The organism is Yoonia vestfoldensis DSM 16212, assembly GCF_000382265.1.
Taxonomy (GTDB): Bacteria; Pseudomonadota; Alphaproteobacteria; order Rhodobacterales; family Rhodobacteraceae; genus Yoonia; species Yoonia vestfoldensis.
Window position 1 is genome coordinate 114,489 of record NZ_KB907978.1, and the last position, 107,407, is coordinate 221,895.

Here is a 107,407-nt window from a genome sequence, read left to right on the forward strand (position 1 = left end):
AACGCTGCGGCGTGCCTGACATTTCCAGTTTCGTGACCGTGATGGTGCAATCGGCACAATTCGGCACGTCGATCTCGGATGCGCTGCGGGTCTATGCATCCGAGATGCGTGACAAGCGCGTCATGCGCGCCGAAGAAGCCGCCAACAAGCTGCCAACCAAAATGACCCTTGCCACGATGATGCTGACGGTGCCGCCCCTGATGGCGATCCTGATCGGGCCGTCGATCTATTCGATCGCAGTCAACCTCGGGGGCTGAAGGCGCAATGCGAATGACACCGGGCATCGCTGCCCTTGCGTTGGTCATCATGGCCGCCTGCGGGTCAGGCGGTCTTAACCGTTCCAGTGATGGCACTTTCGCACCGGGCGTCGCCGGGATGAGCGATATCGACGGACTGATCGTCGGTCATCGGCTGATGGCGGCTGGCGAATATGATCTTGCGCTGAAGGCTTACAATCGCGCCGCCGTGCAGCAGGGTCTGAACGTGGACACGATGTCGGCCATCGGATCGGCCAATCTCAATCTGGGACGCTTGGGGCAGGCGGAACGCTGGCTACGCCGCGCCGTCGAAGAGGACGCGACATTTCCTCCTGCATGGAACAATCTGGGCGTCGTTTTGATGGAACGTGGCCAGGTCGGCGAAGCGAGCGAGGCATTCCGTCGCGCCTTTGCCGCAGATAATGGCAATTCGGACGAAATTCGCGACAACTTGCGCTTATCTCTCGCAAATCTCGACGATTCCGGCGATAATGTGGTAGAGGAAGTGCAGAACTTTAATCTGATCCGGCGCGGTGCGGGCGATTTCGTGTTGATGTCGGATCTGTAGGCAGAGCAGCAAAAGGACGCAGAAACATGCGCCACCCTATTTTTCTGACGCTTTGTGCGGCGGCCGTCGTGCTGTCCGCATGTGATAGATCAGGCGACGCCCAAGTCGAGCAGGCGCTGAAAGACCTCAACGTCGTTGACGAAACCAACCTGAACGATGTGATGTTGACCGTCGGAGATCCTGACGAGGCCGTGAATTATTTCGCGAATGCCAGCAACAATGATCCCGGCAGGATCGACCTGCAACGCGGGTTGGCGACGTCGCTTGTGCGGGCCCGTCGCACCACCGAAGCGGTCGCCGCCTGGCAAACCGTCATCTCGCATCCTGAATCAAACAACGAGGATCGCGTTGAGCTGGCCGATGCATACATCCGGGGTAACTTGTGGGACGATGCCGCAGCAACGCTGAACACGATCCCGCCGACCTTTGAAACCTTTGAACGGTATCGCCTCGAAGCGATGGTCGCCGATAGCCGCCAGCAATGGGACAAGGCCGACAGTTTCTATGAAACAGCCGTCGGCCTGACGACCCGTCCGGCGCCAGTCTACAACAACTGGGGCTTTTCAAAACTGACGCGCGGCGACTACCCGGCAGCGGAACGGCTGTTTGCAGACGCCTTGCGGTTCAATCCGGGGATGTTCACAGCCAAGAACAACCTTGTTCTGGCGCGCGGGGCGCAGCGCAATTATGCGATCCCCGTCGTGACCATGACGCAGGTCGAACGCGCGCAATTGCTGCACACGATGGCCCTGACCGCGATCAAGCAGAACGATGTCACCATCGGCAAATCGCTGTTGAACGATGCGATCAACACCCATCCACAATATTTCGAGGCCGCAGTGCGCGCCTTGGAGGCGCTCGAAAACAACGTTGTGAACTGATCTGATGGGACTGACCGCCTACGCTGCATACTGGTTCCTGCCGGCGGTCGTACCGATCGCCGTCTATGTCGCGTGGAGCGATATGCAGCGGATGAAAATCCCCAATATCGCGGTCTATGCGCTGGTGATCAGCTTTGCCGTGCTTGGGCTGATCGCCCTGCCCTTCACGCAATACCTGTGGCACTGGACCCATCTGGTCGTCGTGCTGGTGGCAGGTTTTCTGCTGAACGTGCTGCGCCTGCTTGGCGCGGGGGATGCGAAATTCATGGCGGGTGCCGCACCCTTCATGGCCACGGATGATCTGCCATTGATTCTGCCCTTGTTCGCGGCCTGCCTGATGGCAGGGCTTGTGACCCATCGGATCGCGCGGATCAGCCCGATACGCCGGATGGTGCCGCATTGGGAGAGTTGGACGACAGGCAGACGGTTTCCGATGGGCTTTCCGCTGTCGATGACTTTGGTGTTTTATCTGGCACTGATCGCAATCTATCGCTGAAGCTTTGCGCGATGCCTTGGACTGGCACATCTTTGTTCACGATTTCGCCATAATACACTGTAGACTGAGAATTGAGGCCGGATAAGCTACGGCTCAGGATTCCATCGGATAGGCAGAACAAATGAACGTGCAAGCTTCGAGTGTCATGGCACCACCCGCACCGCGTAGCCTTGGTGCGATGCTGCTGCCGATGGCCATGATGCGGGACATCCTGATCAAGACGATGTTCCGCATGAACCTTGATCAGGTATCGCTGATCAGCCGCGCGGTCTGTTTGCCTGTATCGGTGACGCAGGAACTGGTCGATATGGCGCGCGGCCAATTGCTGCTCGAGGCGACAGGCACGCTGAACGCCAACAACGGCAATGAAATGGGTTATCGGCTGACCGACACCGGCCGCGCCCGCGCGCTGGATGCGCTGCACCAGTCCGAATATTACGGCCCGATGCCGGTGCCGCTGTCGGTCTATGCCGAACAGATCAAGCGCCAGTCGATCCGCAACATCCAGATCACCCGCGAACAGTTGACCACCGCGATGGGCCATCTGGTCCTTCCCGAGGATCTGCTGTCAAACCTCGGCCCTGCCGTCAGCGCGGGGCGGTCGATCCTGATGTATGGCCCGCCCGGCAACGGGAAATCCTCGATCTCGAACGGGATCAGGGATGCGCTGGGGGACAAGATCTATGTGCCGCGCGCGATCGAATATTCCGGTCAGGTCATCACCGTTTATGACCCGATCGTGCATTCCGCCGCCGAAGACGATGTCGACGATCCCAACAGCCTGCGCCGCACATCAGGCAGGTTCGACACGCGCTATGTGCGCTGCGAACGGCCAACGGTGATCACGGGCGGTGAATTGTCGTTGTCGATGCTCGACCTTGTCTACAACCCGACCGCGCGGACCTATCAGGCGCCATTGCAGCTGAAATCCACCGGCGGCATCTTCATCGTGGACGACCTTGGCCGCCAAGCGGAACCACCGCAGACGCTGGTCAACCGCTGGATCGTGCCACTGGAAGAGAACAAGGATATTCTGGCGCTGCAATCGGGCGAGAAATTCGAAGTGCCGTTCGACACGCTGGTCGTGTTCTCGACCAACTTCCACCCCAATGCGATCTTCGACAAGGCGGCGTTGCGCCGGATTTTCTACAAGATCAAGATCGACGGCCCCAATCAGGAAGACTACCTCAAGATTTTCGCCATGGTCGCGCGCAAGCGCAAGATGCCGCTGGACGAAGACACGCTGGTCCATCTGCTGAACGTGCGCTACCCCGAAATCGACAACGTCTATGCGAACTACCAGCCGGTGTTCCTGATCGACCAGATGATCTCGATCTGCGAATTCGAAGGCATCCCCTATCAGATGTCGCCCGAACTGGTCGACCGGGCCTGGGCGAACATGTTCGTCAAGGAAGAAGACATCGTGCGCTAGGCCGCCACCGCTCTTTGCATTCCAAAGGCTTCCCCCTACCTAAGAGGAAGCCTTTTTCATTGGGATTGCCATGCCGGCCGCCACGCGCCACCTGCCAGCGATATTTCACGACTGGTTCGCCGCGCGCGGCTGGTCGGTGCATCCGCATCAGCAGGCGATGCTGGACCGTGCGGGCGACCCCGCCCTGTTGCTGATCGCGCCGACAGGCGGGGGCAAGACGCTGGCAGGGTTCCTGCCCAGCCTTGCGGAACTGGCGGATGGCACGCATCAGGGACTGCACACGCTCTATGTCTCGCCGCTCAAGGCGCTGGCGGCGGATATCAAACGCAACCTGCGCACCCCGGTAGATGACATGGCCTTGCCGATCAGGATCGAGGATCGCACCGGCGACACATCCTATACCCAGAAACGCCGCCAGCGCGCTGACCCGCCGCATATCCTGCTGACAACGCCCGAATCGCTGGCGCTGCTGGTCAGCTACGAGGACGCACCACGCATGTTTGCGGGGCTGCAACGGGTGATCGTCGATGAAATCCACGCGCTTGCCGAAAGTAAACGGGGCGACCAGTTGATGCTGGCGCTCAGCCGCTTGCAGACGCTGGCCCCCGGCCTGCGCCGCGTCGGCCTGTCCGCCACGGTCGAGGATCCGCCCGCCATCGCGCGCATGCTGGCACGCCACCCCGACCCCTGCCCGATCCTGCTGGCCGATCCCGGCCCTGCCCCCGATATCGCGATGCTGCAGACCGATGCACCGCCGCCTTGGGCAGGTGGCGGTGCCACCTATGCCATCCCCGCCGTGCTGGAGGCAGTGAAACAGCACAAGACCACGCTGATCTTTCACAACACCCGCGCGCAGGCCGAGATTTTCTTTCACAACCTGTGGCTCGCCAATACCGACGACCTGCCCATCGGCATCCACCACGGCAGTCTTGCCCGCGAACAGCGCGAACGTGTGGAATCCGCGATGGTTGCAGGCCAACTGCGCGCCATCGTCTGCACCGGCAGTCTGGATTTGGGCATCGACTGGGGTGATGTCGATCTGGTCATTCAGGTCGGCGCACCCAAGAACGTGAAACGTCTGGTGCAGCGGATCGGGCGCGCCAACCACCGCTATAACGCGCCGTCCAAGGCGCTGCTGGTGCCTGCCAACCGGTTCGAAGTGGTCGAATGTGTCGCCGCATTGGAGGCCGTGCAAGCCCACGACCTTGACGGCGACCCCAAAGGTGCTGGCCCACGCGACGTGCTCTGCCAGCATATCCTGATCACGGCGTGCGCGGGGCCGTTCCACGCCGATGATCTGTTCGCAGAGGTCCGCAGCGTGGGGGCCTATGCAGGGCTGACGCGCGCTGATTTCGACGCCTGCCTCGATTTCTGCGCCACGGGCGGCTATGCCCTGCGCGCCTATGACCGGTGGAAGCGCCTGCTCCAGACCACCGATAGCAAATGGCGATTGCGCGACCCGCGCGCGGCGCTGCGCATCCGCATGAATATCGGCACGATCCAGGACACCGACACGCTGAAGGTCCGCATGAAAGGCAACTTCAAACCGTTGGGCGAGGTCGAGGAATCCTTTGCCGCGACGCTGACCCAAGGCGACACGTTCCTGATCGGTGGCCAGATCGTCCGCTATGAGGGCCTGCGCGAAATGACCGTCGAAGTATCGCGTGACGCCACCAAGACCCCTAAGATCGCGACTTTCATGGGCACGAAGTTCGCCAATTCCACCCAATTGTCGCAACGTATCCTGCGCATGTTCGCGCAGGACGACTGGCCCGGCCTGCCGGCCCACACTGCCGAATGGCTGGGGTTGCAACGCCGCTATTCCAAACTGCCCGAGGCTGACCGGATTCTGGTCGAAAGCTTTCCCCATGAAGGCCGCCAGCATATCTGCGTCTACGGGTTCGCCGGGCGCAACGCGATGCAGACGCTGGGCATGCTGCTGACCCAACGTATGGAAGAGTTGGGCCTGCACCCTTTGGGTTTCGTCGCCACCGACTACGCGACGCTGATCTGGGGGCTGGAGGCTGTGACCGACCCTGCCCCGCTGTTTCGTGCGCCCGATCTGCGTGCGGGATTTGAAACCTGGCTGTCCGGCAATGCCGTGATGAAGCGCACCTTCCGAGGTGCCGCCACCATCGCTGGACTGATCGAACGCAACCTGCCCCACGCGCGCAAATCGGGGAGGCAGGCGACGTTCTCGTCCGACATCCTCTATGACACCTTGGCGAAATACGACCCCGACCACCTGATGCTGCAAATCACGCGCGAAGAGGCGCTGCGCGGTCTGGTGGATTTCGGCAGGATCGAGGAAATGTTGCAGCGCACCGCAGGACGCGTCGACCATGTCGTGCTCGACAGGGTGACGCCGCTCGCCCTGCCGCTTTTCCTCGAACAGGGGCGTATCGCACTGGCCGGTGCCGGGCGCGAGCGGCTGATGGAGGATGAAGCCGCGGCGCTTATGGCCAAGATCGGAATGCCCGCGGATTGAACCTTGCGAAGGCGCGGCAAATCGGCAAAGAACATTGCATGAACAGCCATTCCTTCTCCTTTTGCGGCACGCGATGCCAAGCGCTGCCTTCCGGCGCTCTATGGCTACCCGATGATGCAATGCTCTGCGTGTCCGACCTGCATCTGGGTAAATCCGACCGGATCGCGCGCCGCAGCGGCGTGATGCTGCCGCCCTACGAGGTGCAGGAAACGCTGGACAGACTCGCCTCCGACATTGCCGCGACGGACCCGCGGCAGGTGATCTGCCTTGGCGACAGTTTCGACGATCTGGCCGCAGCCGACAGCCTCGGCGATGACATGCGCCTCCGGCTGACCAGCCTGCAGGCAGGCCGCAAATGGGTCTGGATCGAAGGCAACCACGACCCCGGCCCCGTCGATCTGGGCGGCACCCATCTGGCACAGCTGCAGGTGGGCGCGCTGACCTTCCGCCATATCGCGACCAGCGCCACCGCCGAGGTGTCAGGCCATTACCACCCCAAGCACCGGCTGGCTGGCCGCAGCCGCCCCGCCTTCGTCGTCGATGCCACACGCATCATCATGCCCGCCTATGGCGCCTATACCGGCGGACTTGATTGCATGTCGCCCGTGATCCGCCAGCTGGTCGGCCCGCGCGCCTTGGCGATCCTGACAGGGCACAAGGCGCTGGCCGTACCATTGGCGTGACCTTCATCATCTTCCGAGCGCGTCAATTCGCGCAAGCGCGATTTGACGTGATCCCCGCCAGAGGCTCCGTCTGCGCAGCAGGCGGATCAGACGGTCAGCCCCTCGGGCTCCGCCAGCCCATTGGCGCGACAACAGGCGGTCACGGTAGTGGCCAGCAGGCAGGCAATCGTCATCGGCCCGACCCCGCCCGGCACCGGCGTGATCGCGCCTGCCACGGCAGCGCAGCTGTCATAATCCACATCCCCCACCAACCGCGTGCCGCCATCATCGGTGGCGATCCGGTTGATGCCCACGTCGATCACCGTCGCCCCTGGCTTGATCCAATCGCCCTGCACCAAGCGCGCGCGGCCAACGGCGGCCACGACGATATCCGCCTGCCGGACCATCGCGGGCAGGTCAGCCGTGCGGCTATGCGCGATGGTGACGGTGCAGCTGTCGCCCAGCAACAACTGCGCCATTGGCTTGCCCACGATATTGGACCGCCCGATCACCACCGCATGTTTGCCCGCCAAAGACCCGTGATGATCGCGGAGCAGCATCAGGCAACCCAAAGGCGTGCACGGCACCATCGCTTTCTGCCCCGTCCCCAAAAGCCCCACGTTCGAGATATGGAACCCGTCCACATCCTTGGCCGGATCGATGCTGTTGATCACCAGATCGCTGTTCAGATGCCCGGGCAGCGGCAGCTGCACAAGGATGCCATGCACCGCCGGATCGGCGTTCAGTTCCGCAATCAGCGCCAGCAGATCGGCCTCTGACGTAGTGTCAGGCAGGCGATGCTCGAAACTGTGCATCCCCACCTCGACCGTCATCTTGCCCTTGTTGCGGACATAGACCTGACTAGCAGGATCCTCGCCCACCAGCACAACGGCTAACCCCGGCACAATGCCGTGATCCTTTTTCAAACCCGCCACGTGACCCGCGATGGTCACCCGCAGCTTGGCCGCAAAGGCCTTGCCGTCCAGAACTTGAGCCGTCATCGGATATCTTTCCTGTCGCTGTCCGGCCCAAGCCGGGTTTCCTCGCGCGCGATCGACCAGTCGATCAACTGCCGCCAAAGCGCCTCGACCAGATCAGGCGACAGGCCCTGTGCCTTTGCATGACCGCGCACATTCGCCACCACCTCTTCCACGCGGGGGGTGATGCGGGCGGGCAGACCTGCCACAGCCTTGATCGCCGCCGCGCGGTCGATATAGGCAGCGCGTTCGGCCAGTGTCCGCACGAGCTCGGCGTCGATCCGGTCGATCTCGTGCCGGATGTCGGCCATATCGTTGCAATCCTGCGGTGTCTTCACGTCCGGTCCTCTTTGCCTCGGCCCGCTTGCCGGATACGCCGTGGACGACCCGATGACAACAGGACAAGCCGCCTCAGAACAACCCTTCGATCTGGCCATCGTCATTGAGCATGATCGATTCAGCTGCAGGCACGCTGGGCAAGCCCGGCATCGTCATGATCTCGCCGCAGATGGCGACGATGAAACCGGCCCCCGCACTTAGCCGGACCTCGCGCACGGGAATGGTGAACCCCGTAGGCGCGCCGCGCCTTTCGGGATCGGTGGTAAAGCTGTATTGCGTCTTGGCCATGCAGACGGGCAGATGGCCGTATCCCTGATCTTCCCATTGCCGCAGCTGGTCACGGATCCTGTCATCAGCCACAACGCCATCCGCGCGATAGATCTTTTGCGCGATGGTCTGCATCTTGTCGAACAGCGGCAGGTCATCGGGATAGGTCGGCGCGAAACTGGCCCCGCCCGCATCCGCGATCTCGGCCACGCGGGTGGCAAGGTCGATGATCCCCGCCGACCCCTGCGCCCAGTGTTTACACAGGATCGCCTCCGCCCCTTGGGACGCGACATAGGCTTTCACAGCCTCAACCTCGGCCTCTGTATCGGTGACGAAATGGTTGATCGCAACGACCACCGGCACACCAAAGGATGTCACATTGGCGATATGGCGGCCAAGGTTGGCGCAGCCCGCCTGCACTGCGGCGACATTCTCGGCCCCCAGATCGGCCTTGGGGACACCGCCGTTCATCTTCATCGCGCGCACTGTGGCCACGACGACAACGCAGGATGGCGCGATGCCCGCCTTGCGGCATTTGATGTTCATGAATTTCTCAGCACCCAGGTCGGCCCCGAACCCCGCCTCGGTCACGACGTAATCCGCAAGCTTCAGCGCGGTCGTCGTCGCCGTCACCGAATTGCAGCCATGCGCGATATTGGCGAATGGCCCGCCATGCACAAAGGCGGGGTTGTTTTCCAGCGTCTGCACCAGGTTGGGCTGTAGCGCATCCTTGAGCAGCACCGTCATCGCGCCATCCGCCTTGAGGTCACGGCAGGTCACAGGCGTCTTGTCGCGACGGTAGGCCACGATGATATCGCCCAGCCGCTGTTGCAGATCGGCCAGGTTGCGGGCCAGACAGAGGATCGCCATCACCTCGGACGCGACTGTGATGTCGAACCCCGTCTCGCGCGGGAAACCGTTGCGCACGCCGCCCAGCGATACGGTTATCTGGCGCAGGGCGCGGTCGTTCATATCCATGACACGCCGCCAGACGACACGGCGGATGTCGATATCAAGACTGTTGCCCCAATAGACATGGTTGTCGATCATCGCGGCCAGCAGGTTATGCGCGGATGTGATGGCGTGGAAATCGCCGGTGAAATGCAGGTTCATATCCTCCATCGGGATCACCTGCGCATAGCCACCGCCTGCCGCCCCACCCTTCATGCCAAAGCATGGGCCGAGCGACGCCTCGCGGATACAGACCACCGCCTTTTTGCCGATCGCATTCAGCCCGTCACCCAGACCCACGGTCGTCGTCGTCTTGCCTTCGCCTGCGAGCGTGGGGTTGATCGCGGTGACAAGGATCAGCTTGCCATCAGGGCGGTCCTGCACGGCGTCGATCAGGCGCTGGCTGACCTTGGCCTTGTCATGGCCGTAAGGCACCAGATCGGCGCTTTCGATCCCCAGCTTTGCGCCGATTTCCTGAATGGGGCGCTTGGTCGCGGCGCGGGCGATCTCGATGTCGGATGTGACGGCCATGTGATCTTTCCTGTGCTGACCCTGTCGATGGTCCAAAGCGATAACTTCAGGGATTCCAGCCGCGCTGGCCGGGCACATGCAACGTCACGGTGTCCCCCACCCGCACATGGCCTTCGCGTTCGACCCATGCGGTCACGCCGCGCCTGTCCTTGGCCGCCGCCTTGAACCGGTCGCCCGCCCCCGGATGGTCGGCGTTGATCGCCTTGGCAGGCAGATGGCAAGGCTGGTTTTCCATGTCGACGACAATCACCGATCCGTCCGGAAACTGCAGGCGCGACGACGGCGGCAGATGCGTGAAATCGGGAATGCCGCGCACCACCAGCGACGCACCCGCATAGGCCGGATCAAGATCGCCCAGCCCGCAAGCGGCGGCGATCTGCGCCAATTCTTCTGCGGACATGACGCAGAGCTGGCGCACGTTGCGGATTTCGGTGCCGCGTGGATGCTGGCTGATCACGCGCGAACAGGACGGGCGGGTCAGGCCACCATGCGCCTCGCCGGGGATACCCGCATAGGTCAGTTCCGCCTCCCGCACAGCAACGGATGTCAGGGCGACATCACGGTCCGGCACAAGACCCAGCCAGACAACTTCGCCGATGATCTCTGTCTTCTTCAACGCGGGCATGGCCGATCTCCTGATGCTGCGCAACATTGGCCGCGCGCGGCGCAAAAAGACAACCCATCTTCCGAGAAAAAATATCCCCGCCGGAGGCATCCGGCCCCGCAGGGGCCGGAGCAGCAATGCAAAACGCCGCCCCGTGGGGCGGCGTTTGGTGTGTCAGACCGAAGGTTCTGGTTCCAGCCCGCCGTCAGGCGCGCGCGGCTTTTTCGGCTTGGTCTTGGGGATCGCCGTCACCGACGACCCGGCAGACGGCGGGGTGCCGCCTTTGTCGTCCGTCGCATGTGGCAGTTCACCCGCCATGACGCGCTTGATCTCATCGCCGGTCAGGGTCTCGTATTCGAGCAAGCCCTGTGCCAGCCGTTCGAACTCTTCCTTCTTTTCGGTGATGACCTTGTAGGCCAGGTCATAACCGTCCTGAATGAACCTGCGGACTTCTTCCTCGATCATGACCTTGGTATCGGCCGATACCGAGAGACCAGCGGTGTTGCCCTGATAGCCTTCATGCGCTTCGGCATAATCGATGTTGCCGATCTTGTCGGACATCCCCCAGCGCAGCACCATCGCGCGGGCCAGCTGGCTGGCCTGCTGGATGTCACCGGCAGGGCCGTTGCTGACGGAATCGGGGCCGTATTTGATGATCTCGGCCGCCTTGCCCGCCATCGTCATCGCAAGACGCTGGTGGCATTCGTCCTTGAACATGTTCAGACGGTCCATTTCCGGCAGGCTCATCACCATGCCCAGCGCACCGCCGCGCGGAATGATTGTCGCCTTGTAGACAGGGTCGCATTTCGGCAGCTTGATGCCCACGATCGCGTGGCCCGCCTCGTGATAGGCGGTCATTTCCTTTTGCTCGGCTGTCATCACCATCGACCGGCGTTCAGCACCCATCATCACCTTGTCCTTGGCCGATTCGAAATCGATCATGGTGACGAACCGCCGACCGACACGCGCGGCCATCAACGCGGCCTCGTTCACGAGGTTCGCCAGATCCGCGCCGGAAAACCCGGGCGAGCCGCGCGCGATGATCCGCAGATCGACATCAGGGCCCAAGGGAACCTTGCGCGCATGCACGCCAAGGATCTTTTCGCGGCCCTTGATGTCGGGATTCGGAACCGTGACCTGACGGTCGAAACGACCCGGACGCAGCAAGGCAGGGTCAAGCACGTCGCGCCGGTTGGTGGCGGCGACGATGATGACGCCTTCGTTGGCCTCGAACCCGTCCATTTCGACCAGAAGCTGGTTCAGCGTCTGTTCGCGTTCGTCGTTGCCACCGCCCATGCCGACACCACGGGCGCGGCCAACGGCGTCGATTTCGTCGATGAAGACAATGCAAGGAGCGTTCTTTTTCGCCTGCTCGAACATGTCGCGCACACGGGATGCGCCGACACCGACGAACATTTCCACAAAGTCAGAGCCCGAGATCGTGAAGAACGGCACGCCTGCCTCGCCCGCGATGGCGCGCGCAAGCAGCGTCTTACCGGTGCCCGGAGGGCCGACAAGCAGCGCGCCTTTGGGGATCTTGCCGCCAAGACGGCTGAACTTTTGCGGGTTGCGCAGGAATTCGACGATCTCTTCCAGTTCTTCCTTGGCCTCGTCGATGCCCGCGACATCATCAAACGTCACGCGGCCCGATTTCTCGGTCAAGAGCTTGGCTTTGGATTTGCCGAACCCCATCGCCCCGCCTTTGCCGCCGCCCTGCATCCGGTTCATGAAATAGACCCAGACACCGATCAGCAAAAGGAACGGCAGCAAGCTGACAAGGAACGACTGGAACACCGATGTTTCCTGGCTGCGGGCCTCGAACGGGACATTGGCGCCGATCAGCAGATTGGTGATTTCCGCATCCGATGGCGCGATGGTCGTATAGTTCCGCCCGCCTTCGGAATAGCGCACCCTTTCGCCGTCGATCACGGCATCGGTCACGCGGCCGGATTGGACGGCTTCAACGAAGGTGGAAAAGCTGCGCGCATCGCCGCCGGTCGTGCTGGCGGGGCTGCTGAACAGGTTGAATAAGGCCAGGACCATCAAGAACATGACGACCCAAAAGACCATGTTGCGTGCGTTACCCAAGGGGGACTCCTATCACATCGTCAAACAGGCGACAGACTCGTGCCTGTGTGGTTATCATTAGAATAGGGACAAACCGCCGATCTTCAATGCGCAAAGCCGTGCGCAGCGCTATTCCGCGACAATCTGCGCTGACCAACCTGCGCCAAAACCAGCCAAAGGCGCGGAAATCAGCGCATCGGCGCGCCAGACTGCGGGGGTTGCCTGCAATGACCGGCGCGGCAGCCCAGTGTCCCGCGAGTCGGGGCAGAGATCGATCCCCGCCCCCAGCGCGCCCAAGGCAAGGTCGGGCGCATGCGGTCCCGACAGGCGCCAGCGCCCGTCCCAAATCGCATCCGTGGGCAAAATCAAGTCTGCAACAGCCTTCGGTTCGCGGCTGACGCGCAGCACAGGACCTTCAAAGCTCAGCAGGCAACCGCCCAGCGTCGTCCCTTGCCCATCCAGCAAGGTCCGCATCAGGCGGAGCTGTTCGTCACGGCGCGGCGCAGCGAGATGCCGGTTGACCTGCCCCATCGCAGCCAGCACCAGACGGCGCGCCTGTTCCTGCGACAGGGCCTGCAGCGGCAGCGTGATCAGCACGTCACCGTGCTGGTGCAGCAGGTAGGCGCGCGACAGATCGCCGGTCTGACGGTCAAGCGCCGCCGCTGCCGCACCCATGTTCTGCGCAACCTGCCCCAAGGCCTGCGGCGTCAGCCCAAGATCAGCCAGAGCGCCTGCGGCCTGCCTGATCCTGATCCGCTCGTAGCGCGGGTCGTCGTTGGAAGGGTCGTCGCACCAGAGATGCCCCCGCGCGGTCAGATGGGCGCGCAGCGCGTCCCGTGTCACGTCCAACAGCGGGCGGTGAAAACGCAGACCATCGCGCGCGGTGACGGGGGCCATGCCAGCCAAGCCGTCCACCCCCGCACCACGCACCAGCGCCATGATGATTGTTTCCGCCTGATCGTCTGCGGTATGGCCAAGCGCAATGTCCGCAATCCCCTGTGCCCGCGCCCAGTTGCCCAGCAACCCGTACCGCGCCTTGCGCGCTTGATCCTGAAGGTTTCCGCGCCGGTCCCAGCCGGTCCAGCGCAAGGTCTGGTGTGGCAGCCCGTAGCCTGCGCAGATATCCGCCACCATCGCGCATTCGTCGGCAGACGACGCCCGCAGCCCATGATCGACCGACGCGACGCTGATCCGACCGCCGATCGCAGCGGCCAGATGCAGCAGAGCAATCGAATCGCCGCCCCCCGACACCGCAAGCCCGACCGGGGTGCCGCCTTGCAAAAGCGCAACGAATCCGGGGGCGCATTGCGGTTGGTGGCGCTTTACTGACATCCCAGATTTTGCATCGCCAGGCGGGCGTCATTGACAGCGGGGTCATTCGGGAAACGCACGTTTACCTCGGCCAGTGTCAGGCAGGCATCCTGCGTCTGGCCGATCGCCCCAAGGGACGCACCAAGCCGGAACAGCGATTGGGGCGCACGCTGGCCTGCCGGATCGGCTGAAAAGGATTCCAGAAACGCGCGCGCGGCGCTGGTGTTCTCGCCCAATCCTTCCAGCGCCTGACCGCGGATGAACGCGGCTTCGGGCGCTAGCGGGCTTCCCGGATAGGTCGTGGCAAAGGTCGATAGCTGATCCACGGCGCCGCGAAAGTCACCCGAGGCGAGCGCCTCCTGCGCCCGCCGGATGTCGTCCTGTTCACCGATTGCGACGGCAGGGCCGCCTGTCACAGGCGGAGGGTTGGCGACAGGCACACCTGCCGAATTGTCGACACCACCCAGCGACGGCGTGTCGCCAAGGTTCGCGATGTCGCAATTGGGTTCCAGTTCGCACAGCCGGAATTCCAGATCGCCGATGCGGTTCGTGCCGTCCACCGTGATACGATTGACCCGGAATTCCAGCTCTTCCGCTTTTGAGGTAAGGCGCTGCAATTCCGCCTCGATTGCATTCAGCCGATCAAGCGGGGTCGCCCCGGCAACACCGCTCGACAGCCCGCCCGTGGTGGACAATTCAGTGCGCAGGCGCTGCACGTCGATGTAAAGCGCCGTCAATTGCTGGCGGATGTCCGCCAGCGTCTGATCCTGCGCAAAAGCGGGCAAAGGGGCCGCAAGAACGGCACAAACAGCAAGAATTCGGTGCAGCATCATCGGCCCCCGGTCTGGATCAGCTTGTCAGCGCCGAAAAGGACAAGACCGTCACAGCCCTGCGGTTCTGGGAATAGCAGGCCTCGTTCGAGCAAACCTCGATCGGGCGTTCCTTGCCATAGCTCGTCACTTCAAGACGGGACGACGGCACGCCGCGCGACACAAGATATTCGCGCACCGCATTGGCGCGGCGGAAACCCAGGGCGAGGTTGTATTCGCGCGTGCCCTGTTCATCGGCATGGCCTTCGATGACGGCGCGGTAATCGGCATTGGTCAGCAGCCATTGCGCCTGCCCGTCAAGGATGGTGCGGCCTTCGGGGCTGATCGTCGACTGATCGACCGCAAAGAGGACACGGTCACCGATTGTCTGATTGAAGAACATCGGGCTGCGCGGGTCGCTGGCGGACCCTGCCATCCCGGCGTTGGCACCAAAGCCATCCGCGCCTGCCCCCCCGGCACCGCCGACGCCACCTGCGCCAAACCGGTTCGGGTTGGTACAGGCCGCGGTTGCCAGCACCAAAAGCAAAACTGTCGCCTTTGTCATCATCTTCATGGGGTGATCCTGTTTATCTGCTCATTTTCATCAGTATAGCATGGTGCCAGCGGTCTGGAAACGGGTCGTGCCGTCCGGTCACGGCTGCAATGGCCCCCAGGACGCGTCCGAGGCTGCGCTCTGGATCGGGACTGCCCGCAGGTTACGGCCGGAAATATCAACCGAGTAAAGCGCGCTTGCCCCATCCGCACCCTGCGTTTCGCGAGTGAACATGATGACGCGGCCATTGGGCGACCAGGTCGGCCCTTCGTCTAGGAAAGACGAGGTCAGCAAACGCTCTTCCGATCCGTCGGTGCGCATCACGCCGATATGGAACCGCCCCGCATTCTGCTTGGTAAAGGCCACCAGATCGCCGCGCGGCGACCAGACGGGCGTGCTGTAACGGCCTTCGCCAAAGGAAATCCGGCGCGCGTCGCCACCCGAGGATGACATGATGTAAAGCTGCTGGGTCCCGGAACGGTCGCTTTCGAACACGATCTGCGACCCGTCGGGCGACAGGCTTGGCGCGGTGTCGATCGAGGGTGTGGCGGTCAGGCGCACATGCTGGCCGGTGTCCAGATCGGTGCGGTAGATATCGGTCGTCCCGCCGTTGGACAGGCTATAGATCACCTGCCGCCCGTCGCGCGAAAACCGCGGGCTGAACGACATCTCGCCGGGGGCTGTGGCGATCTGACGGCGGCCGACATTGGCCACATCCAGCAGGTTGATGCGCGGAAAACCGGACTCAAAGCTGGTATAAAGCACCTGATCGCCACGCGGCGAGAACCGAGGCGCCAGCACGATATTGCTGCTGTCGGTCAGGAACTGCACATTGGCGCCATCGTAATCCATGATCGCAAGCCGTTTCAGGCGGTTATCCTTAGGGCCGCTTTCGGCAACAAAAACCACGCGGCTGTCGAAATAACCGCCTTCGCCGGTGATCCGGCTATAGACGGCATCGGACACTTTGTGGCCCATGCGCCGCCAGCCTGCGGTCGTGCCGGCGAATTGCAGACCGCTGCCCAGTTCCTGCCCCGAGAAGATATCGAACAGGCGGAATTTCACATTGACCTGATCGCCGTTGACACTGACCGCGCCCACAACCAACGCCTGCGCATTCACCGCGCGCCAATCGGCAAAGGCAACCGGCTGCACGAAGGAATTGACCTGAGAGATAAAGGCGTTCGCGGGCACTTCGCGAAACAGGCCGGTGCCAGATAGGTTCTGCGCGACAAGGCGCGTCAGATCGGACGCAAGCTGTCCGGCCTGCGGATTTTCAGCCTCGAATGTCGGAACCGCAAAGGTGATCGGCTCGATCACACCATCCGTGATCGTCAGTCGCAACGGGCCACCCTGCGCAAGCGCCGGTCCCGCGAGCATCAGCGCGATCAGCAACGTCAAAAGTCTTTTCATCTTCTCTGCCTCTTTCGCTGCCAGGCATCCCGCCCGGTAAGCATCTTTTCTGCGTCGTAGTGGGGCATATACACGTCGCGCCGCCCGCCTGCACCTGTCTTTCACTTACCTTGATCGCATACCGCTGGGGTCGAATGTAATCACAACTTCGCGCCACTGGTCATATTTGTCAGCAGGTAGCTGATATCCGCCACGTTGACAGCGCAGGATCGCGCGGCGCGCCGCGTCGAATGCAATATTGATCGCAGATTGGTCACCGCTAGACGATAGCAAACGCACTTCGTTGTTCACGACTGTTCCGTCGCGGTTCAGTTCAAAGCCCACGGCGACAGTGACAAGCGAGGCCATAGAGCCGGGATCCACGTTCCAACAACTATTCACCGCAAGGCGGAAACTCTCTTGCTCGGCCCCGGTCATAGGCGGGCCGGCCTGCACGGCAGGGGCGGAACTGCTTGCGACAGCGGCGGCAAGCGCGTCGGCGACCGCATCGCTAGTGTCGGGGACAGGTGCGGGTGTCGGCGCGGGGTCCGGCGTGGGGTCTGCGGTCGTTGTTTCTTGTTCGGGCGCGGGCGGCGCGGGGCGCGCTGGACGCGCGACAGGACGGATCGAGGTTTCGACCGCGCCGCGCGGACGTTCATCCGCGATGACAATCTCGGTCGCGGTCTGTTCCGGTGCCGTGGCCTCTTGTTCCGGCACGGCGACCTCGGCGGGCGCGGTGTCATCCGGCACGACAGCCTCGCGCGCGATGTCGGAAACCTCCGCGTCGGGCGGCGGCGGCGCGGTCGGGGTCGACGCGATCCGGTTCGCGGGGGCCTGCGTCGGGTCATCGCTTGGCGGCAGGTCGGGCGCGGGCACAGGCTCGGCAGGGGGCACCGGCGCCACTGGCGCTGCATCTGTCACGTCGGCAGGCGGAATTTCAGGCGCGGGCGGCGGCGGTGTCTCGACAACGGGTGGCGCAACGGGTTCTGGCGGCGGCGCAGGCTCTGGCGGGGTTTCGGCAACAGGAGGCGCTGGCGTTTCCTCGATGACAGGCTGCACGGGCGCGGTGGGCGGCGCGTCGCCGGGGTCGGGCGTGCGGGCCGCCATCATCTGTTCGAATTCCTCGCCAGACATGATGGACACATCCATGACTTCCATGGGCAGCGGCTGCGATTGCATCCCCCACCCAAGCAGGAGCCAGCCGATCAAACCAACATGGCCGACCGCAGAGATATACGTGCCAGGCGTCTGCATCTTATCCGTCGGAACCGTCGAAGGTCGGGCCGCCGATATCCGTCACGAGGCCGATGTCGGAAAATCCGCCCGCATTCAGCGCGCCCATCACCTCGGCCACGCGGTTCCACGCGTTGGACCCATCGGCGCGCAGGAAGATCTTGTTGCTGGTACGTTCCGCCGCGATGGCGCGCAGGCGCGTGACAAGTTCAGCAGGCGGCACTTCGGTTTCCTGGATCATCACGACGCCCTGGGCGGTGATTGTCACAGTGAGCGGCTCCTCTTCGTCACCGGGCAAGGCGGTAGCGGCGGTTTGTGGCAATTCCACCGGGACACCGACGACCGACAAAGGGGCCGCCACCATGAAGATGATCAGCAGAACAAGCATGATGTCGACGAAGGGGGTGACGTTGATTTCCGACATCGGCAGCGCACGGCGCGACCTGCGGCGGCCCCTGCCGCCACCGCTGTCCACTGTCTTTATGGCACCCGCGCTCATCTCAGCTATCCAGTTGCCGGCTCAGGATGGTGGCGAATTCATCGGCGAAAGCCTCGTATCCTGCCACGATCCGGTCACTGTCGGCCGACAGTTTGTTGTAATAGATGACGGCCGGAATAGCCGCCAACAGGCCAAGGCCCGTCGCCAGCAACGCCTCGGCAATGCCGGGTGCAACCACGGCAAGATTGGTATTCTGCGCCTCTGCGATCTCGATGAAGGCGTTCATGATGCCCCAGACGGTGCCGAACAGCCCGACGAAAGGGGCCGTCGATCCGACCGTCGCAAGAACCGCCAGACTTTTTTGCAGCCGTCCGGATTCCTTGGCGATTGCGACATCCATCGACCTGTCGATGCGTGCGGTCGCCCCCGCGATCAGGCCACCATCCTGCCTGTGCGACCTGCGCCATTCGAGCATCCCCGCCGCGAAGATCTTTTCGGAGGCGCCGTCAGGGTCAGGGCCGATCTGGTCGAACAATTGATCCAGTGGTTCCCCCGACCAGAAGGCGCGGTCGAATATGTCCGCCTCGGTCCTGGCGCGGCGATACTGGATGGTCTTGTCGATGATGATCGCCCAGCACCAGATCGATGCGAAGACCAGCATGATCATCACCAGTTTTACGATGATCGTGGCGCGCGCGAACAACGCCCACATTGTGAATTCGTGTGCTACTTCCATGTGCCTGCTCTGCCTGACGGCCCTGTTCGGGCTCAATTGCACCCATCATTAGCGCAAAGCATAAGCTAAATCCAACCAAACCAGCATCACAAAGCCGAATTGCGCGTGATTTTAGCGCCCGGCTTGGCGGATCGCCGCCGGTAGACGCACGACGGTGCCGTCGCTGGTCATGCAGATGATGGTCACGACGGCAGAAAACAGCACCATATCCCCGCGTTTGACGTCCTGCTGCATCACAAGACGCGCGCCTGACCCCGGCAGCATCACGGTTTCGACATGCAGCACATCGTCATAGCGGGCGGGCGACAGATAGTCCGCCTCGACCCTGCGGACAGCGAAAACCTGCCCTTCGGCCTTCATTCGCGTCTGGTCGATGCCAAGCTCGCGTACCCATTCGCTGCGCGCGCGTTCGATGAATTTCAGGTAATTGGCGTAATAGACGATCCCCGCCAGATCGGTGTCCTCGTAATAGACGCGCAGGTCAAACCTGTGCGTAGCGACAGCGCGGGTGGCCGTTTGGGGTTGATCGTGAATTGGGGTCATTCAGTGGCTTTTCTGTCAAATCGCGGCATCGACGGAACAAGCACTTTGTGCGGTTGGTTACTGCCGTCTCACGAAATTGTTTACAGCGGAAATCTTGGCTGGACAACGCCGCACTGGCCGGCACTTATATATCCAATGGAAATTTCCATTGGATATACTGATGGCGCGCCCATCGACCCGTCACCACCAGGAAAGGATATCAAATGAACTATCGCAGCTTGGGAGCAGTGTTCTTCCTTGGCGCCGCGACCGCTGTCCCGGCCATCGCCAACACCACGCCGTCCGACATCGTCGGGACATGGCAGACTGAGGCCGCAGCACAGCCCACCCCCGACGGCGGCACGGCCTATCTGCGCATGACCACAACCTTCAGCGAGGAAAAGCAGGAACTGCTTGTCGCCGTTTATACCGATGAAGAACTCCGGACGCAGATCTTCGAATACGCCTCCGGCGGCCCATGGGAACAGCAGGGAAATGTCGAGGAACCCGCGGGTGCCCTGGCCATCAATCTTGTCAACGACTAGTCGCTGGTGACGATCTTTGTGGATGTGCCCGATCTTTGGGGGGCCGTCGGTCTTGCAGAATATCCTCTTGTGATCGGCGAGGCTGTCGACTTCACCGATTGCGTCAACGGACCACCCTTTGGCGTGACAAGCTGTGCCGATCTTGACATCGTCATGGTGGATCAGGACGCCCAGCGCCTGCGCTACGGCGGCGGCGGCGTGGATCGCTGCGTCGAGAGACCGACAGAAATGTCAGCCGACGCCTTTCTTCCCGTGGAGTGATCCGGCGGTATGACGCTAGACCGACAAGCCCGCAGGGGACCGCATGATCGAAGAGTGTGGAAACTGCGGGCATGTCCCCGACGTTGCCAAGGCTGAAGCGACCCAACACCCGGTCGCGATAGAGAACTGATCATCTCTGCGTCAGGCAGGCCTTTGAACACGGGCGGCAAGCCGCAGCGCATGGGCGGGATCGCGCGCCGCAACCGGCATCACCGGATCATAAGCCGCGCGGATCACATCCGCCACCTCTGGCCGCAGCACGGCCTTGCCGTCGATCAGCGCCAGTGGCGGGGTGTCGGTGAACGCCAGGTCGGACCAGAGCACGATCACCTGCACAGCCTGTGACAAGGCGAGCGTATCGGCAGGCACCTGTTCCAGATGCGCGTCCAGCCGCAGAAAGACAAAGGCAGCCTTGATCCCGCCCGCATCATCGAACCGGAAAATCCGGTATTGGTTGGCCTCTGCCTGCTGCAACCGGGCAACCAGCGGCGCAAGGTCGGGCACCAGCCGGTCCAGATGCGGCACCTCGGTCAATTCCGCCCAGTCGCGGCAGAAAAACACCATCAGGTTTGCACCCAGTTCGGTATCGACCTCATCCATCTTGTGATTGGCCAGCACGACCACCGCCTCGATCGCGCCTTTGAACACCGCAAGCGTCGCATCATCGACACCAAAGACCACCGGCACGATGGGCCGCCCCCAGCGGGCAAACACGTAGGCGCCGTCAGAGCGGGTGAAATAGGGGGCAAGGTCCGTCATCTATCCAAACAAATCCGATTGCGGTCGTGGCGCGTCCAACCCCAGATGGGTCCAAGCCGCCTGCGCCAGCATCCGCCCGCGCGGGGTGCGCTGGATCAGGCCTTTTTGCAGCAAGTATGGCTCGATCACATCCTCCAGACTGTCGCGGCTTTCGGATAGGGCGGCGGACAGTGTTTCGATGCCCACAGGCCCGCCGGCATAGCTTTCCGCTATCAGCCGCAGATAGCGGCGGTCGGCCTGATCCAGCCCCAGATCATCGACGCCCAGCCGGTTCAGCGCCATATCGGCGATTTCCTGCGTGACGGTGCCATCGCCTTCGACGATCGCGAAATCGACGACGCGACGCAGCAACCGCCCCGCGATCCGCGGCGTGCCCCGCGCACGGCGGGCGATCTCGCGCGCGCCCTCATCCGCGGCGGGCGCACCCAGCAGGCGGGCGGCACGTGTGACGATCAGGTGCAATTCGTCCTGCGTGTAGAATTCCAGCCGTGTCGGAATGCCGAAACGGTCACGGAGCGGCGTGGTCAGCAGGCCCATGCGGGTGGTCGCACCGACCAAGGTGAAAGGCTGGAGTTCGATCCGCACGGTGCGCGCGGCAGGGCCTTCGCCGATCACCAGATCCAGCGCGAAATCTTCGAGCGCGGGATAGAGCACCTCTTCCACCGCAGGGTTAAGCCGGTGGATTTCGTCGATGAACAGCACATCGCGCGCTTCGAGATTGGTCAGGATCGCGGCCAGATCGCCCGCCTTGGCCAGCACCGGACCCGATGTCATGCGAAAGCCAACACCCAATTCGCGCGCCATGATCTGCGCCAGTGTGGTCTTGCCCAGACCGGGGGGACCATGGAACAGCGTGTGATCCATCGCCTCGCCCCGACGACGTGCGCTTTCGATGAACACCTTGAGGTTCGCGCGCGCCTCGCGCTGGCCGATGAATTCGTCCAAGGTCTGCGGCCGCAGGGCGCGGTCGGCATCCTCGGGCTGGCGTTCAGGGCGCAGGGTGGGGTCGGGCTGGGTCATCCGCCCATCTAGCCTTTCGGCGCCAGCAGCTTCAAGGCGGCGCGGATCAGCGCAGAGGCATCCGCCTGCGGATCTGCGCCCAGCGCCTGCGCCACAGCACTTGCCGCATCACCCGGCGCATAGCCAAGGTTCGCCAGTGCCGACATCGCATCGGCCTGCGCAGTGCTGGCGGGTTGCGGGGTGGCGCGCGGTGCGGCGGCGGGGTCGGCCTCTATCACGTCATCGCCAGTTGCGGCGGTCAGGCCCGCACCAAGCGCCATCACACCGGGGGCCTTGTCTTTCAGCTCGATGATCACGCGCTGCGCGGTTTTCGGCCCCACGCCCTTGGCCTTGGCCACGGCGTTCCAGTCACCCAGCGCAATCGCGCGGCTGACGCCATCCGCCCCCAGCGCGCCAAGGATCGCCAGCGAGGCTTTCGCCCCAATCCCCTGCACTGACATCAACAGGCGGTGCCATTCCTTTTCCACCAGCGTCGTGAAACCGAAAAGCTGCATCAGGTCTTCACGCACCAGCAGGTCAGTATAAAGCGCCACAGCTTCGCCGTTGCGCGGCAGGCCGGCCATCACGCGGTCAGACACATAGACCAGATAGCCTACCCCGCGCACGTCGATCAGCACGTGGTCGGTGCTGCGATATTCCAGCCGTCCGGCAATTTTCCCGATCATGCGCTGGCCTTTGCGAGCGCTGCGTTCAACCGATTGGCCGATTGCAGGTGATGGGCATGGCAGATCGCGATGGCGAGCGCATCGGCGGCATCCGGCCCCGCCAGTTTCACACCGGGCAATTGCAGTTTGACCATATGCGCGATCTGCACCTTGTCGGCATGACCCACACCGACCACGGCCTTTTTCACCGCATTGGGCGCATATTCCCCGATGATCAGCCCCGCCTGCGCCGTGACCAAAAGCGCGATCCCCCGCGCCTGCCCCAGTTTCAGCGTGCCGACACCGTCCTTGTTGACGAAGGTCTGTTCGACCGCAGCCTCGGTCGGTCCATGCAGCGCGATCATGGCGGCAAGCTGGTCATGCAAGGATAACAGGCGCATGGCCAGATCATTCCCCGTCGAATGGGCGATCCCGTTGGCAACATGCGTGATCCGCGACCCGGCCACATCGATCAGTCCCCAGCCCATGTTCCGCAGGCCCGGATCTATCCCCAATACACGCATTGCTCGCCCCGTTGTTCTTTGTTGCAGAAACGCTAGCACAAAAGGCGAACAAAGACCAAGCGGCTTTGCGGGTGCACCGCCAGCGGGCGGCGCTTTGCGCGCTGAAAGCGACATCGCGAAGCCCAATGATTAAAGGAGTGTTACGAAAGTATTGCACAAATATTAGTCATTCTGAAAACGCATATGACCCATGCAAAAACAGCTCTGGTGCGGCGCGGGAAAGGCTCATAAGTGCGGCCTATCAGTTTTTCGCTGCACAGCAGCACAGATAAGGATCATGGCCATGGCCACTTTTGCAACCAACCGCACCACCGCCGGCATGTCTGCCGGTCGAATGACAAGTTTTTTCGTTTCCGCCATCGCCGCGATCGCTGCATGGAATGATGCGCGGATCACCCGCAACGCGTTGTCCAAGCTGTCCGCGCGCGAACTGGACGACATCGGCCTTTGCATCGGCGATATCGACAGCATCGCAACACGCGGCGCACGCTAAGTCACACGTATCAAAATATGAAAGCCGCGCTGGAAACAGTGCGGCTTTTTCTTTTGGGATGGGTCAGTTCAGATCGTCGGACAGAAAGCCCGCGATGATCATGGTCGCCGGGTCGATCTGCATGACCCAAGCGCCTGCGCGGTCCATCACACTGCCCTGCGCGAGGCTGGCAACGCGTTCGCCATAAGCAACCTCTCCCACACTGGCCAGAAACAGTCCTTTGAACAGGAAGCCCACAACCACAAGCAGTATCATTCCGCGCAACGGGAACCGGGGACGATACACACGCGGCTTGACCACGATCAAACCGTCAGAGGTCACCGTCTTGACACCACCTTTGGAAAGCCGCTCGTGCTTGCGCACAATCTGCTTCAAACGCTTGTCAAAAGGAACGTTGGCCTGCGCCATGGATGAACCACCCGATAAATGAACAACTTTAACAACACCAAGATCGCTAAAAAGGGCGTCCCGGACAAGCTTTTTATGACGTCACTGCACTTAAGATAGTCATTTCGGCGGCATCCTGCGCACGATCAGGGTCGTCCAATCACCAATCTGTGATATTTTGCACAGATCAAACCCGTTTTGGGCATAAACCGTGACGACCTCTGCGGCCTGTTCGTTCAGAATACCAGAGAGAATCAGATAGCCGCCCGGTTGTGTGTGACGGCTGATTTCCGGTGCAAGGTTAACCAGCGGACCTTTCAGAATATTTGCGAAAATCAGATCGAAGGCACCGTCCATGCGCGGATCGTCATTGTTGAAACCCGCAGCCACGACGCAATCGACCTTCCCGTTCAGGTTGTTTGCAACCACGTTTGCGCGGGCCACGTCGATCGCAACAGGGTCGATGTCGCTGGCCAGAACCGGCCCGCCCAGCACCTTGGCCGCCGCCATTGCCAGCACCGCCGTGCCGCAGCCAAGGTCAAGGATGCGCCCGCTGGTAAAGCCCATCTCCAGCACCTCCTCGAAGGCCAGCAGACAGCCCAGCGTCGTGCCGTGATGGCCGGTGCCAAAGGCCATCGCTGCCTCGATCAGCAGGGGGACGCTGCCGTCGGGCACCTTGTCGGCATCATGCGATCCGTAGACGAAAAAACGCCCCGCTGGGACAGGTGCCAGATCGCGCTGTACCTTGGAGACCCAGTCCTGATCGGGCACTTCGGAGATCGTGAATGGCTTGGCGCCATGCAGCGCCGCAAGCACGGCGAGCACGCCCGCATCGGGACGATCCGTAACATAGGCCGCGACCTCCCACAGGCCCGACCCGTCCTCGATCTCGAACACGCCGGTCCCGATCGGTTCGGGGTCCAGCTGTTCAAGCGCTTCGCACAGCGCATAGGCCGCGTCTTCGCCGGGCATGGTGGTCAGGGCAGTATAGGTCGTCATCGCCATCGCTTTCAAAAAGGATGGTGCGGCTTAGGTCCGCATCACGCCATCGTCAAGCGCCGACACCGATGGGACAAGTCACCCCCGTGCCGCCAATCCCGCAATAACCGTTCGGGTTCTTGGCCAGATATTGCTGGTGATAATCCTCGGCGAAATAGAAGGTGGGGGCATCCACGATCTCGGTCGTGATGGCACCATAGCCTGCCTGCGTCAGACGCGGAGCGAACGCGTCGCGCGACGCCTCGGCCGCCTGCTTTTGTGCGGCGTTGAACGTATAGATGCCGGACCGGTATTGCGTGCCACGGTCATTGCCCTGCCGCATGCCTTGGGTCGGGTCGTGACCTTCCCAGAACACCTGCAACAACTGGTCATAGCTGATCACGGTGGGGTCATAGACCACGCGCACCACTTCGTTATGGCCGGTCTTGCCGGTGCAGACCTCTTCATAGGTGGCGTTGGGGGTATAGCCGCCCGCGTAGCCGACCATGGTCGATTGCACGCCGTCCAGTTTCCAGAACATGCGTTCTACGCCCCAGAAACAGCCCATGCCGAAAATCGCGACCTCCATCCCCGCGGGGACATCCGCGCTGATCGGCGTGCCGTAGACAAAATGCGTCGCGGCGGTCGTGATCGGGTGCGCGCGCCCCGGCAGGGCGGCATCGGGCGAGATCATTTCGGATTTGGCGCTTTTCATGAAAAACATAGCGGACTCCTGTGCTGTGCATCAGATATAGGGCGAAAGACCGGGATTTCTACTCTGCCGCGACCAGCAGGCGGCTTTGGAACACCGTCTCGTGACCAGGGCCGGGATGGCGGGGGATGAGCAGCGACAGCCCCAGCGACACCAGCGCCATGCCAGCCGCCAGCATGAACACATAGGCAGGCGAGGTCAGCCAGACATACCCCAGCAGCGCGGGCAGGAACACCGCCGCGATATGGTTGATGGTAAAGGCGACCGCGGCGGTGGGTGCGATATCGGCAGGGTCCGCGATTTTCTGGAAATAGGTCTTCATCGCCAGTGCAAGGCTGAAGAAGATGTGGTTGATGATGTAAAGCGCCGTCGCCAGCGCCACACCCCAGCCGAAATAGTAAAGCCCGCCATAGGCGAAGAACACGAAAGTCAGCCCGACGTATTCGATGACCATGGCACGGCGTTCGCCGAACACCTGCACCAGCCGCCCCAGAAACGGGGCCGCGATCATGTTGACCAGCAGCGTGAACATGAACAGGCGGGTGATGTCCGACACGCTGAAGCCGAATTTCTCGACCATCATAAAACCCGCAAAGACGATGAAGATCTGGCGCCGCGCGCCCGACATGAACTGCAGCGCATAATAAAGCCAATAGCGCTGGCGCAGCACCATGCGCTTGTTCTGCGGATGGGGCGATTCGAACTGCGGATAGGCCAACAGGCAAAAGATCGCAACAACCGCCGTGAACCCGCCCGACAGCCAATAGACCAGCGTAAAGCTGAGGCCCAGCCGGTCCCATGTCAGCACGATCAGCAGATAGACCACGAGGGTCGCGGCCGACCCAGCCGACAACAGCCAGCCCAGCGTCTGCGGGGCCTTCTTTTTGTCGATCCATTGCAGTTGCAACGACTGGTTGACCGTCTCGTAATAGTGAAACCCGATCGAGGATAGCATCGTCACCGTCAGGATCCCGGCAAGGCTGGGAAATTGTGCCGTCACGGCGGTGGCCGTACCCAGCATGATCAGGGCCACCAGCCCCAGCACCTGTTCGCGGATGAACATGATGAGCGCGATCACCCCGATAGCGAAAAACCCCGGTATTTCGCGCACCGAATGCAGCCAGCCGATGTCCGACCCGTCGAACTGCGCCACCTCGATCACGAAATTGTTCAACAGCGCCGACCATGTCGCAAAAGCGACCGGCATTGCCATCGCCATCACGAACAAAAGCGCGATGGGTCTGCGCCACAAGGGTAAAGAGCCGGTGTTTTCGAGGCGGATGATCTGCATGGGACCTGACTTACGCCGCTTCAAAATCAAAAGCGAGAGGGATGGTTGATCCACATCAAGGTTGTTTGCGACGGCGTCTATAGAACGGAGCCTGCGAACAGACCCGTTTTGACAAGGTATCCAATGTCTACCTCCGAAAACCAGCCGCTTTATGCGCCGCGAGAGCCGATTTTTCCCCGCCGCGTGAAAGGCTACTACCGCAATCTCAAATGGTGGGTGATGGCGGTCACGCTTGGCATCTATTACCTGACCCCGTGGATCAGATGGGACCGGGGGCCGAACCTGCCCGATCAGGCGGTCCTGATCGACATGGCGCACCGGCGGTTCTATTTCTTCTGGGTCGAAATCTGGTCGCATGAATTCTATTTCGTGGCTGGATTGCTCATCATGGCCGGGCTGGGCCTATTCCTGTTCACCTCGGCGCTGGGCCGCGTCTGGTGCGGGTACACTTGCCCGCAGACGGTGTGGACAGACCTTTTCATCCTTGTCGAACGCTGGATCGAAGGCGACCGCAACGCCCGCGTACGGCTGTGGAACGCCAAATGGGATGCGCGCAAGATCCGGTTGCGTTTGACGAAATGGACCGTCTGGCTGCTGATCGCCGTGGCGACCGGCGGGGCGTGGGTGTTCTATTTCGCGGATGCCCCCACACTGGCCCGTGATCTGGTGACGTTTCAGGCGCCCTTCGTCGCTTGGGCCACGATCGGGGTGCTGACCGCCACGACATTCGTCTTTGGCGGGTTCATGCGCGAACAGGTCTGCAATTACATGTGCCCATGGCCGCGCATTCAGGCCGCGATGATGGACCCCGAAACGCTGACCGTCGCCTATCGCGACTGGCGGGGCGAGCCTCGCGGCAAACAGCGCGTCGAGGGGGCGGGCGATTGCATCGACTGCATGGCCTGCGTCAACGTCTGCCCTGCCGGGATCGACATCCGCGACGGCCAGCAGATGGAATGCATCACCTGCGCGTTGTGCATCGACGCCTGCGATGACGTGATGGCCAAGATCGGCAAACCGCGCGGGTTGATCGACTATCTGGCCCTGTCCGACCAGGAGGCTGAATCGCAAGGCAAACCGGCGAAGCCCATTTGGGCGCATGTCCTGCGGTTCCGCACCATGCTTTATACCGTGATGTGGGCCGCCATCGGTGTCGGCCTGGTCTTTGCGATGTTCATCCGCGCCGATCTGGAAATGACCGTGTCGCCTGTGCGCAATCCGACCTTTGTCGTGCTGAGCGACGGCACGGTGCGCAATATCTACGATATCCGCCTGCTCAACAAATTGGGCGAGGATCGCGAATTCCATCTGTCGCTGCGGTCGGACGATATCCTGCGCATCGCGCTGGAAGGCACCGACGAACGCAGGGTCGTCGTTCCCGCCAACGAAACCCTGCTCCAACGGGTCTATGTCTCTGCCCGCCCAGGTGATCCGGCCGCGAGCGCCGACCGGACCGACCTGCGGTTCTGGGTCGAAGACGTGATTTCGGGCGAACGGGCCTACACGGACACGATTTTCAACGGAAGGGCATCGCAATGACCGCACATGCACAAGAGCCACGCCAATTCACCGGCAAGCATATGCTGGCGCTGATGGTCGGCGGGTTCGGGATCATCATCGCCGTCAATCTCGGGATGGCCTATCTTGCGATTTCCACCTTTCCCGGTGTCGAAGCGCGCAGCACCTATGTCGCAAGCCAGACCTTCGAGGTAGATCGTGCGGCGCAGGATGCGCTGGGCTGGAACGTCGACGCGACGCTGGATGACGGCCTGCTGACGCTGGCGATCCGGGACACCGATGGCGCGGCGGTGCAACCGCAGGTCCGCAAGGCGATCTTTGGCCGCGCGACCCACACAGGCGAAGATATGACCCCCGATTTCGCATGGACCGGGACCGCCCTGACTGCGATGGTGCCGTCGCGCGACGGTTACTGGAACCTGCGGCTGGAGCTGGAATCCGCGGACGGCACGATCTTCCGCCGCCGTATCCAGTTGCGTGACCGATGAGCGACGCAGCCGCCTGCCCCGCCTGCATCGGCATCCCCGAAGCGACGCTGACCAAAGCCGCGTCGCGCGGGGTCGAACAGATCATGCTGTCCTTGCCCGCGATCCATTGCGTCGCCTGCATCACCGGCGTGGAACGCGCGCTGGAACGGCTTGACGGTGTCGCCTCTGCCCGCGTCAACCTGTCGATGAAACGCGTGACGGTTGGTCTTGACCGGCCCATAGCACCCGAATCCCTGATCGACACGCTGGAACTGGCGGGGTTCGAGGCGCGCAGCCTTGATTCCAGCCTTCTGAGCGCGGAAAAAGACCCTGTCGGCAGCGCCTTGATGACCCGCATTGCAGTATCGGGCTTTGCCATGATGAATGTGATGCTGATGTCGGTGGCGATTTGGTCGGGGGCTGTGGGCGCGACCCAGCACATGTTCCACCTGATCAGCGCCGCGATCTCGATCCCTGCCGTCGCTTATGCGGGTCAGCCGTTCTTTCAGCATGCTTGGTCCGCCTTGCGCGTGCGGCGGCTGAACATGGATGTGCCGATCTCGCTGGCCTTGATCCTGACCACCGGCATGTCGCTGTTCGAAACCGTCTATGGTGGCGAACATGCCTATTTCGAGGCGGCAGTGTCGCTGGTGTTCTTCCTGCTGATCGGGCGCTATCTGGACCACCGCAGCCGCAAGGCTGCTGCATCCGCTGCCGCGCAACTGGCCGCGCTCGAAGTCCCGCGCGTCATGCGCCTGCGTGACGGTGTGCGCGAGATGGTGGATTTCGCGGATCTTGCCTTGGGTGATCTGGTATTGGTCCTGCCGGGCGGGCGTATCCCTGTGGACGGGACTGTGACCGAAGGTGCCAGCCAGATCGACCGGTCCATGCTGACCGGCGAAAGCCGCCTGCACCATGCCGCCACCGGCGCGCCTGTCACGGCGGGCGAGGTCAACATGACCGGCCCGCTGACGATCCGCGCGGCGACCGTGGGCATGGACACGACCCTGCGCAAGATGGTGACGATGGTCGATGCCGCCGAGGCCGTGCGCAACAAATACACCGCGATCGCGGATCGTGCGGCGGCGTTCTATTCGCCGATGGTGCATTTGCTGGCGATCGTCACATTTACCGGCTGGGTCTATGTCTCGGGCGATGTGCGGCTGTCGCTGAATATCGCGGTGGCTGTGCTGATCATCACCTGCCCCTGTGCTTTGGGGCTGGCGGTGCCTGCGGTGTCCACCATCGCGGCGGGGCGTCTGTTCCGCGCGGGATTGCTCGTCAAGGACGGCACGGCGCTGGAACGGCTGGCCGAGATCGACACGGTCGTCTTTGACAAGACCGGCACGCTGACGATGCCCGTCGCCGCGCGCGATACGCTGAGCAGTGATGAACAGGAGATCGCCCTTGCGATGACGCAGGACGCGACGCATCCGGTCTCGCAAGCCATCGCCGCCGCCTTGCACGGGGTGACACCTGCGCAACTGACCGACCAGAAAGAACATTCCGGCAAGGGGCTCAGCGCTGTCTGGAATGGCCAGACTGTGCGGCTGGGGTCCGGCGCATGGCTGGATGCCGGTGTCGGCACCTACCTTCAGATCGGCCACGCCGCGCCGCGCAGGATCAAACTGCATGCCGGTCTGCGGGATGGCGCACAGGACCTGGTCACGGCATGGCAAAAGCAGGGCCTTGCCGTGCATCTGGTGTCCGGCGACGACCGGACCGAGACAGCGCGCGTCGCCCGGATGCTGGGCATCGACCGCTGGCAGGCGGAAACCCAGCCCGAGGACAAGATCCACTACATCAAAGCGCTGTCACAGGCCGGCGCCAAGGTGCTGATGGTCGGTGACGGGCTGAACGATACCGGCGCGCTGACGGCGGCCTATGCATCGCTGTCGCCCGCCACGGCGGCGGATGCATCGCGGGCGGCCTCGGACATCGTGCTGCTGAAAGACAGTCTTGCGCCGCTGATCGAACTGCCGCTGGTGGCGCGTGCCGCCAAGAAACGGATCCTGGAAAATTTTGCGATCTCGGCGGCTTACAATGTCATCGCCATCCCGATTGCCGTCGCAGGCTTTGCCACGCCTTTGCTGGCGGCGATTGCGATGTCCACATCGTCGATCACCGTCTTGGTGAACGCTTTACGTTTGAAAGGCCGGGTATGAATGTTCTTGTGATCCTGATTCCGGTCTCTCTGGTGCTGGGGGCCTTGGGGCTTGCCGCGTTCCTGTGGAGCTTGCGGGCAAATCAATACGAAGACCTCGAAGGCGACGCATGGCGCATCCTGTCCGAAGACGACACGCAACCGCCCAAAAAGCCCTGAGCGTCAGAGTGCCGCGACGTGCTGGTCGATCATGCCAAAGATCGACTGGCTCGGCGCATTCTCCGTCCAGATCTGGACCCGCTCGCCCGGTTGCAGGAACGGCGTGATCGGCGCAACATTCAGCTTGTTGGACAAAGTGCGCGACAAGATGATCGTGCCTGCATCGAGGCGGAGTGTCTTGACGGCATGGACAATCAGGTCGCCGAAATCAAAGGTCATGTCTGCGACCGCGGCGACCCGCCCCGCACATCAGCGGATCGGTGCAACAACAGATCGGCGCGCAGCGACGGTGACCGGCATCTGGCCGGATCAGCCGCGTCATCGCCAGCTTGCGGCGGTGTCTGCGCCAGATCGCGACATCGGCGGAAAGCCGTCGAAAATCTTCGGATCACCCCGCGCTAGGCAGTTGACAGCCGCGTGATCGGTTCATATCTACCCGGTGTTGGCAATCGGGGTCGCTGAGTGCCAACACCAAGGATAACCGAACTGGAGAAGTTCTGAAATGGCATTTAAACCACTTCACGACCGCGCATTGGTCCGCCGTATCGAAAGCGATGCGAAGACTAAAGGCGGTCTGCTGATTCCCGACACCGCCAAGGAAAAGCCCGCAGAGGGTGAAATCGTCAGCGTGGGCGAAGGCGCACGCAAGGACAGCGGAGAGCTGATCCCGATGGCCGTCAAGGCAGGCGACAAAGTGCTGTTTGGCAAATGGTCCGGCACCGAAGTCCGCATCGACGGCGAAGAGCTGTTGATCATGAAGGAAAGCGACATCCTCGGGATCATGTGATCCTGGCGGCGCCGCATTTCCCCTTTCCAATAATTCAAGGAGCACATGAAAATGGCTGCTAAAGAAGTCAAGTTCAGCACCGACGCGCGTAACCGGATGCTAAAGGGTGTGAACATCCTTGCCGACGCCGTCAAAGTGACACTCGGCCCCAAGGGCCGCAACGTGGTCATCGACAAATCCTTCGGCGCACCGCGCATCACCAAGGACGGCGTGTCCGTGGCCAAGGAAATCGAACTGGAAGACAAGTTCGAGAACATGGGCGCGCAGATGGTCAAAGAAGTGGCCAACCGCACCAATGACGAAGCCGGTGACGGCACCACGACAGCGACCGTTCTGGCACAGGCGATTGTCCGCGAAGGCATGAAGTCCGTCGCCGCCGGCATGAACCCGATGGACCTGAAGCGCGGGATCGATCTGGCGACCTCGAAAGTCGTTGAAGCGATCAGGGCTGCTGCACGCCCCGTTAACGACAGTGACGAAGTCGCACAGGTCGGCACGATTTCTGCCAACGGCGAAACTGAAATCGGTCGTCAGATTGCGGACGCGATGCAGAAAGTCGGCAACGAAGGCGTGATCACCGTCGAGGAAAACAAGGGTCTGGAAACGGAAACCGTTGTCGTCGAAGGCATGCAGTTCGACCGTGGCTATCTGTCGCCCTACTTTGTGACCAACCCAGAGAAAATGACAGTCGAGCTGGAGGATGCGATCATCCTGCTGCACGAAAAGAAACTGTCATCGTTGCAGCCGATGGTGCCCCTGCTGGAATCCGTGATCCAGTCCGGCAAGCCATTGCTGATCATCTCTGAAGACGTCGAAGGCGAAGCGCTGGCGACACTCGTCGTCAACAAGCTGCGCGGCGGTCTGAAGATCGCAGCGGTCAAGGCCCCCGGCTTTGGCGATCGTCGCAAGGCGATGCTGCAGGATATCGCCATTCTGACCGGTGGTCAGGTGATCTCTGAAGACCTCGGCATGAAGCTGGAAAACGTCACCATCGACATGCTAGGCTCCGCCAAGCGCATTTCGATCACCAAGGACGAAACCACCATCGTCGACGGTGCTGGCGACAAGTCCGAGATCGAAGCGCGCGTCGCCCAGATCCGTGGCCAGATCGAGGATACATCCTCTGATTACGACCGCGAAAAGCTGCAGGAACGTGTGGCCAAACTGGCCGGCGGTGTGGCCGTCATTCGCGTCGGCGGCATGTCCGAGGTTGAAGTGAAAGAGCGTAAAGACCGCGTCGACGACGCGCTGAACGCAACACGCGCTGCCGTGCAAGAAGGCGTTGTCGTCGGTGGCGGCGTTGCTTTGATCCAGGCTGGCAAAGTGCTTGAAGGTCTCAAGGGTGCGAACTCTGACCAGGACGTCGGCATTTCGATCATCCGCAAGGCAATCGAGGCACCGCTGCGTCAGATCGCGGAAAACTCTGGCGTCGACGGGTCCGTCGTGGCTGGCAAGATCCGCGAAAGCAACGACAAGAACTTTGGCTTCAACGCACAGACCGAAGAATATGGCGACATGTTCAAGTTCGGCGTCATTGACCCGGCCAAAGTTGTGCGGACAGCCCTGCAAGATGCGGCATCTGTCGCCGGTCTGCTGATCACCACCGAAGCCATGATCGCCGACAAGCCTTCGAAAGAAGGCAATGGCGGCGGCGGCATGGGTGACATGGGCGGCATGGGCGGTATGGGCGGCATGATGTAAGTCAAATCCAAAAGGATTTGACTGGCAGGTGGCAGGTGTTTGCATGCAAACACCGAGAACCTGCTAAGTGCTGCGACAACGCTACAAAGGGCGGTCCCACAGGGGCCGCCCTTTTCTTTTGTGGCGATCCGGTATCAAGATGGCCCGTCATCTGGAAAGGCCTGATGTGTTCAAGATTTCCCTATTGCTGGCCCTGACCATGGCCGCCTTTGCGGCCAATTCGGTCCTGAACCGGCTGGGTGTCGCGCGTTACGGCATGGACCCGATGGATTTTGCCGCGATCCGGGTCGCGGCGGGTGGCCTGATGCTTTGGGCGCTGGTCATGCTGCGCGGGGCGGCGCGTCCGCCGCTGTTGTCCGCGCGCCGTATCGGCGGGGCGGTTGCGCTGACGGGCTACATGATCGGTTTTTCATGGGCTTATCTCAGCCTTGATGCAGGGATCGGCGCGCTGATCCTGTTCGGTGTCATTCAGGTCGTGATATTCGGTTGGTCCGTTGCCGAACGGCAGATCATCCCGCCGCGGCGCTGGCTGGGGGCGGTGATCGCCTTTGGCGGGCTGTGTGTCTTGCTCTGGCCAACGGGGGCGCAGGCGCTGCCCTTGGGCGGGGCGCTGGCCATGACCGTGGCGGGCATCGCTTGGGCAGGTTACACCCTGCTGGGGCGCGGCGAGCCTGATGCGCTGGGATCGAGTGCCGCGAATTTCCTGCTGTGCCTGCCGCTTGTGCTGCTGGCCTTGCCGGTCTCTGACGCGGGCGATCTGTCCGTGCCGGGTGTCGTGACCGCCGCCGTCGCTGGTGCGATCACATCAGGCCTTGGCTATGCCTTATGGTATCGTATCCTGCCGCAGATCCCATCGACTCTCGCGGGGATCGCGCAATTGAGCGTGCCGGTGCTGACCGTCGCCGCCGGTGTGCTGCTGTTGGCAGAGCCACTGACAGCGCGGCTGATCGTGGCGGGGTTGCTGGTTCTGGGCGGAATCGCCATCGCCCTTCCCGCGCGACGTTAGGTTTTGGGCTGTTTTGGGGTTCCGCATCGGCGCGACGATGCTACTTAACAGGTCATGAAAAACTTTGTCGCTTCCCTGATGCTGGCCATCACGGCCGCCCCCGCCGTCGCGCAGGAATGTGTCGTCATGCTGCACGGCCTTGCCCGGACCGAGATTTCGATGACAGCCATGGCGCTTGTCCTCGAAGGCGAAGGCTATACCGTCATCAACCGCGGCTATCCGTCGACCGAAAGCACGATCCCGAACCTTGTCGCGGACTACGTGGACGAAGACGTGGCCGCCTGCGGCGACAGGCGCGTCAATTTCGTGACCCATTCGATGGGCGGCATCCTTGTGCGGGCCTGGCTGACCAACAACCGCCCCGAAAAAATGGGCCGCGTCGTCATGCTGGGGCCGCCGAATGCGGGATCGGAACTGGTGGATATCTTTGGCGATTTCGAGCCGTTCCAATGGGTCAACGGCCCCGCGGGTCTTCAGCTTGGCACGGAGGCTGACAGCTTTCCCAACACGCTCGACTATCTGCCATTCGAGATTGGCGTGATCGCGGGCAACCGGAGCCTGAACCCGGTCTATTCGACGCTGATCGAAGGCCCAGATGACGGCAAGGTGTCGGTCGCGTCTACGCGGCTGGACGGGATGACCGACCATATTGTGCTGCCCGTCACGCATACGTTCATGATGAACAATCCCGTGGTGATCAGCCAGGTCATCGAATTTTTGCGCAATGGCCGGTTCGACCCTGACCTGACGATGACGGATGTGATCCTCGGGACCGAGTAAGGTTTTGCCGCCCCTGCGGGGCGACAAGCCTCCGGCGGGGATATTTAGGCTCGGAAGATGCGGTTGACATGACCCATCTTGCGGCCCGGTTTCACCTCGTCCTTGCCGTAAAGATGGATCGCCGCATCGGTTTTCGCGTAATCGGCCAGTTTGTCCATGTCGCCCCCGATCAGGTTTTCCATCGTCACATCGGCATGGCGCGACCCGTCGCCCAAAGGCCAGCCCGCCACGGCGCGGATATGCTGTTCGAACTGGCAGATCGTGCAGCCGTTCTGGGTCCAGTGGCCGGAATTATGCACGCGCGGGGCGATTTCGTTCACGATCAGGCCCTGCGGCGTGACGAACAATTCCACCCCCATGACACCCACATAATCAAGGGCGTTCAGGATGCGCGCCGCGATCAGCACGGCATCGGTGCGCTGGCTGGCGGTCAGTCTGGCGGGAACAGTCGTGGTGCGAAGGATGCCATCCTCGTGCACGTTTTCGCCCGGATCGTAGCACGCGACCGCCCCGTCCTGCCCACGTGCGCCGATCACCGACACCTCAAGGCTGAAGTTGACGAAACCTTCGAGGATCGCGGGCGCCCCCGCCATATCGACGAAAGCGCGCGGCGCATCATCCGCCGCCTTGATCCGCGCCTGCCCCTTGCCGTCATAGCCCATGCGCCGTGTCTTGAGGATCGCGGGCGCGCCGATGGTCGCCAGTGCGGCCTCCAGCGCTGCCATATCAGGCACATTGGCAAAGTGGGCGGTTTGCAGGCCCAGCCCTTGCAGGAATGTCTTTTCGGTCAGCCGGTCCTGACTGGTTGCCAACGCCTGCCGTCCGGGGTGGATCGGGGCAAGCGTTTCCAGAAGGTCGAGCGCCGAGGTGGGGATATTCTCGAATTCATAGGTGATGACATCGACGGATTGGCCAAAGGCGGTCAGCGCGGCATGGTCGTCATAGCTGGCTGTCGTCAACCTGTGCGCCACGTCGCCTGCGGGCGGGTTCGCGCCCGGTTCGAAGATATGCACCTTCAGCCCCAGCCGCGATGCCGCCACCGCCAGCATCCGCCCCAATTGCCCGCCACCGAGGATTCCGATGGTGGCCCCGACAGGCAACGCATTAGTCATCTACGGGTTCTTCCGGGATCGAGGCCGAGAGCGCCTCACGCCATGCATCCAGCCGCGCGGCTAGGGCTGCGTCCTGCAAGGCAAGGATGCCTGCCGCCATCAACCCCGCATTCGCCGCCCCGGCGGCACCGATGGCCATCGTCGCCACGGGAAACCCGCGCGGCATTTGCAGGATGGAGTAAAGGCTGTCCACACCGCCCAGCGCCTTGGTCTGGACCGGCACGCCGATCACAGGCACGCGGGTTTTGGACGCCATCATGCCGGGCAGATGCGCCGCCCCGCCCGCGCCAGCGATGATGACCTGCAACCCCCGCGCTGCGGCTGTCTTGCCGTAATCCCACAGGCGGTCCGGTGTCCGGTGGGCGGAGACAATGCGCTTTTCATACGGCACGCCAAGCTGGTCCAGCATATCCGCCGCCTCGCGCATGGTGGGCCAGTCCGACTGGCTGCCCATGATGATCCCGACCAGAGGTTGCGCCATTCCGTTGATCCCCTCAGAAACTTGAAGCGGCACTATAGCCATGCGCGGGGGCACCGCAACGGGCGATCAGGCGATGATATCGGGGTGAATGCGGTCTTCGAGCGCGACGATCTGATCTTTCAGCGCCAGTTTCTGCTTTTTCAGCCGTTTGATCGTCAGCATGTCGGTGGATGCCCGGTCGTGCAGCGCCTCGATCGCTTCGTCGAGATCGCGGTGCTGGCGCTTGAGCATTTCCAGCTTGACGCGCAGCACGTCGATTTCATCCATTTTGGCGAAGGTCGTCATTGGTCCGCATTATCCCGCAGCTGATCCGCCATAGATAAACAATGTCGCGCCAACATCCTAATACTTCCTCTTGATCGCGGCACAATCGGCACCCATATTTCACTCAGGCCGCCGCGAACGGGGCCGCACCGACAGTCGCTTGAACGAAGGGCATGTCTTATGACGAAAATGGCTTTGGGAACCCATCCGTTCCTGCTGGGATTTGAACAGCTCGAAAGGCTGGTCGAACGCACCGCGAAAACCGGCAATGACGGTTATCCGCCCTACAACATCGAACAAACCTCTGCCACGTCCTACCGGATCACGCTGGCCGTCGCCGGTTTCGCAGAAGGCGATCTGGCGATCACGGTCGAGGATAATTCGCTCGTGATCCGGGGCCGGCAGCGCGACGACAGCGAAGGGCGCATTTATCTGCATCGCGGGATCGCCGCGCGGCAGTTCCAGCGGTCCTTCGTGCTGGCTGATGGCGTCGATGTCGGCGAGGCGGTGATGGAAAACGGTCTGCTGCATGTCGATCTGACGCGATCAGTGCCCGACCGCGTTGTCCAGACGATCAAGATCAGGAAAGGATAAGCCATGAACATGAAATACGATCTCAAGACGCTGGGACAGGATATCGTCTATGTCAAACCCGTGCTGACAGCCGACCTGCCCGAAGACGTGCGCGCCGAAATCGGCGACCTGCGCGAGGTGTTCGCCGTCCACAACACCAAGGGCGAGCAACTGGCGCTTGTCGCGGATCGCACGCTCGCGTTCCATCTGGCGCGCGAGAACCACATGCATCCGGTGACCGTGCACTAACGCCAGATGCCGTAGGTGTCCTGCATGTAGCGGATGCATGCGATGTTGGCGTCGTGCCGTCCGAGACCCTCGATGACAGCAAGGTAGAGCGGTTCGACATCGTTCAAATGGTCATGGAAGGGAATCAGAAAATTAGCAGGTGTCCATATCGGAATACCCAACCTTTCCATGTGGCCCGACAACCATATGTCGTCGACGGCCCATAGAACGGGCGGGACGTCGAGAGCTTCGGCAGGAAGGAAGTCCGGGCGGATCAGCACGGCACCGCATCCTTCGGCAAACGATCCAAAGCCTGCCGTCCCGAATCTTGGGCGTCGCGGCTTTGGACTGCGTTTGCCTGTCACAGCAAAGCGCAACTGTTGCGCGATCCGTTCGCGGCGGTAATCCCACCCTTTTTTGTAGGCCATGCAGCGCGGCTGTCGCAGCGGTGGAACCGGTAATTCCACATCATGAAAGTCCAGAGTAAGCGGTGCGATGCAGCACGCGGGACGCTCGCGGCTTTCCTCCGTCATCCGCATAAAGCGGTCCGGTTCGTAGATCCGGTCATCATCACAGTAGATGATGGTCGTATCGGTGCCGCGCAATTCATCCGCCGCAAAAACGACCTTGCTGGACGGACCCAGATCCTCATCCGGCTGGATGATCCGCACCCCTTTGGGCACATCCGGCAGACTGCCGTCGTAATCGGGAAAACGGCGGTATTTCCGGGGAACGTATAGCCGGATTTCATCAATGGCCGCCGTTTGCGCCAGCAAAGACTCGAGCGTGGGTCCAAGCTCATTAAAGCGCGGCGGAATCGTGGATAAAGTTACAACAAGTGACATGCCTTACCCTCGGATCAGCCCAAGGCTTTCGAGCTTCAGGATCACCTGATGCGCGCAGGCGTCGACGCTCTGGTTTTCGGTATCAAGCCGCAGTTCGGGATGTTCGGGGACATCGTAGGGGTCCGAAATCCCCGTGAATTCCGCGATCTTGCCTGCGCGTGCAAGCTTGTACAGCCCCTTGCGGTCGCGGCGTTCGCATTCCTCGATGGAGGTGGCGGCATGGACCTCGACGAAGGCGCCGAATTGTTCGACATCCTCGCGCACCGCGCGCCGTGTCGTGGCATAGGGCGCGATGGGCGCGCAGATCGCGATGCCGCCGTTCTTGGTGATCTCTGACGCGACATAGCCGATGCGCCGGATGTTCAGATCGCGGTGTTCCTTGCTGAACCCCAGTTCCGACGACAGGTTCTTACGCACGATATCACCGTCCAGCAGGGTCACAGGCCGCCCGCCCATTTCCATCAGCTTGACCATCAGCGCATTGGCGATGGTGGATTTCCCCGACCCCGAAAAGCCGGTGAAGAACACGGTGAAACCCTGTTTCGCCCGCGCGGGGCGGCTTTTGCGCAACTCTTCCACGACCTGCGGAAAGCTGAACCATTCGGGAATTTCCAGACCTTCGGCCAGACGGCGGCGCAGTTCGGTGCCGGAAATATCAAGGATGGTCACCTTGTCCTTATCGGCGATTTCATCGGCGGGCTCATACTGCGCGCGGTCCTGCACATAGACCATCTGTTTGAAATCGACCATTTCGATGCCCATTTCAGCCTGATGTTCGCGGAACAGGTCCTGCGCGTCATAGGGGCCATAGAAATCCTGCCCGGCGGAATTCTTGCCAGGGCCGGCATGGTCGCGGCCGACGATGAAATGTGTGCAGCCATGGTTCTTGCGGATCAGCCCGTGCCAGACTGCTTCACGCGGGCCGGCCATGCGCATGGCAAGGTTCAGCAGGCTCATCGTGGTGGTGGCGGAGGGGTATTGATCCAGCACGGCCTCGTAGCAGCGCACGCGGGTGAAATGGTCGATATCGCCGGGTTTGGTCATGCCGACGACGGGGTGGATCAGCAGGTTCGCCTGCGCTTCGCGTGCCGCCCGGAAGGTCAGTTCCTGATGCGCGCGGTGCAGCGGGTTGCGGGTCTGGAACGCCACGACCTTGCGCCAGCCCAGTTTGCGGAACAGCGCGCGGAGTTCGTTCGGCGTGTCCCGACGGCCGCGGAAATCGTAATGCACGGGCTGCTGGATGCCGGTGACCGGCCCGCCCAAGTAAACGCTGCCTGCGGTGTTGTGCAGATAGTTCACCGCCGGATGCGCCGAATCGTCGGCACCGTACACCCTTGCCGCCTCGTGCGCCTTGTTCGGCGTCCATTTGTCGGTGACGGTCATCGTCGCAAGGATCACGCCTTCCTGATCGCGCAGCGCGATATCCTGGCCGATTGTTACCTTGTCAGCAAAGGCAGGTGAGACATCCAGCGTGATCGGCATTGGCCACAGTGCGCCATCGGCAAGGCGCATATTGTCCACGACGCTGTTGTAATCCGCCTCGGACAGGAACCCTTTCAGCGGGTTGAACCCGCCGTTCATCAAGAGTTCCAGATCGCAGATCTGACGGGGCGTCAGGTCGTGACTGACAAGATCGCCCGCCTCTGCCTTCAGTTTCTGGGCGCTCTCGTAAGAGACATAAAGTTCCGGGATCGGGGCCAAGTCCTGAGGCATGATTTTCACTGACGTCACTGGTTGCTGTTGCAGTGCCATAGACCCGCCGTGTCGGTGTTGTCTAGCAAGCTGCGCGAAAAAGACTGCTGTTCCGTCTGGTGTGGCAGGATCAGGACAACGGACCCACGCACGGGTAAACGGGCGAACAGATCAGTCCCGCGACGGTGGGGACCATGCCGCGCTTTCCCCTGCGATGCGCAGGTCTGCCCGGCCGGGGCGGTTCCACCCGAAAAGCGCGATCAGCACCTTGTCCGGCGCGCGGCGCAAACGATAGATCACGCCATCCGCCCCCGATTTCCGGACAGCATCGGACACGCGCCATGTGGTCGCCTGGCGCCCGGCGCTGCGTTCTTCAGCCCAAGGCGCGCTTTGCCACGCAGGGTCAATTCGCAGCGCCCGGCACAGATCTTCGTTGCCCAGATCGACCATGCGCGTGCTGGTCAGATGCAGTGGCACGATCACCCGCGCTGCGGTGCTGCGTTTTAGCGCGATGTCCATCGCGATCGGCGCAGCCTCGGGCGACGTTGCGGCATAGATCGCGGTCTGTCCGGTGTGATGGAACCGCCCCTCAGCATGGCTGACCCCGTCAAGCACCTTGTCCGACCGTGCCGCAAGCAAGATGCGATAGACCGGCATGTCGACAGCTATGAAGGGCACAAGCCCCTGTGGCAGATCCACCGCGGCTATTCCGCCGCTTTCACGACATGCAGATCACCTTGGCTGGCAAGGAACCTTTCCGCGTCCAGCGCCGCCATGCAACCCATGCCGGCACTTGTCACGGCCTGGCGGTAGACATGGTCGGTCAGATCGCCCGCCGCGAACACACCGGGGATGGCGGTGCGCGTGGTGCCGGGTTCGACCACGACATAGCCGCCGTTGTGTAGCTCGAGCTGGCCCTGCACCAGTTCGGACGCGGGCGCATGGCCGATGGCGATGAACACACCTTTGGCCGCGATTTCGGTGACAGCGCCGCTGCGCACATCGCGGACGCGGATACCCTCGACGCCCAAGGGACTCTCGGTGCCGAACACTTCTTCGACCTCGTGGAACCAGAGCGTTTCGATCTTGGGGTTCTTTTCCAGCCGCTGTTGCAGAATCTTTTCGGCGCGCAATTCGTCGCGGCGGTGGATCAACGTCACCTTGGAGGCGAAATTGGTCAGGAACAGCGCCTCTTCCACGGCGGTATTGCCGCCGCCGACGACGACGATTTCCTGCCCGCGATAGAAGAACCCGTCACAGGTCGCACAGGCACTGACGCCGAAGCCCTTGAACTTGTCCTCGGTCGGCAGGCCCAGCCATTTTGCGCGGGCGCCGGTGGACAGGATCACCGCATCGGCGGTGTAGACCGTGCCGCTGTCGGACATGGCGGTAAACGGGCGTTTCTGCAGATCGAGGGATGTTATGATGTCCTGCACGATCTCGCAGCCCATGGCACGCGCATGGGCTTCCATGCGCAGCATCAGGTCGGGGCCCTGCACTTCGGTGTCGCCGGGCCAGTTTTCGACCTCGGTCGTGGTGGTCAATTGCCCGCCCGGTTCCATCCCCTGCACCAGCAGGGGTTCAAGCATCGCACGCGCGGCATAGACGCCTGCGGTATAGCCCGCAGGGCCGGAACCAATGATCAGAACGCGGGTGTGGCGGGTATCGGGCATGACGGACCTCATCAGGAATACACCCCCGATATAGCCCCCGGCGGCATCGGTTGGAAGGGCAAGACGCCGCGTTCGATTGTTGCGGAAACGTGAAACATTATTGCGTATCTGTTACGAAAAACGTAGTATTCGGAAAAATTGATGGGGAACCCGATGCCAGGCACGAAACTCGACGAAATTGACCGGATGATTCTGGCCGAATTGCAGGCCGACGGGCGCATGACGAATGTCGAGCTTGCCAGCCGCGTTGGTATTTCCGCGCCGCCCTGCCTGCGCCGGGTGCGCACGCTGGAAGAACAAGGGTTCATCACGGGTTATCATGCCGATGTCAATGCCCGCGAACTGGGGTTCGAGGTGCAGGTCTTTGCCATGGTCGGGCTGGTCAGTCAGGCCGAGGCGGACCTGTCCGCCTTCGAGCGCAAATGCATCAGCTGGCCGCTTGTGCGCGAATGCCACATGCTCAATGGCGAGGTGGATTTCATCCTCAAATGCGTGGCCCCCGACCTGCGGACTTTCCAGCGGTTCCTGACCGAGGAACTGACCAGCGCCGACAATGTGGCGTCCGTCAAGACATCGCTGGTGATCCGGGGTGCCAAGGACGAACCGGGCGTGCCGTTCGACGTGTTGGAGGCGCGGCTTGCACAGCAGGCCTGAACAAAGAAAGGCGCCCGGATAGCCGGGCGCCCTTCCCTTCACGGTGGGTTTCGCCGATGCGCGAACAGGTGGCGAAACCCGGGTGAAGCTTATTCGCCGCCGCCCAACTGGTGGACATAGGCGGTCACGGCGTTGATTTCGGCCTCCGACAGGCGCGACCCCCATGGCGGCATGACCCCAAACCGCGCATAGCGAATCGTTGTTTCCAGGGTTGCGGCATCGCCGCCATAGAGCCAGATCGCATCCGTCAGATTGGGTGCGCCCAGATTGCGGTCGCCCATGCCCGCGTCGCCATGGCAAGCCGCGCAATTGTTGAGGAAGAGTTCACTGCCCGTAGCGGCCAGCATGGCGTCATGTTCCTGACCCGAAATCGCCAGAACATGATTGACCACGGCGTCGATCTCTTCGTTCGACAGGATTTCGTCAAAGGCGGTCATCTGCGAATAGCGGGCATCCCAGTCTTCCTCGTTGCGGATGCCGTGGCGCACGGTATAGGCGATACTTTCAAAATCGCCGCCCCAGAGCCAGTCATCGTCCAGCAGGTTCGGATAGCCGACAGCCCCCGCTGCACCCGATCCGTGGCATTGCGAACAATTGTTGCGGAAGACCGCACCACCCGCCGAGCTGGCAAAGCGCATCAGTTCGGGGTTCTGATCCAGCGTTTCCAGATCGGCACTGGCCAGCTGCGCGAGGATCTCGCCATTGGCTTCCTCGAAACGGGCGATGTCCTCTGCCACTTCGGCACGCGTCGAATAGCCCAGAAGGCCCGATGTCGCAGAACTGACCAGCGGCCATGCGGGATAGGCCACCGTATAGGCGATGCCCCAGATGATGGTGATGTAGAACGTCCACAGCCACCAGCGCGGCAAGGGGTTGTTCAATTCCTTGATGCCGTCCCAGCTATGGCCTGTCGTGTCCGTGCCGGTGACGTCGTCAATGTCTTTTTCGTGCTTGCTGCTCATGATTGCAGCTCCTTTGTCTGGCAGGCACCGTCGGCGCAAGCATTCGCGCAGGCGGGCCGTTCCTCGTTACGGAAGGGGATGTTGGCCGTATCGGCATAAAGCTTGCGACTGCCCGGCCGCAGCACCCAAAGGATCACGCCAAGAAAGAACGTGCCCATCCAGACGAGCAGCCAGTTGTCGGCGATCTGCTGCAAGAGAGATTGCGTTTCCATCATTGGCTCCTTAGCGGCTGGCGTCTGGGGTGAAGGTCGAGAAATCGACCGTCGTGCCGAGCATTTGCAGATAGGCGATCAGCGCATCCATTTCCGACACGCCGGGGCGGCCGTCGAAATTGCGGATCTGCGCACCCGGATAGCGTTCGAGAAGATCGTCATAGGCATCGGTGTCCGGGTCGACCTGCGCAAGGACATCGGCAGCCGCCACCTCGATCATCTCTTCGGTATAGGGCACTCCGACGATCCGGTGCGTCGCGACAAGATCGGCGACGTGATCGGCGTTGATGTAGCTGTCCAGCAGATAGGCATAGCCCGGCATGATCGATTCCGGCACAACGCTGCGCGGCGCGCTAAGGTGATCAAGATGCCAAGCGTCGGAATATTTGCCACCCACGCGCGCCAGATCGGGCCCGGTGCGTTTGGACCCCCATTGGAACGGATGGTCATACATCGATTCCGCCGCCAGCGAATAATGGCCATAGCGTTCGACCTCGTCGCGCATCGGGCGGATCATCTGGCTGTGGCACACATAGCAACCTTCGCGGACGTAGACATCGCGCCCCGCAAGTTCGAGCGGGGAATAGGGGCGCACGCCTTCGACCTTTTCGATCGTGTTCTCGAGGTAGAAGAGCGGCACGATTTCCACCAACCCGCCGATCGCCACCACCACGAGGGAGGAAACGAGCAGCAATGTCGGCGAACGTTCAAGGATCGCATGTTTCGACAGAAAGCCTTTGACGGGCGAATTTGGTGTATCGTTCATTTCTCTGGCCTCCTATTCAGCCGGCACGCCGACCGGGGCGGTGACTTTCACGCCACCCCTGATCGTCATGAAGATGTTCCAGGCCATGATTATCCCGCCGGTCAGGTACAGAACCCCGCCCAAGCCCCGTACAACATACATTGGGAATTTGGCGGAAACGGTGTCGGCAAAGCTGTTCACGAGGAACCCGTTGGCATCGACTTCGCGCCACATCAGCCCTTCCATGATGCCGGTGACCCACATCGAGGCGGCGTAGAGGATGATGCCGATCGTGGCCAACCAGAAATGCCAGTTGATCGCGGACATCGAATACATCTGTGCGCGTCCCCAAAGTTTCGGTGTCAGGAAATAGAGTGCGGCAAAGGTGATCATGCCGTTCCAGCCCAAGGCACCCGAATGCACGTGCCCGATGGTCCAGTCGGTGTAATGCGACAGGCTGTTGACCGCGCGGATCGACATCATCGGCCCTTCAAAGGTCGACATACCGTAGAAGGCCAACGAGATAACCATCATGCGGATGATCGGGTCGGTGCGCAGCTTGTCCCAGGCCCCTTGCAGGGTCATCAGACCGTTGATCATGCCGCCCCAGCTTGGCATCCACAGGATGATCGAGAACACCATGCCGAGCGTCGAGGCCCAGTCAGGCAGCGCGGTATAGTGCAGATGGTGCGGACCCGCCCAGATATAAAGGAAAATCAGCGCCCAGAAGTGGATGATCGACAGCTTGTAGCTAAAGATCGGACGACCGGCCTGTTTGGGGACAAAGTAATACATCATCCCCAGGAAACCGGCGGTCAGGAAAAAGCCCACCGCGTTGTGGCCGTACCACCACTGCACCATCGCATCCTGCACGCCCGAAAAGACCTGCACGGATTTGCTGCCCCAGATACTGACGGGGATGGACAGGTTGTTGACGACATGCAGCATCGCCACGGTGACGATGAAGGCCAGCAGGAACCAGTTGGCGACATAGATGTGCCGTTCCTGCCGCTTGAACAACGTGCCCATGAACACCGCAAGAAAGGCGACCCAGACAACCGTCAGCCAGATATCGATGTACCATTCAGGCTCGGCGTATTCCTTGGACTGCGTCGCCCCCAAAAGATAGCCGGTCGCGGCGAGCACGATGAACAGGTTGTAGCCCCAGAACACGAACCACGCGAGGTTCCCGCCCCACAACCGCGCGCCGCAGGTGCGTTGCACGATGTAGAAGGACGACATGATCAGCGCGTTGCCGCCAAAGGCGAAAATCACCGCCGACGTGTGCAACGGACGCAACCGCCCGAAATTGCCGAAGGGTTGGAGAAATTCGAAATTCAGCTGCGGGAATGCCAGTTGAAAGGCGATGATGACCCCGACCAGAAAGCCGACGACGCCCCAGAATGTCGTCGCCACCACACCGGCCCGGACGACATCGTCCATATAGCCCGTGGGCGCGGCCATGGCCGGTTGTTCCATCTGGCGCAGGACGCGGATGAACATTAACCCGGACACGCCCAGAATGATGATGGCATGCACGATGTAGGCCGTATCACGCCCCCAGTTCGCCGCCATGGCCGCAAAAAGGGCGATCACCCCCAATGCGGCAAGTTTGAAATAATTCCCCATGGAATTCCCCTTATCCATCGCGCCGGAACACGGCCCGATCCTTTGTCGATGATGGGGTTATGCGAATATCCGCCGATGCGGTCGTTGATGTGGATCAACCCCTCGCTTGACATGGATCAAGACATGCAACCGCATCGCGCGGCATACAGAGGACAAGGAGCGGTTTGCGCGAACGATCGCCCCCTGACAATGCTTGTGACGGGGAAGGGCCAGACCGATGGCATACAAGATCATTTCGACCGTTCTGACGGATAGCGACGAGTCGACAGAAGGGCTCGACGCCGCGATCACGCTGGCTGCGCGGCTTGATACGCATCTGGAGATTTTCGTCGTCACCATCTGCCACAGCGAGACGAACACCTATTACATGGGCGCCGAGGCGCTGACGATCGAACGCCAGACGCGCGACGCCATGGCCGAACGCGCAAAGCTGGACGCTTGGGTCAACAACCGGATGCAGGGTGAACCGATCCGCTGGGCGCTCCAATCGGCGACGGTGCAGGGGCCTGCGCTGACCGCCTATCTGGCGCGCAAGCTGCGGTTTTGCGATCTGGTCGTGCTGCCGCGCCCCTATCAGGACAATCCCGACGCGGAAGCGCTGGTCGAGGCGTGCCTATTCGCCGCCGAACGACCCGTGCTGATGATCCCCAAGGGCTGCAAGGCCCCTGATGCCGGCGGCCATATCCTGATGGGCTGGAACGACGGGGCCGAGGCGCTGGCCGCCGCACGGGCCGCGCTGCCCTTGCTGCAACAAGCTGATGTCGCCGATATCTGCATCATCGACCCGCCGATGCATGCCGCCGACAGGTCTGATCCAGGTGGTGCGATGGCACAATACCTGATGCGGCACGGCACGCGGTCAGAGGTCGCGGTGCTGGCCAAAACTGAACCGCATGTGGGCGAAATCCTGCTGCGCCGCGCCCGCGAAGTCGGCGCGCAACTGATCGTCAGCGGTGCCTACAGTCATTCACGCCTGCGCGAAGCGGTCTTTGGCGGGGCCACCCGCAGCCTGCTGGAACGCGCCGACCGGCCGATCCTGATGTCACGCTAGGGCGGGGCTACGCCCTGCCTCTGGTACGCTGATCGTTGCGTCACAGAATGAAGGCACAGGCTTTTTGACATTTGGACCAGGTGCATAGGGAACGAATGCCATCTGCTGATAGCTCCATATCGCGAGCCTTTCGCCGGGCAGCGCGGCAAGTGCGTGATGCTCATGTTTGAACATTTCGCCAAAGAGGATGTCGGCGGACCGCAGGTAGTCGGACGCTGATGACATGAAGGTCTTCACTCCGAACATGCAAGCGGGTTCATCCATTGCCCGCAGTGCGACACGCATGGCAGTCGCCGTCCCAAGCTCTGCAATCGCGATGAAAACGAACGCCGACATCACACCGATCAGCGCAGAGCTTCATCTCGAACTGTGGCGCGTACGTCCGATGGCGATCACCGAGAGTGCGCCTGCAACCATCGCCGGGATCATTAGAAAGGGAATCGCATCTACGACATTAAATGCGAATAGGTAGGCTACCCCTGTCAGAAATACGAAGGCTGGGGCGGCCCCCGCGCCGATCGCAACGACTATTGCAACGGTCAGGTGAAGTGTAAGTGCCGCAATCAACAGTCTGCCAGACATGGAGCCCTTACGAGGTCGGAGAGAACCTCGATCTACGGGATTACGAATACACTTCCTCACCGGTTTCGGCCTTCAGCGCCTCGAGGTCGGGCACCGTGATGTCGCGGCGGTCGTCGAAGGCGATGATGCCGTCCTTCTTCAGCGCGGTCATCTGGCGGCTGACGGTCTCGATGGTCAGGCCAAGGTAATTCGCCATCGTCTCGCGCGTGATCGGCAGGATGAACGCGACCTGCGCATGGGCGCCGGGTTTCAGCTTCACCATGCGCGTGGCGATCATGTAAAGCAGCGAGGCGATCTTTTCGCGCGCGGTCTTGCGGCCCAGCACCAGCATCCATTCGCGCGCCGCGTCCAGTTCATCCAGCGTCATTTCCAGCAGGCGCTGGCCGACATGCGGGGTCTGTTCGATCAGCTTCTCGAACGGTTTGCGCCGGAAACAGCACAGCATCAGGTCAGTTTCCGCGACGATGTCGTTGTCAATCGTCTCTCGGTTGGGGCGTCCCATAAAATCGGCAGGCAGCAGCAGGCCCACCATCTGCACCCGGCCGTCGGGCATGGTGCGCGTCAGGCTGGCGACACCCGACACGATCGATCCGACGAATTCCAGAGGATCACCGGCGAAGAACACCGTCTGGCCCGCCGCAAACGAACGATAATACTTGATCTGTTCCAACAGACCAATTTCGTCAGGTTCGCATTTGGAACAGACTGCGTTGTAACGGATGGGACAATCCGTACATGACTTCATGTTCGGGACGGCAAGCGTCATCAATTTTTTCCTGGTCGGTATGGCTGGGGGGGATGATGCATCAAAACCAGCGCTTAATCCATGATCAATTTGAAAACCGCGACTGGGGCCGGCCCCGCAGCACCGCATGAACACTTATCGGCGCGGCGTGTCCCACCGGCGCAGCATCCAGTACCATTGGTCAGGATGCGCCATGATCCGCGCCGACAGGCTGTCGTTGAAGGCCTGCGTCATGGTCACCGGATCGCTGTGCGGGATCGGCGCCTCGAACATGACATCAAAGGTTTCGCCGTCCGGGCGGCGCAACCCATAGGCTGGCACCATCGGCAGGTCGTACTTCAATGCCAGTTCCGCCGCCGCAAGCGAGGTCAGCGCGGGATGTCCGAGAAACGACAGCGCCGTCCCCTCGGCCTGCTTTTCATCCAGCAGGATCGCCATGAACCCGCCTGCGCGCAGGTGGCGCACCAGCGATTTTGTCCCTGACCGGCCCGTCTCAAGGATCGGCATGCCGCCTGCTTCGATACCTGCGCGCAGGCGGCGCTGATAATGCGGATTGGGCTGGCGCCGATAGATTGCGCCGGTTTCCATGCCGCGCGCCTTGAGCACGGCGCGCACGGCTTCCCATTGCCCGAAATGGCCCGAGACGATCAACGCGCCCTTGCCTGCGTCGCGCGCGGCCTCGAGCGCGGTCAAGCCCGGCCCGTCGGCATGAAACTTGTCGTGGCGGGACTGGAATTCTGCACAATGATAAATCTCGAACAGGGTCTGCCCCATAGCGCGCCCCATAGCCTGCCCGAGTGTTGCCCGCGCCCTGCGATCCATCGCGGGGAACACGCGCAGCACCTGCTTGTCAAACCGCCAACGGGCGGGCGGAAACCAGCGCATCACGAAACCGATGGCGGACCCCAAGGCCCGGGACCGTTTGTCGAACCGTCGCGCGCGCGACCATGTCAGGACGGACAGCAGCGGAACATACCGAAACTGGTTCCAAGCGTATCTGAGGGGGCGGCGCATCATGGCCGTCATGTGACGGGTCGGCACCGCCTTGCCAAGGGCCAAACTGCATCGGGCGCGGCAAGTGGCCGATGCCACCAGCGAAGGCGCAGCGCGAATGTCAGCAGATGGTGCAGCCTTGTGCGGCGCTCGGCGCAACAGGCGTGTAGCCTTCACCCAGAACCCGCAGCATACCGCCTGAGATATCGATGACCGGGACATCCGTGATTGCGGCGATCTGCCGCGCCGCGCGCGAGGTGCGGTTGCCCGACCGGCAGATCAGCGCGATGCTTTGCCCGTCCTGCAACAGCGGGGCTATCGCTGCCAGAAAACTCTCGGCATCGCGGTAACTGTGCAGCAAGGCCCCGTCGATCACGCCGGTCTGCTGCCATTCGTCCGGTTCGCGGATATCGACCAGCAGGACATTCGGATCGCTGGCAAGGGCCTGCCCCGACGGTGCCGCCGTGAACAGGTTGTCCTGTGCCGCAGCCGGACCTTGCGCCAGGGCCAAGGCACGCAGAGAGCCGCGATCAGCCGCATTTGGAAAATCCGCAAGAGGCGCAAGTCATGCAGCCTTCGACCATGCGCAGGTCATAGGACCCGCAGGACGAACAGGCCTTGCCCCGCTTGCCGCCGTTCAGCGTGACGACGTCGGCGGTGGGGTCGGTTTTCAGCCCCAGACCTTCGCCCGCCAGAAATCCGATCGAGACCATGTGCCGTTCGATCACGCCGCCGATTGCCGCGAGGATCGAGGGGACGTATTTGCCCTGCATCCACGCCCCGCCACGCGGGTCGAACACGGCTTTCAGTTCTTCCACCACGAAGGTCACGTCGCCGCCGCGCCGGAACACCGCCGAGATCATCCGCGTCAGCGCCACGGTCCAGGCGAAATGTTCCATGTTCTTGGAATTGATGAAGATCTCGAACGGGCGCCGGTGCCCCGCCACGATCAGGTCGTTGATCGTGATGTAGATCGCGTGTTCGCTGTCGGGCCATTTGAGCTTGTAGGTCGCCCCTTCCAACTCCTGCGGCCGGTCCAGCGGTTCGGACATATAGATCACTTCGCCGCCGAGCGTGGTGACTTCAGACCCTGCCGGGTCGCCTCCGGCGGGAGTATTTTCGGAAATAAGAAGCTGCGGTTTTTCTTCCGAGACGGACAGGACCGAGCCGGTCACGTCATTTGGCCGGTAGGTCGTGCAGCCTTTGCAGCCCTGGTCCCAGGCGGCCATGTAGACCTCCTTGAAGGCATCGAAGCTGATGTCTTCGGGGCAGTTGATGGTTTTGGAAATGCTGCTGTCGATCCATTTCTGTGCGGCCGCCTGCATGCGGACGTGATCGAGCGGGGCGAGCGTTTGCGCGTTGACAAAATAGTCCGGCAGCGGGGCGTCGCCTTTCAGGTCGCGCCACATCTGGACGGCGTAATCGACGACCTCTTCCTCGGTCTTCGTGCCGTCTTTTTGCAGAACCTTGCGGGTATAGGCATAGGCAAAGACGGGTTCGATCCCCGATGACACGTTGCCCGCGTAAAGGCTGATCGTGCCGGTGGGCGCGATGGAGGTCAGCAATGCGTTGCGGATGCCGTGGGTGCGGATCGCCCCGCGCACGTCGGCGTCCATCTGCTGCATCGCACCGCTGGCGAGGTATTTGTCGGCGTCGAACAGGGGAAACGCGCCTTTTTCCTTCGCGAGCTCCACCGAGGCCAGATAGGCCGCGCGCGCAATGGCATGCATCCAGGCGTCGGTTTGGGCTGCCGCCTCTTCCGAGCCATAGCGCAGCCCGACCATCAGCAAGGCATCGGCAAGACCGGTGACGCCCAGCCCGATGCGGCGCTTGTTCATCGCCTCTTGCTGTTGGGCCGGCAGCGGAAAGCGCGAGGCGTCCACGACATTGTCCATCATCCGCACGGCGGTGGCGACCAGATCGGTCAGGGCGTCCGCGTCCAGTTTCGCGCGGTCGCTGAACGGGTCGCTGACCAGCCGCGCCATGTTGATCGACCCCAGAAGGCAGGCGCCATAAGGCGGCAATGGCTGTTCGCCGCAGGGGTTCGTCGCCGCGATGGTTTCGCAGTAGTTCAGGTTGTTCATCTGGTTGATGCGGTCGATGAAGATCACACCCGGTTCGGCATAATCATAGGTCGATTGCATGATCGTGTCCCACAGATCGCGCGCCTTGAGGGTCTTGTACACTTGCCCGCCGAACACGAGATCCCAGTCGCCGCCCGCCTTGACTGCCGCCATGAACGGATCGGTGATCAGGACCGACATGTTGAACATCCGCAGGCGCGCGGCGTCGGATTTAGCGGTGATGAAGGCTTCGATGTCGGGGTGGTCGCAGCGCATCGTGGCCATCATCGCGCCACGGCGCGAGCCCGCCGACATGATCGTGCGGCACATCGCGTCCCAGACATCCATGAAGGACAGAGGCCCCGAGGCATCGGCGGCAACACCCAGTACCGACGCACCCTTCGGCCGGATGGTGGAGAAATCATAGCCGATGCCGCCGCCCTGCTGCATGGTCAGCGCGGCCTCTTTGAGCATGTCGAAGATGCCGCCCATGCTGTCGGGCACGGTGCCCATGACAAAGCAGTTGAACAGCGTCACCGACCGCGCGGTGCCAGCCCCTGCCGTGATCCGGCCGGCGGGCAGGTATTTGAAATCGGCCAGCGCGTCGTAGAATTTGCCTTCCCACGCCTGCGGGTCGGCCTCTACCGCGGCAAGAGATTTGGCGATCCGGTGCCATGTATCCTCGACCGTCGTGTCGATCGGAGTGCCGTCGGCCTGTTTGAAACGGTATTTCATGTCCCAGATCTGTTCGGCGATGGGGGCTGCGAAATGGGACATCGGTTTTGCTTTCATGCTGGCGGCCATGGCGAAGAGACGCCATGTTAGGTCAGTTGCAGGGATTCTGGAACGGTCTTGTAGACCGCCATATCTTGTGGTTTCAACCTGCATCGACGGTTCTGGATCGTATATTTTGTCGCAGCCTTGCTTTTCGATCCTGCCGCCTTAACTCACGCTCATCCCGGGGGGGATAGATGACAAATACAGTCCACCTGCTCAAGCTTTCAGTCGGCACCGATGACGTGGCCGATCTTGCCGCGTGGCAGGCGGACAGGCGCGCGCAGACCGAAGACGGGCTGCCGCGCCACATCACCCGCATGTGGCCCAAGCGCGAAGATGAAATCCTGAACGGCGGGTCGATCTATTGGGTGATCAAGGGTGTGATCCTGTGCCGCCAACCTATCCTGCGGCTTGATGAGTATATTGGCGGCGACGATATCCGCCGCTGCGCCATCGTCTGCAAACCCGGATTGATCCGTGTTGCAGCCACCCCCAAGCGCGCCTTTCAGGGCTGGCGCTATCTGCCTGTGGCGGACGCCCCCGACGATCTGCCCGCAGGTCGCCAGCATGAAGAGGCGCTGCCGCCCGAATTGTCCAAGGCACTGGCCGCCATCGGGGTGCGCTGACTTGTGACTGGCTTTCGGCTGCTGCCTGACGCATCCTGACCCCAGCATTTCTGGGGAGGAAAGCATGTCCATCTACCATTCGCCTTTTGCCGACGTCCCATTGCGCGGCCAATCCATCACCGAACGTGTCTTTGAGGGGTTGGCCGCCCGCCCGGGTGACGTGGTGCTGATCGACGGACCGACCGGGCGCAGCGTGACGGCGGCGGATTTCATGGATCAGGTCAAGCGGCTTGCGGGCGGGCTGACGGCGGCGGGGTTGGGGCATGGTAAGGTCGTGGCCCTGATGGCCCCCAATATGCCTGAATATTGCGTGATCTTTCACGCCGTGGCATGGGCGGGCAGCACAATCACCACGCTGAACCCGACCTATACCGCGACCGAGATCCGCCACCAGCTTGCGGATTCGCGGGCCGACATTCTTATAACCATCCCCGATTTTATGGCCACCGCGCGGGATGGCGCGGGTACGCTGGACGTGATCGCCATCGGCACGCCCGCCTATGACGCGCTGATGGGCGACCCTTTGCCTGAACAGGTGCCAGTCGATATCGTCGCGCATACCGTCGTGCTGCCTTATTCGTCCGGCACCACGGGCCTGCCCAAAGGTGTGATGCTGTCGCATCGCAACCTTGTCGTGAACGTGGACCAGATCATCGCCGCAGCCGATTTCCGCGCGGGCGAGGTCGCGGCGGGGTTCCTGCCGTTCTTTCATATCTACGGCATGACCGTGCTGATGAATGTCCATCTGGCAGGCGGTGGCGCAGTTGTGACGATGCCGCGTTTCGATTTGCCGCTGTTTTTGCAGATCAGTCAGGATCACAAGGCGCGGCGCATGTGGATCGTCCCGCCGGTGGCGCTCGCGCTGGCCAAGCATCCGCTGGTGGACCAATATGATCTGTCCAGCGTCGAACAGGTGTTTTCGGGTGCCGCACCGATGGGGGCGGAATTGTCGAATGCCGTGGGCAAACGGCTGGATTGCATCTGCCTGCAAGGCTACGGGATGACCGAGCTTGCCCCCGTGTCCCATGTCACGCCTGCCAAGGCGGCCGTCGCGGGTGCCTCTGGCCAATCGGTGCCGAATACATCCTGCCGGATCGTTGATATCGAGACGGGGGCGGATTTGCCTGCGGGGCAGGACGGCGAATTGTGGATCAAGGGGCCGCAGGTGATGCAGGGCTATCTGAACAACCCCACCGCCACCGCCGCCACGATCACGGATGACGGCTGGCTGCGCACGGGAGACATCGCGCGGATCGACGATCAGGGTTATATGTTCATCGTCGACCGGCTGAAGGAACTCATCAAATACAAAGGCTTTCAGGTCGCCCCCGCCGAGCTGGAGGCCGCCCTTGTCGCGCTCGACGGGATCACCGATGCCGCCGTGATCGGCCTGCCGGATGCCGAGGCGGGCGAATTGCCGATTGCCTTTGTCGTGGCGCGGGACGGGGTCGCCGACACCGACGCGATCTTGGCGCATCTGGGCCGGACGCTGGCGCATTACAAGCAATTGCACCAGATCCATGTCGTGCCGGAAATCCCCAAATCCGCCTCGGGCAAGATCCTGCGGCGCCTGTTGCGCGACCGGATCGCGGCGCCCGGCGAATGACGCCATCCGGCGTCGGGACAAAAACGCCACGCGGCGTCGCATTGTGACAAGTCTGGGCGCGTGATGCGCCTAGGGTGGCGGCAATTCAAGAAAGCCGTCCCATGCACGAACGCCGAATCCCCGAATGGTTGCGCCATGCTCCGGCGCCCGGCGTGCGGGGGTTCGCCACCCTTGCAGGCACCGAGGCTGTCGCGCGCGGCATCCTGATCTCGGTCTTTCCACTGGCGATGTACAATGCGTTGCAGGACGCGCAGCTGATCTCCGAGGCGTATTTTCTTGTCGGCGTGCTGTCACTGGCGGTCGGGCTGATGGTGCCCTTCACGACCCGCTATCTGCCGCGCCGCTGGGTCTATGTGATCGGGGCCAGCCTGTTCGTGACAGGATCTCTTCTGGCGGCGACGGGCAAGCCGATGGCGGTCGTCGTGGGCCTCGGGCTGAACACGATGTCCACGGTCATCACCTTCGTCTGCTTCAACGCCTATGTGATGGACTATATCGCCAAGGTGCAACTGGGGCGGCTGGAAACCTCGCGGCTGTTCTACAGTGCTGCGGGCTGGACGATCGGGCCTGCGCTGGGGGTGTTCCTGTACAGTTGGTGGTCGCCTGCGCCGTTCTTTATCGCCGCCTGCGCCTCTTTTTCAATGATGAGCCTGTTTTTATGGATGCGCCTTGGCAATGGCAAGCTGATCACCAAGGCGACGCGGCCCCCCGCCAATCCGCTCGCGTTCCTGCCGCGCTTTGCGGGGCAACCAAGGCTGATCGCGGGCTGGATTTTCGCGGTGATCCGGTCGGCGGGCTGGTGGGTCTATATCGTCTATCTGCCGATCTACGCGATTGAAAACGGGCTGGGCGACAGGATTGCCGGAACCGTTCTGTCGATGTCGAATGCCGCGCTGTTCGTTACCCCGCTGATGCTGCGCTGGATGCAGAAACGATCGATCCGCTATGCCGTGCGCACGGGGTTCGTCATGGCGGGATGTCTGTTCAGCATCGCGGGGCTGGCCTCTGGCTGGCCTTGGGTCACGGTGCTGGCGCTGGTTGGCGGGTCGTTTTTCCTGATCCTGCTGGACGTCTCGGGCGGGTTGCCTTTCCTGCTGGCGGTCAAAGCGTCGGAGCGGACGGAAATGGCCGCCGTCTATGCCAGTTTCCGTGACGTGTCGGGTATCCTGACCCCCGGCACGGCATGGCTGGTCTTGCTGTTCGCGCCGGTGGCGGGCGTCTTTGTCGCCTCGGGGGCAAGCCTTCTGGCGGCATGGGCGCTGTCGTCCAAGCTGCATCCGCGCCTTGGACGGGCGCGGATCAGGATCGCACCGGCCGAGTGATCAAAGGTCGAGGACCAGTTCCAGCGCCTTGAGGATCTTGCGCTGCTCGGGCGTCCAGTTGGCGCGGCTGCCGCGGAACAGCGTCGCCTGGCTGGCGTGGATCAGCCCGTCGGACAGCACCTTCAACCCGTTGGCGCGCAGCGTCTCGCCGGTCGAGGTGATATCGGCAATCGCTTCGGCGGTTTCGTTCTTGACCGTGCCTTCGGTTGCCCCCTGACTGTCGATCAACTGGTAATCGGCTACGCCATTGTCGCGCAGGAATTCGCGCACCAGCCGGTGGTATTTGGTGGCGATCCGCAGGCGAAACCCGTGCTGCGCGCGAAACGCCGCCGCCGCTGCATCGAGATCATCCAGCGTATCGACATCGACCCATCCCTGCGGCACCGCGATGACCAGATCGGCACCGCCAAAGCCCATCAGCGCCATTTCGCGCACGCGCCGGTCCCAGTTCACCAGCTTTTCGCGCACCAGATCGGACCCGGTCACACCCAGATGGATATTGCCCAGCGCAAGTTCGCGCGGGATTTCGCCCGCCGACAACAGCACCAGTTCTAGGCCCTCGATCCCGTCGACGGCACCGGCATATTCGCGTTCCGACCCCGATTTGCGTAAGGTGACGCCGCGTGCACCGAACCAATCAAAGGTCTTTTCCATCAGCCGCCCCTTGGACGGCACACCAAGTTTCAGCATTTGCCCACCTCCAGCGCCAGATCGGGGCGGATCACACCGCCCACCGCTGGCACCGCACGGCCCTGCCCCAACCGCGCGGTCAGCGCGTCATAGCGGCCCCCCGTGGCGATAGGCGGCAATTCGGGGCGGTCGCTGGCGTAAAACCCAAAGACAAAGCCGTCGTAATATTCCAACGAGGTCCGCCCATAGCTGCCCTCAAAGTCGAGCGTGTCAACATCGATCCCGCGTGCGGCCATCGCATCCAGACGCGCCTCCATCCGGCGCACGGCGCTGCCGATGCTGGGCATATCTACGGCGATATCGCGCAGCACGCTGAGCGCGTCGGTGCTGGTCGCGCGCAAGCCAAGGATCGCGTCGATCAGCGCGGTCTCGTCCGATGACAAGGGCGCGGCTTCAGCATCCGCACGCAAGGCTGCGATACGGGCGGCAACCTCCGCCCGGCTGCGCAGCCCGACCTCGGGACCGGCGCTGGCAAAAGGATCATCCGTCGCCAGCAAGGCCGCGCGCAACGGCGGCACCTCGCCCGACCCGTAACGGCGCAAGAGCGCGCGAAACCGGCCCGGCCGCCAGATATGGCGCAGCAAAGCCGCCTTGCGGTCGTCGGTCGTGCGCAAACCCCGCACCGCCGCCATCAGCACGCCGATATCACCTGTCGCCGCGCGCAGCGGCAGACCGGCCAGCCCTGCGGCGATCACGGCAAAGACTTCGGCATCGGCGGCGGCAGGGTTCTGGCCGTCGAACACCTCGTATCCCACCTGCACATATTCGTTGGCGCGGGTCTCGTCGGTTTCCTGCTTGCGGAACACCTTGCCCGAATAGGTATAGCGCGCCGGATCGGCATAGGTTTCCATATGCATCTGAACGACCGGCACGGTGAAATCGGGGCGCAGCACCTTTTCGCCGCGCAACGGATCGGCGGTCAGATAGGCGCGCGCGCGGATATCCTCGCCGTAAAGGTCCAGCAGCAGATCGGCCGGTTGCAGCACATCCGCCTTGACCACAATTGCCCCCTGCGCTGCAAAATGGTCCCGCAGGCGGCGGGCCTCGGTCAGGGTCGCGGGCGAGGTCGGCATCAGCCCTGCCCGTCCAGAATGGCGCGTACCTTTGCGACCATCTGATCACGCGGCACTTCGGACTGGCTGGGGCGGTCTTTCCATTCCTCCAGCGTCGCGTTCTTGGCGAGCTGCGCCCCAAGGATAAGGTCCTTGATCTGCACGACACCTTTGGCGAATTCGTCACCCCCCGCGATGATCGCGACAGGAGAGGCGCGCTTGTCGGCGTATTTCAACTGGTTGCCGAAATTCTTGGGATTGCCGAGATAGACTTCCGACCGGATCCCCGCCTTGCGCAATTCGGCCACCATCGTCTGGTAATCGGCCATATGCGCGCGGTCCATGACGGTGACGATCACGGGACCGGCAGCCTCGGACGTGATCCGCCCCGTCGCGCGCAACGCCGCCAGCAGCCGGTCCACCCCGATGGAAACTCCCGTAGCCGGTACTTCCTGTCCAGTAAAGCGCTTGACCAGATCGTCATAACGCCCGCCCCCCGCGACGGAGCCGAAATTGCGCTGACGGCCCTTTTCGTCGGTGACCTCGAAGGTCAGTTCGGCCTCATATACAGGGCCGGTGTAATAGCCCAGACCGCGCACGACAGACGGGTCTATGATGATGCGGTCAGGGCCATAGCCTTGGGCAGACAGCAGCCCCGAGATCTCTTCCAACTCCGCGACACCCGCAACGCCGATCTGCGAGCCTGCGACCAGTTCCGCCAGACGGGCGACGGTGGCGGCACCCGTATCGCGCTTGGCCTCCATGAACCCTATCACGACATCCGCCTGCGCCTCGCTCAGCCCCGCGCCCTTGGTGAAATCGCCACTTTCATCCTTGCGCCCCTCGCCCAGCAACGCCCGCACGCCCGCTACGCCGAGCCGGTCGAGCTTGTCAATCGCACGCAGCACGATCCCGCGCTCGGCCTCCTTGTCATCCCCCGACAGGCCCGCCACTTCCAGCACGCCGTTCAGCACCTTGCGGTTATTCACGCGGATCACATAATCCCCACGCGCGATGCCGACCTCTTCCAGACAATCCGCCAGCATGGCGCAAATCTCGGCATCGGCGGCGACACTGGCCGCCCCCACCGTATCGGCATCACACTGGTAAAACTGCCGGAACCGCCCCGGCCCCGGCTTTTCATTGCGCCAGACCGGACCCATCGCATAACGGCGGTAAGGCGAGGGCAGATCGTTGCGATATTGCGCCGCCACCCGTGCAAGCGGTGCCGTCAGATCATAGCGCAGCGCCAGCCAGTCGGCATCCTCCTGCCAGGCGAACACCCCCTCGTTCGGGCGGTCCACATCGGGCAGGAACTTGCCCAAAGCCTCGACCGTCTCGACCGCCGAAGTCTCCAGCGCGTCGAACCCGTAGCGATGATAGACCGCCGCGATCTTGGCCAGCATCGCGGCCCGTTCGGTCACATCCGCGCCGAAATAATCCTGAAACCCCTTGGGTGTCACAGCCTTGGGGCGGGGGGTTTTCTTGTCATTGGCCATCGCGCTGTTCCTCTTGATCCCGCGCCGTTTACCGCGCCAATGTCACAGGGGCAATGCAGTCGTATATTTCAGCTCTTTGAGACTGAACGACGACACGACCGATTTGACAAAAGGCTGGCGGAGCAGCGCATGGGTCATGAAGGCCTCGTAGGCCTCGACATCGTGACAGCGGATTTTCAGGATGTAATCGGCGGTGCCCGACACGGCATGCGCCTCCATGATCTCGGGATGGGCGCGGGTCACGGCGGCAAAACCCGCAATCGCGGCCTCGCCATGATCCGACAGCCGGACAGTGGCAAACAAACAAAGGGCCACCTCTGCCTTGCGCGGATCGAGCAAGGCGAAACGGCCTTTCAACAGCCCCACCGCCTCGAACTCCTGCACCTTGCGCCAGACGGTCGATGTGGCCATGCCCGTCTGCGTGGCCATCTCAGCCAGTGACAGCGCGGCGTTGCCCTGCAGAACCCGCAGCAAGGCGCGCTCCTGATCGGACAATTTCATATCTGTGATCTTTCTGACTTCTTATTTCCAAAAATACTCATTTCATTGCCTGAAAGGCAAGAAATTGCGCCTGAACCGGATCACAGTGTTCGCGAAGGAGGTTCCGAGATGCCCAAAGACACCACCTATGCCTCTGTGCTGCCCGATGCGGACGGGCTCTATCCCTACGCACCCGAAGACGATGCCGTCTGGGGCATCTGTTCACCTGCCAGATGGCCTTCCTGCCCGGCAAGGTCGCGCCGGACTACCTCGATGGTGTGGAAAAGCTTGGGCTGAACGCCGCCAAGACCCCGCAGGTGCGCGACATCGACGCCCGCCTTCATGCGCTGACAGGCGCTGGCGCGCATGGCGTGCCCGCAATCATCCCGCCATCGCAGTTTTTCGACCTGCTGGCCCAGCGCAAGTTTCCGGTCGCCACGTTTCTGCGGCGGCGCGAACATATGGACTATATCGAGGAACCGGACCTCTTTCACGAGGTGTTCGGCCATTGCCCGTTGCTGACCAACGCGGCTTACGTCGATTTCATCGCAGGGTTCGGCCAAAAGGCGCTGGCGATGGACAAGGCCGACCGCTGGTTCATTTTCCGCCTGTTTTGGTTCACCGTCGAATTCGGGATGATCCGCACCGATGACGGCTTGCGCGCCTATGGAGCGGGCATCGTGTCATCCCCCGCCGAGGCCGCGCATGCGCTGTCGGGCGATGCGCTGATGCAGGACTTCGATCTGCTGACGGTGTTCCGCACGCCCTACCGGATCGACATCGTGCAGCCGACCTATTTCGTGATCGACGGGTTCGACCAGTTGGCCGGTCTGCTCGACAACGATTTCGCGGCGGTGATCGCGCAGGCGCGCGCGATGGGCGACCTGCCTGCTCTTTTCGAAGGCAAGAAGTCCGTGTAGGTGTCGGGCATGACCGACATCATCCCCCTTGAAGAAAAGATCGCCCATCTGACGCGCACGGTGGATGATTTGTCCGATATCGTCGCGCGTCAGGAAAAGGAACTGGCGCTGCTGACCCGCCGCATGGCGATGCTGATGGAACGCGAAGCCGCGCGCGAAATGGAAACAGGTGGGTCGATCCCCTTGGGCGACCAGCGCCCGCCGCATTGGTAGACCTCAGGCGTCCTCGACCTCGATCACCCCGCCAAGGCTGCGCAGAGCCCCCTTGATCTGCGGATTAACCGGAAACGGCTCGCCCAGATCAAGCTCGACCTCGCCCGGCAGATCGGCATTCGTCAGGCAGATATAGACCGGACCGCGCGCGGCCCGCACCCCGTCGCGGGCGGCATTGGCCAGAATGCTGGCAATCGTATCGATGGCAGAGGGGCTGTCGATGAACACGCGCAGCCCCGCTGACCCCGCATCCGCCACCACGCTGTCGATGGGCGACACCGACCGGCCCAAGAGCTTGAGCTGGTCCGCCTCCATCGTCGCCTCGCATTGCAGGACGATCTGCGATCCGGTGTCGAGATAGGCGCGCGCAACCTCGAGCGTGTCGGAAAACATCGTGACCTCGTATTGCCCTGTCGGATCGGACAATTGCACAAAGGCGAAACGGTTGCCGCGTGCCGATTTGCGTTCCTGCCGCCCCGACACGGTGCCCGCCATCTTTACCACCGCAGGCCCGCGTTCGGCTTTGGCGATCACCTCATCCAGCGTCAGCACCTGCTTGCGCTTCAGCGCGCCCATGTAATCGTCAAGCGGATGGCCCGAGAGATAGAAACCAATCGCCTTGAATTCCTCGGCCAGCCGTTCGGCGGGCAGCCAGTCGTCACCGAAGGCAAGGCGCGGTTCGGGCAAATCCTCGCCTGCGTCACCAAACAGCGACACCTGATTGGATGATTTCTGATCATGGATCGCCGCCGAATAGGCGGTCAGCGCATCAAGGCTGTCCATCACGCGCCGCCGGTTCCGGTCGAGTACGTCGAAAGCCCCCGCGCGCGCGAGCATCTCCAGCGACCGTTTGCCGATGCGTTTGAGATCGCAGCGCCGCGCGAAATCGAACAGGTTCACAAACGGTTTCGATGTCGCCCCGGACCCCGCTCCGGGGCCTCCGGCAGAGTGTGGCCCCGCGTCAAGCCCGGAATCACCCTCGCGGCCCGCCACGATCAGCTTCATCGCCTCGACGCCCACGTTCTTCAAAGCACCCAGCGCATAAACCAGCTTGCCGTCCTGCACCTCGAACGTGGCACCCGACCGGTTCACGCAAGGCGGGATGTAGTCGATCCTGAGGCCCTTCTTCACTTCCTGAAAATACACACCCAGCTTGTCGGTCAGGTGGATATCGCAGTTCATCACACCGGCCATGAATTCAACCGGGTGATTGGCTTTCAGCCACGCCGTCTGATAACTGACCACCGCATAGGCGGCGGCGTGGGATTTGTTGAACCCGTAATTGGCGAATTTTTCGAGAAGGTCGAACACCTCGCGCGCCTTTTTCGGCTCGACCCCGTTAGCCTTGGCGCCCGCCTCGAACTTGGGGCGTTCCTTCGCCATTTCTTCGGCGATTTTCTTGCCCATCGCGCGGCGCAACAGGTCCGCCCCGCCAAGGCTGTAGCCCGCCATGACCTGCGCGATTTCCATCACCTGTTCCTGATAAACGATGATGCCTTGGGTTTCCGCCAGAATATGGTCGATCGACGGGTGGATCGATTCCAGTTCCTTGATCCCGTTCTTCACCTCGCAATAGGTGGGGATATTCTCCATCGGGCCGGGCCGATACAGCGCCACAAGCGCCACGATATCCTCGATGCACGTCGGTTTCATGCGCTTGAGCGCATCCATCATGCCCGAGCTTTCCACCTGAAACACGGCGATGGTTTTCGCAGAGGCGTAGAGCGCGTAGGATTTCGGATCATCCAGCGGGATCGCCCCGATGTCGTATTCGAACCCCACGGGCGGCTGGTACAGCACATCGCCATCCGCCGTGACATTCAGGCTGCGCCCCGCCTTGCGGATCAGTTCCACCGCGTTCTGGATCACGGTCAGGGTTTTCAGCCCCAGAAAGTCGAATTTCACCAGCCCCGCCTGTTCGACCCATTTCATGTTGAACTGGGTCGCGGGCATGTCCGAGCGCGGGTCCTGATACAGCGGGACCAGCTCGTCCAGCGGACGGTCCCCGATCACCACACCGGCGGCATGGGTCGAAGCGTTGCGCAGCAGCCCTTCGACCTGTTGCGCATAGGTCAGAAGGCGTTGGACGACCTCTTCATTCTTGGCCTCTTCGCGCAGGCGAGGTTCATCGGCCAGCGCCTTTTCGATGCTGACGGGTTTGACGCCTTCGACGGGGATCATTTTCGACAGGCGGTCCACCTGCCCATAAGGCATCTGCAACACACGGCCGACATCGCGCACGGCGGCCTTGGACAGAAGCGCACCAAAGGTGATGATCTGGCCCACACGGTCGCGGCCGTATTTGTCCTGCACATAGCGGATCACCTCTTCGCGGCGATCCATGCAAAAGTCGATGTCGAAGTCGGGCATCGACACACGTTCGGGGTTGAGGAAGCGTTCGAACAGCAGGCTATAGCGCAAAGGGTCCAGATCGGTGATCAAGAGCGCATAGGCCACAAGCGAGCCTGCCCCCGACCCCCGCCCCGGCCCCACGGGAATCCCGTTGTCCTTGGCCCATTTGATGAAATCGGCGACGATCAGAAAATAGCCGGGAAACCCCATGCCCTCGATGATGCCCAGTTCGAATTCGAGCCGTTTTTCATAGTCCTCGACCGAGGCCGCATGCGGGATCACGGCCAGGCGATCGCGCAGGCCTTCCTGTGCCTGACGGCGCAGTTCGGCCACCTCGTCATCGGCGAATTTGGGCAGGATCGGCGCGCGTTTATACGCCTTGAACGCGCAGCGTTGCGCGATCTCGATGGTGTTTTCCAGTGCTTCGGGCAGGTCCGCGAACAGCGTCGCCATTTCGCGCGGCGTCTTGAAATAATGCTGCGACGTCAGGCGGCGGCGCGGTTCCTGCTGGTCGACATAAGCGCCATCTGCGATGCAGATCAGCGCATCGTGGGCCTCATAGAACGCGGCCTTGGGGAAATAGACGTCATTGGTCGCAACCAGCGGCAGGCCCTTGGCATAGGCCATTTCGACATGGCCACGTTCAGACAGGCGTTCGGCCTCGGGCAGGCCACCGTCAACCGGATGGCGCTGCAATTCGACATAGAGCCGGTCAGGGTAGATCGCCGCCAACTGGTCGAGCAACAGTTCAGCCTTGGCCTGCTGGCCATGCCGCAAGAGCCGCCCGATCGGGCCGTCAGGGCCACCCGTCAGGCAGATCAGACCCGCGCTGTATTGCGCCAGTTCATCGACCGTGACCTGCGGCAATTCCCCCGCAGCATCGAGATAGGCGCAGGAATTGAGTTTCATCAGGTTCAGATAGCCCGCCTCGTTCTGCGCCAGCAGCACGATGGGTGCCGGAGCCTCGGGCCGTTTGCCGGGTTCGGGCGTCGCATAAGCGAGATCCAGCTGGCAGCCCATGATGGGCTGCACACCCGCCTTGGTCGCGTATTCGGAAAACTCCAGCGCGCAGAACATGTTGTTGGTATCGGTCACGGCGACCGCAGGCATCCCCATGCCCGCCGCCAAGGGGGCCAGCGATTTGACCGGCACCGCCCCTTCCAGCAGGGAATATTCGGTATGGGTGCGCAGGTGGATGAATCGGGGCTGATCTGTCATGCGCCAAGGGTAGCGGATGGGCGCGCAGGCACAAGGTGGCGCGGGCCTGTCGCTTGACTTGGACCTTCTTCGGCTGACACTGCGTGCGATGACTGACAAACTCGATTCCTTTTTTGGGGCCATGTCCGACCCGACCCGCCGCGCGGTGCTGGAACGGCTGGCCGCCGGGCCCGCGAGCGTGGGCGAGCTGCACAAGCCGCACAAGATGGCGCTGCCGACCTTCATGCGGCATCTCAAGGTGCTGGAGGACAGCGGCGTCGTGCGGTCGATCAAGAAAGGGCGCGTGCGCACCTGCCAGCTTGAAACCGCGCCTCTGATCGAGGTGCAAGGCTGGCTGGCGTGGCAGCGCGCGATCTGGGAAAACCGCGATACAGGCCAGCCCTGAGCGCCGCCCGCTTTTTCAGCGAACGCAACGCCGCCGGGCAAGTGCCGTTGAAAACCCTTGCAAACCGGCCTGCAGCCCGTTTTGATACGCTGTGACAACGGGCAGATGTCTACGCCGCATCGACATCTGCATCCTTTTGATCTGGTAAGGCGGCAGGTCTACACCAATGGAAATCACGTTTCTTCTCAACGGGGAAACCATGCGTGTCACGGCGCAACCCACGACGACGTTGCTGGACTGGCTGCGCAATGGACGCGGCCTCTGCGGCACCAAGGAAGGCTGCAACGAAGGCGATTGCGGGGCCTGCACCGTGATGGTGACCGACGACAGTGGCGCGAAAGCGCTGAACGCCTGCATCCTGTTTCTGCCGCAACTGCATGGCAAGGCCGTGCGCACCGTCGAAGGGATCGCCGCACCGGATGGCACGCTGCACCCTGTCCAGCAGGCGATGATCGACCATCACGGGTCGCAATGCGGGTTCTGCACCCCCGGTTTCATCGCCGCGATGGCGACCGCGCATCTGGCAGGCCGCACCGACCATGACGATGTGCTGGCAGGCAACCTGTGCCGCTGCACCGGCTACGCCCCGATCATCCGGGCGGCCAAGGCGGCAGAGGCGCAGCCCAGCCCCGACTGGATGCAGGACACACCGCCTGCTGTGGAAACGGTGCCTTATGCGCCCGAAACACTGGACGCTCTGGCCGCCTTCTATGCCGCCAATCCCGACGCGGTGATCGTCGCGGGCGCAACCGATGTGGGGCTGTGGGTGACCAAGCAATTGCGCGATCTGCCAAAGCCCCTGTTCCTGCACCGCTGCACCGATCTGCAGCAGGTTGAGGTTACGGATGATGCACTCCATTTCGGCGCAACCGTCACGATGACCGCGGTGCTGGATGTGCTACGCGACCATCATCCGTCCTACGCCGAACTGGTCCGGCGGTACGGGTCCGATCAGGTGCGCAACGCCGCGACCATCGGCGGCAATATCGCCAACGGGTCACCCATCGGGGATAATCCGCCCGCGCTGATCGCACTGGGGGCGCAGCTGCATCTGCGGCGCGGCGATGCTCTGCGCGAGATGCCGATCGAGGCTTTCTTTCTCGACTACGGCAAACAGAACCGCCAGCCCGGCGAATTGGTGACGGGTGTGACCCTGCCCCGCCACGCGCCTGACCTGCGCTGCTACAAAATCTCCAAACGCTTCGATCAGGACATCTCGGCGGTGTGCGGCTGTTTCAATATCAGCGTCGTGGAAGGCGTGGTCGCATCGGCGCGCATCGCCTTTGGCGGCATGTCGGGTATACCCGCGCGCGCCACAACGGTCGAGCAGGCATTGATCGGCCAGCCGTGGACGCAAGCCACAGTTGATGTGGCTGCCGGCTCTTTTTCTGATGATTTTACGCCTCTGTCGGACATGCGCGCCAGTGCTGCTTATCGACTTGAGGTCGCGCAGAACCTGCTGCACCGTTATTTCGCGCAAAGTCAGGGGCAAGCCGCCAATGTGCTGGAGGTATCGGCATGAGCGTTGCGAAACCTTTGCCGCATGATGCCGCACATCTGCATGTGACGGGTGCCGCGCGCTATATCGACGATATCCCGACGCCTGCGGGGACACTGCATCTGGTGTTCGGCCTGTCGGATGTGGCCAAGGGCATGATCACCGCGATTGACCTTGCCGCCGTGCGCGCGGCCCCCGGTGTGGTCGCGGTGCTGACAGCGGCTGACCTGCCTTTCGCCAACGACGTGTCGCCGTCGGTCCATGATGAGCCGCTGCTGGCGACAGGCGAGGTCCATTACCTTGGCCAGCCGCTGTTTCTGGTAGTAGCCGACAGCCATCTGGCCGCACGCAAGGCGGCACGGCTGGGCAAGGTGGACATCGCAGCGCAAACGTCGATCCTGACCATTGACGAGGCTTTGGCAGCCGAGAGCCGGTTCGAGGATGGCCCGCGCATCTGGACCAAGGGCGATGTGGAGGGCGCACTTGCCACCGCGCCTCGCCGCATCACGGGCCAGATCACCATGGGCGGGCAGGAACATTTCTACCTCGAAGGGCAAGCAGCCCTCGCCCTGCCGCAGGAAGGCGGGGATATGGTGGTGCAAAGTTCCACCCAGCACCCCACGGAAATCCAGCACAAGGTCGCGGATGCGTTGGGTCTGCCAATGCATGCCGTGCGCTGCGAAGTGCGGCGAATGGGTGGCGGATTCGGCGGCAAGGAGAGCCAGGGCAACGCGCTGGCCGTCGCCTGTGCGGTGGCGGCGCGGTTGACGGGGCGGCCCTGCAAGATGCGCTACGACCGCGACGACGATATGATGATCACCGGCAAACGGCACGATTTCCGCATCACCTATGATGTGGGTGTGGATGAAGATGGCCGATTGCTGGCGGTGGATTTCGTGCAGATGACGCGCTGTGGCTGGGCGCTGGACCTATCGCTGCCGGTGGCGGACCGCGCGATGCTGCATGCCGATAACGCCTATCACCTGCCCGCCACGCGGATCACCTCGCACAGGCTGAAAACCAATACCCAATCGGCCACGGCGTTTCGCGGGTTTGGCGGGCCGCAGGGGGTGTTGGGCATCGAGCGGGTGATGGATCATGTCGCGGCGGAACTGGGGCTGGATCCCGTGGTTGTCCGGCAACGGAATTTCTATGCACCGATGGCGGATGGGGGGCTGTCTGCCCCCCACGGTGCTGCGCACCTGCCCCCCGAGGATATTTCCGCTCGGAAGATGGAAGCGCAGACCACGCCTTATCACATGCCGGTCACGGATTTCATCCTGCACGGGTTGGCAGAGCGGTTGTTGGAAACCTCCGACTATCACGCGCGGCGCGCGGCGATTGCGCGCTGGAACGATGGGCAGCCGGTGTTGAAACGCGGGATCGCCTTCAGTCCGGTGAAGTTCGGGATTTCCTTCACACTGTCGCATCTCAATCAGGCGGGCGCGCTGGTGCATGTGTATCAGGACGGGTCTGTTCATATGAACCATGGCGGCACCGAAATGGGGCAAGGCCTGTTCCAGAAGGTCGCGCAGGTGGCGGCAAGCCGTTTCGGAATCGACGTGGCGGCGGTCAAGATCACGGCGACGGATACCGCCAAAGTGCCGAATACCTCGGCGACGGCGGCCTCTTCGGGGTCGGATCTGAACGGGATGGCCGTGGCCAATGCCTGTGACACGATCCGCGACCGGATCGCGGCGTGCCTTGCGCAACTGCATCAGGCGCGGATCGAGGATGTGCATTTTGCCGATGGCCATGTGCATGTCGGCGGCGATGTGATGACTTTTGCCAAGGCCGCGCAGACCGCCTATTTCCAGCGCGTCAGCCTGTCGGCCACGGGGTTCTACAAGACGCCGGGGCTGAGTTGGGATCGCATCAAAGGCGAAGGCACGCCGTTTTTCTATTTCGCGCAAGGGGCGGCGGTGACCGAGGTGGTGATCGACGCGCTGACCGGCGAGAACCGGATTTTGCGCACGGATTTGCTGCATGATGCGGGGGCATCGCTGAACCCCGCGCTTGATATCGGCCAGGTCGAGGGGGCCTATGTCCAAGGCGCAGGCTGGCTGACCACCGAGGAACTCGTGTGGGACGCCAAAGGCCGGCTGCGTACCCATGCGCCGGCGACCTACAAGATCCCCGCCTGTTCGGACCGGCCTGATGTGTTCAACGTGGCGCTGTGGGACCAGCCCAATCCGGCGCAGACGATCTATCGGTCCAAGGCCGTGGGCGAGCCGCCGTTCATGCTGGGGATTTCCGCGTTTCTGGCGCTGTCGGCGGCGGTGCAGGCCTGCGGGCCGCACTACCCTGATCTGCAGGCGCCTGCGACGTCGGAAGAAGTGCTGCGCGCCATCCACAGGTCGCGCGGATGACGGGCATCCGCATCACTGTCGCGGGCACGGCGGGATCGGCCCCGCGCGAGGCGGGGGCGCAGATGATGGTCTGGCCGGATCGCACCGAAGGGACAATCGGCGGTGGCGCGCTTGAATGGGATGCCATGGCAGAAGCGCGCCGGATGCTGGCCGAAGGCCGGACGCAGCATCGTGCGACGATCCCGCTGGGGCCTGCCTTGGGGCAGTGCTGCGGCGGATCGGTGACATTGCTGTGGGAGGTGGCGGAGGCGCTGGACGAACAGCCGCGCCGTCCGTTGTGGATTTACGGCGCAGGCCACGTCGGCCGCGCGGTCGTGCACGTGATGCAGCCTTTGCCCAATTTCGCGATCACCTGGGTCGATGTGGCCGCTGACCGGTTTCCACAAACGGATGTCACCACGCTGGTCGCCGTTGATCCCGCGCAGGTGGTGCGTCATGCGCCGGATGAGGCCGAACACCTGATCCTGACCTACAGCCATGCGCTTGATCTGGCGTTGTGCCATGCGATCCTGTCGCGACCGTTCGCCAGCGCGGGGCTGATCGGGTCGGCCACGAAATGGGCGCGGTTTCGCAAAAGACTGGGCGATCTGGGTCACAGTTCCGCACAAATCGACCGCATCGCCTGCCCGATCGGGGATCCGGCGCTGGGGAAACATCCCGCAGCCCTTGCGCTTGGCGTCGCAACCGCCATGATCGGCACCGATACGCGCCAGAGCAGGGAACGCCGGGCATGACCACACCATTGCTGCGCCTGAGCGGCCTGACGAAAGCCTATCCGGGGGTCGTCGCCAATCAGGATGTGTCGTTCGATGTGCAGGCGGGCGAGATTCACGCGCTGTTGGGTGAAAACGGCGCGGGTAAATCGACATTGGTCAAGACGATCTATGGACTAGTCAAACCCGATGCCGGGCAGATGGCGTTGCAAGGCGCGCCTTTTGTCCCCGCCGAACCCCGTGCGGCGCGCGCTGCGGGTGTGGCGATGGTGTTCCAGCATTTCTCGCTCTTCGATGCGATGAACGTGGCTGAAAATATCGCGCTGGGCATGGAAAACCCGCCGCCCCAGCGCGAGATCGCGGCGCGTGTGCGGCAGGTGTCGGACCAATACGGCCTGCCGCTGGACCCGTCGCGGATCGTGGGGGAATTGTCGGCAGGCGAACGCCAGCGGGTCGAGATCGTGCGCTGCCTGTTGCAGGACCCCAAGCTGTTGATCATGGACGAGCCGACATCGGTGCTGACCCCGCAAGAGGTTGCGATCCTGTTCGAGACCCTGCGCCGGCTGCGCGCGGCGGGTACGGCGATCCTTTATATCTCGCACAAGCTCGAAGAAATCCGCGCGCTGTGTGATGCGGCCACTGTATTGCGGCTGGGCCGTGTGGTCGGCACCTGCGATCCGCGCGCCACATCCGCGCGCGAGATGGCCGAATTGATGGTCGGTAGCAGCCTGCATGTGCCGCACAAGGCCGCACGCCCCGAAGGGGATGTGATCCTGACCTTGCAGGGGCTGAGCGCGAAGGCCCCGCACCGCTTTGGCACCGCGCTGCGCGAGATCGACCTGACGGTCCGGCGCGGCGAGATTCTGGGCATCGGCGGCGTGGCGGGCAACGGGCAGGACGAGCTGGTCGCGGCCTTGTCGGGGGAAATCCGCACGGCGCGCGACATGGTGCAGTTTGATGGTCAAGGCATCGGGCATCTGGCCCCAAATGCGCGCCGCCATCTGGGGTTGCTGGCCGCACCCGAGGAACGGATGGGCCATGCCGCCGCCCCCGATATGAGCCTGACTGAAAATGCGCTGCTGACGGCGGCGGTCCGGCAGCACCTGACCGCGCGCGGGTTTGTGCGCTGGGGCAAGGCGCGCGCATTCGCAGGCAGCGTGATTGCCGCGTTTGACGTGCGCACACCGGGGGCGGGCAATACCGCGCGGTCGCTGTCGGGGGGCAACCTGCAGAAATTCGTGATCGGCCGCGAGATCATGCAGGCCCCTGCGCTGCTTGTCGTCAACCAGCCGACCTGGGGCGTCGATGCCTCGGCTGCGGCGGCGATCCGGCAGGCGCTGCTGGATCTGGCGGCCAAGGGGGCGGCGGTGATCTGCATCAGTCAGGATCTGGACGAGCTGATGGAAATCTCGGACAGGTTCGCGGCGTTGAACGGCGGGCGGTTGTCGGACCCACGCCCGGCGCAAGGGCTGAACGTCGAGCAGATCGGGCTGATGCTGGGCGGGGCGCATGACATGGAGGTGGCGCATGTGGATGCCTGACTTTGAGGCCTCCGGCGGGGATACTTGGGCTCGAAAGATGGGGGGATCGCATGATCCGGCTTGAGAAACGCACGGCCCCGTCGCGGTTCTGGACCTATGCCGCCCCCCTGCTTGCGGTGGTGCTGACGATGGTCTGCGGGGCGCTGTTGTTCGCGGCACTGGGCAATGATCCTTTCGTGACGATCCGCACGATTTTCTGGGACCCGCTGTTTTCGGAATTCTCCTGGTATTACCGCCCGCAACTGCTGATCAAGGCGGCGCCGCTGGTCCTGATCGCCATCGGGCTGTCGTTCGGGTTCCGCGCAGGCGTGTGGAACATCGGGGCGGAAGGCCAGTATATTCTGGGCGCGATCTGCGGTGCTGCTGTCGGGTTGGCGTTCTACCCGACGGAATCCGTGTTCATTTTCCCGTTGATGATCGTTGCGGGGGCCTTGGGCGGCTGGGCCTGGGCGATGATCCCCGGTTTTTTGCGGGTCAGGTTCGGGACCAATGAAATCCTTGTGTCGCTGATGCTGGTCTATGTGGCGCAGAACCTGCTCGCCTCGATGGCGCTGGGGGCCTTGCGCAACCCAGATGCCAGCGGTTTTCCGGGCAGCCGGAACCTTGCGCGCTATCCGTCGGCGACAAGCTGGATCAATGAAGGCGCGGGGCTGCATTGGGGGGTCGTCTTTGCCTTCATCGCGGTGATTTTCGCCTATATCACGCTGTCGCGGCATATCTTTGGGTTCCATGTGCGCCTGTCGGGGCAAAGCCCACGCGCGGCACGGTTTGCAGGCGTCAACCCCGGCCTGCTGGTGTTGATCTGTATGGGGATATCGGGGGCGCTGGCCGGGCTGGCGGGATTGTTCGAGGTGGCAGGCCCGTCGGGGCTGATCAGCATCGACTTCAACGCAGGATATGGGTTCACCGCGATCATCGTGGCCTTTCTGGGCCGGTTGCACCCCGTGGGTATCCTGCTGGCGGCGGGATTGATGGCGCTGACCTATATCGGCGGCGAGATCGCGCAGTCCAACCTGCGCCTGCCTGCGGCGGCGATCCAGCTGTTGCAGGGGATGCTGTTGTTCTTCCTTCTGGCGGTGGATGTGCTGACACATTACCGCGTCCGGTTCACTTCGCGGAGGGTTGTGTAATGGATCTGTCAGCCATCAACCCGATCCTGCTGCTGGCATCCCTGATGGTGGCCGCGACCCCGATCCTGCTGGCCGCCATCGGCGAATTGGTCGTCGAGCGTGCGGGCGTGCTGAACCTTGGCGTCGAGGGGATGATGATCACCGGCGCTGTCTGCGGGTTCATCGCGACGATCACGCTGGGATCGTCGGTTCTGGGCTTTGCGGGTGCAGCGCTTGGCGGGGCCTTGCTGGCACTGGTCTTTGGCATTCTGACGCAGGTTTTGCTGTCCAACCAGGTGGCGACGGGGCTTGCCCTGACGTTGTTCGGGCTCGGGCTCGCAGCGCTGCTAGGGCAGGGCTATATCGGGATCAAGGCACCCGTCATTCCCAAATGGCCAGTGCCTGTGCTCAGCGATATTCCCGTGATCGGGCCGATCCTGTTCAACCATGATCCTGTCGTCTATCTGGGCATCCTGATCGTCGCGGCGGTGTGGTTTTTCCTGAGCTTCACACGGGCGGGGCTGATCCTGCGGGCAGTCGGTGAAAACCACGATGCGGCGCATGCGCTGGGTTATCATGTGATTCGCGTCAGGCTGCTTGCGATCATGTTCGGCGGGGCCTGCGCGGGGCTGGGCGGCGCCTATCTCAGCCTTGTGCGCGTGCCGCAATGGACCGAAGGGCTGACCGCCGGTGCAGGCTGGATCGCGCTGGCCATCGTGGTTTTTGCAAGCTGGCGGCCATGGCGACTTTTGCTTGGTGCTTATTTATTTGGCGGGGTGACCGTCTTGCAGCTTAATCTGCAGGCGGCGGGGTTGGCGGTCCCGGTCGCCTATCTTTCCATGGCACCATATCTGGCAACTATTCTGGTTCTGGTTATGATGCGGGCGGGACGGGCACCGGGGTCGCTGGCCCAACCTTTCCACGCCTCGCGTTGAGGCTTTGACCACCAAGGGGATGAACATGAGTATCAAGAACTTACTGGCCGGGACGGGTATTGCCCTTGCCTTGGCGACAGGCGCTTTTGCGCAGGACCCGACGACTGTCGGTTTCGTCTATGTAGGCCCCGTCGGTGACGGCGGCTGGACCTATGAACACGATCAGGCCCGTCAGGCCGTCGAAGCCCATTTCGGCGACGCCGTCGAGACGGTCTTTGTCGAAAGCGTGCCCGAAGGCCCCGATGCCGAACGCGTCATGACGCAGATGGCGCTGCAGGGTGCCGACCTGATCTTTACCACGTCCTTTGGCTACATGGACGCCACGATCAACGTGGCCGAGCGCTTTCCCGACGTGAAATTCGAACACGCGACCGGCTACAAGATGGCCGATAACGTGGCGATCTATAACGCCCGTTTCTACGAAGGTCGTGCCATTCAGGGCCATATCGCGGGCCAGATGACCGAAAGCAACATCATCGGCTATATCGGGTCCTATCCGATCCCCGAGGTGATTCAGGGCATCAACTCTGCCTTCATCCACGCGCGTGAAGTGAACCCCGATGTCGAATTCCGCGTCGTCTGGGCCTATACATGGTTCGACCCCGCGAAAGAGGCAGAAGCCGCGACCGTGCTGATCGAACAGGGTGCGGACGTGATCCTGCAGCACACCGATTCGACCGCACCGCAGGCTGCCGCTCAGGCCGCTGGCAACGTGGTCACCTTCGGTCAGGCGTCCGACATGGCGGAATTCGCGCCGTTCCCGCGTGTCTCCTCCATCATCGACGATTGGGCGCCCTATTACATCGCCCGCACGCAGGCCGTCATTGATGGCACATGGGAAAGCACCGACACTTGGGACGGTATCCCCGAAGGCATGGTCAGCATCGGTGAGATCACCGACGCCGTGCCAGCCGAAGTGAAAGCCTCTGCCGAGGCGATGATCGAGGCGATCCGCGCAGGCGAATACCACCCGTTCACCGGACCGCTGAACCGTCAGGACGGGTCGGTCTGGCTGGCCGATGGCGAAGTCGCCAGCGATGAGGATCTGCTTGGCATGAACTTCTATCTCGAAGGTCTGACTGGCGAAATTCCGCAATAAGCGGGCTGAACCGGATGAAAGGCCCCGCCACTGGCGGGGCCTTTTGCGTTCATTTTGGCTGCTTGACGATCTCGCCCGAGCGCAGACGGCTGCGATAACTGTGCAGCTCGCGCTTGACGATGGGCATCAGGAAATACAGCGCGACGATGTTCACGATCGCCATGGAAAACAGCATGGCGTCGGAGAAATCGATCACCGGTCCGAGGCTCGCCGCTGCACCGATCACGATGAACAGGCAAAAGATGATCTTGAAGATCAGCTCTTTCACAGCGCCTTCGCCGAAGAGGTAGGTCCAGGCCTTGAGCCCGTAATAGGACCAGCTGATCATCGTGGAAAAGGCGAACAGCACCACGGCGATCATCAACAGCACCGGGAACCACGAAAACGCGGTCGCATAGGCCGCCGAGGTCAGCGCCACGCCACCCACGTCACCTTCCGTCGTGATACGGCCCAGTTCGGCGTTCCAGATATAAAGCCCCGTTGCAGGGTCCTGCGCCAGCACACCGCTGATCACGATCACAAGGGCGGTCATCGTGCAGATCACTACCGTGTCGATGAAGGGTTCCAGCAGGGCGACATAGCCTTCGGTCACAGGTTCCTTGGTGCGCACCGCCGAGTGGGCGATGGCGGCAGACCCGATGCCCGCCTCGTTGGAAAAGGCCGCGCGCCGGAAGCCTTGGATCAGCGCGCCGGTAAAGCCGCCAACGACGCCAAGGCCGGTGAAGGCACCCTCGAAGATCTGGCCAAAGGCCCAGAGAATCTGGTCATAGTTGATCAGCAGGATCACCAGCGAGACCAGCACATAGAAAATGCCCATGAACGGCACGATCTTTTCGGTGACGCGCGCAATGGATTTCAGCCCCCCCGCGATCACGGCAAAGGTCAGGATCGCCAGCACGACCCCGGTGATCCAGCCCGGATAATCGCCGACCACATTGGCGATCTGCGCATGCGCCTGATTGGCCTGAAACATGTTTCCGCCGCCCAAGGCGCCAAGGATGGTGAAGACCGAAAACAGCACCGCCATCGCCCCACCCAAGGGCAGACCGCGTTCCTGAAAGCCTTTGACCATGTAATACATCGGCCCGCCGGACACTGACCCGTCGGGATATTCGTTGCGGTATTTGACGCCCAGCGTGCATTCGGTGAACTTGGTCGCCATGCCGAAAAGGCCCGCCACGATCATCCAGAACGTGGCCCCTGCCCCGCCGATGCTGACCGCGACCGCGACACCTGCGATGTTCCCAAGGCCCACCGTGCCCGACAGCGCCGTGGCCAACGCCTGAAAATGGCTGACCTCGCCCGCGTCGTTGGGGTCGGAATAATCGCCTTTCACCAGCCGGATCGAATGGGCGAAGCCGCTGAACTGGATCGCGCCGAAATAGACGGTGAAGACCACCGCCCCCACGACCAGCCATAAGGCGATCCATGAAAAATCCGTGCCGGGCAGCGGCGCAAAGATGAAGGAGACATACCAGCCGGTGTAATCGGCAAAAATCCCGTTGATCCGCTCGTCAAGGCTGATGGCCTCTTGTGCGGCGGCAAGACTAGGCAGCATGCAGGCGATCAGTCCTGCAAAGATGTGAAACAGTTTCGACATGATGACGCCTTTCATGGAATGATCGTGACAGGCACGCTGGCCGTCGCGGCAAGCCGCCCTGCCACGCCGCCGAACAGCCGCGACTTCAGCCCGCGCGCGCCCACGCGCCCGACGATGATCTGCTTGGCCCCACGTTCGCGGGCAAGACCGTCAAGGATCTCGGCCGCATCGCCATGGCGCACGATGCCTTCGATCTCGAACCCTTCGGCGCGAGTCATGGTCAGCGCGGGATCAAGCACGCGTTCATGCGCCATCGCGATCTCGGCCTCGCGACGTTTGTGCCGCTGTGCGTTTTCTTCCGCGGTCTGAAAGGTGAATGGCGACCATTCGATCACATAACAGATGACGATGGTGCAATCGCCGATCGCCTTGGCGCGGTCCTTGGCGAAGGCCAACGCGCGCGCCCCCGTTTCGGACCCGTCAAGGCCGACGATGAACGTCGTCTTTTCCATGATGATACCCCCGTTGGTTGGTGTTCCGGTGTGGTCTGCTGGATAGGCTCTGCACGGGCAGGTTCGGGCGCCTGCGTGATACAACCATAGGGAAGGCGGACGCGTTTTGGGGAAAAAACTGGCCAAGACGGCATTTTCAGGCGAAATGGTTCATGATCGAACCAAAATATCCTCAGTATGGCTCTCAAATAGACCTTATGCAGGTTTCCGACCTTCGCCGCCTTCCGATGGTGCCGATCCGCATGACCGATTGCCCCCCGCGCGGGCTTGCGTTATCGACAAGGCTGATCCTGATCAGAACAGCGGAGCAGCGCCAATGGCAGCCTATCAATTCGTCTATTTCATGGACGGCGTGTCCAAGACTTATCCCGGCGGCAAAAAAGTGTTCGAGAACATCCGCCTGAACTTTCTGCCCGGCGTGAAGATCGGCGTCGTGGGTGTCAACGGCACGGGTAAATCCACGCTGATGCGGATCATGGCCGGACAGGACAAGGATTTCGTGGGCGAGGCTTGGGCGGCTGAGGGCGCACGCGTCGGCTACCTGCCGCAGGAACCCGAACTCGACCCGACCCTGACCGTGCGTGAAAACGTCATGCTGGGTGTGGCGGGCAAAAAGGCGATCCTTGACCGCTACAACGAAGTGGCGATGAACTATTCCGAAGAGACCGCCGATGAAATGGCGCAGCTTCAGGACGAAATCGACGCACAGAACCTGTGGGACCTCGACGCGCAGATCGACATCAGCATGGAGGCTTTGCGCTGCCCCCCCGATGATGCCGATGTGACCACGCTGTCGGGCGGTGAAAAGCGCCGTGTTGCGCTGTGCAAGCTGTTGCTCGAAGCGCCCGACATGCTGCTGCTCGACGAACCGACCAACCATTTGGACGCCGAAACCATCGCCTGGCTGCAACAGCACCTGATCGACTACAAAGGCACGATCCTGATCGTGACGCACGACCGCTATTTCCTTGATGCGATCACGGGCTGGATTCTGGAACTCGACCGTGGGTCGGGCATCCCGCATGAAGGCAATTATTCCAGCTGGCTGGAAGCCAAGGCCAAGCGGCTGGAACGCGAAGCCAAGGAAGACAAATCCAAACAGCGCACGCTGGAACGCGAACTGGAATGGATGCGGCAGGGTGCCAAGGCGCGGCAGGCCAAATCCAAGGCGCGGATCAGCGCCTATAACGATCTGGCCAACCAGTCCGAGCGCGAAAAGATGGGCCGCGCGCAGATCATCATCCCCAATGGCCCCCGTCTGGGCAGCAAGGTGATCGAGGTCGAGGGCCTGAAAAAGGCGATGGGCGACAAACTGTTGATCGAGGATCTGACCTTTGATCTGCCGCCAGGCGGTATCGTCGGTGTGATCGGGCCGAACGGTGCGGGTAAATCGACGCTGTTTTCGATGCTGACCGGCCAGACGGAACCCGATGCCGGGACAGTCGAATACGGCGATACGGTGAAGCTGTCCTACGTCGATCAGTCCCGCGACGCGCTTGCCCCCGACGCTACCGTCTGGGAAGAGATCACGGGCGGGGCCGAAATCATCATGCTGGGCGACGCGCAGATGAACAGCCGCGCCTATTGCTCGGCTTTCAACTTCAAGGGCGGCGACCAGCAGAAAAAGGTGGGCCTGCTGTCGGGCGGTGAACGCAACCGCGTGCATATGGCCAAGCTCTTGAAATCCGGCGGCAACGTGCTGCTGCTGGATGAGCCGACCAATGACCTTGACGTCGAAACCCTGCGCGCGCTCGAAGATGCGCTCGTCGATTTCGCAGGCTGCGCCGTGGTCATCTCGCACGACCGCTTTTTCCTGGACCGGATCTGCACGCATATCCTTGCCTTCGAAGGCGATGCCCATGTCGAATGGTTCCAGGGCGGGTTCACCGATTACGAAGAGGACAAGAAGGCCCGTCTGGGCGCCGATGCGCTGGAACCCAAGCGGATGAAGCACAAGAAATTCGTGCGCTGATCGGGTCATCCTGCGCGGCGCGGGACCATCGCCCCGCCGCGCAAAACGCATGGTTGCAAAGTTTTCCTTGCTTTATTGCCGTGCAGGCCCCATGTAGGGCGTGCAAACGTTATTCTTCTCGACCCACTGTTCTCCTTTCGGCCACAGTCACTCGATCAAGTTCTGACTAAGCCGCGCTGTCGCAATCTCGCGGGCAGCACATAAAAGGAATAATACGATGGCCAATGGCACCGTAAAGTGGTTCAACGCAACAAAAGGCTTCGGCTTTATCGCTCCTGAAGGTGGATCCAAGGACGTTTTCGTCCACATCTCCGCCGTGGAACGTTCCGGCCTGACCGGCCTGAAAGACGACCAGAAGGTCACGTTCGACATCGAATCCGGCCGTGATGGCCGCGAATCCGCGATCAACCTCGCGCTCGCATAAGATTTCGATCTTGAAACGGCGCGCATATCCTGCGCGCCGTTTTTTTCGGCAATCGTCTGCCGTGAACGCCCTACTTTTCAAATTATGTTGATTTTGCGGCAGATCATGGCAACATGGGCCTGCGACGTTAATAAATCGACCACTGTCTCCTTTCGGCCCAGTCCTTCGATCTTACTTTGACCGAGCCGGTCCGCTGCACAATGCGAGCGGAAAAACACAAGGAAGACAAGGACATGGCTTCAGGCACTGTCAAATGGTTCAACACCACCAAAGGCTATGGATTCATCGCTCCCGATGGCGGGTCCAAGGATGTTTTCGTTCATATTTCTGCTGTAGAACGCTCGGGCTTGACCGGGTTGAAGGACAATCAGAAAGTGAACTTCGACATCGAAGCCAGCCGTGACGGGCGTGAAAGCGCCGTCAACCTGACGCTGGCCGACTAAGCCACACGTCATCCGGCGATTGATCAGGCCTCCGGCTGGTGTCATCCGGTGGCCGTTATTGCGGTAAATCCGCAATCAGGTCGAGCACAGCCGGACCCATATCCGCGACGATCAGCGCCACACCTTCGGCGCTGGGGTGAATGCCATCGTTTTGCATGAAGGCGCGCACGTCGCTTTCACTTGCCGCTGCGGCCCGCATGCCCGCGAACATGTCCCGGTAAAGCGGGACATCGTAGCTGGTCGCAAGTTCGGTAAAATTCGCTTCGAAATCGCGTTTGAAAGCAGGGCCGTAATTGGTGCCGACCTCCAGCCCGACCAGCAGCATGGCGACACCGGCGTCCTGCCCCGCAGCAAGAATCGCATCCAGATTGGCGCGGCTGACGGCAGGGTCCAGCCCACGGAGGTAGTCATTGCCACCGAGCGCCACGATCATCGCGTCCACATCCGGTGTCAGTGTCCAATCGACCCGCGCCAGACCGCCCGCCGTTGTATCACCCGACACGCCGGCATTGATGATCGTCACATCCGCCCCCTGATCGCGCAGCCATTGTTCGAGCTGCGGCACGAGGCCTTGCCCCTGCGCAAGGCCATAACCAGCGGTCAGGCTGTCGCCAAGTGCCGCAATCGTGATGGTTTCCGCATGGGCCGCGGTCGTGGTCAGCAAAACCGCGCCGCTCAGGTTGCGCAGGGCGCGGATCGCCCCATATCCAGATTTGACCCCATGACCAAAGGCTTTGCGCATGACCGACCCCGTTCTGACCATCACCGACGTTAACCTTTCGCTGGACGGCAACGCGGGGCGGGTGGACATCCTGCATGACATTTCCCTGACGGTTGCGCAGGGGGAAACCTTGGGGCTGGTCGGGCCAAGTGGGTCAGGCAAGTCATCGCTCCTCATGTTGATGGGCGGGCTGGAACAGGCCACATCGGGGCGGATCATGGCGCTTGGCCAAGACCTGACAGCGATGAACGAGGACCAGCTTGCCCGCTTTCGTAGGGACAATATGGGGGTGGTGTTCCAATCTTTCCACCTGATCCCGACGATGACCGCGCTGGAAAACGTGGCGACACCGCTGGAACTGGCCGGTGTGCGCGATGCCTTTGCCCGGGCCGAGGCGGAATTGCGCGCCGTTGGCCTTGGCGACAGGATCAATCATTATCCCAGCCAGATGTCGGGCGGCGAGCAGCAACGTGTCGCGCTGGCGCGTGCCTCTGCCCCGCGCCCGAAACTTTTGTTGGCGGATGAACCGACAGGCAACCTTGATGCGACCAACGGGGCCGCGATCATCGACCTGTTGTTCGACTTGCGCGACCGGCACGGTGCAACGCTCATCATGGTGACGCATGCCAATGAACTGGCCGCGCGCTGCGACCGCGTGGTGAACCTGCGCGATGGGCGGATCGATACGCTGGCAAAGGCCGCGGAATGAGCCTGCACATCGCGTCACGTTTCGCGCTGCGCGAATTGCGCGGTGGTCTGCGCGGGTTTCGCGTGTTTCTGGCCTGTCTGGCGCTGGGTGTCGCGGCGATTGCCGCCGTGGGCACCGTGCGTGCCGGGATCGAGGCGGGGCTCGTCCGCGATGGCGCTGCCCTTCTGGGTGGCGATGCCGAGGTGGAATTCACCTACCGCTTTGCCCGCGACGAGGAACTGGCCTTTCTGAACGATATCGCGGACCGGATTTCCGAAACCGTCGATTTCCGGTCGATGGCCGTTGTGGACCGGGACGGCACGACCGAGCGCGGCCTGACGCAGATCCGCGCGGTCGATGATGTCTATCCTCTGGTCGGTGCGGTGCAACTGGACCCTGCGATGCCGCTGGCAGATGCGCTGGCCGACCAAGGCGGCGTGATGGAACGGGTGCTGGCCGACCGGCTGGGGCTGGTGCCGGGCGATACCTTCCGGCTGGGCGAGGCCACGTTTACCCTGCGCGCGATCCTTGAGCGCTATCCCGACAATGCCGCCGCGGGCTTTGGCCTTGGGCCGCGCACGATCGTGCTGACCGACAGTCTGGACGGGTCCGGCCTGATCGTCGAAGGCACGCTTTTTTCCACGCAGTACCGGCTGGACCTGCCTGAAGGGGCCGATCTCGCGATGCTGGAACAGCGGGCCGAGGATCAGTTCCGCAATGCGGGCCTGCGCTGGCGCGACAGCAGGCGCGGTGCGGGTGGCGCCGCACAATTCGTGGACCGGATCGGCGCGTTCCTGATCCTTGTCGGGTTGTCGGGGCTGGCGGTAGGCGGTGTCGGTGTGTCGGCAGCGGTGCGCGCCTATCTGGCGGGCAAGACCAGCGTGATCGCGACGCTGAAAACGCTGGGGGCCACGCGGTCCACGATCTTTCTGACATATTTCATCCAGATCGGCGCACTGACGCTGGCGGGTGTAACGCTGGGCGTGATCATCGGGGCCGGTCTGCCGGTGCTCCTCGCGCCCCTGATCGAGGCGCGTCTGCCGGTGCCTGCGGTGTTCACAATCTACTCAGCACCCTTGGTCGAGGCGGCGGTCTACGGGGTGCTGGCCGCCCTTATCTTCACCCTCTGGCCTTTGGCCAAGACCGAGGATATCCGCGCCGCGACCCTGTTCCGCGATGCATTCGCCGCATCACGCGCCCTGCCCCGCGCGCCTTATCTTGCGACCATCGCAGGGCTGATCGCCCTGCTGGTGGGTGCGGCAATCTGGTTTTCCGGCACGGTTTTCCTGACGCTCTGGACCGCAGGCGGGATCACAGGATCGCTGTTGATCCTGATCCTTGCCGCGGTCCTGATCCGCTGGATCGCGCGCAAATCGCGGCTGGCCGCACGCGGCAACACGGCGCTGCGCATGGCGCTGGGGTCGATCAGTGCGCGCGGTGGGGAATCCACCTCAGTCGTGTTGTCGCTGGGGTTGGGGCTGACCGTGCTGGCCGCTGTCGGCCAGATTGACGGTAACCTGCGCACGGCCTTTGCCGATGACCTGCCTGCGGTGGCACCGAGCTATTTCTTCGTTGATATCCAGCCCGACCAGATCGGCGGGTTCCGCGACAGGCTGGATGACGACGACGCCGTCAGCCGCTATGACACCGCCCCCATGCTGCGCGGCATCATCACCCAGATCAACGGCCGCCCCGCAACCGAAGTAGCCGAAGGTCACTGGGTCGTGCAGGGCGACCGGGGTGTGACCTATGCCGATGCGCAGCCGTCAGGGACCGAGATCACCGCAGGCGAATGGTGGCCCGAAGGCTATGACGGCCCGCCTCAGATCAGTTTCGCCGCGGAAGAAGCCGCCGAGATCGGGTTGCAATTGGGCGATACGATGACCGTCAACATCCTTGGGCGCGACATCACCGGCGAAGTCACCAGTTTCCGCAATGTCAGCTGGGAAGATGCGGGCATCGGTTTCGTGCTGGCGATGAACCAAGGCGCGCTGGAAGGCGCACCGCATAGCTGGATTTCCACCGTCTATGCCACGCCAGAGGCCGAGGCTGCGATCCTGCGTGACCTTGCCACCGCCTATCCCAATATCACCGCGATCCGCGTGCGCGATGCGATCGATCAGGTGATCGCGCTTGTCGGCGGTCTGTCGGCGGCCACGCGCTATGGCGCGCTGATCACGCTGGTTACGGGCTTTCTGGTGCTGATCGGCGCGGCAGCGGCGGGCGAACGCACGCGCACCTATGAGGCCGCCGTGCTGAAAACGCTGGGCGCGTCGCGGCGCAGTATCCTCGCCAGCTTTGCGCTGCGGTCTGCCGTGCTGGGGCTGGCGGCGGGGGTCGTGGCGCTTGGCGCAGGTATTCTGGGGGGCTGGGCCGTGGCCACGTTCATCATGGACACAAGCTATACCGTGATTTGGGCCAATGCCCTGCTGATCATCGGCGGCGGGATCATGGCGTCGCTGCTGGCGGGGCTGGCTTTTGCCCTGCGCCCCTTGGCGGCGAAACCCGCACGCGTGCTGCGCGCGCGGGAATAGCGTCAAAGCTTGGGTTTAACCTGCAACAAAGGCATGACGTCGGCCATTTCCGGCCCGCGTTCCAGCCCGGTGACCGCCTTGCGCAATGGCATGAACAGGCCCCTGCCCTTGCGGCCGGTCTCGTCCTTGACCACGGTCGTCCAGTTCGACCAAGTGTCAGGCGTATAGGGCGGGTTATCCAGCAGAAACAAGGCCTTGGTGACAAAATCGCGGTCCTCGTCCGCGACCAGCGGGGTCGCCCCGTCGCGGAACATCGCCCACCAGCCCCCGACATCGTCGAGAGTCGCGATATTGTCGCGGACGAGCGTCCAGAACGGCACGCGAAGGTCTGCAGGCACGCCAGCCGATGTCAGAACATCGGCCACGTCGTCCGCCGACAGCGTGGCGAGGTAGCGCGCAGTGAGCGGGACAAGATCGTCAGCGTCGAACTTGGTCGGTGCCGATCCGAACTTCGACAGATCGAACCCTGCGACCACTTCATCGACATTGGCGCGCAATTCTACGGGGTCGGCGGACCCCAGCCGGGCCATCAGCGACAGAATCGCCTGCGGCGCGATGCCCTGCGCGCGCAGGTCGCGCAAGGACAGCGTGCCGAGGCGTTTCGACAGTGCCTCGCCTTGTGGACCCGTGAGAAGGGAATGGTGTGCGAAATGTGGCACCGTGCCGCCCAGCGCCTGAATGATCTGGATCTGGGTCGCGGTATTGGTCACGTGGTCGGCCCCCCGCACGATATCGGTGATGCCCATTTCCACGTCATCGACCACGGAGGCCAGCGTATACAGGATCTGCCCGTCGTTCTTGAACAGGACCGGGTCACTGACCGAGGCCGCGTCGATCGAGATATCGCCGATGATACCGTCCGCCCATTCGATCCGGTGCTGGTCCAGCTTGAAGCGCCAGTGCGATCCACGTTCGGCGCGCAGGGCGTTCTTTTCATCCTTGGACAGCGCGAGCGCCGCACGGTCGTAAACCGGCGGCTTGCCCATGTTGAGCTGCTTCTTGCGCTTGAGGTCCAATTCTGTCGGCGTCTCAAAGCACTCGTAAAGCCGCCCCATGTCGATCAGGCGCTGCTTGGCCTCGCCATACCGGTCCATGCGACGCGACTGGTATTCCATCCGGTCCCACGTCAGGCCAAGCCATGTCAGATCGGATTTGATGCCTTCGACATATTCGTCCTTGGACCGTTCCGGGTCGGTGTCGTCGATGCGCAACACGAAGATGCCGCCGTTCTGGCGGGCAATCGCATAGTTGAACAAAGCCGCACGCAGGTTGCCGATATGCAGCCAGCCGGTCGGGGATGGGGCGAATCTTGTCGTGGTCATGCGAAATACTCCTGTTGCGGCACGCTTTGTCATGTTGACCGCGTTTTGTCCATGCAAGCCACCGCGATCACAAAAGCGTGGGTTGGCAGATGGTCGTGCAGGGCTCACTCTGCGTCACCTCAACAAATGAAGGAACTCGTCATGTTGATTTCCCGCCGTCAGGCCCTGCTGTCAGGGGCCGCCTTGCCATTGGCCGCCACCGCGCCGTCGCTCGTTCAAGCGCAAGCCGCCGCAACATCAATGCTGCCCACGCACCGCGATTTCACTCTGGGTGATTTCAGAGTGACGACACTGTTGTCCGGCAGCCGCAGCGTCGAGAACCCGCAGGAGATTTTCGGCCTGAACGTCGATGCCGACACTTTTGCAGAAGTCAGCGCGGAAAACTTCATTCCGACCGACGCGGCACAGTTCTTTTTCACGCCGACCGTGTTGGACACCGGATCGGAAGTCATCCTGTTCGATACCGGCAATGACGCCGCCGGGATCACCAACGCGTTGGCCGGTGCCGGCTATACCCCAGACCAGATCACCCATGTCGTCCTGACCCACATGCACGGCGACCATATCGGCGGTCTGACCGATGCGGATGGGGCGGAAACCTTCGCCAATGCGGCTTATCTGACGGGTCAGGTCGAGTTCGATCATTGGGCCGCCGCCGAAAACGAAGGGTTCGAGACAAAGGTCCGCCCGCTTGCGGACAAGATGTCCTTTCTCGGCGATGGCGATGCCGTGCGTGGCGGCGTGACCGCAATGGCGGCCTTTGGCCATACCCCCGGCCACATGGGCTATATGCTGGAAAGCAACGGATCGCAGCTGTTCCTGATGGCCGATACCGCCAACCATTATGTCTGGTCCGTGGCCTATCCCGATTGGGAAGTCCGGTTCGACATGGATAAAGCCGCCGCCGCCGCCACCCGCCGCCGCGTCATGGGCATGGCCGCTGCCGACCGCATCCCGCTGATCGGCTATCACATGCCGTTCCCGGGCCTTGGCTTTATCGACACCCGCGCGGACGACACATTCCACTTCGTGCCGCATTCCTATCAACTGATCTGATCAGCCCGGATCGCGCCAGCTGTTGACGATCGGGTAACGCCGGTCCAGCCAGAAGGCGCGATCCGACAACCGCACGCCGGGCGCGGCCTGAAAGCGTTTGTATTCGCTGATATAGATCAGATGTTCGATCTTCTTGACCGTGTCGCGGTCATAGCCCGCGGCGACACAGTCCGCGACCGACGCATCACCATCCACCAGCATCGCAAGGATACCGTCCAGCACGTCATAGGGCGGCAGGCTGTCCTCGTCCTTTTGATCGGGGCGCAGTTCGGCTGACGGCGGCTTGTCGATGATCGCGACAGGGATCACCTCGCCCGCTGGCCCCTGCATCCAGTCGCGGTGATTGGCATTGCGCCAGCGGCAGGTCGCGAAAACGCGGGTCTTGTACATATCCTTGATCGGGTTATAGCCGCCCGCCATGTCGCCATAGATCGTGGCATAGCCCACCGCGACCTCGGATTTGTTGCCTGTGGTCAGCAGCATTTCCCCGAATTTGTTGGATTGCGCCATGAGCAGCAGGCCACGGATGCGCGACTGGATATTCTCCTCTGTCAGATCGGCGGGCCGGTCGCCGAACAGCGGTGCCAGCGCCTCGGTCACGGCAGCGCGCGGGCCTGCGATGCTGACGGTGTCATAGCGGCAGCCCAAGGCGCGCGCAGCAGCAGCGGCATCATCCAGCGATGCCTGCGACGTATATTCAGACGGCAACATCACGCAGCGCACATTGTCCGCACCCAGCGCATCGACAGCCACAGTCGCAACGATGGCGGAATCGATCCCCCCCGACAGGCCCAGCAGCACCTTCTTGAAGCCCGTCTTGCGCATGTAGTCCCGCAGCGCCTCGACCATAGCGCGGTAATCCTGCTCCAGACTGTCGGGCAGCAGCGCTTTTGGTCCATCGAGAGCGACCCAGCCGTCGTTCGTTTCCTCAAAATCCACGTGGGTGATCGCGGCGTCATAGACTGGCAGTTGCACGGCGAGTTTGCCGCCGCGGTTAAGCACGAAAGACCCGCCGTCGAACATCTGGTCATCCTGCCCGCCTATCATATTCAGATAGACCAGTGGCACGTCGTTTTCCACGACCCGTGCGATCATCGTTTGCAGGCGGATCGGATACTTCTCACGGAAATAGGGCGATCCGTTCGGCACGACCAATATCTGTGCGCCGCTTTCAACCATGGTTTCGCAGACATCCGGGTACCAGGCATCCTCGCAGATGGGCGTGCCGATGCGCGGACCATCCGCCAGCGTGACCGGGCCCGAGATAGCCGCGCTCTTGAACAGGCGCACTTCGTCGAACACGTTGAAGTTGGGCAGAAAATGTTTGCGGAACCGCGCACCGATCTTGCCGTCCGCCAGATAGACATAGCAATTGTGCAGCCGGTCACCCTCGAACATGGGCAGCCCGATCCCCAGCACCGGCCCATCCGCGCAGGCCAACGCCAATGCGTCAAGCCGGGCTGCGGCATCGGCGACGAAGGCCGGTTTGCGCACAAGGTCCTGCGTCTGATAGCCGGTCAGGAACATTTCAGGCAAGATCACCAGATCAGCGCCCGCCGCCTTGCCTGCCGCCCACGCCTCTTGCGCCAGCGCCGCGTTCCCCGCCAGATCGCCCACCGTGGGATTGAGCTGTGCCATGGTCAGGCGAAAGGTGCGTGTCATAGTTTTGTCCCATTAAGCTGCCAGTCATGTAGCAGAACAGAGCGCGGTGGAAAGAACAATGGCGACATTTGTCGCCGTTGCTTTGTTAACCGTTGTCAGGTGGCGGTGCCTCTTTTAAGCTACGCCAACCTCAGGGATCGGAGACAAGAATGAAGACGTTTGGTTTACCACAAGTGATGGTCATGACCCTGTTGGTGGCAGGATTCGCCGCCAGCGCGCAGGCGCAGGAGGTCCAGACAAAGCAATATGACGATGGCGGTGTCTATGAGGGCACATTCGTGGACGGCCGGCAGGACGGTATCGGCACCTATCGGCTGCCGAACGGATATGAATACACCGGCGAATGGGTTGCAGGTGAAATCCGCGGCCAAGGCGTCGCGCGGTTCCCCAACGGGTCGGTGTACGAAGGCACGTTTGTCGCGGGCAAGCCCGAAGGTCAGGGCAAGATCACCTTTGCCGATGGTGGCACGTTCGAAGGCGACTGGGTCGATGGCAACATCACCGGCAACGGCGTGGCTGAATATGCCAATGGCGTCGTCTATCAGGGCGAATTACGCAATGCGATGCACCACGGGCTTGGCATCATGACCAGCCCCGGCGGTTACGTCTACGAAGGTGAATGGGTCAATGGCGTCAAGGAAGGGCAAGGCACGATCACCTACCCCGATGGTGCGGTCTACGAGGGCACGCTACGCGCAGGCGAACGTGATGGCACTGGAACGCTGACGATGTCCGACGGTCTGGTCTACAGCGGAGCTTGGGTGAACGGCCAGATCGAAGGCAATGGCACCCTGACCCAGCCCAACGGCGACGTATACGAAGGCGAACTGGTGGCGGGTCGACGTGAAGGCACGGGCAGCGTGACCTATGGCAACGGCGACACCTACGAAGGAACTTTCGTCAACGACCGCCGTGAAGGCACGGGCACGTTCCGTGGTGCGGATGGGTACGTGTATGTCGGTGAATGGGTCGGCGGCCAGATTTCCGGCACGGGTGAAGTCACCTACCCCGACGGGTCGGTCTACGTCGGCACGTTCGCCGATGATCTTGCCGACGGCACCGGCAAGATCACCTATCCCGACGGGTCCACCTACGAGGGCGAATGGGTCGCCGGCGTGATCAGCGGCACAGGCGTTGCGACCTATGCCAACGGGCTTGTCTATGAGGGCGAGTTCCAGAACGCGAAGAACCACGGGCAAGGCAAGATGACCTATGAAGACGGCTATGTCTACGAAGGCGAATGGGCCGAAGGCCAGCGCAACGGCCTTGGCCGCGCGACCTATGCCGATGGCACGGTCTACGTCGGTGAATTCGTCGATGGCCAGCGCAGCGGACAGGGCGAAATCACCCTGCCCGACGGCTTCACCTATGCGGGCGCGTGGCAGGATGGCGAGATCAGCGGCTACGGCATCGCGACCTATGCCAATGGCGACGTCTACGAAGGCAATTTCGTGCGCGGTCGCCGCGAAGGCGAAGGCACGATGCGCTATGCGACAGGGCAGGAAGCCACCGGAATGTGGTCGGACGGGGCGTTTGTGTCGGAAACTGCGGGCGACTGACGAAAGTCAGCACAATCAGTTTGGTGCAAGGTTTTCCTTTTGGCGGAGGTCTTCCAGCGCCGTAAGGGGATGGATCACCGCACGTTTCATCTGATCGGCCGGAAAATCACCAAGACCGAGCGGCTCGGTCTGGTGAAATCGCTGATCCATTGGAAAAGATAATGCCTGGTCGAAAGTAGAAAGGCGATACCCGGGCAAGCTGGCTGCGAGCGTTGCGAAAATAGATGCGTCATTGGCAAACGGGAAAGGCGATCCGTGAAAACTCTCTGAATAGGCCCGCCGCGTCAGCAGCGCCTGCGCGACAAGCCGCTTCGAGGCACGTATCAGTCGGAAAAGACAACTGCGCTTTTGCGCGAAGGTGTCAAGCGAGGGATGCGCGAGCATTGCCAGCCGCCGCGGGCCGGGCCGTTGCTCGACATGCAGGGTCAGGAAATCGTCCTCGACTTCTGCTAGCTCTTGAAGAAAGCCTGCAAAGCCCGGCCAGTGCACGAACACATCGCTGTCCAACATCAGCATATGGTCATATGGGCCGCATACCTCTGATGCGCGGTAAAGGGCATAATCGCCTGCACGCCATCCCCATTTCTTGACAGGAAACAGGCCTTTCCTCTGCACCCAAGCCAAGTCGATCGGATAAGACACGTCGCGTGGGTAATCCTGCGCGTTGCCGTGGCTGGCATCATACACGACAATGGCGCTACCCTGCGTGGCCTCCCTGATCTGATCGAATAGGAAGTCTTGAACAGGCGTCCATCTGTGGGTCCTAAAGACGACCTGTATGCGATGACTTGTAATCATCAGACATTTTTTCCGATCTCGAGGTGTTCGAGCCATTTGTCGGCTTGTCCCAGAATTAGGGCTTTCCGCTCCGCATCCATCTTGTCCCAGACGCTGTACATATTGCCCATTCTGGGGTTGCTTGCAAACCGGTCACGGTGCCGGTTGAGGAAATGCCAGTAAAGCAGGTTGAACGGACAGGCATCCGCACCCGTCTTGTCCTGCACGCGATAGGCGCAGGTGCCGCAATAATCCGACATCTTGTGGATGTAATTGCCCGACGAGATATAGGGTTTGGACGCGATGATCCCGTCATCGGCGAACAAGCTCATCCCGATGACATTGGGCGCTTCGACCCATTCATAGGCGTCGGCGTAAACCGCCAGATACCATTCATGCACCTCCACCGGGTCGATCCCCGCCAGCAGCGCGAAATTGCCGGTGACCATCAGGCGCTGGATGTGGTGGGCGTAGGCCTCGGTCTTGGTCTGGTCCACGGCCTTGGCGATGCAGTTCATCTTCGTCGGCGCACCCCAATACATCGCGGGCAGTTTGCGGCTGTGGCCCAGCGCGTTGCGGCTGACGTAATCCGGCCCTTCGCGGAAATAGATACCGCGCACATATTCGCGCCAGCCGATGATCTGGCGGATGAACCCCTCGACCGCGTTCAGCGGCGCATGGCCCGCGCGATAGGCAGCCTCGGCAGCCTGACAAACCTCCAGCGGGTCCAACAGGCCTGCGTTGAGATAGAGCCCGACGATCCCGTGATAGAGGAACTTGTGATCGTTCAGCATCGCATCCTGATAATCGCCGAACTTGGGCAACCCGCCCTTGATCCAGTGCGCGAGATGCTGGCGGGCCTGGCCTGTGTCGATGGCAAACCAGAACGGGCGCAGATCGCCGAAGTTATTGCCGAAACGGCGCGCGACCAGATCGAGCACCTCCTCGACCGTCTCGTCTGGGGTGAACTGCATCGGCCCTGCGTAATCCACGCTGTCGGGGGCCGGTTTGCGGTTGTCGTGGTCGTAATTCCACTTGCCGCCCTCGGGCTGGTCGCCATCCATCAGAAGGCCCGTCTTGCGGCGCATGTCGCGGTAGAAATATTCCATCCGCAGCTGTTTGCGCCCCTCGGCCCAGGCATCGAAATCGGCGTGGGACGCGATAAAGCGGTCATCGGGCAAGCTATGGGATTTCAGCGGCATATCCCCCAGCGCCGCGATCAACCGCCATTCGCCGGGTTCGGTATAGACGACACCCGCCGCCTTGTGTTCGCTCGCGCGGCGGATCAGCTCGCCCGTGATGGACCCTGTATTTTCGGGATCATCCAGCCGCGTATAGGCGACCTGCCAGCCGTCGCGGCGCAGATGGTCCGCGAATTTGCGCATCGCGGCGAAGAGGAAGGCGATCTTCTTGGGGTGGTGCGGGACGTAAGACGCCTCGTCCCCGACCTCGGCCATGACGACGACATCGCTGGCCTTGTCGCATTTGCGCAAGGCCGACAGGTTCGGCGACAGCTGGTCGCCCAGAACCAGAACCAGCCTCACCACGGCACCTCGATACCAGCATAATCGTAAAACCGGCCTGTCTGCGCGGGTGTCAGCCCGTCGATGACGGTCAGCAGATGCGCCGCGGCATCGGGTGCTGGCATGGTTTTGTGCCGGCCTGCGTAATTCGCGGTAAACGGCGTTTCCACCGTGCCGGGGTGCAGCGCCACGCAGGCGGCCTGTTTATGCGACCGTCCAAGCTCGATCGCGGCCCCGCGGATGATCTGGTTCAGCGCCGCCTTGGACGCGCGATAGGCGTGCCAGCCACCGATCTGGTTATCCCCGATGGACCCCACGCGCGCGGACAGGATAGCTGTCACGGCAGGGCCGTCCTTCGCCAGCAAGCGCGGCACATGCCGCAGGATCAACGCGGGGCCGATGGTATTGACCGCCAGGACCTGCGCCATCATGCCCGCGTCGATGGCCGCCAGCGCCTTTTCCGGCCCAATGCCTTCAGGCGCAAGGATACCCACCGCCACGAAAATCAGATCGAACGGCCCTTCCAGCGCGCCTAGATGCGCATCGACCGAGGCCGGGTCGGTCACGTCGAACCCGTCCTTGCGGCGCGACAGCCGCGTTACCGCAACGCCGCGCTTTTCAAGGTTTTGCGCGACAGCCGCGCCGATGCCGCCCGAGGCGCCGATGATCAATGCATTCTTCATGCCCCGACTCTAGGACGCGGCCCCTTCGCGACCAGCCCCGCCTACCCCTTTGCGCCAACAAAGCGCTTTTCATCGCGGATCAGATTTGTATAGTCACCTGCATGATCGCGATGGCTCAGACATTCGGCACTGCCCCCGCCCTGCTACTTCTTAGCAGCGCCTGAGCGTGCCTGTCGGCGCGACCGCTCGGATGGGACAGCGCCGATACCTGCCAAAGATCAAAGGAATACAGACATGACCAAAGACAAAGTGTTGATTTTCGACACGACCTTGCGTGACGGCGAGCAAAGCCCCGGCGCGACTATGACCCATGCCGAAAAGCTGGAGATTGCCGAACTGCTGGACGATATGGGCGTCGATATCATCGAGGCCGGTTTCCCCATCGCCTCCGAGGGTGATTTCAATGCCGTCAGCGAGATCGCCAAACGTGCCAAACGCGCCACGATCTGCGGGCTGGCGCGGGCGAATTACAAGGATATCGACCGCTGCTGGGAGGCAGTGAAACACGCGTCATCCCCGCGCATCCATACGTTCATCGGGACCTCGCCGCTGCACCGCGCGATACCGAACCTCGACCGCGACCAGATGGCCGAACGCATCCACGACACCGTGACCCATGCGCGCAACCTGTGCGACAACGTGCAATGGTCGCCGATGGATGCCACGCGCACCGAATGGGATTACCTGTGCCGTGTGGTTGAGATCGCGATTAAGGCGGGGGCAACGACGATCAACATCCCCGACACCGTGGGCTATACCGCCCCTGCGGAAAGTGCGGACCTGATCAAGCGGCTGATCGCCACCGTGCCCGGTGCGGATGACGTGATTTTCGCCACCCACTGCCACAACGACCTTGGCATGGCGACGGCCAATTCGCTGGCCGCTGTCATCGGCGGCGCGCGCCAGATCGAATGCACGATCAACGGTCTGGGCGAACGCGCGGGCAACACCGCCTTGGAAGAGGTCGTGATGGCCCTGAAAATCCGTGGCGACATCATGCCGTTCGAGACAGGGATCGATACGCGCAAGATCATGAACATCTCGCGCCGGGTCGCGACGGTGTCCGGCTTTGCCGTGCAGTTCAACAAGGCCATCGTAGGCAAGAACGCCTTTGCCCATGAAAGCGGCATCCATCAGGACGGGATGCTGAAAAACGCCGAAACCTTCGAGATCATGCGGCCAGAGGATGTGGGCCTGTCGGGTACAAGTCTGCCTTTGGGCAAACATTCGGGCCGTGCCGCCCTGCGCGCGAAGCTGGCAGAGCTTGGGTTCGATCTGGCCGATAACCAGCTCAACGATGTGTTCGTGCGGTTCAAGGATCTGGCCGACCGCAAGAAGGAAGTCTTTGACGACGACCTGATGGCGCTGGTCTATCAGAACGACAGCGGCGATGACCGGATCAAGCTGAAATCCCTGCGCGTCGTCTGTGGCACCGAAGGGCCGCAGCAGGCGGATATGGTGCTCGATATCGACGGCACTGATGTCAAGACGACGGCCACGGGCGACGGGCCGGTGGACGCGACCTTCAACGCGGTCAAGGCGCTGTTCCCGCATGGCGCGCGGCTGCAGTTGTATCAGGTGCAGGCCGTCACCGAAGGCACCGATGCGCAGGCCACCGTGATGGTTCGGATGGAAGAGGACGGGCGCATCGCGACCGGCCAGTCCGCCGATACCGATACCGTCGTTGCCAGCGCGAAAGCCTATATCAACGCGCTGAACCGTCTGCTGGTGCGGCGCGCGCATTCGCAGCCGGGCTATGACACCAAGGGTGTCAGCTACAAGGACAGCTGAGCCAAACGACTCGGATGACAGACAAAGGCGGCCCCAGGAACGGGGCCGCCTGTTGCGTTTGTGCTATCCGGTGTGCCAGCAGAAAGCCGGTGATGTTGTAAAAGTCTGATCATTGCGTCATTTTGCCCATTAATTCGACATTCGAGATTGCATTTGTGTAACCGGCACAATGCCGCCGCCTTGCCTGAAACGAGGGGCTTCTATCCCTGCGCCGCAGTCTTTATAACGGCGTGCAACCGGGCGCAGCGGGACGGCGCGGGATCTTTGAATTTGAATAGGAAGGCCACATCATGTTTGGCTTCGGCGGGATTTTTTCCTCGGACATGGCGATCGATTTGGGCACGGCCAACACGTTGGTCTATGTCAAAGGCAGGGGTATCATCCTGTCGGAACCATCGGTGGTGGCTTATCAGGTCAAGAACGGCGTGCGCAAAGTGCTGGCCGTGGGCGAGGATGCGAAACTGATGCTGGGCCGGACCCCCGGCAGCATCGAGGCGATCCGCCCGATGCGCGACGGCGTGATCGCGGATTTCGACACCGCCGAGGAAATGATCAAGCATTTCATCCGCAAGGTGCACAAACGGTCCACCTTCCGCAAACCCAAGATCATCGTCTGCGTGCCGCATGGAGCCACACCCGTCGAAAAGCGCGCGATCCGGCAGTCGGTTCTGTCGGCAGGCGCGCGCCGTGCGGGGCTGATCGCGGAACCCATCGCGGCGGCCATCGGGGCGGGCATGCCGATCACTGACCCCACCGGAAACATGGTCGTCGATATCGGCGGCGGCACAACTGAGGTGGCCGTTCTGTCGCTTGGTGACATCGTCTATGCGCGGTCCGTGCGCGTCGGTGGCGACCGGATGGACGAGGCGATCATTAATTACCTGCGCCGCCAGCATAACCTCTTGATCGGGGAATCCACCGCCGAGCGGATCAAGACCAGCATCGGCACCGCGCGGATGCCCGACGACGGCCGTGGCCAGTCGATGATGATCCGCGGGCGCGACCTGCTCAACGGTGTGCCCAAGGAAACCGAGATCAATCAGGCGCAAGTGGCCGAAGCCTTGGCCGAACCGGTGCAGCAGATCTGCGAGGCAGTGATGACCGCTCTGGAAGCGACGCCACCCGATCTGGCCGCCGATATCGTCGACCGTGGCGTGATGCTGACGGGGGGCGGAGCGCTGCTGGGCCAGCTTGATCTGGCGCTGCGCGAACAGACCGGCCTTGCGATTTCGGTCGCAGACGAATCCCTGAATTGCGTGGCTTTGGGCACGGGGCGCGCGCTGGAATACGAAAAACAACTGCGCCATGTGATCGACTACGACAGCTAACCACGGCCTGAGGATATCCACCCCTTGGCACGCGACAAAGCCAGCGAGAATTTCATCGCCCCTGTCCGCAATTTGCTGGTGGGGGTGCTGGTGCTTGCGCTGCTGGCGGTCTTTGCGGTCTGGCGGATCGACAGCCCGCGGGTGGAACGGCTGCGCATGGCGGTGATCGACCGCGTGCTGCCGTCGTTTGATTGGGTCATGGCGCCGGTGAGCGCCACTGCCGACCTGATCGCCGATTTCCAGAGCTATCAGCGGCTCGCAGCCCAGAACCAGGACCTGCGCCGCGAATTGCAGCAGATGAAGGCATGGCGCGAGGCCGCGCTGCAGCTTGAACAGGAAAACGCCAAGCTGCTGGACCTCAACAACGTGCGGATCGACCCAAAGCTGACGTTTGTCACCGGGGTCGTGATGACAGACAGCGGATCGCCGTTTCGCCAGTCGGTCCTGCTGAACGTGGGCGCACGCGACGGGATCGTCGATGGCTGGCCCACGATGGACGGGATCGGGCTGGCCGGACGGATCGCCGGTGTCGGCCGTGAAACGAGCCGTGTGCTGCTGCTGACCGATACGTCAAGCCGAATCCCGATCACGATCCTGCCTTCGGGGCAACGCGCGATCCTTGCGGGGGACAGCACGGCCAACCCGCTGATCGAGTTTCTCGAAGACCGCGCTGCCGTCCGTCCCGGCGACAGGGTCGTTTCATCGGGCGACGGGCGCGTCTTTCCCGCCGACCTGCTGATCGGCCAGGTGGCGCTTGGCACCGACAATCGCCTGCGGGTGCGTCTGGCCGCCGATTATCAGCGGCTGGAATTCCTGCGTGTCCTGCGCGCCCAGCCGCACGAGGAGATCAACGACCCCGGCCGTCTGCTGACCCCGCTGCCCGAGGTCTACGGGCCATCGGCGCTCAATCCTGCCACGCTCCCGACCGCGCAAGCCGGAGAAGCCGCAGATGGCTGATGTCGCGGATGCCGCCACCTGGGCCAAGCGCGCGGTTTTCGTGTTGCTGGCCTGCGTGATCGCGGTTGCGCAGCTTGTCCCGCTTGATCTGGAACCGGCGACTTGGGCGGCGCCCGATTTGTTGCTGGCCATGATGTGCGTCTGGGTGGCACGCAGACCTGATTATGCGCCTGTCTACATCATCGCTGCGGTCTTTTTTGCAGCAGATCTGTTCTTCCAACGCCCGCCAGGGCTTTGGGCTGCATTGGTCGTTCTGCTGTCCGAGGCGATCCGCAACCGCCACCGTGATTTGCGCAGCATGACATTCGTCGCGGAATGGGCGTTCGTCGCACTCGGGCTGGTGGCGATCACATTGGCGAACAGGTTCGTCCTTGCTATTGTGATGACACCACAGGCACCCTTGGGGCTGACGATGATGCAACTTGGCGGCACCATCGTCGTCTATCCTCTGGTCGCGCTTGTGGCCCATTACCTGTTCGGCGTGGCGCATCCCGCCCCCGGCGACATGCGAAAGATTGGACAACGGTCATGAAACGTCCCCCAAAGGATGTGATCCAGAGCTCTCGTATCATCGGGCGTCGTGCTTTGGTGGTGGGTGGTCTGCAACTTGGCGTGATGGGGATTATCGGGTTCCGCCTGCGCGACATGCAGATCGAACAGGCTGACCAGTACCGGATGCTCGCCGAGGAAAACCGGATCAGCATGCGCCTGCTGCCACCCGCGCGCGGCATGATCTTTGACCGCAACGGGATCGCCATCGCAGCGAATGAGCAGAATTACCGTGTCGTGATGGTGCGCGAGGATGCGGGTGACATCGAACAGGTGCTGGCGCGTCTGACCGAGATCATCGACATTCCCCCCGACGCCCTGACGCGCGCGATGGACGAAATGAGCCGCCGCGCGCCATTCGTCCCCGTCACGATCCTTGAACGCGTGTCCTGGGATGACGTCGCACAGATCAATCTGAACACGCCCGTATTGCCTGGCGTGCAGGCCGAAGTCGGGCTGAGCCGTTATTATCCGATGGGCGAAGATATGGCCCATGTCGTCGGCTATGTCGGGCCCGTAAGTGATTATGACCTCAGTCAGATCGACGACCCTGACCCGCTGCTGCAGATCCCACGTTTCGAATACGGCAAGACAGGCGCGGAAAACCGGCTGGAAGAGGATTTGCGCGGCAGCGCCGGCACCCGCCGGATCGAGATCAGCGCCGCTGGCCGGATCATGCGCGAACTGGACCGGCAGGAAGGTATCCCCGGCAAGGACGTGCAACTGGCCATCGACGCGCGGCTGCAATCCTATGTGCAGGCGCGGCTGGACGGCGAATCCGCCAGCGCCGTGGTGATCGACCTCGAAAACGGCGATCTGCGCGCGGTCGTGTCCTCGCCATCATTCGATCCCAACATGTTCGTGCGCGGCATCTCGGTTGCGGACTGGCAGGCATTGATGGAAAACAAATACCGCCCGATGGCAGCCAAGGCGGTACAAGGCACCTATCCGCCCGGATCGACCTTCAAGATGGTCACGTTGATGGCCGCGATGGAAGCGGGGGTGATCACCGCTGAGGACACGGTCTATTGCCCCGGCCATGCCGATGTCAGCAACATCCGTTTCCACTGCTGGAAACGCGGCGGCCACGGCAATATGAACCTGCACGAATCCATGAAGCAAAGCTGCGACGTCTATTATTACGATATCGCGCAGCGTGTCGGTATCGACAAGATGGCCGAAATGGCGCGCAAGCTGGGTCTTGGCGTGCGTCACGACCTGCCGCTCTCTGCGGTGGCCACCGGGATCGCGCCGGACCGCGAATGGAAAGCGACCGTCCGGGGTGAGAACTGGCGGATCGGCGACACGGTCAACGCCTCGATCGGACAGGGCTATGTGCTGACATCTCCGATGCAACTGGCGGTGATGACCGCCCGTCTGGCCACCGGACGCGAAATCAAGCCGCGCCTGATCCGGCTGATCGACGGGGTTGAACAACCCAGCGGGCTGGGGCCAAGTTTGGGGTTGAACGAAAACACGCTGCGCCGGGTCCGCGCGTCGATGGATGCGGTTTGCAATCATAACCGTGGCACCGCCTATGGATCGCGTATCCTTGCCGAAGACCGCAAGATGGCGGGCAAGACCGGCACCAGCCAGGTGCGCCGCATCACCCCAGAGGAACGCGCGGCAGGCGTGATCCGCAACGAGGATCTGCCGTGGGAACGCCGCGACCATGCGCTTTTCGTCGGTTATGCACCCGTCGAGAACCCGCGCTATGCCGTGTCGGTCGTGGTCGAACACGGCGGCGGCGGGTCCGCAGCGGCAGCCCCGGTGGCGCGTGACATCCTGTTGCAGGCCCAATATGGTGGCCCTCCCCCGCTTGACGCCTATCCCAGCAATCTGCGTGACCAGATCGCAGAACAGCAGCGCCGGATCGCGGACCGTATCCCTGCGGGCACCCGCAGCCAGGGCCGCGCATGAGCTATCTTGAATACAACACCAAATTCGTTCCGACCGGGGTGCGAAAGCTTCTCTACCTCAACTGGCCGCTGGTCCTGTTGCTGATCGCGGTCGCCTGTGCCGGATTCCTGATGCTCTATTCGGTCGGCGGCGGATCAGTGACCCCGTGGATGGAACCGCAGATGAAACGTTTTGCCCTCGGGTTGGCCGTGATGATCACCGTCGCGATGGTGCCGATCTGGTTCTGGCGGAACATGGCTTTCGTCGCCTTCGGCGGGTCGGTCCTGCTGCTGCTTGGCGTCGAGTTCTTTGGCGAGGTGCGGATGGGCGCACAGCGCTGGATCGACCTCGGGTTCATGCGCCTGCAACCTTCGGAGCTGACCAAGATCACCTTGGTGATGTTTCTGGCCGCTTACTATGACTGGCTGCCGCTGGATCGCAAATCGCATCCGTTCTGGGTGATGGTGCCGGTGATCGTGATCCTTGTGCCGGTCGCGCTGGTACTGCAACAGCCTGACCTCGGGACGGCGTTGCTGCTGTTGATGGGCGGCGGCGCGGTGATGTTTCTCGCCGGGGTGCATTGGGCCTATTTCGCCACCGTCGTCACAGCGGGTGTCGGCGGTATCATCGCCGTTCTGGAAAGCAGGGGCACGACGTGGCAAGTCCTGCAAGACTATCAATATCGCCGGATCGACACCTTTTTGGACCCTACCAATGACCCGCTGGGCGCCGGCTACAACATCACCCAGGCCAAGATCGCGCTCGGCTCTGGCGGGTGGACGGGACGTGGCTTCATGCAAGGGACCCAGTCGCAACTGAACTTCCTGCCCGAAAAGCACACGGATTTCATCTTTACCACCTTGGCCGAGGAATTCGGCTTTGTCGGCGCGATCACGCTGCTGGTGCTTTATACGCTGATCATCCTGTTCTGCATCGCCTCTGCGATGTCGAACAAGGACAGGTTCGGCGCGCTGCTGACGCTGGGGATCGCCGTGACGTTCTTTCTGTTCTTCGCGGTGAACATGGCGATGGTGACAGGCCTTGCACCCGTCGTCGGGGTGCCTTTGCCGCTGGTCAGCTATGGCGGATCGGCGATGCTGGTGCTGATGGCCGCGTTCGGACTGGTCCAAAGCGCCCATGTCCATAGGCCACGCTGATGTCGAAGGTTCTCTTTGCAGCCAAGCCTCAGGCCTGGGACGATTATGAACACCCCTTGTCGGATGCCTTTGCAAAAGCCGGACTGTCGGTGGATCTGTCACGCAGCCATGCCGCGGCCGAGACGGATTACATCGTCTTTGCTCCCAACGGTCCATTGCGGGACTTTGCGCCTTATGTGAAGGCCAAGGCAGTACTCAGTCTGTGGGCCGGTGTCGAAACCATCGTGGGCAACCCCACGCTGACCCAGCCCTTGTGTCGTCTGGTCGATCCCGGTCTGACGCGCGGCATGGTGGAATGGGTGACAGGCCATGTGCTGCGCCATCATCTGGGGATGGATGCGCATATCCTTGGGCAGGACGGAATCTGGCGCGACGGGATCAGCCCACCGCTGGCCGCCGAACGCCCTGTGACGCTCCTTGGCATCGGCGCGCTGGGGGCGGCGTGCGGGCAGGCGCTGGCGGCGCTGGGCTTTGCGGTGACAGGCTGGAGCAGACAGCCCAAGGACGTGGCCAACCTGCGCTGCCTGCATGGCGCGGATGGCCTGCAAGAGGCGCTGCGCGATGCGCAGGTCGTCGTGACGCTGTTGCCGCAAACAGCGGACACGCAGAACATCCTGAACGCGCGGACTTTGGCGCTGCTGGCAAAAGGTGCCTTCGTGATCAACCCTGGTCGCGGCCCGCTGATCGACGACGAGGCCCTTTTGGCCGCACTGGACAGCGGGCAGATCGCGCATGCGACGCTTGATGTCTTCCGCCGCGAACCCTTGCCAGTGGATCATCCGTTCTGGGCGCATCCGCGTGTTACCGTCACCCCCCATATCGCCGCCACCACACGGCCCGCGACTGCGGCAAGGATCATCGCCGAGAATGTTCGCCGTGGCGAGGCGGGTCTGCCGTTCTTGAACGTGGTTGACCGGCAGTTGGGGTATTAGGGTCGCGTTCCTGCGGCACGCGCTGCCTCCGGCGGGGATCACGTCAAATCGCGCTCTGCGCGAATTGACGAGCTCGGAAGATGGGACGACGTCAGCGCAATTTGGGCGGCCTTGTCGGATCCATGCCGGGGGCCGCGGGACCGGGGGCGGCGGCGGCAGGTTCGGGCAGATCGAAGCGCAGGCCGACCGTTGCCAGACGTGCGGCCATCGGGTCGCTGGCGCGCACGAATAGCACATCCATCATCCCCGCCTCTATCCCTGAGAACGTCAGCGCCTCGCCTGCGGCAGAGGCCAGCGCCTTTTCGGCACCGTCCAGCGCATCGACGAAAGCCAGCACATGACCCTTGGCGCCGGTGTCATAGGTGACTTCAGCCAGATAGGCCGCCCGCGCGAGCCCTGCCGCGATGGCGAGCTTGCGGTCAAGCCCCGTGATCACGCTTTGCGGCAGGTGGCGGGGGGCGGCGATGGCGGTCAGCCGCGCCTCGGTTTCCAATGGGGCATGCAGCAGGGTCTGCGCCAGCCAGTCGACCGCATCCGCAGGGATCAGCATGGCGGAAGGTGCAACCTCGAGGTTCAGGCCCAGCCCGACCCCCTGCCCTGCCAGCATCTGCACCAGCGCCCGCCCCGGCAAGGCGGCATAGGGGGCGATCCGGCCCACGAAATCGGACAGCCGTTCTTCACGGTCGAAGATCAGCGCATATTGCCCGTCTTCGACATCGAACAGCGCAGGCGTGATCTGGTCGCCATCCGCCTCGCCGCCCAAGAGCAGATAGATTTCGCTGTCGGCCAGCCGTTCATAGAACCGCAGCCGCGCGGCATCGTCGTCGGGTGCCGCCTCCATCGCCGCATGGGCGGTGTCGAGATCGGTCATCCGCTCAGAGCGCCTGCAGCCGTTTGAACAGCGCAGACGTGTCCCAGCGCCCGCCGCCCATTTTCTGCACGTCCTTGTAGAATTGATCCACAAGGGCGGTCACCGGCAGGCTCGCGCCGTTTTCATTGGCTGTATCAAGGCAGATGCCCAGATCCTTGCGCATCCAGTCCACGGCGAAACCATGCGTGAAATGGTCGTCCAGCATGGTCTTGTAGCGGTTGTTCATCTGCCAGCTGCCTGCGGCCCCCTGGCTGATCACCTCTATCACGGCATGCCCGTCAAGGCCCGCCTTGTCGGCGAAATGCAGCGCCTCGGACAAGCCCTGCACCAGCCCTGCGATGGCGATCTGGTTGCACATCTTGGTCATCTGCCCGGCACCGCTGTCTCCGATCCGGCGGGCGAGCTTGGCATAGACCGCGATCACCGCGCTGATCGTGTCATAATCGGCCTGATCGCCGCCGCACATGATCGACAGTTGCGCGTTTTCCGCACCGGCCTGCCCGCCCGAGATCGGCGCATCGACAAAGCCGAGGCCCTTGTCCTTGGCGGCGGTGTAAAGCTCGCGCGTGACCTTGGCGGACACCGTGGTGTGATCGACAAAGATTGCCCCCTTGCCCATCGTGGAAAACGCGCCGTCCGGCCCTGTGCAGACGGCGCGCAAGTCATCGTCGTTGCCCACGCAGGCCAGCACGATATCAGCCCCTTGCGCGGCGGCGGCGGGTGTGTCGGCGGCGCTGCCACCATGTTTGGCGACCCAGGCATCCGCCTTGGTGCGGGTGCGGTTATAAACCGTCACGTCGTGCCCCGCGGCGGCCAGATGCCCCGCCATGGGAAAGCCCATCACGCCAAGGCCGAGAAAAGCGAGTTTTGTCATGATCCGATGTCCTGTTCAGTTGTGGCAAGGATAGGCCGTCACACGCAGGGTCAAGCCCCGCCCCGGTCAAAGCTGCCCGCGTATCATGTCAGACCGCGCCGGAAGGGCAAGCCCGCCGAAACCGGGCAGGATTTCGACGATCACGGCTTTGTCGTTGTATTCAGACCGCATTTCGCGGATATACTCAGCTTGTCTGTGCATCATCAGGGCCTGTTAACGTCTTGTCGGCAATTGTGCCAAAGACCTCTTTGTCAGGCACTTACAGGAACCCAATGCTGGAATTCGCGAATGTCAGCAAATCCTTCTGGACCGGAACCCAGCGCAAGGTGATCCTTGACCGTGTATCGTTCCGCGTGGAATTAGGTAATTCGCTGGGCATCCTTGCACCCAACGGCACCGGCAAGACAACGCTGATCAACATGATGGCGGGCCTTGAAAAACCTGACGAGGGCACGATCACGCGCAATTGCCGGATTTCCTTTCCCTTGGGTTTTATGGGTGGTGTGATCGGCAAGCTCAGCGCGATGGAAAACAGCCGCTATATCGCGCGGATCTACGGGCTCGACCCCGATTATGTAGAGGCTTTCTGCCGCTGGCTTTGCGGGATCGAGGAATATTTCGACATGCCCGTCGGGACATATTCCAGCGGGATGAAACAGCGGTTCACCTTTGCGCTGATGCTGGCGCTGGAATTCGACATCTACCTGATCGACGAAGGCATGCCGAGCGCCACCGACGCGGAATTCAACCGCAAGGCGGGCGACATCCTGCGCGAGAGGCTGGAAAGCACAACGATCATCATCGTGTCGCATCAGGCTGCAACGCTGGAACGGTTCGCCCGGTCAGCCGCCGTGCTGCGCAACGGGCAGCTTTACATGTTTGATACCCTCGAAGAGGCAAAGGCGCTTTATGACTATCAAACCTAGGGTTCAGAAATTCCGCATCCGCCGTGATGACGCTGCCGCTTCGGCGGAGCCCGCACAGCCTGCGGCTGCCGCCGAAGCGGCACCCAACATGCAAGACCAGTTGGATGCGATTGCACAGGAAGGTCTGACCGGCCGCCAGTTGCGCATGGCCCGCCGTGTTGCCCAGAAACAAGGCTTGGTCGTCGGATCGGATTACGACGCCGTCCGGCAATTGCGCCTTGCCGGGATCGACCCTTTCCAGCGGCAATCCGTACTGGAACTGGTCCAGCCCAAGGCCCCCGCCGCCGGACGGATTCAGCTCCCCGAGACGATCGGCAAGGGGAATACGCTGCCTGATGGCAAGGTGATCCAGCGCGCCAACAAGAACGCGTCCGAGATCATCAAGATCCAGCGCGACATCGCACGCCGCAGACGCCGCAAGCTGGTCTTGCTGACGACACGGCTGGCGATCTTCATCTTTCTGCCGACCTTTCTGGTGGGGTGGTATTTCTACAATATCGCGACACCGATGTATGCAACGAGCTCTGAAATCGTGATCCAGCAGGCGCAGCCTGCGCAGGGCGGCGCGACCGGCTTTTCCAACCTGTTTCAGGGCACGTCGATGGCGACCCAGCAGGACAGCATCGCGGTGCAATCCTATCTTGCCTCGCGCGAGGCGATGCTGCGGCTGGATGCCGACCATGGGTTCAAGGCGCATTTCAGTGATCCGGCGATCGACCCGATCCAAAGGCTGGAACCCGATGCCACCAACGAAGAGGCATTCAAGCTGTTCAAAAGCCATGTGGTCATCAGTTATGATCCGACCGAAGGTCTGATCCGCATGGAGGTGATCGCCGCGTCGCCGGAAAAGGCGTATGAATTCTCGCAGGCCTTGATCGGCTATGCCGAAGAACAGGTCGATCAATTGACCAGCAGGTTGCGCACGGACCAGATGCAGGGCGCGCAAGAAAGCTATGAGGCAGCCGAACGCCGGAGATCAGAGGCACTGGCAGCCTGGCTTGCGATCCAGCAAGAGGTCCAGCAGATTGACCCGGTCAGCGAATCCGCCACCCGCATGGGTCAGATCGCGACGCTCGAAGGAGAGCGGCAGAGGCTGGAACTGGTGCTGCAATCACGGCTGAACGTGGACCGCCCCAGCGAAGTGCAGGTGCAGGCCTTGCGCGACCAGATCGCAAATATCAACGGGCTGATCACGAACCTGCGCGCCGACCTGATCGGGGGCACCGACAATCAGGGCTCGCTTGCTGCGCGCAACACCGAATTGTTGACGGCCGAGGAAAATTACACCTTCCAGACCATCATGGTCCAGCAGGCCCTGACACAGATGGAAACCGCCCGTATCGAGGCGAACCGGCAGGTGCGGTATCTGTCGGAAAGCGTGCGGCCGGTCCTGCCCGATCAGGCCACCTATCCGCGCGCCTTTGAAAATACAATTCTGGCGTTTTTCATTTTTTCAGGAATTTACCTGATGATCTCGCTTACCGCCTCTATCCTTCGTGAACAGGTCAGCTCTTGATGCATATCGTCGAAATCGGAAACCTGAAGGTCGGCAACGATCTTCCGCTGCTGCTGATCGCTGGCCCCTGCCAGTTGGAAAGCACGGATCATGCGCAGATGATCGCGGGCCGCATGGCCGAAATCTGTGCGGCGCATGGCGCGCAATTCATCTTCAAGGGCAGTTTCGACAAGGCCAACCGCACGTCGTTGGGTGGCAAGCGCGGGCTTGGCATCGACGGCGGGCTGAAGGTCATGCAATCGGTCAAGGACAGCATCGGCTGCCCGGTGCTGACCGATATTCACACAGCCGACCAATGCGCGCCTGTGGCTGCGGTCTGCGATGTGCTGCAGATCCCCGCCTTCCTGTGTCGGCAAACCGACCTTCTGATCGCCGCGGGCGAAACGGGGGCTGTCATCAACGTCAAGAAAGGGCAGTTTTTGGCCCCTTGGGACATGCCCAATGTCGTGGCCAAGATCGAAAGCACGGGCAACAGGCGCATCCTCGTGACCGATCGCGGCACATCTTTTGGCTATAACACGCTGGTCGCGGACATGCGGGCGCTGCCGACGATGGCCCGCATGGGCTATCCCGTCGTGATGGACGCGACCCATTCGGTCCAGCAACCGGGCGGACAGGGCGGATCATCGGGCGGACAACGCGAATTCGCCCCCGTGATGGCGCGGGCGGCGGTATCGCTTGGCATCGCGGCAGTATTTATCGAAACGCATGAAGACCCCGACAATGCGCCGTCAGACGGGCCGAACATGATCCCCCTTGACCAGATGGACGCGCTGGTCAAAAGCCTGATGGGTTTCGATGCGCTGGCAAAGGCGGACCCGATCCGGGTCTAGCGAATGGGGCTTTCCCTTCGGCGGACCGGACTTTAGGCTTGCGACGCCCGATTGAGGATCGACCCAATGCGCGTAATTCTGCTTTTTCTGGTGATCATGGCGGCAGCGCCTGCCGCCTTCGCACAAGAGGCAACCGGCACCATAACCACGGAAAATACCGCCCTGCAGGATGTCGCCATTGCCAACCGCATGCGCGAGATCATGGATGAATTGGGCGATTATTCTGACGTGATCGTCACGGTCAACGAGGGCGTCGTCACGTTGCGCGGCACGACAACATCGACGGTCGAGGCGCTGGCCTTGCAGCCGCTGGCATCCCGGATCGAAGGCGTCGTGGCCGTCCGCAACGAGGTTACGGAAACCACGGACATCGCGAGGCGGCTGGACCCGGCTGTCGGACGGTTCGCCGCCAGGCTGGAACAGCTGGTGATTTTCCTGCCGCTTGCGCTGATCGCAGCCGTTGCTTTTGGCGTGGTCGTGCTGGTGGGATTCGCCATCGCCCGGATGAAACAGCCATGGGACAGGCTGGCCCCGAACAGCTTTATCGCCGACATCTACCGACAATTGCTGCGCGTGTTTTTCGTGGTAATCGGCATGGTGATCGCCCTTGATATCGTGAACGCGACAGCACTGCTGAGCACGATCCTGGGCGCGGCGGGGATCATCGGGCTTGCCTTCGGTTTTGCGGTACGCGACACGGTCGAGAATTTCATCGCTTCTATCATGCTGTCGTTCCGGCAGCCGTTCCGCCCAAACGACAGCGTGGAAATCAATGGCGACCAGGGCAAGGTGATCCGCCTGACGAGCCGCGCGACGATCCTGTTGTCGCTTGACGGCAATCACATCCGCATTCCCAACGCGACCGTCTTCAAAAGCCGGATCGTCAATTTCAGCCAGAACGCCGAGCGGCAGTTCCGTTTCATCATCCATGTGCACCGTGATGCAGATCTCCAGCAAACGCTTCTGCTGGTGAACCAAACGGTGCAGGCGCTGCCGTTCGTCCTTGACGATCCCGGCGCGCTGGTCTGGATCGAAGCATTGCACCCCGAAACGATCGAACTGATCGTAACGGCCTGGATCGACCAGAACGAGACATCGTTCCCCCTCGCCAGAGGAGAGGCGCTGCGCCAGGTCAAGCTCGCGATCGAGGCGGCGGGTGTCGTCATTCCTGACGGGACGCAGCGGGTGAAACTGATCAGGCAAGCGCACGCGGTGGCGGCAACGTCGCGCGAAACTCGGCAAATCGAGGATGTTGTCCCGTCGCAGGACGCCGCCCTGACCCGCATCGTCGAAGCCGAACGGAACCTTGAGAGCACCGAAGATCTTTTGCGTGCGGACAGGCCCAATGAATAGTCCGCTTTTTGGAAAAACGGGGCTTGAACCGCCCCCCGCTTCGCAGTATCCAGCGCCACGCTGATGGGATGTAGCCAAGTGGTAAGGCAACTGTTTTTGGTACAGTGTACCGTAGGTTCGAATCCTACCATCCCAGCCAGCTAACCCTGCCCTCCGAAAAACCCTATGATCCAAGGCAGGTTGATCCGGCCCGATCCTGCCGTTTCGCCCCAAGTGCTGCCCCAGAGTGACCGGGCCATGACAGCCCAGTCGTCGTTGTTTTTATGGTCAGGATGTGACCTGCCCCCCGAGGCTCCCTCATTCATAACGAGAGTTTGCGGGTTTGGATTTCATATTCTTCGTCGTGAGTTTGGGCAAGCGCGTCGTGCGCGGAGCCCTCAAATTGC

107 protein-coding genes and 1 tRNA gene (1 of these 108 running past the window's edge) are annotated in these 107,407 nt (G+C 62.2%); 54 read left to right on the forward strand and 54 right to left on the reverse strand.

The annotated features are described in order from the left end of the window. The 7 genes from H147_RS0107625 to pdeM form a co-directional block, all read left to right on the forward strand. On the forward strand, nt 1-257 hold the 3' portion of the coding sequence (locus H147_RS0107625) for a type II secretion system F family protein (protein WP_019954763.1). It extends 706 nt beyond the left edge of the window; 257 of the gene's 963 nt are visible here — the last part of the coding sequence; its start codon lies beyond the left edge, outside the window; it ends in the stop codon at nt 255-257. Nucleotides 258-270: 13 nt separating this feature from the next. Continuing rightward, the gene (locus H147_RS0107630) at nt 271-825 is read left to right on the forward strand and encodes a tetratricopeptide repeat protein (RefSeq protein ID WP_019954764.1); all 555 of its coding nucleotides are present in this window, start codon (nt 271-273) and stop codon (nt 823-825) included. 26 nt (nt 826-851) lie between these two features. Further along, a complete protein-coding gene (locus tag H147_RS0107635) occupies nt 852-1,706 on the forward strand; it encodes a tetratricopeptide repeat protein (protein ID WP_019954765.1) in 855 nt (284 codons plus the stop codon). 4 nt (nt 1,707-1,710) lie between these two features. Next, entirely contained in the window at nt 1,711-2,202 is a 492-nt protein-coding gene (locus H147_RS0107640) for a prepilin peptidase (protein WP_019954766.1), read from the forward strand. Nucleotides 2,203-2,323: 121 nt separating this feature from the next. Further along, on the forward strand, nt 2,324-3,634 hold the full coding sequence (locus H147_RS0107645; protein ID WP_026352349.1) for a DUF8689 domain-containing protein: 1,311 nt from the start codon (nt 2,324-2,326) through the stop codon (nt 3,632-3,634). A gap of 70 nt (nt 3,635-3,704) precedes the next feature. Further along, the gene (locus tag H147_RS0107650; RefSeq protein WP_019954768.1) at nt 3,705-6,122 is read left to right on the forward strand and encodes a ligase-associated DNA damage response DEXH box helicase; all 2,418 of its coding nucleotides are present in this window, start codon (nt 3,705-3,707) and stop codon (nt 6,120-6,122) included. Between the two features lie 38 nt (nt 6,123-6,160). Continuing rightward, complete coding sequence (gene pdeM / locus H147_RS0107655; protein WP_026352350.1) at nt 6,161-6,805, forward strand: ligase-associated DNA damage response endonuclease PdeM; 645 nt, start codon at nt 6,161-6,163, stop codon at nt 6,803-6,805. An 86-nt stretch (nt 6,806-6,891) separates the two neighbouring features. On the opposite strand, the gene folD is transcribed toward pdeM, so the two are convergent. The 13 genes from folD to ybgC form a co-directional block, all read right to left on the reverse strand. Further along, nucleotides 6,892-7,785: a bifunctional methylenetetrahydrofolate dehydrogenase/methenyltetrahydrofolate cyclohydrolase FolD gene (folD, locus tag H147_RS0107660; RefSeq protein WP_019954770.1), complete on the reverse strand. Its 894-nt coding sequence runs from the start codon at nt 7,783-7,785 to the stop codon at nt 6,892-6,894. Continuing rightward, nucleotides 7,782-8,099 (reverse strand): chorismate mutase, encoded by a 318-nt coding sequence (locus H147_RS0107665; RefSeq protein WP_026352351.1) that lies wholly within the window; start codon nt 8,097-8,099, stop codon nt 7,782-7,784. Before H147_RS0107665 ends, folD begins: the two co-directional genes overlap by 4 nt. A gap of 73 nt (nt 8,100-8,172) precedes the next feature. Beyond that, nucleotides 8,173-9,849, reverse strand: coding sequence for a formate--tetrahydrofolate ligase (locus H147_RS0107670; RefSeq protein WP_019954772.1), 1,677 nt, complete (start codon nt 9,847-9,849; stop codon nt 8,173-8,175). Between the two features lie 46 nt (nt 9,850-9,895). After that, nucleotides 9,896-10,474, reverse strand: coding sequence for an MOSC domain-containing protein (locus H147_RS0107675; RefSeq protein WP_026352352.1), 579 nt, complete (start codon nt 10,472-10,474; stop codon nt 9,896-9,898). Nucleotides 10,475-10,627: 153 nt separating this feature from the next. Next, entirely contained in the window at nt 10,628-12,541 is a 1,914-nt protein-coding gene (gene ftsH / locus H147_RS0107680) for an ATP-dependent zinc metalloprotease FtsH (protein ID WP_026352353.1), read from the reverse strand. A 108-nt stretch (nt 12,542-12,649) separates the two neighbouring features. Beyond that, a complete protein-coding gene (gene tilS, locus H147_RS0107685; protein WP_019954775.1) occupies nt 12,650-13,852 on the reverse strand; it encodes a tRNA lysidine(34) synthetase TilS in 1,203 nt (400 codons plus the stop codon). Continuing rightward, complete coding sequence (ybgF, locus tag H147_RS0107690; RefSeq protein ID WP_019954776.1) at nt 13,843-14,664, reverse strand: tol-pal system protein YbgF; 822 nt, start codon at nt 14,662-14,664, stop codon at nt 13,843-13,845. The genes tilS and ybgF overlap by 10 nt, the downstream gene beginning before the upstream one ends. 16 nt (nt 14,665-14,680) lie before the next feature. Beyond that, on the reverse strand, nt 14,681-15,214 hold the full coding sequence (gene pal / locus H147_RS0107695) for a peptidoglycan-associated lipoprotein Pal (RefSeq protein ID WP_019954777.1): 534 nt from the start codon (nt 15,212-15,214) through the stop codon (nt 14,681-14,683). A gap of 78 nt (nt 15,215-15,292) precedes the next feature. Beyond that, nucleotides 15,293-16,606 (reverse strand): Tol-Pal system beta propeller repeat protein TolB, encoded by a 1,314-nt coding sequence (gene tolB, locus H147_RS0107700; protein ID WP_019954778.1) that lies wholly within the window; start codon nt 16,604-16,606, stop codon nt 15,293-15,295. 105 nt (nt 16,607-16,711) lie between these two features. Continuing rightward, nucleotides 16,712-17,839, reverse strand: coding sequence for a cell envelope integrity protein TolA (gene tolA / locus H147_RS0107705; RefSeq protein WP_019954779.1), 1,128 nt, complete (start codon nt 17,837-17,839; stop codon nt 16,712-16,714). A gap of 1 nt (nt 17,840) precedes the next feature. Further along, entirely contained in the window at nt 17,841-18,317 is a 477-nt protein-coding gene (locus H147_RS0107710) for an ExbD/TolR family protein (protein ID WP_019954780.1), read from the reverse strand. A 1-nt stretch (nt 18,318) separates the two neighbouring features. Then, the gene (tolQ, locus tag H147_RS0107715) at nt 18,319-18,993 is read right to left on the reverse strand and encodes a protein TolQ (RefSeq protein WP_026352355.1); all 675 of its coding nucleotides are present in this window, start codon (nt 18,991-18,993) and stop codon (nt 18,319-18,321) included. Between the two features lie 111 nt (nt 18,994-19,104). Further along, entirely contained in the window at nt 19,105-19,536 is a 432-nt protein-coding gene (gene ybgC / locus H147_RS0107720; protein ID WP_019954782.1) for a tol-pal system-associated acyl-CoA thioesterase, read from the reverse strand. A gap of 203 nt (nt 19,537-19,739) precedes the next feature. Between ybgC and H147_RS0107725 the strand changes: the two genes are divergently transcribed. Both H147_RS0107725 and H147_RS0107730 read left to right on the forward strand, forming a co-directional pair. Next, complete coding sequence (locus H147_RS0107725; protein ID WP_019954783.1) at nt 19,740-20,060, forward strand: hypothetical protein; 321 nt, start codon at nt 19,740-19,742, stop codon at nt 20,058-20,060. A 6-nt stretch (nt 20,061-20,066) separates the two neighbouring features. Continuing rightward, the gene (locus H147_RS0107730) at nt 20,067-20,321 is read left to right on the forward strand and encodes a hypothetical protein (RefSeq protein ID WP_019954784.1); all 255 of its coding nucleotides are present in this window, start codon (nt 20,067-20,069) and stop codon (nt 20,319-20,321) included. A gap of 141 nt (nt 20,322-20,462) precedes the next feature. Here H147_RS0107730 and H147_RS0107735 read toward each other — a convergent pair whose 3' ends face one another. The 4 genes from H147_RS0107735 to ruvC are packed head-to-tail and all read right to left on the reverse strand — an operon-like array spanning nt 20,463 to nt 23,268. After that, nucleotides 20,463-21,080: a hypothetical protein gene (locus H147_RS0107735; RefSeq protein WP_019954785.1), complete on the reverse strand. Its 618-nt coding sequence runs from the start codon at nt 21,078-21,080 to the stop codon at nt 20,463-20,465. Continuing rightward, on the reverse strand, nt 21,081-22,100 hold the full coding sequence (gene ruvB, locus H147_RS0107740) for a Holliday junction branch migration DNA helicase RuvB (protein WP_019954786.1): 1,020 nt from the start codon (nt 22,098-22,100) through the stop codon (nt 21,081-21,083). An 8-nt stretch (nt 22,101-22,108) separates the two neighbouring features. Further along, nucleotides 22,109-22,765, reverse strand: coding sequence for a Holliday junction branch migration protein RuvA (gene ruvA, locus H147_RS0107745; protein WP_019954787.1), 657 nt, complete (start codon nt 22,763-22,765; stop codon nt 22,109-22,111). Beyond that, complete coding sequence (ruvC, locus tag H147_RS0107750) at nt 22,762-23,268, reverse strand: crossover junction endodeoxyribonuclease RuvC (protein ID WP_026352357.1); 507 nt, start codon at nt 23,266-23,268, stop codon at nt 22,762-22,764. Before ruvC ends, ruvA begins: the two co-directional genes overlap by 4 nt. 277 nt (nt 23,269-23,545) lie before the next feature. Between ruvC and H147_RS0107755 the strand changes: the two genes are divergently transcribed. Beyond that, entirely contained in the window at nt 23,546-23,761 is a 216-nt protein-coding gene (locus H147_RS0107755) for a DUF1127 domain-containing protein (protein ID WP_019954789.1), read from the forward strand. Nucleotides 23,762-23,824: 63 nt separating this feature from the next. Here H147_RS0107755 and H147_RS0107760 read toward each other — a convergent pair whose 3' ends face one another. From H147_RS0107760 to H147_RS0107775, 4 genes are all read right to left on the reverse strand, one after another. Beyond that, nucleotides 23,825-24,169, reverse strand: coding sequence for a hypothetical protein (locus H147_RS0107760; RefSeq protein ID WP_019954790.1), 345 nt, complete (start codon nt 24,167-24,169; stop codon nt 23,825-23,827). 99 nt (nt 24,170-24,268) lie between these two features. Further along, nucleotides 24,269-25,147 carry a 50S ribosomal protein L11 methyltransferase gene (locus H147_RS0107765; RefSeq protein ID WP_043699560.1) on the reverse strand — a complete coding sequence of 293 codons (879 nt, stop codon included), beginning with the start codon at nt 25,145-25,147 and terminating at the stop codon, nt 24,269-24,271. A 52-nt stretch (nt 25,148-25,199) separates the two neighbouring features. Further along, a complete protein-coding gene (gene msrA, locus H147_RS0107770) occupies nt 25,200-25,850 on the reverse strand; it encodes a peptide-methionine (S)-S-oxide reductase MsrA (protein ID WP_019954792.1) in 651 nt (216 codons plus the stop codon). A gap of 49 nt (nt 25,851-25,899) precedes the next feature. Continuing rightward, nucleotides 25,900-27,129 carry an MFS transporter gene (locus H147_RS0107775; protein WP_019954793.1) on the reverse strand — a complete coding sequence of 410 codons (1,230 nt, stop codon included), beginning with the start codon at nt 27,127-27,129 and terminating at the stop codon, nt 25,900-25,902. Nucleotides 27,130-27,252: 123 nt separating this feature from the next. Here H147_RS0107775 and ccoG point away from each other — a divergent pair, with 123 nt between their 5' ends. From ccoG to ccoS, 4 genes are read left to right on the forward strand one after another with little or no spacing between them, the layout of a single operon-like run. Then, nucleotides 27,253-28,668, forward strand: a complete 1,416-nt coding sequence (ccoG, locus tag H147_RS0107780) for a cytochrome c oxidase accessory protein CcoG (RefSeq protein WP_019954794.1) — start codon at nt 27,253-27,255, stop codon at nt 28,666-28,668. Next, a complete protein-coding gene (locus H147_RS0107785) occupies nt 28,665-29,135 on the forward strand; it encodes a FixH family protein (protein ID WP_019954795.1) in 471 nt (156 codons plus the stop codon). Before ccoG ends, H147_RS0107785 begins: the two co-directional genes overlap by 4 nt. Further along, nucleotides 29,132-31,279, forward strand: a complete 2,148-nt coding sequence (locus tag H147_RS0107790) for a heavy metal translocating P-type ATPase (RefSeq protein ID WP_019954796.1) — start codon at nt 29,132-29,134, stop codon at nt 31,277-31,279. The genes H147_RS0107785 and H147_RS0107790 overlap by 4 nt, the downstream gene beginning before the upstream one ends. Next, nucleotides 31,276-31,437, forward strand: a complete 162-nt coding sequence (gene ccoS, locus H147_RS0107795) for a cbb3-type cytochrome oxidase assembly protein CcoS (RefSeq protein ID WP_019954797.1) — start codon at nt 31,276-31,278, stop codon at nt 31,435-31,437. Before H147_RS0107790 ends, ccoS begins: the two co-directional genes overlap by 4 nt. A 3-nt stretch (nt 31,438-31,440) precedes the next feature. On the opposite strand, the gene H147_RS0107800 is transcribed toward ccoS, so the two are convergent. Continuing rightward, entirely contained in the window at nt 31,441-31,656 is a 216-nt protein-coding gene (locus H147_RS0107800; RefSeq protein WP_019954798.1) for an FAA hydrolase family protein, read from the reverse strand. Between the two features lie 283 nt (nt 31,657-31,939). On the opposite strand from H147_RS0107800, the gene H147_RS0107810 reads away from it, so the two are divergent. The 4 genes from H147_RS0107810 to H147_RS0107825 all read left to right on the forward strand — a co-directional run bounded on the left by H147_RS0107810 (nt 31,940) and on the right by H147_RS0107825 (nt 35,711). After that, nucleotides 31,940-32,224 carry a co-chaperone GroES gene (locus H147_RS0107810; RefSeq protein WP_026352358.1) on the forward strand — a complete coding sequence of 95 codons (285 nt, stop codon included), beginning with the start codon at nt 31,940-31,942 and terminating at the stop codon, nt 32,222-32,224. A gap of 51 nt (nt 32,225-32,275) precedes the next feature. After that, the gene (groL, locus tag H147_RS0107815; protein WP_026352359.1) at nt 32,276-33,925 is read left to right on the forward strand and encodes a chaperonin GroEL; all 1,650 of its coding nucleotides are present in this window, start codon (nt 32,276-32,278) and stop codon (nt 33,923-33,925) included. A gap of 139 nt (nt 33,926-34,064) precedes the next feature. Continuing rightward, on the forward strand, nt 34,065-34,931 hold the full coding sequence (locus H147_RS0107820; protein ID WP_019954802.1) for a DMT family transporter: 867 nt from the start codon (nt 34,065-34,067) through the stop codon (nt 34,929-34,931). Nucleotides 34,932-34,985: 54 nt separating this feature from the next. Next, a complete protein-coding gene (locus tag H147_RS0107825) occupies nt 34,986-35,711 on the forward strand; it encodes an alpha/beta fold hydrolase (protein ID WP_019954803.1) in 726 nt (241 codons plus the stop codon). A 44-nt stretch (nt 35,712-35,755) separates the two neighbouring features. On the opposite strand, the gene H147_RS0107830 is transcribed toward H147_RS0107825, so the two are convergent. From H147_RS0107830 to H147_RS0107840, 3 genes are all read right to left on the reverse strand, one after another. Continuing rightward, nucleotides 35,756-36,823 (reverse strand): 5-(carboxyamino)imidazole ribonucleotide synthase, encoded by a 1,068-nt coding sequence (locus H147_RS0107830; RefSeq protein ID WP_026352360.1) that lies wholly within the window; start codon nt 36,821-36,823, stop codon nt 35,756-35,758. Further along, nucleotides 36,816-37,304, reverse strand: a complete 489-nt coding sequence (purE, locus tag H147_RS0107835; protein WP_019954805.1) for a 5-(carboxyamino)imidazole ribonucleotide mutase — start codon at nt 37,302-37,304, stop codon at nt 36,816-36,818. Before purE ends, H147_RS0107830 begins: the two co-directional genes overlap by 8 nt. A 66-nt stretch (nt 37,305-37,370) precedes the next feature. Beyond that, on the reverse strand, nt 37,371-37,589 hold the full coding sequence (locus tag H147_RS0107840) for a YdcH family protein (protein ID WP_019954806.1): 219 nt from the start codon (nt 37,587-37,589) through the stop codon (nt 37,371-37,373). A 159-nt stretch (nt 37,590-37,748) separates the two neighbouring features. Between H147_RS0107840 and H147_RS0107845 the strand changes: the two genes are divergently transcribed. Together H147_RS0107845 and H147_RS0107850 are read left to right on the forward strand one after the other, a co-directional pair. Continuing rightward, nucleotides 37,749-38,162, forward strand: a complete 414-nt coding sequence (locus tag H147_RS0107845; RefSeq protein WP_019954807.1) for an Hsp20 family protein — start codon at nt 37,749-37,751, stop codon at nt 38,160-38,162. 3 nt (nt 38,163-38,165) lie between these two features. Next, on the forward strand, nt 38,166-38,390 hold the full coding sequence (locus H147_RS0107850; RefSeq protein ID WP_019954808.1) for a DUF1150 family protein: 225 nt from the start codon (nt 38,166-38,168) through the stop codon (nt 38,388-38,390). Here the strand turns inward: H147_RS0107850 and H147_RS0107855 are convergent. The 4 genes from H147_RS0107855 to trxB form a co-directional block, all read right to left on the reverse strand. Next, complete coding sequence (locus H147_RS0107855) at nt 38,387-39,214, reverse strand: glycosyltransferase family protein (RefSeq protein WP_026352361.1); 828 nt, start codon at nt 39,212-39,214, stop codon at nt 38,387-38,389. The two genes, H147_RS0107850 and H147_RS0107855, sit on opposite strands and share 4 nt — an antisense overlap. A gap of 3 nt (nt 39,215-39,217) precedes the next feature. Further along, a complete protein-coding gene (locus tag H147_RS0107860; protein ID WP_026352362.1) occupies nt 39,218-40,927 on the reverse strand; it encodes a bifunctional sulfate adenylyltransferase/adenylylsulfate kinase in 1,710 nt (569 codons plus the stop codon). 150 nt (nt 40,928-41,077) lie between these two features. Further along, nucleotides 41,078-41,605: an RES family NAD+ phosphorylase gene (locus H147_RS0107865; RefSeq protein ID WP_019954811.1), complete on the reverse strand. Its 528-nt coding sequence runs from the start codon at nt 41,603-41,605 to the stop codon at nt 41,078-41,080. 5 nt (nt 41,606-41,610) lie between these two features. Further along, nucleotides 41,611-42,579, reverse strand: coding sequence for a thioredoxin-disulfide reductase (gene trxB / locus H147_RS0107870; protein ID WP_019954812.1), 969 nt, complete (start codon nt 42,577-42,579; stop codon nt 41,611-41,613). A gap of 153 nt (nt 42,580-42,732) precedes the next feature. Between trxB and H147_RS0107875 the strand changes: the two genes are divergently transcribed. After that, a complete protein-coding gene (locus H147_RS0107875) occupies nt 42,733-43,233 on the forward strand; it encodes an Lrp/AsnC family transcriptional regulator (protein WP_026352364.1) in 501 nt (166 codons plus the stop codon). A gap of 89 nt (nt 43,234-43,322) precedes the next feature. On the opposite strand, the gene ccoP is transcribed toward H147_RS0107875, so the two are convergent. From ccoP to ccoN, 4 genes are read right to left on the reverse strand one after another with little or no spacing between them, the layout of a single operon-like run. Further along, nucleotides 43,323-44,195 carry a cytochrome-c oxidase, cbb3-type subunit III gene (ccoP, locus tag H147_RS0107880; protein ID WP_019954814.1) on the reverse strand — a complete coding sequence of 291 codons (873 nt, stop codon included), beginning with the start codon at nt 44,193-44,195 and terminating at the stop codon, nt 43,323-43,325. Then, entirely contained in the window at nt 44,192-44,407 is a 216-nt protein-coding gene (locus H147_RS0107885; RefSeq protein WP_043699563.1) for a cbb3-type cytochrome c oxidase subunit 3, read from the reverse strand. The genes ccoP and H147_RS0107885 overlap by 4 nt, the downstream gene beginning before the upstream one ends. A gap of 10 nt (nt 44,408-44,417) precedes the next feature. Beyond that, on the reverse strand, nt 44,418-45,173 hold the full coding sequence (gene ccoO, locus H147_RS0107890) for a cytochrome-c oxidase, cbb3-type subunit II (protein ID WP_019954816.1): 756 nt from the start codon (nt 45,171-45,173) through the stop codon (nt 44,418-44,420). Between the two features lie 12 nt (nt 45,174-45,185). Next, nucleotides 45,186-46,781: a cytochrome-c oxidase, cbb3-type subunit I gene (gene ccoN, locus H147_RS0107895; protein ID WP_019954817.1), complete on the reverse strand. Its 1,596-nt coding sequence runs from the start codon at nt 46,779-46,781 to the stop codon at nt 45,186-45,188. 217 nt (nt 46,782-46,998) lie between these two features. Here ccoN and H147_RS0107900 point away from each other — a divergent pair, with 217 nt between their 5' ends. After that, complete coding sequence (locus H147_RS0107900) at nt 46,999-47,832, forward strand: universal stress protein (RefSeq protein WP_019954818.1); 834 nt, start codon at nt 46,999-47,001, stop codon at nt 47,830-47,832. Here the strand turns inward: H147_RS0107900 and H147_RS0107905 are convergent. The 5 genes from H147_RS0107905 to H147_RS0107930 form a co-directional block, all read right to left on the reverse strand. Further along, nucleotides 47,824-48,168 carry a hypothetical protein gene (locus H147_RS0107905; protein WP_019954819.1) on the reverse strand — a complete coding sequence of 115 codons (345 nt, stop codon included), beginning with the start codon at nt 48,166-48,168 and terminating at the stop codon, nt 47,824-47,826. The genes H147_RS0107900 and H147_RS0107905 overlap by 9 nt on opposite strands. Before the next feature lie 286 nt (nt 48,169-48,454). Beyond that, nucleotides 48,455-49,180: a transcriptional regulator FnrL gene (fnrL, locus tag H147_RS0107915; RefSeq protein ID WP_019954821.1), complete on the reverse strand. Its 726-nt coding sequence runs from the start codon at nt 49,178-49,180 to the stop codon at nt 48,455-48,457. Nucleotides 49,181-49,294: 114 nt separating this feature from the next. After that, nucleotides 49,295-50,176 (reverse strand): lysophospholipid acyltransferase family protein, encoded by an 882-nt coding sequence (locus H147_RS0107920; RefSeq protein ID WP_043699568.1) that lies wholly within the window; start codon nt 50,174-50,176, stop codon nt 49,295-49,297. Nucleotides 50,177-50,273: 97 nt separating this feature from the next. Then, a complete protein-coding gene (locus tag H147_RS0107925; protein ID WP_019954823.1) occupies nt 50,274-50,663 on the reverse strand; it encodes a rhodanese-like domain-containing protein in 390 nt (129 codons plus the stop codon). A gap of 19 nt (nt 50,664-50,682) precedes the next feature. After that, entirely contained in the window at nt 50,683-52,992 is a 2,310-nt protein-coding gene (locus tag H147_RS0107930) for an adenosylcobalamin-dependent ribonucleoside-diphosphate reductase (RefSeq protein WP_026352365.1), read from the reverse strand. Nucleotides 52,993-53,186: 194 nt separating this feature from the next. On the opposite strand from H147_RS0107930, the gene H147_RS0107935 reads away from it, so the two are divergent. From H147_RS0107935 to H147_RS0107945, 3 genes are all read left to right on the forward strand, one after another. Further along, the gene (locus H147_RS0107935) at nt 53,187-53,618 is read left to right on the forward strand and encodes a DUF1489 family protein (protein WP_019954825.1); all 432 of its coding nucleotides are present in this window, start codon (nt 53,187-53,189) and stop codon (nt 53,616-53,618) included. Between the two features lie 64 nt (nt 53,619-53,682). Continuing rightward, a complete protein-coding gene (locus H147_RS0107940) occupies nt 53,683-55,224 on the forward strand; it encodes an AMP-binding protein (RefSeq protein ID WP_019954826.1) in 1,542 nt (513 codons plus the stop codon). 101 nt (nt 55,225-55,325) lie between these two features. Then, complete coding sequence (locus H147_RS0107945) at nt 55,326-56,546, forward strand: MFS transporter (RefSeq protein ID WP_019954827.1); 1,221 nt, start codon at nt 55,326-55,328, stop codon at nt 56,544-56,546. Here H147_RS0107945 and hisG read toward each other — a convergent pair whose 3' ends face one another. The 4 genes from hisG to H147_RS0107965 are packed head-to-tail and all read right to left on the reverse strand — an operon-like array spanning nt 56,547 to nt 60,288. Beyond that, nucleotides 56,547-57,236: an ATP phosphoribosyltransferase gene (gene hisG, locus H147_RS0107950; protein ID WP_019954828.1), complete on the reverse strand. Its 690-nt coding sequence runs from the start codon at nt 57,234-57,236 to the stop codon at nt 56,547-56,549. Beyond that, the gene (locus tag H147_RS0107955) at nt 57,230-58,309 is read right to left on the reverse strand and encodes an ATP phosphoribosyltransferase regulatory subunit (RefSeq protein ID WP_019954829.1); all 1,080 of its coding nucleotides are present in this window, start codon (nt 58,307-58,309) and stop codon (nt 57,230-57,232) included. Before H147_RS0107955 ends, hisG begins: the two co-directional genes overlap by 7 nt. Further along, nucleotides 58,309-59,787, reverse strand: a complete 1,479-nt coding sequence (hisS, locus tag H147_RS0107960; protein WP_019954830.1) for a histidine--tRNA ligase — start codon at nt 59,785-59,787, stop codon at nt 58,309-58,311. Before hisS ends, H147_RS0107955 begins: the two co-directional genes overlap by 1 nt. Before the next feature lie 42 nt (nt 59,788-59,829). Then, nucleotides 59,830-60,288 (reverse strand): Lrp/AsnC family transcriptional regulator, encoded by a 459-nt coding sequence (locus H147_RS0107965; RefSeq protein ID WP_019954831.1) that lies wholly within the window; start codon nt 60,286-60,288, stop codon nt 59,830-59,832. A 212-nt stretch (nt 60,289-60,500) separates the two neighbouring features. On the opposite strand from H147_RS0107965, the gene H147_RS19460 reads away from it, so the two are divergent. Next, nucleotides 60,501-61,187, forward strand: a complete 687-nt coding sequence (locus tag H147_RS19460; RefSeq protein WP_019954832.1) for a phenylalanine 4-monooxygenase — start codon at nt 60,501-60,503, stop codon at nt 61,185-61,187. 9 nt (nt 61,188-61,196) lie between these two features. Further along, nucleotides 61,197-61,400: a SlyX family protein gene (locus tag H147_RS0107975; RefSeq protein WP_019954833.1), complete on the forward strand. Its 204-nt coding sequence runs from the start codon at nt 61,197-61,199 to the stop codon at nt 61,398-61,400. A 3-nt stretch (nt 61,401-61,403) separates the two neighbouring features. Here the strand turns inward: H147_RS0107975 and dnaE are convergent, their stop codons facing one another. Beyond that, nucleotides 61,404-64,970 (reverse strand): DNA polymerase III subunit alpha, encoded by a 3,567-nt coding sequence (gene dnaE / locus H147_RS0107980; protein ID WP_019954834.1) that lies wholly within the window; start codon nt 64,968-64,970, stop codon nt 61,404-61,406. Between the two features lie 88 nt (nt 64,971-65,058). On the opposite strand from dnaE, the gene H147_RS0107985 reads away from it, so the two are divergent. The 8 genes from H147_RS0107985 (at nt 65,059) to H147_RS0108020 (ending at nt 74,619) form a co-directional block, all read left to right on the forward strand. Then, entirely contained in the window at nt 65,059-65,355 is a 297-nt protein-coding gene (locus H147_RS0107985) for an ArsR/SmtB family transcription factor (RefSeq protein WP_026352366.1), read from the forward strand. Between the two features lie 166 nt (nt 65,356-65,521). Continuing rightward, nucleotides 65,522-66,877 carry a xanthine dehydrogenase small subunit gene (locus H147_RS0107990; RefSeq protein WP_019954836.1) on the forward strand — a complete coding sequence of 452 codons (1,356 nt, stop codon included), beginning with the start codon at nt 65,522-65,524 and terminating at the stop codon, nt 66,875-66,877. Next, nucleotides 66,874-69,222 carry a xanthine dehydrogenase molybdopterin binding subunit gene (xdhB, locus tag H147_RS0107995; RefSeq protein ID WP_019954837.1) on the forward strand — a complete coding sequence of 783 codons (2,349 nt, stop codon included), beginning with the start codon at nt 66,874-66,876 and terminating at the stop codon, nt 69,220-69,222. Before H147_RS0107990 ends, xdhB begins: the two co-directional genes overlap by 4 nt. Continuing rightward, nucleotides 69,219-69,956 carry a xanthine dehydrogenase accessory protein XdhC gene (xdhC, locus tag H147_RS0108000; RefSeq protein ID WP_019954838.1) on the forward strand — a complete coding sequence of 246 codons (738 nt, stop codon included), beginning with the start codon at nt 69,219-69,221 and terminating at the stop codon, nt 69,954-69,956. Before xdhB ends, xdhC begins: the two co-directional genes overlap by 4 nt. Further along, complete coding sequence (locus tag H147_RS0108005; RefSeq protein WP_019954839.1) at nt 69,953-71,476, forward strand: ABC transporter ATP-binding protein; 1,524 nt, start codon at nt 69,953-69,955, stop codon at nt 71,474-71,476. The genes xdhC and H147_RS0108005 overlap by 4 nt, the downstream gene beginning before the upstream one ends. 50 nt (nt 71,477-71,526) lie before the next feature. Continuing rightward, the gene (locus H147_RS0108010; protein ID WP_019954840.1) at nt 71,527-72,606 is read left to right on the forward strand and encodes an ABC transporter permease; all 1,080 of its coding nucleotides are present in this window, start codon (nt 71,527-71,529) and stop codon (nt 72,604-72,606) included. After that, on the forward strand, nt 72,606-73,520 hold the full coding sequence (locus tag H147_RS0108015; RefSeq protein ID WP_019954841.1) for an ABC transporter permease: 915 nt from the start codon (nt 72,606-72,608) through the stop codon (nt 73,518-73,520). Before H147_RS0108010 ends, H147_RS0108015 begins: the two co-directional genes overlap by 1 nt. A gap of 25 nt (nt 73,521-73,545) precedes the next feature. Continuing rightward, on the forward strand, nt 73,546-74,619 hold the full coding sequence (locus H147_RS0108020; RefSeq protein ID WP_026352367.1) for a BMP family ABC transporter substrate-binding protein: 1,074 nt from the start codon (nt 73,546-73,548) through the stop codon (nt 74,617-74,619). Nucleotides 74,620-74,668: 49 nt separating this feature from the next. Here H147_RS0108020 and H147_RS0108025 read toward each other — a convergent pair whose 3' ends face one another. Then, on the reverse strand, nt 74,669-76,234 hold the full coding sequence (locus H147_RS0108025) for an alanine/glycine:cation symporter family protein (protein ID WP_019954843.1): 1,566 nt from the start codon (nt 76,232-76,234) through the stop codon (nt 74,669-74,671). After that, nucleotides 76,231-76,671, reverse strand: a complete 441-nt coding sequence (locus H147_RS0108030) for a universal stress protein (protein ID WP_019954844.1) — start codon at nt 76,669-76,671, stop codon at nt 76,231-76,233. The genes H147_RS0108025 and H147_RS0108030 overlap by 4 nt, the downstream gene beginning before the upstream one ends. A gap of 316 nt (nt 76,672-76,987) precedes the next feature. Between H147_RS0108030 and ettA the strand changes: the two genes are divergently transcribed. From ettA to H147_RS0108045, 3 genes are all read left to right on the forward strand, one after another. Next, nucleotides 76,988-78,643, forward strand: coding sequence for an energy-dependent translational throttle protein EttA (gene ettA, locus H147_RS0108035; RefSeq protein ID WP_019954845.1), 1,656 nt, complete (start codon nt 76,988-76,990; stop codon nt 78,641-78,643). A 217-nt stretch (nt 78,644-78,860) separates the two neighbouring features. Then, on the forward strand, nt 78,861-79,067 hold the full coding sequence (locus H147_RS0108040) for a cold-shock protein (RefSeq protein ID WP_007205742.1): 207 nt from the start codon (nt 78,861-78,863) through the stop codon (nt 79,065-79,067). A 233-nt stretch (nt 79,068-79,300) separates the two neighbouring features. Next, entirely contained in the window at nt 79,301-79,510 is a 210-nt protein-coding gene (locus tag H147_RS0108045) for a cold-shock protein (protein ID WP_026352368.1), read from the forward strand. A 55-nt stretch (nt 79,511-79,565) separates the two neighbouring features. On the opposite strand, the gene H147_RS0108050 is transcribed toward H147_RS0108045, so the two are convergent. Further along, nucleotides 79,566-80,252, reverse strand: a complete 687-nt coding sequence (locus H147_RS0108050; protein ID WP_019954847.1) for an arylesterase — start codon at nt 80,250-80,252, stop codon at nt 79,566-79,568. Here H147_RS0108050 and H147_RS0108055 point away from each other — a divergent pair. Then, nucleotides 80,251-80,940, forward strand: coding sequence for an ABC transporter ATP-binding protein (locus H147_RS0108055; RefSeq protein ID WP_019954848.1), 690 nt, complete (start codon nt 80,251-80,253; stop codon nt 80,938-80,940). The two genes, H147_RS0108050 and H147_RS0108055, sit on opposite strands and share 2 nt — an antisense overlap. Continuing rightward, entirely contained in the window at nt 80,937-83,453 is a 2,517-nt protein-coding gene (locus H147_RS0108060) for an ABC transporter permease (RefSeq protein ID WP_019954849.1), read from the forward strand. Before H147_RS0108055 ends, H147_RS0108060 begins: the two co-directional genes overlap by 4 nt. Nucleotides 83,454-83,455: 2 nt before the next feature. Here the strand turns inward: H147_RS0108060 and gltX are convergent, their stop codons facing one another. Next, the gene (gltX, locus tag H147_RS0108065; RefSeq protein ID WP_019954850.1) at nt 83,456-84,775 is read right to left on the reverse strand and encodes a glutamate--tRNA ligase; all 1,320 of its coding nucleotides are present in this window, start codon (nt 84,773-84,775) and stop codon (nt 83,456-83,458) included. Between the two features lie 141 nt (nt 84,776-84,916). On the opposite strand from gltX, the gene H147_RS0108070 reads away from it, so the two are divergent. Continuing rightward, nucleotides 84,917-85,831, forward strand: a complete 915-nt coding sequence (locus tag H147_RS0108070; protein ID WP_110570939.1) for an MBL fold metallo-hydrolase — start codon at nt 84,917-84,919, stop codon at nt 85,829-85,831. Here H147_RS0108070 and H147_RS0108075 read toward each other — a convergent pair whose 3' ends face one another. Continuing rightward, a complete protein-coding gene (locus H147_RS0108075) occupies nt 85,832-87,493 on the reverse strand; it encodes an NAD+ synthase (protein WP_019954852.1) in 1,662 nt (553 codons plus the stop codon). Nucleotides 87,494-87,669: 176 nt separating this feature from the next. Here H147_RS0108075 and H147_RS0108080 point away from each other — a divergent pair, with 176 nt between their 5' ends. Beyond that, nucleotides 87,670-89,052 (forward strand): MORN repeat-containing protein, encoded by a 1,383-nt coding sequence (locus tag H147_RS0108080; RefSeq protein ID WP_019954853.1) that lies wholly within the window; start codon nt 87,670-87,672, stop codon nt 89,050-89,052. A gap of 15 nt (nt 89,053-89,067) precedes the next feature. Here H147_RS0108080 and H147_RS0108085 read toward each other — a convergent pair whose 3' ends face one another. From H147_RS0108085 to H147_RS0108095, 3 genes are all read right to left on the reverse strand, one after another. Next, nucleotides 89,068-89,739, reverse strand: a complete 672-nt coding sequence (locus H147_RS0108085) for a hypothetical protein (RefSeq protein ID WP_019954854.1) — start codon at nt 89,737-89,739, stop codon at nt 89,068-89,070. A 110-nt stretch (nt 89,740-89,849) separates the two neighbouring features. Further along, nucleotides 89,850-91,373: a cryptochrome/photolyase family protein gene (locus tag H147_RS0108090; protein ID WP_019954855.1), complete on the reverse strand. Its 1,524-nt coding sequence runs from the start codon at nt 91,371-91,373 to the stop codon at nt 89,850-89,852. After that, the gene (locus H147_RS0108095) at nt 91,370-92,035 is read right to left on the reverse strand and encodes an SDR family NAD(P)-dependent oxidoreductase (protein WP_019954856.1); all 666 of its coding nucleotides are present in this window, start codon (nt 92,033-92,035) and stop codon (nt 91,370-91,372) included. The genes H147_RS0108090 and H147_RS0108095 overlap by 4 nt, the downstream gene beginning before the upstream one ends. Nucleotides 92,036-92,269: 234 nt before the next feature. Between H147_RS0108095 and H147_RS0108100 the strand changes: the two genes are divergently transcribed. The 7 genes from H147_RS0108100 (at nt 92,270) to H147_RS0108130 (ending at nt 100,648) form a co-directional block, all read left to right on the forward strand. After that, nucleotides 92,270-93,826: a 2-isopropylmalate synthase gene (locus tag H147_RS0108100; protein WP_019954857.1), complete on the forward strand. Its 1,557-nt coding sequence runs from the start codon at nt 92,270-92,272 to the stop codon at nt 93,824-93,826. Between the two features lie 290 nt (nt 93,827-94,116). Continuing rightward, nucleotides 94,117-95,154, forward strand: a complete 1,038-nt coding sequence (locus H147_RS0108105) for a rod shape-determining protein (protein ID WP_019954858.1) — start codon at nt 94,117-94,119, stop codon at nt 95,152-95,154. A gap of 24 nt (nt 95,155-95,178) precedes the next feature. Then, entirely contained in the window at nt 95,179-96,111 is a 933-nt protein-coding gene (mreC, locus tag H147_RS0108110; protein ID WP_019954859.1) for a rod shape-determining protein MreC, read from the forward strand. Then, complete coding sequence (locus H147_RS0108115; RefSeq protein WP_019954860.1) at nt 96,104-96,643, forward strand: hypothetical protein; 540 nt, start codon at nt 96,104-96,106, stop codon at nt 96,641-96,643. Before mreC ends, H147_RS0108115 begins: the two co-directional genes overlap by 8 nt. After that, a complete protein-coding gene (gene mrdA, locus H147_RS0108120; protein ID WP_026352370.1) occupies nt 96,640-98,580 on the forward strand; it encodes a penicillin-binding protein 2 in 1,941 nt (646 codons plus the stop codon). The genes H147_RS0108115 and mrdA overlap by 4 nt, the downstream gene beginning before the upstream one ends. Then, nucleotides 98,577-99,716, forward strand: coding sequence for a rod shape-determining protein RodA (gene rodA / locus H147_RS0108125; protein WP_019954862.1), 1,140 nt, complete (start codon nt 98,577-98,579; stop codon nt 99,714-99,716). Before mrdA ends, rodA begins: the two co-directional genes overlap by 4 nt. Next, a complete protein-coding gene (locus H147_RS0108130) occupies nt 99,716-100,648 on the forward strand; it encodes a 2-hydroxyacid dehydrogenase (RefSeq protein WP_019954863.1) in 933 nt (310 codons plus the stop codon). Before rodA ends, H147_RS0108130 begins: the two co-directional genes overlap by 1 nt. Before the next feature lie 91 nt (nt 100,649-100,739). Here H147_RS0108130 and H147_RS0108135 read toward each other — a convergent pair whose 3' ends face one another. The 3 genes from H147_RS0108135 to H147_RS20975 all read right to left on the reverse strand — a co-directional run bounded on the left by H147_RS0108135 (nt 100,740) and on the right by H147_RS20975 (nt 102,597). Then, nucleotides 100,740-101,519 (reverse strand): SseB family protein, encoded by a 780-nt coding sequence (locus H147_RS0108135; protein WP_019954864.1) that lies wholly within the window; start codon nt 101,517-101,519, stop codon nt 100,740-100,742. A gap of 4 nt (nt 101,520-101,523) precedes the next feature. Beyond that, on the reverse strand, nt 101,524-102,393 hold the full coding sequence (locus tag H147_RS0108140; RefSeq protein ID WP_019954865.1) for an NAD(P)-dependent oxidoreductase: 870 nt from the start codon (nt 102,391-102,393) through the stop codon (nt 101,524-101,526). Nucleotides 102,394-102,459: 66 nt separating this feature from the next. Then, a complete protein-coding gene (locus H147_RS20975; RefSeq protein ID WP_019954866.1) occupies nt 102,460-102,597 on the reverse strand; it encodes a hypothetical protein in 138 nt (45 codons plus the stop codon). A gap of 68 nt (nt 102,598-102,665) precedes the next feature. Here H147_RS20975 and H147_RS0108150 point away from each other — a divergent pair, with 68 nt between their 5' ends. The 5 genes from H147_RS0108150 to H147_RS0108170 all read left to right on the forward strand — a co-directional run bounded on the left by H147_RS0108150 (nt 102,666) and on the right by H147_RS0108170 (nt 107,160). Continuing rightward, on the forward strand, nt 102,666-103,319 hold the full coding sequence (locus H147_RS0108150) for an ABC transporter ATP-binding protein (protein ID WP_019954867.1): 654 nt from the start codon (nt 102,666-102,668) through the stop codon (nt 103,317-103,319). Further along, nucleotides 103,303-104,835, forward strand: coding sequence for a KpsE/RkpR family capsule polysaccharide export protein (locus H147_RS0108155; RefSeq protein ID WP_019954868.1), 1,533 nt, complete (start codon nt 103,303-103,305; stop codon nt 104,833-104,835). The genes H147_RS0108150 and H147_RS0108155 overlap by 17 nt, the downstream gene beginning before the upstream one ends. Beyond that, the gene (kdsA, locus tag H147_RS0108160) at nt 104,835-105,668 is read left to right on the forward strand and encodes a 3-deoxy-8-phosphooctulonate synthase (RefSeq protein WP_019954869.1); all 834 of its coding nucleotides are present in this window, start codon (nt 104,835-104,837) and stop codon (nt 105,666-105,668) included. Before H147_RS0108155 ends, kdsA begins: the two co-directional genes overlap by 1 nt. A gap of 66 nt (nt 105,669-105,734) precedes the next feature. Continuing rightward, nucleotides 105,735-107,021, forward strand: a complete 1,287-nt coding sequence (locus H147_RS0108165; RefSeq protein ID WP_019954870.1) for a mechanosensitive ion channel domain-containing protein — start codon at nt 105,735-105,737, stop codon at nt 107,019-107,021. Nucleotides 107,022-107,085: 64 nt separating this feature from the next. Beyond that, nucleotides 107,086-107,160 (forward strand) — tRNA-Gln (locus H147_RS0108170). Nucleotides 107,161-107,407: the final 247 nt, after the last annotated feature.

Excerpts from the sequence above, each read along its gene's own strand:
- H147_RS0107630 (WP_019954764.1), top strand. The coding sequence starts at position 271 with ATGACACCGGGCATCGCTGCCCTTGCGTTGGTCATCATGGCCGCCTGC.
- H147_RS0107635 (WP_019954765.1), top strand. The coding sequence starts at position 852 with ATGCGCCACCCTATTTTTCTGACGCTTTGTGCGGCGGCCGTCGTGCTG.
- H147_RS0107640 (WP_019954766.1), top strand. The coding sequence starts at position 1,711 with ATGGGACTGACCGCCTACGCTGCATACTGGTTCCTGCCGGCGGTCGTA.
- H147_RS0107645 (WP_026352349.1), top strand. The coding sequence starts at position 2,324 with ATGAACGTGCAAGCTTCGAGTGTCATGGCACCACCCGCACCGCGTAGC.
- H147_RS0107650 (WP_019954768.1), top strand. The coding sequence starts at position 3,705 with ATGCCGGCCGCCACGCGCCACCTGCCAGCGATATTTCACGACTGGTTC.
- pdeM (WP_026352350.1), top strand. The coding sequence starts at position 6,161 with ATGAACAGCCATTCCTTCTCCTTTTGCGGCACGCGATGCCAAGCGCTG.
- folD (WP_019954770.1), bottom strand. The coding sequence starts at position 7,785 with ATGACGGCTCAAGTTCTGGACGGCAAGGCCTTTGCGGCCAAGCTGCGG.
- H147_RS0107670 (WP_019954772.1), bottom strand. The coding sequence starts at position 9,849 with ATGGCCGTCACATCCGACATCGAGATCGCCCGCGCCGCGACCAAGCGC.
- H147_RS0107675 (WP_026352352.1), bottom strand. The coding sequence starts at position 10,474 with ATGCCCGCGTTGAAGAAGACAGAGATCATCGGCGAAGTTGTCTGGCTG.
- tilS (WP_019954775.1), bottom strand. The coding sequence starts at position 13,852 with ATGTCAGTAAAGCGCCACCAACCGCAATGCGCCCCCGGATTCGTTGCG.
- ybgF (WP_019954776.1), bottom strand. The coding sequence starts at position 14,664 with ATGATGCTGCACCGAATTCTTGCTGTTTGTGCCGTTCTTGCGGCCCCT.
- pal (WP_019954777.1), bottom strand. The coding sequence starts at position 15,214 with ATGAAGATGATGACAAAGGCGACAGTTTTGCTTTTGGTGCTGGCAACC.
- tolB (WP_019954778.1), bottom strand. The coding sequence starts at position 16,606 with ATGAAAAGACTTTTGACGTTGCTGATCGCGCTGATGCTCGCGGGACCG.
- tolA (WP_019954779.1), bottom strand. The coding sequence starts at position 17,839 with ATGCAGACGCCTGGCACGTATATCTCTGCGGTCGGCCATGTTGGTTTG.
- H147_RS0107710 (WP_019954780.1), bottom strand. The coding sequence starts at position 18,317 with ATGAGCGCGGGTGCCATAAAGACAGTGGACAGCGGTGGCGGCAGGGGC.
- tolQ (WP_026352355.1), bottom strand. The coding sequence starts at position 18,993 with ATGGAAGTAGCACACGAATTCACAATGTGGGCGTTGTTCGCGCGCGCC.
- ybgC (WP_019954782.1), bottom strand. The coding sequence starts at position 19,536 with ATGACCCCAATTCACGATCAACCCCAAACGGCCACCCGCGCTGTCGCT.
- H147_RS0107725 (WP_019954783.1), top strand. The coding sequence starts at position 19,740 with ATGAACTATCGCAGCTTGGGAGCAGTGTTCTTCCTTGGCGCCGCGACC.
- H147_RS0107735 (WP_019954785.1), bottom strand. The coding sequence starts at position 21,080 with ATGACGGACCTTGCCCCCTATTTCACCCGCTCTGACGGCGCCTACGTG.
- ruvB (WP_019954786.1), bottom strand. The coding sequence starts at position 22,100 with ATGACCCAGCCCGACCCCACCCTGCGCCCTGAACGCCAGCCCGAGGAT.
- ruvA (WP_019954787.1), bottom strand. The coding sequence starts at position 22,765 with ATGATCGGGAAAATTGCCGGACGGCTGGAATATCGCAGCACCGACCAC.
- ruvC (WP_026352357.1), bottom strand. The coding sequence starts at position 23,268 with ATGCGTGTATTGGGGATAGATCCGGGCCTGCGGAACATGGGCTGGGGA.
- H147_RS0107755 (WP_019954789.1), top strand. The coding sequence starts at position 23,546 with ATGGCCATGGCCACTTTTGCAACCAACCGCACCACCGCCGGCATGTCT.
- H147_RS0107760 (WP_019954790.1), bottom strand. The coding sequence starts at position 24,169 with ATGGCGCAGGCCAACGTTCCTTTTGACAAGCGTTTGAAGCAGATTGTG.
- H147_RS0107765 (WP_043699560.1), bottom strand. The coding sequence starts at position 25,147 with ATGACGACCTATACTGCCCTGACCACCATGCCCGGCGAAGACGCGGCC.
- msrA (WP_019954792.1), bottom strand. The coding sequence starts at position 25,850 with ATGTTTTTCATGAAAAGCGCCAAATCCGAAATGATCTCGCCCGATGCC.
- H147_RS0107775 (WP_019954793.1), bottom strand. The coding sequence starts at position 27,129 with ATGCAGATCATCCGCCTCGAAAACACCGGCTCTTTACCCTTGTGGCGC.
- ccoG (WP_019954794.1), top strand. The coding sequence starts at position 27,253 with ATGTCTACCTCCGAAAACCAGCCGCTTTATGCGCCGCGAGAGCCGATT.
- H147_RS0107785 (WP_019954795.1), top strand. The coding sequence starts at position 28,665 with ATGACCGCACATGCACAAGAGCCACGCCAATTCACCGGCAAGCATATG.
- H147_RS0107790 (WP_019954796.1), top strand. The coding sequence starts at position 29,132 with ATGAGCGACGCAGCCGCCTGCCCCGCCTGCATCGGCATCCCCGAAGCG.
- ccoS (WP_019954797.1), top strand. The coding sequence starts at position 31,276 with ATGAATGTTCTTGTGATCCTGATTCCGGTCTCTCTGGTGCTGGGGGCC.
- H147_RS0107800 (WP_019954798.1), bottom strand. The coding sequence starts at position 31,656 with ATGACCTTTGATTTCGGCGACCTGATTGTCCATGCCGTCAAGACACTC.
- H147_RS0107810 (WP_026352358.1), top strand. The coding sequence starts at position 31,940 with ATGGCATTTAAACCACTTCACGACCGCGCATTGGTCCGCCGTATCGAA.
- groL (WP_026352359.1), top strand. The coding sequence starts at position 32,276 with ATGGCTGCTAAAGAAGTCAAGTTCAGCACCGACGCGCGTAACCGGATG.
- H147_RS0107820 (WP_019954802.1), top strand. The coding sequence starts at position 34,065 with ATGGCCCGTCATCTGGAAAGGCCTGATGTGTTCAAGATTTCCCTATTG.
- H147_RS0107825 (WP_019954803.1), top strand. The coding sequence starts at position 34,986 with ATGAAAAACTTTGTCGCTTCCCTGATGCTGGCCATCACGGCCGCCCCC.
- H147_RS0107830 (WP_026352360.1), bottom strand. The coding sequence starts at position 36,823 with ATGACTAATGCGTTGCCTGTCGGGGCCACCATCGGAATCCTCGGTGGC.
- purE (WP_019954805.1), bottom strand. The coding sequence starts at position 37,304 with ATGGCGCAACCTCTGGTCGGGATCATCATGGGCAGCCAGTCGGACTGG.
- H147_RS0107840 (WP_019954806.1), bottom strand. The coding sequence starts at position 37,589 with ATGACGACCTTCGCCAAAATGGATGAAATCGACGTGCTGCGCGTCAAG.
- H147_RS0107845 (WP_019954807.1), top strand. The coding sequence starts at position 37,749 with ATGACGAAAATGGCTTTGGGAACCCATCCGTTCCTGCTGGGATTTGAA.
- H147_RS0107850 (WP_019954808.1), top strand. The coding sequence starts at position 38,166 with ATGAACATGAAATACGATCTCAAGACGCTGGGACAGGATATCGTCTAT.
- H147_RS0107855 (WP_026352361.1), bottom strand. The coding sequence starts at position 39,214 with ATGTCACTTGTTGTAACTTTATCCACGATTCCGCCGCGCTTTAATGAG.
- H147_RS0107860 (WP_026352362.1), bottom strand. The coding sequence starts at position 40,927 with ATGCCTCAGGACTTGGCCCCGATCCCGGAACTTTATGTCTCTTACGAG.
- trxB (WP_019954812.1), bottom strand. The coding sequence starts at position 42,579 with ATGCCCGATACCCGCCACACCCGCGTTCTGATCATTGGTTCCGGCCCT.
- H147_RS0107875 (WP_026352364.1), top strand. The coding sequence starts at position 42,733 with ATGCCAGGCACGAAACTCGACGAAATTGACCGGATGATTCTGGCCGAA.
- ccoP (WP_019954814.1), bottom strand. The coding sequence starts at position 44,195 with ATGAGCAGCAAGCACGAAAAAGACATTGACGACGTCACCGGCACGGAC.
- H147_RS0107885 (WP_043699563.1), bottom strand. The coding sequence starts at position 44,407 with ATGGAAACGCAATCTCTCTTGCAGCAGATCGCCGACAACTGGCTGCTC.
- ccoO (WP_019954816.1), bottom strand. The coding sequence starts at position 45,173 with ATGAACGATACACCAAATTCGCCCGTCAAAGGCTTTCTGTCGAAACAT.
- ccoN (WP_019954817.1), bottom strand. The coding sequence starts at position 46,781 with ATGGGGAATTATTTCAAACTTGCCGCATTGGGGGTGATCGCCCTTTTT.
- H147_RS0107900 (WP_019954818.1), top strand. The coding sequence starts at position 46,999 with ATGGCATACAAGATCATTTCGACCGTTCTGACGGATAGCGACGAGTCG.
- H147_RS0107905 (WP_019954819.1), bottom strand. The coding sequence starts at position 48,168 with ATGTCGGCGTTCGTTTTCATCGCGATTGCAGAGCTTGGGACGGCGACT.
- fnrL (WP_019954821.1), bottom strand. The coding sequence starts at position 49,180 with ATGACGCTTGCCGTCCCGAACATGAAGTCATGTACGGATTGTCCCATC.
- H147_RS0107920 (WP_043699568.1), bottom strand. The coding sequence starts at position 50,176 with ATGATGCGCCGCCCCCTCAGATACGCTTGGAACCAGTTTCGGTATGTT.
- H147_RS0107930 (WP_026352365.1), bottom strand. The coding sequence starts at position 52,992 with ATGTCCCATTTCGCAGCCCCCATCGCCGAACAGATCTGGGACATGAAA.
- H147_RS0107935 (WP_019954825.1), top strand. The coding sequence starts at position 53,187 with ATGACAAATACAGTCCACCTGCTCAAGCTTTCAGTCGGCACCGATGAC.
- H147_RS0107940 (WP_019954826.1), top strand. The coding sequence starts at position 53,683 with ATGTCCATCTACCATTCGCCTTTTGCCGACGTCCCATTGCGCGGCCAA.
- H147_RS0107945 (WP_019954827.1), top strand. The coding sequence starts at position 55,326 with ATGCACGAACGCCGAATCCCCGAATGGTTGCGCCATGCTCCGGCGCCC.
- hisG (WP_019954828.1), bottom strand. The coding sequence starts at position 57,236 with ATGCTGAAACTTGGTGTGCCGTCCAAGGGGCGGCTGATGGAAAAGACC.
- H147_RS0107955 (WP_019954829.1), bottom strand. The coding sequence starts at position 58,309 with ATGCCGACCTCGCCCGCGACCCTGACCGAGGCCCGCCGCCTGCGGGAC.
- hisS (WP_019954830.1), bottom strand. The coding sequence starts at position 59,787 with ATGGCCAATGACAAGAAAACCCCCCGCCCCAAGGCTGTGACACCCAAG.
- H147_RS0107965 (WP_019954831.1), bottom strand. The coding sequence starts at position 60,288 with ATGAAATTGTCCGATCAGGAGCGCGCCTTGCTGCGGGTTCTGCAGGGC.
- H147_RS19460 (WP_019954832.1), top strand. The coding sequence starts at position 60,501 with ATGGCCTTCCTGCCCGGCAAGGTCGCGCCGGACTACCTCGATGGTGTG.
- H147_RS0107975 (WP_019954833.1), top strand. The coding sequence starts at position 61,197 with ATGACCGACATCATCCCCCTTGAAGAAAAGATCGCCCATCTGACGCGC.
- dnaE (WP_019954834.1), bottom strand. The coding sequence starts at position 64,970 with ATGACAGATCAGCCCCGATTCATCCACCTGCGCACCCATACCGAATAT.
- H147_RS0107985 (WP_026352366.1), top strand. The coding sequence starts at position 65,059 with ATGACTGACAAACTCGATTCCTTTTTTGGGGCCATGTCCGACCCGACC.
- H147_RS0107990 (WP_019954836.1), top strand. The coding sequence starts at position 65,522 with ATGGAAATCACGTTTCTTCTCAACGGGGAAACCATGCGTGTCACGGCG.
- xdhB (WP_019954837.1), top strand. The coding sequence starts at position 66,874 with ATGAGCGTTGCGAAACCTTTGCCGCATGATGCCGCACATCTGCATGTG.
- xdhC (WP_019954838.1), top strand. The coding sequence starts at position 69,219 with ATGACGGGCATCCGCATCACTGTCGCGGGCACGGCGGGATCGGCCCCG.
- H147_RS0108005 (WP_019954839.1), top strand. The coding sequence starts at position 69,953 with ATGACCACACCATTGCTGCGCCTGAGCGGCCTGACGAAAGCCTATCCG.
- H147_RS0108010 (WP_019954840.1), top strand. The coding sequence starts at position 71,527 with ATGATCCGGCTTGAGAAACGCACGGCCCCGTCGCGGTTCTGGACCTAT.
- H147_RS0108015 (WP_019954841.1), top strand. The coding sequence starts at position 72,606 with ATGGATCTGTCAGCCATCAACCCGATCCTGCTGCTGGCATCCCTGATG.
- H147_RS0108020 (WP_026352367.1), top strand. The coding sequence starts at position 73,546 with ATGAGTATCAAGAACTTACTGGCCGGGACGGGTATTGCCCTTGCCTTG.
- H147_RS0108025 (WP_019954843.1), bottom strand. The coding sequence starts at position 76,234 with ATGAAAGGCGTCATCATGTCGAAACTGTTTCACATCTTTGCAGGACTG.
- H147_RS0108030 (WP_019954844.1), bottom strand. The coding sequence starts at position 76,671 with ATGGAAAAGACGACGTTCATCGTCGGCCTTGACGGGTCCGAAACGGGG.
- ettA (WP_019954845.1), top strand. The coding sequence starts at position 76,988 with ATGGCAGCCTATCAATTCGTCTATTTCATGGACGGCGTGTCCAAGACT.
- H147_RS0108040 (WP_007205742.1), top strand. The coding sequence starts at position 78,861 with ATGGCCAATGGCACCGTAAAGTGGTTCAACGCAACAAAAGGCTTCGGC.
- H147_RS0108045 (WP_026352368.1), top strand. The coding sequence starts at position 79,301 with ATGGCTTCAGGCACTGTCAAATGGTTCAACACCACCAAAGGCTATGGA.
- H147_RS0108055 (WP_019954848.1), top strand. The coding sequence starts at position 80,251 with ATGACCGACCCCGTTCTGACCATCACCGACGTTAACCTTTCGCTGGAC.
- H147_RS0108050 (WP_019954847.1), bottom strand. The coding sequence starts at position 80,252 with ATGCGCAAAGCCTTTGGTCATGGGGTCAAATCTGGATATGGGGCGATC.
- H147_RS0108060 (WP_019954849.1), top strand. The coding sequence starts at position 80,937 with ATGAGCCTGCACATCGCGTCACGTTTCGCGCTGCGCGAATTGCGCGGT.
- gltX (WP_019954850.1), bottom strand. The coding sequence starts at position 84,775 with ATGACCACGACAAGATTCGCCCCATCCCCGACCGGCTGGCTGCATATC.
- H147_RS0108070 (WP_110570939.1), top strand. The coding sequence starts at position 84,917 with ATGTTGATTTCCCGCCGTCAGGCCCTGCTGTCAGGGGCCGCCTTGCCA.
- H147_RS0108075 (WP_019954852.1), bottom strand. The coding sequence starts at position 87,493 with ATGACACGCACCTTTCGCCTGACCATGGCACAGCTCAATCCCACGGTG.
- H147_RS0108080 (WP_019954853.1), top strand. The coding sequence starts at position 87,670 with ATGGTCATGACCCTGTTGGTGGCAGGATTCGCCGCCAGCGCGCAGGCG.
- H147_RS0108095 (WP_019954856.1), bottom strand. The coding sequence starts at position 92,035 with ATGAAGAATGCATTGATCATCGGCGCCTCGGGCGGCATCGGCGCGGCT.
- H147_RS0108100 (WP_019954857.1), top strand. The coding sequence starts at position 92,270 with ATGACCAAAGACAAAGTGTTGATTTTCGACACGACCTTGCGTGACGGC.
- H147_RS0108105 (WP_019954858.1), top strand. The coding sequence starts at position 94,117 with ATGTTTGGCTTCGGCGGGATTTTTTCCTCGGACATGGCGATCGATTTG.
- H147_RS0108115 (WP_019954860.1), top strand. The coding sequence starts at position 96,104 with ATGGCTGATGTCGCGGATGCCGCCACCTGGGCCAAGCGCGCGGTTTTC.
- mrdA (WP_026352370.1), top strand. The coding sequence starts at position 96,640 with ATGAAACGTCCCCCAAAGGATGTGATCCAGAGCTCTCGTATCATCGGG.
- rodA (WP_019954862.1), top strand. The coding sequence starts at position 98,577 with ATGAGCTATCTTGAATACAACACCAAATTCGTTCCGACCGGGGTGCGA.
- H147_RS0108130 (WP_019954863.1), top strand. The coding sequence starts at position 99,716 with ATGTCGAAGGTTCTCTTTGCAGCCAAGCCTCAGGCCTGGGACGATTAT.
- H147_RS0108135 (WP_019954864.1), bottom strand. The coding sequence starts at position 101,519 with ATGACCGATCTCGACACCGCCCATGCGGCGATGGAGGCGGCACCCGAC.
- H147_RS0108140 (WP_019954865.1), bottom strand. The coding sequence starts at position 102,393 with ATGACAAAACTCGCTTTTCTCGGCCTTGGCGTGATGGGCTTTCCCATG.
- H147_RS20975 (WP_019954866.1), bottom strand. The coding sequence starts at position 102,597 with ATGATGCACAGACAAGCTGAGTATATCCGCGAAATGCGGTCTGAATAC.
- H147_RS0108150 (WP_019954867.1), top strand. The coding sequence starts at position 102,666 with ATGCTGGAATTCGCGAATGTCAGCAAATCCTTCTGGACCGGAACCCAG.
- H147_RS0108155 (WP_019954868.1), top strand. The coding sequence starts at position 103,303 with ATGACTATCAAACCTAGGGTTCAGAAATTCCGCATCCGCCGTGATGAC.
- kdsA (WP_019954869.1), top strand. The coding sequence starts at position 104,835 with ATGCATATCGTCGAAATCGGAAACCTGAAGGTCGGCAACGATCTTCCG.
- H147_RS0108165 (WP_019954870.1), top strand. The coding sequence starts at position 105,735 with ATGCGCGTAATTCTGCTTTTTCTGGTGATCATGGCGGCAGCGCCTGCC.